General features: G+C 42.4%; 106 protein-coding genes, 6 tRNA genes and 1 riboswitch (1 of these 113 running past the window's edge). Of the genes, 49 read left to right on the forward strand and 63 right to left on the reverse strand.

Annotated elements, in window-relative coordinates:
• From FTU75_RS11825 to FTU75_RS11865, 9 genes are all read right to left on the reverse strand, one after another.
• Nucleotides 1-228, reverse strand: the start of a protein-coding gene (locus tag FTU75_RS11825) for a putative RNA methyltransferase (RefSeq protein WP_180106972.1). It extends 576 nt beyond the left edge of the window; 228 of the gene's 804 nt are visible here — the first part of the coding sequence; its start codon is at nt 226-228; the stop codon falls past the left edge of the window.
• Nucleotides 229-305: 77 nt separating this feature from the next.
• Nucleotides 306-1424, reverse strand: a complete 1119-nt coding sequence (gene mraY / locus FTU75_RS11830) for a phospho-N-acetylmuramoyl-pentapeptide-transferase (RefSeq protein ID WP_078192535.1) — start codon at nt 1422-1424, stop codon at nt 306-308.
• Nucleotides 1424-2833 carry a UDP-N-acetylmuramoyl-tripeptide--D-alanyl-D-alanine ligase gene (gene murF, locus FTU75_RS11835; RefSeq protein ID WP_078192536.1) on the reverse strand — a complete coding sequence of 470 codons (1410 nt, stop codon included), beginning with the start codon at nt 2831-2833 and terminating at the stop codon, nt 1424-1426. Before murF ends, mraY begins: the two co-directional genes overlap by 1 nt.
• A 9-nt stretch (nt 2834-2842) precedes the next feature.
• Nucleotides 2843-4339, reverse strand: a complete 1497-nt coding sequence (locus tag FTU75_RS11840) for a UDP-N-acetylmuramoyl-L-alanyl-D-glutamate--2,6-diaminopimelate ligase (RefSeq protein WP_180116026.1) — start codon at nt 4337-4339, stop codon at nt 2843-2845.
• Nucleotides 4340-4349: 10 nt separating this feature from the next.
• Complete coding sequence (gene ftsI, locus FTU75_RS11845) at nt 4350-6176, reverse strand: penicillin-binding protein PBP3 (protein WP_168378186.1); 1827 nt, start codon at nt 6174-6176, stop codon at nt 4350-4352.
• 12 nt (nt 6177-6188) lie between these two features.
• Nucleotides 6189-6521 (reverse strand): cell division protein FtsL, encoded by a 333-nt coding sequence (gene ftsL, locus FTU75_RS11850; RefSeq protein WP_078189390.1) that lies wholly within the window; start codon nt 6519-6521, stop codon nt 6189-6191.
• 10 nt (nt 6522-6531) lie between these two features.
• A complete protein-coding gene (gene rsmH, locus FTU75_RS11855) occupies nt 6532-7443 on the reverse strand; it encodes a 16S rRNA (cytosine(1402)-N(4))-methyltransferase RsmH (RefSeq protein ID WP_180116027.1) in 912 nt (303 codons plus the stop codon).
• A gap of 185 nt (nt 7444-7628) precedes the next feature.
• The gene (locus FTU75_RS11860) at nt 7629-8645 is read right to left on the reverse strand and encodes a sulfate ABC transporter substrate-binding protein (protein WP_078192855.1); all 1017 of its coding nucleotides are present in this window, start codon (nt 8643-8645) and stop codon (nt 7629-7631) included.
• A gap of 249 nt (nt 8646-8894) precedes the next feature.
• Nucleotides 8895-9902 (reverse strand): sulfate ABC transporter substrate-binding protein, encoded by a 1008-nt coding sequence (locus tag FTU75_RS11865; protein ID WP_180026115.1) that lies wholly within the window; start codon nt 9900-9902, stop codon nt 8895-8897.
• A 381-nt stretch (nt 9903-10283) separates the two neighbouring features.
• Between FTU75_RS11865 and FTU75_RS11870 the strand changes: the two genes are divergently transcribed.
• From FTU75_RS11870 to FTU75_RS11885, 4 genes are all read left to right on the forward strand, one after another.
• Nucleotides 10284-10577, forward strand: a complete 294-nt coding sequence (locus tag FTU75_RS11870) for a hypothetical protein (protein WP_078192541.1) — start codon at nt 10284-10286, stop codon at nt 10575-10577.
• A 169-nt stretch (nt 10578-10746) separates the two neighbouring features.
• The gene (gltX, locus tag FTU75_RS11875; RefSeq protein ID WP_180116028.1) at nt 10747-12255 is read left to right on the forward strand and encodes a glutamate--tRNA ligase; all 1509 of its coding nucleotides are present in this window, start codon (nt 10747-10749) and stop codon (nt 12253-12255) included.
• Between the two features lie 91 nt (nt 12256-12346).
• A tRNA-Glu gene (locus FTU75_RS11880) sits at nt 12347-12422 on the forward strand.
• 154 nt (nt 12423-12576) lie between these two features.
• Nucleotides 12577-12918, forward strand: coding sequence for a hypothetical protein (locus tag FTU75_RS11885; protein ID WP_078189395.1), 342 nt, complete (start codon nt 12577-12579; stop codon nt 12916-12918).
• A gap of 25 nt (nt 12919-12943) precedes the next feature.
• On the opposite strand, the gene FTU75_RS11890 is transcribed toward FTU75_RS11885, so the two are convergent.
• A complete protein-coding gene (locus FTU75_RS11890; protein WP_180116029.1) occupies nt 12944-13915 on the reverse strand; it encodes a zinc transporter in 972 nt (323 codons plus the stop codon).
• A gap of 353 nt (nt 13916-14268) precedes the next feature.
• Here FTU75_RS11890 and FTU75_RS11895 point away from each other — a divergent pair, with 353 nt between their 5' ends.
• Nucleotides 14269-14679: an SEL1-like repeat protein gene (locus FTU75_RS11895; RefSeq protein WP_180024277.1), complete on the forward strand. Its 411-nt coding sequence runs from the start codon at nt 14269-14271 to the stop codon at nt 14677-14679.
• A 63-nt stretch (nt 14680-14742) separates the two neighbouring features.
• On the opposite strand, the gene ettA is transcribed toward FTU75_RS11895, so the two are convergent.
• Nucleotides 14743-16404, reverse strand: coding sequence for an energy-dependent translational throttle protein EttA (ettA, locus tag FTU75_RS11900; RefSeq protein ID WP_078192544.1), 1662 nt, complete (start codon nt 16402-16404; stop codon nt 14743-14745).
• 319 nt (nt 16405-16723) lie between these two features.
• Here ettA and FTU75_RS11905 point away from each other — a divergent pair, with 319 nt between their 5' ends.
• The 12 genes from FTU75_RS11905 (at nt 16724) to FTU75_RS11960 (ending at nt 31102) form a co-directional block, all read left to right on the forward strand.
• On the forward strand, nt 16724-18001 hold the full coding sequence (locus FTU75_RS11905; protein WP_180116030.1) for an O-acetylhomoserine aminocarboxypropyltransferase/cysteine synthase family protein: 1278 nt from the start codon (nt 16724-16726) through the stop codon (nt 17999-18001).
• A gap of 400 nt (nt 18002-18401) precedes the next feature.
• Nucleotides 18402-19289, forward strand: a complete 888-nt coding sequence (locus FTU75_RS11910) for an SDR family NAD(P)-dependent oxidoreductase (RefSeq protein ID WP_180093103.1) — start codon at nt 18402-18404, stop codon at nt 19287-19289.
• A gap of 102 nt (nt 19290-19391) precedes the next feature.
• Nucleotides 19392-20693, forward strand: coding sequence for an NAD(P)/FAD-dependent oxidoreductase (locus FTU75_RS11915; protein ID WP_180116031.1), 1302 nt, complete (start codon nt 19392-19394; stop codon nt 20691-20693).
• Between the two features lie 96 nt (nt 20694-20789).
• The gene (gene hisIE, locus FTU75_RS11920; RefSeq protein WP_078189402.1) at nt 20790-21572 is read left to right on the forward strand and encodes a bifunctional phosphoribosyl-AMP cyclohydrolase/phosphoribosyl-ATP diphosphatase HisIE; all 783 of its coding nucleotides are present in this window, start codon (nt 20790-20792) and stop codon (nt 21570-21572) included.
• A 9-nt stretch (nt 21573-21581) separates the two neighbouring features.
• Nucleotides 21582-23084 carry a UvrD-helicase domain-containing protein gene (locus FTU75_RS11925; protein WP_111884125.1) on the forward strand — a complete coding sequence of 501 codons (1503 nt, stop codon included), beginning with the start codon at nt 21582-21584 and terminating at the stop codon, nt 23082-23084.
• A 46-nt stretch (nt 23085-23130) separates the two neighbouring features.
• Nucleotides 23131-24534 (forward strand): AAA family ATPase, encoded by a 1404-nt coding sequence (locus FTU75_RS11930; RefSeq protein WP_180116032.1) that lies wholly within the window; start codon nt 23131-23133, stop codon nt 24532-24534.
• Between the two features lie 343 nt (nt 24535-24877).
• Nucleotides 24878-27718, forward strand: a complete 2841-nt coding sequence (locus tag FTU75_RS11935; RefSeq protein ID WP_180116033.1) for a monovalent cation/H+ antiporter subunit A — start codon at nt 24878-24880, stop codon at nt 27716-27718.
• 1 nt (nt 27719) lies between these two features.
• Nucleotides 27720-28085, forward strand: coding sequence for a Na+/H+ antiporter subunit C (locus tag FTU75_RS11940; RefSeq protein WP_078189407.1), 366 nt, complete (start codon nt 27720-27722; stop codon nt 28083-28085).
• The gene (locus FTU75_RS11945) at nt 28085-29893 is read left to right on the forward strand and encodes a monovalent cation/H+ antiporter subunit D (protein WP_180116034.1); all 1809 of its coding nucleotides are present in this window, start codon (nt 28085-28087) and stop codon (nt 29891-29893) included. Before FTU75_RS11940 ends, FTU75_RS11945 begins: the two co-directional genes overlap by 1 nt.
• Before the next feature lies 1 nt (nt 29894).
• The gene (locus FTU75_RS11950; RefSeq protein ID WP_180084543.1) at nt 29895-30416 is read left to right on the forward strand and encodes a Na+/H+ antiporter subunit E; all 522 of its coding nucleotides are present in this window, start codon (nt 29895-29897) and stop codon (nt 30414-30416) included.
• Nucleotides 30413-30688 (forward strand): monovalent cation/H+ antiporter subunit F, encoded by a 276-nt coding sequence (locus FTU75_RS11955; RefSeq protein WP_078192553.1) that lies wholly within the window; start codon nt 30413-30415, stop codon nt 30686-30688. The genes FTU75_RS11950 and FTU75_RS11955 overlap by 4 nt, the downstream gene beginning before the upstream one ends.
• A gap of 12 nt (nt 30689-30700) precedes the next feature.
• Nucleotides 30701-31102, forward strand: a complete 402-nt coding sequence (locus FTU75_RS11960) for a Na+/H+ antiporter subunit G (RefSeq protein WP_180084542.1) — start codon at nt 30701-30703, stop codon at nt 31100-31102.
• A gap of 17 nt (nt 31103-31119) precedes the next feature.
• Here FTU75_RS11960 and FTU75_RS11965 read toward each other — a convergent pair whose 3' ends face one another.
• The 13 genes from FTU75_RS11965 to tpiA all read right to left on the reverse strand — a co-directional run bounded on the left by FTU75_RS11965 (nt 31120) and on the right by tpiA (nt 39344).
• Complete coding sequence (locus FTU75_RS11965; RefSeq protein WP_180084541.1) at nt 31120-31503, reverse strand: hypothetical protein; 384 nt, start codon at nt 31501-31503, stop codon at nt 31120-31122.
• Complete coding sequence (locus FTU75_RS11970) at nt 31497-31955, reverse strand: tetratricopeptide repeat protein (RefSeq protein WP_180116035.1); 459 nt, start codon at nt 31953-31955, stop codon at nt 31497-31499. The genes FTU75_RS11965 and FTU75_RS11970 overlap by 7 nt, the downstream gene beginning before the upstream one ends.
• A gap of 168 nt (nt 31956-32123) precedes the next feature.
• Nucleotides 32124-32531 (reverse strand): ribosome-binding factor A, encoded by a 408-nt coding sequence (locus tag FTU75_RS11975; protein WP_078189413.1) that lies wholly within the window; start codon nt 32529-32531, stop codon nt 32124-32126.
• On the reverse strand, nt 32531-35224 hold the full coding sequence (gene infB / locus FTU75_RS11980; protein WP_111884116.1) for a translation initiation factor IF-2: 2694 nt from the start codon (nt 35222-35224) through the stop codon (nt 32531-32533). The genes FTU75_RS11975 and infB overlap by 1 nt, the downstream gene beginning before the upstream one ends.
• A 10-nt stretch (nt 35225-35234) precedes the next feature.
• Nucleotides 35235-36719, reverse strand: coding sequence for a transcription termination factor NusA (gene nusA / locus FTU75_RS11985; protein WP_078192558.1), 1485 nt, complete (start codon nt 36717-36719; stop codon nt 35235-35237).
• Between the two features lie 35 nt (nt 36720-36754).
• Nucleotides 36755-37279: a ribosome maturation factor RimP gene (gene rimP / locus FTU75_RS11990; RefSeq protein ID WP_078192559.1), complete on the reverse strand. Its 525-nt coding sequence runs from the start codon at nt 37277-37279 to the stop codon at nt 36755-36757.
• A 216-nt stretch (nt 37280-37495) separates the two neighbouring features.
• Nucleotides 37496-37572: transfer RNA gene (locus FTU75_RS11995), tRNA-Met, on the reverse strand.
• 90 nt (nt 37573-37662) lie between these two features.
• A tRNA-Met gene (locus FTU75_RS12000) sits at nt 37663-37739 on the reverse strand.
• Nucleotides 37740-37797: 58 nt separating this feature from the next.
• A tRNA-Met gene (locus FTU75_RS12005) sits at nt 37798-37874 on the reverse strand.
• 73 nt (nt 37875-37947) lie between these two features.
• Nucleotides 37948-38024: transfer RNA gene (locus FTU75_RS12010), tRNA-Met, on the reverse strand.
• A gap of 48 nt (nt 38025-38072) precedes the next feature.
• Nucleotides 38073-38157: transfer RNA gene (locus FTU75_RS12015), tRNA-Leu, on the reverse strand.
• 52 nt (nt 38158-38209) lie between these two features.
• Nucleotides 38210-38539: a preprotein translocase subunit SecG gene (gene secG / locus FTU75_RS12020; RefSeq protein ID WP_078192560.1), complete on the reverse strand. Its 330-nt coding sequence runs from the start codon at nt 38537-38539 to the stop codon at nt 38210-38212.
• Between the two features lie 13 nt (nt 38540-38552).
• The gene (tpiA, locus tag FTU75_RS12025) at nt 38553-39344 is read right to left on the reverse strand and encodes a triose-phosphate isomerase (RefSeq protein ID WP_180116036.1); all 792 of its coding nucleotides are present in this window, start codon (nt 39342-39344) and stop codon (nt 38553-38555) included.
• A 275-nt stretch (nt 39345-39619) separates the two neighbouring features.
• Here tpiA and pilB point away from each other — a divergent pair, with 275 nt between their 5' ends.
• The 4 genes from pilB (at nt 39620) to coaE (ending at nt 44087) form a co-directional block, all read left to right on the forward strand.
• A complete protein-coding gene (gene pilB, locus FTU75_RS12030; protein ID WP_180116037.1) occupies nt 39620-41329 on the forward strand; it encodes a type IV-A pilus assembly ATPase PilB in 1710 nt (569 codons plus the stop codon).
• A 32-nt stretch (nt 41330-41361) separates the two neighbouring features.
• A complete protein-coding gene (locus tag FTU75_RS12035; RefSeq protein WP_078189420.1) occupies nt 41362-42591 on the forward strand; it encodes a type II secretion system F family protein in 1230 nt (409 codons plus the stop codon).
• A 65-nt stretch (nt 42592-42656) separates the two neighbouring features.
• The gene (locus tag FTU75_RS12040; RefSeq protein WP_180116089.1) at nt 42657-43475 is read left to right on the forward strand and encodes an A24 family peptidase; all 819 of its coding nucleotides are present in this window, start codon (nt 42657-42659) and stop codon (nt 43473-43475) included.
• A 9-nt stretch (nt 43476-43484) separates the two neighbouring features.
• Complete coding sequence (gene coaE / locus FTU75_RS12045; RefSeq protein ID WP_180116038.1) at nt 43485-44087, forward strand: dephospho-CoA kinase; 603 nt, start codon at nt 43485-43487, stop codon at nt 44085-44087.
• A 14-nt stretch (nt 44088-44101) separates the two neighbouring features.
• Here the strand turns inward: coaE and FTU75_RS12050 are convergent, their stop codons facing one another.
• The 3 genes from FTU75_RS12050 to FTU75_RS12060 form a co-directional block, all read right to left on the reverse strand.
• A complete protein-coding gene (locus FTU75_RS12050; protein WP_373685871.1) occupies nt 44102-45022 on the reverse strand; it encodes a DMT family transporter in 921 nt (306 codons plus the stop codon).
• Between the two features lie 8 nt (nt 45023-45030).
• Complete coding sequence (gene rlmB / locus FTU75_RS12055) at nt 45031-45789, reverse strand: 23S rRNA (guanosine(2251)-2'-O)-methyltransferase RlmB (protein WP_180116040.1); 759 nt, start codon at nt 45787-45789, stop codon at nt 45031-45033.
• A 176-nt stretch (nt 45790-45965) separates the two neighbouring features.
• Nucleotides 45966-46289 (reverse strand): pyrimidine/purine nucleoside phosphorylase, encoded by a 324-nt coding sequence (locus FTU75_RS12060; RefSeq protein ID WP_067763086.1) that lies wholly within the window; start codon nt 46287-46289, stop codon nt 45966-45968.
• Nucleotides 46290-46890: 601 nt separating this feature from the next.
• On the opposite strand from FTU75_RS12060, the gene recN reads away from it, so the two are divergent.
• Nucleotides 46891-48552 carry a DNA repair protein RecN gene (gene recN / locus FTU75_RS12065; protein ID WP_180116041.1) on the forward strand — a complete coding sequence of 554 codons (1662 nt, stop codon included), beginning with the start codon at nt 46891-46893 and terminating at the stop codon, nt 48550-48552.
• 61 nt (nt 48553-48613) lie between these two features.
• Here the strand turns inward: recN and FTU75_RS12070 are convergent, their stop codons facing one another.
• On the reverse strand, nt 48614-49339 hold the full coding sequence (locus tag FTU75_RS12070; protein ID WP_180116042.1) for a hypothetical protein: 726 nt from the start codon (nt 49337-49339) through the stop codon (nt 48614-48616).
• 307 nt (nt 49340-49646) lie between these two features.
• Between FTU75_RS12070 and FTU75_RS12075 the strand changes: the two genes are divergently transcribed.
• Together FTU75_RS12075 and ruvX are read left to right on the forward strand one after the other, a co-directional pair.
• Nucleotides 49647-50201, forward strand: a complete 555-nt coding sequence (locus FTU75_RS12075; RefSeq protein WP_180022050.1) for a YqgE/AlgH family protein — start codon at nt 49647-49649, stop codon at nt 50199-50201.
• Nucleotides 50194-50637, forward strand: a complete 444-nt coding sequence (gene ruvX, locus FTU75_RS12080) for a Holliday junction resolvase RuvX (RefSeq protein ID WP_180116043.1) — start codon at nt 50194-50196, stop codon at nt 50635-50637. The genes FTU75_RS12075 and ruvX overlap by 8 nt, the downstream gene beginning before the upstream one ends.
• Nucleotides 50638-50742: 105 nt before the next feature.
• On the opposite strand, the gene FTU75_RS12085 is transcribed toward ruvX, so the two are convergent.
• From FTU75_RS12085 to FTU75_RS12095, 3 genes are read right to left on the reverse strand one after another with little or no spacing between them, the layout of a single operon-like run.
• Nucleotides 50743-51747 (reverse strand): HlyD family secretion protein, encoded by a 1005-nt coding sequence (locus FTU75_RS12085; protein WP_180116044.1) that lies wholly within the window; start codon nt 51745-51747, stop codon nt 50743-50745.
• Between the two features lie 34 nt (nt 51748-51781).
• Nucleotides 51782-51988, reverse strand: coding sequence for a DUF1656 domain-containing protein (locus FTU75_RS12090; RefSeq protein WP_078192571.1), 207 nt, complete (start codon nt 51986-51988; stop codon nt 51782-51784).
• The gene (locus FTU75_RS12095) at nt 51981-54080 is read right to left on the reverse strand and encodes an FUSC family protein (RefSeq protein ID WP_180116045.1); all 2100 of its coding nucleotides are present in this window, start codon (nt 54078-54080) and stop codon (nt 51981-51983) included. Before FTU75_RS12095 ends, FTU75_RS12090 begins: the two co-directional genes overlap by 8 nt.
• 464 nt (nt 54081-54544) lie before the next feature.
• Between FTU75_RS12095 and FTU75_RS12100 the strand changes: the two genes are divergently transcribed.
• On the forward strand, nt 54545-55321 hold the full coding sequence (locus FTU75_RS12100; protein WP_180024252.1) for an IclR family transcriptional regulator: 777 nt from the start codon (nt 54545-54547) through the stop codon (nt 55319-55321).
• A 230-nt stretch (nt 55322-55551) separates the two neighbouring features.
• Here FTU75_RS12100 and FTU75_RS12105 read toward each other — a convergent pair whose 3' ends face one another.
• Nucleotides 55552-56178 carry an alpha-ketoglutarate-dependent dioxygenase AlkB gene (locus FTU75_RS12105; RefSeq protein WP_180110456.1) on the reverse strand — a complete coding sequence of 209 codons (627 nt, stop codon included), beginning with the start codon at nt 56176-56178 and terminating at the stop codon, nt 55552-55554.
• A 172-nt stretch (nt 56179-56350) separates the two neighbouring features.
• On the opposite strand from FTU75_RS12105, the gene FTU75_RS12110 reads away from it, so the two are divergent.
• Nucleotides 56351-58147, forward strand: coding sequence for an ABC transporter ATP-binding protein (locus FTU75_RS12110; protein ID WP_078189432.1), 1797 nt, complete (start codon nt 56351-56353; stop codon nt 58145-58147).
• Between the two features lie 57 nt (nt 58148-58204).
• On the opposite strand, the gene phoU is transcribed toward FTU75_RS12110, so the two are convergent.
• The gene (gene phoU / locus FTU75_RS12115) at nt 58205-58921 is read right to left on the reverse strand and encodes a phosphate signaling complex protein PhoU (RefSeq protein WP_078189433.1); all 717 of its coding nucleotides are present in this window, start codon (nt 58919-58921) and stop codon (nt 58205-58207) included.
• A gap of 83 nt (nt 58922-59004) precedes the next feature.
• The gene (locus FTU75_RS12120) at nt 59005-60360 is read right to left on the reverse strand and encodes a TolC family outer membrane protein (protein ID WP_180116046.1); all 1356 of its coding nucleotides are present in this window, start codon (nt 60358-60360) and stop codon (nt 59005-59007) included.
• A gap of 314 nt (nt 60361-60674) precedes the next feature.
• On the opposite strand from FTU75_RS12120, the gene FTU75_RS12125 reads away from it, so the two are divergent.
• From FTU75_RS12125 to FTU75_RS12155, 7 genes are all read left to right on the forward strand, one after another.
• A complete protein-coding gene (locus tag FTU75_RS12125) occupies nt 60675-61661 on the forward strand; it encodes a hypothetical protein (protein ID WP_180116090.1) in 987 nt (328 codons plus the stop codon).
• Between the two features lie 102 nt (nt 61662-61763).
• A riboswitch (TPP riboswitch) is annotated at nt 61764-61890 on the forward strand.
• Between the two features lie 116 nt (nt 61891-62006).
• A complete protein-coding gene (gene thiC, locus FTU75_RS12130) occupies nt 62007-63902 on the forward strand; it encodes a phosphomethylpyrimidine synthase ThiC (RefSeq protein WP_180116047.1) in 1896 nt (631 codons plus the stop codon).
• A gap of 75 nt (nt 63903-63977) precedes the next feature.
• Nucleotides 63978-64598 carry an NUDIX domain-containing protein gene (locus FTU75_RS12135; RefSeq protein WP_111884865.1) on the forward strand — a complete coding sequence of 207 codons (621 nt, stop codon included), beginning with the start codon at nt 63978-63980 and terminating at the stop codon, nt 64596-64598.
• Between the two features lie 10 nt (nt 64599-64608).
• Nucleotides 64609-65412, forward strand: a complete 804-nt coding sequence (cpdA, locus tag FTU75_RS12140; RefSeq protein WP_180116048.1) for a 3',5'-cyclic-AMP phosphodiesterase — start codon at nt 64609-64611, stop codon at nt 65410-65412.
• A 209-nt stretch (nt 65413-65621) separates the two neighbouring features.
• Nucleotides 65622-66149, forward strand: a complete 528-nt coding sequence (dksA, locus tag FTU75_RS12145) for an RNA polymerase-binding protein DksA (protein WP_078189438.1) — start codon at nt 65622-65624, stop codon at nt 66147-66149.
• A 4-nt stretch (nt 66150-66153) separates the two neighbouring features.
• Nucleotides 66154-67071 (forward strand): tRNA glutamyl-Q(34) synthetase GluQRS, encoded by a 918-nt coding sequence (gene gluQRS, locus FTU75_RS12150; protein ID WP_373685869.1) that lies wholly within the window; start codon nt 66154-66156, stop codon nt 67069-67071.
• A gap of 84 nt (nt 67072-67155) precedes the next feature.
• The gene (locus FTU75_RS12155) at nt 67156-67416 is read left to right on the forward strand and encodes a zinc-ribbon domain-containing protein (protein WP_180116050.1); all 261 of its coding nucleotides are present in this window, start codon (nt 67156-67158) and stop codon (nt 67414-67416) included.
• Here the strand turns inward: FTU75_RS12155 and ftsW are convergent.
• The 5 genes from ftsW to FTU75_RS12180 all read right to left on the reverse strand — a co-directional run bounded on the left by ftsW (nt 67405) and on the right by FTU75_RS12180 (nt 72542).
• On the reverse strand, nt 67405-68601 hold the full coding sequence (gene ftsW / locus FTU75_RS12160; protein WP_078192579.1) for a putative lipid II flippase FtsW: 1197 nt from the start codon (nt 68599-68601) through the stop codon (nt 67405-67407). The two genes, FTU75_RS12155 and ftsW, sit on opposite strands and share 12 nt — an antisense overlap.
• A gap of 21 nt (nt 68602-68622) precedes the next feature.
• Nucleotides 68623-69969 carry a UDP-N-acetylmuramoyl-L-alanine--D-glutamate ligase gene (gene murD, locus FTU75_RS12165; protein WP_180116051.1) on the reverse strand — a complete coding sequence of 449 codons (1347 nt, stop codon included), beginning with the start codon at nt 69967-69969 and terminating at the stop codon, nt 68623-68625.
• Between the two features lie 159 nt (nt 69970-70128).
• Nucleotides 70129-70380, reverse strand: a complete 252-nt coding sequence (locus FTU75_RS12170) for a DUF6587 family protein (protein ID WP_180116052.1) — start codon at nt 70378-70380, stop codon at nt 70129-70131.
• Nucleotides 70381-70416: 36 nt separating this feature from the next.
• The gene (locus tag FTU75_RS12175) at nt 70417-72282 is read right to left on the reverse strand and encodes a ferrous iron transporter B (RefSeq protein WP_180116053.1); all 1866 of its coding nucleotides are present in this window, start codon (nt 72280-72282) and stop codon (nt 70417-70419) included.
• Nucleotides 72279-72542 carry a FeoA family protein gene (locus FTU75_RS12180; protein WP_078189444.1) on the reverse strand — a complete coding sequence of 88 codons (264 nt, stop codon included), beginning with the start codon at nt 72540-72542 and terminating at the stop codon, nt 72279-72281. The genes FTU75_RS12175 and FTU75_RS12180 overlap by 4 nt, the downstream gene beginning before the upstream one ends.
• Before the next feature lie 172 nt (nt 72543-72714).
• Here FTU75_RS12180 and xerD point away from each other — a divergent pair, with 172 nt between their 5' ends.
• The 4 genes from xerD (at nt 72715) to thrC (ending at nt 77178) form a co-directional block, all read left to right on the forward strand.
• Entirely contained in the window at nt 72715-73632 is a 918-nt protein-coding gene (xerD, locus tag FTU75_RS12185) for a site-specific tyrosine recombinase XerD (RefSeq protein WP_180008059.1), read from the forward strand.
• A gap of 96 nt (nt 73633-73728) precedes the next feature.
• A complete protein-coding gene (locus FTU75_RS12190; protein WP_180116054.1) occupies nt 73729-74541 on the forward strand; it encodes a DsbC family protein in 813 nt (270 codons plus the stop codon).
• A gap of 130 nt (nt 74542-74671) precedes the next feature.
• Entirely contained in the window at nt 74672-75976 is a 1305-nt protein-coding gene (locus tag FTU75_RS12195; RefSeq protein WP_111884885.1) for a homoserine dehydrogenase, read from the forward strand.
• A 62-nt stretch (nt 75977-76038) separates the two neighbouring features.
• Nucleotides 76039-77178 carry a threonine synthase gene (thrC, locus tag FTU75_RS12200; protein WP_078192584.1) on the forward strand — a complete coding sequence of 380 codons (1140 nt, stop codon included), beginning with the start codon at nt 76039-76041 and terminating at the stop codon, nt 77176-77178.
• 122 nt (nt 77179-77300) lie between these two features.
• Here the strand turns inward: thrC and FTU75_RS12205 are convergent, their stop codons facing one another.
• Entirely contained in the window at nt 77301-78350 is a 1050-nt protein-coding gene (locus tag FTU75_RS12205) for a serine hydrolase (RefSeq protein WP_180084632.1), read from the reverse strand.
• A gap of 212 nt (nt 78351-78562) precedes the next feature.
• Between FTU75_RS12205 and FTU75_RS12210 the strand changes: the two genes are divergently transcribed.
• Genes FTU75_RS12210 through FTU75_RS12220 form a run of 3 tightly spaced genes read left to right on the forward strand, consistent with a single transcriptional unit; the run spans nt 78563 to nt 82233 of the window.
• A complete protein-coding gene (locus FTU75_RS12210; RefSeq protein WP_078189449.1) occupies nt 78563-79198 on the forward strand; it encodes a response regulator in 636 nt (211 codons plus the stop codon).
• Between the two features lie 22 nt (nt 79199-79220).
• A complete protein-coding gene (locus tag FTU75_RS12215) occupies nt 79221-80786 on the forward strand; it encodes a PAS domain-containing sensor histidine kinase (RefSeq protein WP_180116055.1) in 1566 nt (521 codons plus the stop codon).
• A 19-nt stretch (nt 80787-80805) separates the two neighbouring features.
• On the forward strand, nt 80806-82233 hold the full coding sequence (locus FTU75_RS12220; RefSeq protein WP_180116056.1) for a sigma-54 dependent transcriptional regulator: 1428 nt from the start codon (nt 80806-80808) through the stop codon (nt 82231-82233).
• 22 nt (nt 82234-82255) lie between these two features.
• Here FTU75_RS12220 and FTU75_RS12225 read toward each other — a convergent pair whose 3' ends face one another.
• The 4 genes from FTU75_RS12225 to lptF all read right to left on the reverse strand — a co-directional run bounded on the left by FTU75_RS12225 (nt 82256) and on the right by lptF (nt 87291).
• The gene (locus FTU75_RS12225) at nt 82256-83431 is read right to left on the reverse strand and encodes a S41 family peptidase (RefSeq protein ID WP_078192589.1); all 1176 of its coding nucleotides are present in this window, start codon (nt 83429-83431) and stop codon (nt 82256-82258) included.
• A gap of 17 nt (nt 83432-83448) precedes the next feature.
• Complete coding sequence (gpmI, locus tag FTU75_RS12230) at nt 83449-84996, reverse strand: 2,3-bisphosphoglycerate-independent phosphoglycerate mutase (RefSeq protein ID WP_078192590.1); 1548 nt, start codon at nt 84994-84996, stop codon at nt 83449-83451.
• A 122-nt stretch (nt 84997-85118) separates the two neighbouring features.
• A complete protein-coding gene (gene lptG / locus FTU75_RS12235; protein ID WP_078192591.1) occupies nt 85119-86189 on the reverse strand; it encodes an LPS export ABC transporter permease LptG in 1071 nt (356 codons plus the stop codon).
• Nucleotide 86190: 1 nt separating this feature from the next.
• Nucleotides 86191-87291: an LPS export ABC transporter permease LptF gene (lptF, locus tag FTU75_RS12240; RefSeq protein ID WP_180116057.1), complete on the reverse strand. Its 1101-nt coding sequence runs from the start codon at nt 87289-87291 to the stop codon at nt 86191-86193.
• A gap of 159 nt (nt 87292-87450) precedes the next feature.
• On the opposite strand from lptF, the gene FTU75_RS12245 reads away from it, so the two are divergent.
• The 4 genes from FTU75_RS12245 (at nt 87451) to FTU75_RS12260 (ending at nt 90338) form a co-directional block, all read left to right on the forward strand.
• Nucleotides 87451-88899 (forward strand): leucyl aminopeptidase, encoded by a 1449-nt coding sequence (locus FTU75_RS12245; RefSeq protein WP_180116058.1) that lies wholly within the window; start codon nt 87451-87453, stop codon nt 88897-88899.
• On the forward strand, nt 88892-89299 hold the full coding sequence (locus FTU75_RS12250) for a DNA polymerase III subunit chi (protein WP_078189457.1): 408 nt from the start codon (nt 88892-88894) through the stop codon (nt 89297-89299). Before FTU75_RS12245 ends, FTU75_RS12250 begins: the two co-directional genes overlap by 8 nt.
• 39 nt (nt 89300-89338) lie before the next feature.
• Nucleotides 89339-89977 (forward strand): hypothetical protein, encoded by a 639-nt coding sequence (locus FTU75_RS12255; RefSeq protein ID WP_180116059.1) that lies wholly within the window; start codon nt 89339-89341, stop codon nt 89975-89977.
• Between the two features lie 142 nt (nt 89978-90119).
• Nucleotides 90120-90338 carry a hypothetical protein gene (locus FTU75_RS12260; RefSeq protein ID WP_111884847.1) on the forward strand — a complete coding sequence of 73 codons (219 nt, stop codon included), beginning with the start codon at nt 90120-90122 and terminating at the stop codon, nt 90336-90338.
• Between the two features lie 62 nt (nt 90339-90400).
• Here the strand turns inward: FTU75_RS12260 and FTU75_RS12265 are convergent, their stop codons facing one another.
• From FTU75_RS12265 to glnK, 7 genes are all read right to left on the reverse strand, one after another.
• Complete coding sequence (locus tag FTU75_RS12265) at nt 90401-90946, reverse strand: VTT domain-containing protein (RefSeq protein ID WP_111884846.1); 546 nt, start codon at nt 90944-90946, stop codon at nt 90401-90403.
• Nucleotides 90947-91058: 112 nt separating this feature from the next.
• Nucleotides 91059-91718, reverse strand: coding sequence for a riboflavin synthase (locus tag FTU75_RS12270; protein WP_078192598.1), 660 nt, complete (start codon nt 91716-91718; stop codon nt 91059-91061).
• A 33-nt stretch (nt 91719-91751) separates the two neighbouring features.
• The gene (locus FTU75_RS12275) at nt 91752-93044 is read right to left on the reverse strand and encodes a DNA adenine methylase (protein WP_078189462.1); all 1293 of its coding nucleotides are present in this window, start codon (nt 93042-93044) and stop codon (nt 91752-91754) included.
• A complete protein-coding gene (gene ribD / locus FTU75_RS12280; RefSeq protein ID WP_180116060.1) occupies nt 93041-94144 on the reverse strand; it encodes a bifunctional diaminohydroxyphosphoribosylaminopyrimidine deaminase/5-amino-6-(5-phosphoribosylamino)uracil reductase RibD in 1104 nt (367 codons plus the stop codon). Before ribD ends, FTU75_RS12275 begins: the two co-directional genes overlap by 4 nt.
• Before the next feature lie 36 nt (nt 94145-94180).
• The gene (gene nrdR, locus FTU75_RS12285) at nt 94181-94639 is read right to left on the reverse strand and encodes a transcriptional regulator NrdR (protein ID WP_067763170.1); all 459 of its coding nucleotides are present in this window, start codon (nt 94637-94639) and stop codon (nt 94181-94183) included.
• Nucleotides 94640-94777: 138 nt separating this feature from the next.
• Nucleotides 94778-96169: an ammonium transporter gene (locus tag FTU75_RS12290; protein WP_180116061.1), complete on the reverse strand. Its 1392-nt coding sequence runs from the start codon at nt 96167-96169 to the stop codon at nt 94778-94780.
• 61 nt (nt 96170-96230) lie between these two features.
• On the reverse strand, nt 96231-96569 hold the full coding sequence (gene glnK, locus FTU75_RS12295) for a P-II family nitrogen regulator (RefSeq protein ID WP_067763174.1): 339 nt from the start codon (nt 96567-96569) through the stop codon (nt 96231-96233).
• A gap of 278 nt (nt 96570-96847) precedes the next feature.
• Here glnK and FTU75_RS12300 point away from each other — a divergent pair, with 278 nt between their 5' ends.
• Together FTU75_RS12300 and FTU75_RS12305 are read left to right on the forward strand one after the other, a co-directional pair.
• Complete coding sequence (locus FTU75_RS12300; RefSeq protein ID WP_078189551.1) at nt 96848-97075, forward strand: accessory factor UbiK family protein; 228 nt, start codon at nt 96848-96850, stop codon at nt 97073-97075.
• Between the two features lie 66 nt (nt 97076-97141).
• Complete coding sequence (locus FTU75_RS12305) at nt 97142-98632, forward strand: YifB family Mg chelatase-like AAA ATPase (RefSeq protein ID WP_180116062.1); 1491 nt, start codon at nt 97142-97144, stop codon at nt 98630-98632.
• A 43-nt stretch (nt 98633-98675) separates the two neighbouring features.
• On the opposite strand, the gene FTU75_RS12310 is transcribed toward FTU75_RS12305, so the two are convergent.
• Nucleotides 98676-99407 (reverse strand): TorF family putative porin, encoded by a 732-nt coding sequence (locus FTU75_RS12310; RefSeq protein WP_180024227.1) that lies wholly within the window; start codon nt 99405-99407, stop codon nt 98676-98678.
• 396 nt (nt 99408-99803) lie between these two features.
• Nucleotides 99804-100580: a TorF family putative porin gene (locus FTU75_RS12315; protein WP_180116063.1), complete on the reverse strand. Its 777-nt coding sequence runs from the start codon at nt 100578-100580 to the stop codon at nt 99804-99806.
• A gap of 716 nt (nt 100581-101296) precedes the next feature.
• Here FTU75_RS12315 and FTU75_RS12320 point away from each other — a divergent pair.
• Nucleotides 101297-102637 (forward strand): OprD family outer membrane porin, encoded by a 1341-nt coding sequence (locus tag FTU75_RS12320; protein WP_180116064.1) that lies wholly within the window; start codon nt 101297-101299, stop codon nt 102635-102637.
• Nucleotides 102638-102739: 102 nt separating this feature from the next.
• Here the strand turns inward: FTU75_RS12320 and ppa are convergent, their stop codons facing one another.
• A complete protein-coding gene (gene ppa, locus FTU75_RS12325; RefSeq protein ID WP_078189469.1) occupies nt 102740-103276 on the reverse strand; it encodes an inorganic diphosphatase in 537 nt (178 codons plus the stop codon).
• 115 nt (nt 103277-103391) lie between these two features.
• On the reverse strand, nt 103392-103790 hold the full coding sequence (locus tag FTU75_RS12330) for an MAPEG family protein (protein WP_180116065.1): 399 nt from the start codon (nt 103788-103790) through the stop codon (nt 103392-103394).
• Nucleotides 103791-103898: 108 nt separating this feature from the next.
• On the opposite strand from FTU75_RS12330, the gene FTU75_RS12335 reads away from it, so the two are divergent.
• Nucleotides 103899-104288 (forward strand): hypothetical protein, encoded by a 390-nt coding sequence (locus FTU75_RS12335; protein ID WP_078189471.1) that lies wholly within the window; start codon nt 103899-103901, stop codon nt 104286-104288.
• 58 nt (nt 104289-104346) lie between these two features.
• On the opposite strand, the gene FTU75_RS12340 is transcribed toward FTU75_RS12335, so the two are convergent.
• The 6 genes from FTU75_RS12340 to FTU75_RS12365 form a co-directional block, all read right to left on the reverse strand.
• Nucleotides 104347-106026 carry a long-chain-fatty-acid--CoA ligase gene (locus FTU75_RS12340; protein WP_168378241.1) on the reverse strand — a complete coding sequence of 560 codons (1680 nt, stop codon included), beginning with the start codon at nt 106024-106026 and terminating at the stop codon, nt 104347-104349.
• 149 nt (nt 106027-106175) lie between these two features.
• Entirely contained in the window at nt 106176-108395 is a 2220-nt protein-coding gene (gene parC, locus FTU75_RS12345) for a DNA topoisomerase IV subunit A (RefSeq protein WP_180024223.1), read from the reverse strand.
• A 163-nt stretch (nt 108396-108558) separates the two neighbouring features.
• The gene (locus FTU75_RS12350) at nt 108559-109878 is read right to left on the reverse strand and encodes an MFS transporter (protein WP_180116066.1); all 1320 of its coding nucleotides are present in this window, start codon (nt 109876-109878) and stop codon (nt 108559-108561) included.
• 144 nt (nt 109879-110022) lie between these two features.
• Complete coding sequence (locus tag FTU75_RS12355) at nt 110023-110667, reverse strand: trimeric intracellular cation channel family protein (protein ID WP_078189475.1); 645 nt, start codon at nt 110665-110667, stop codon at nt 110023-110025.
• Between the two features lie 59 nt (nt 110668-110726).
• Nucleotides 110727-111194 carry a YchJ family protein gene (locus FTU75_RS12360; protein ID WP_180116067.1) on the reverse strand — a complete coding sequence of 156 codons (468 nt, stop codon included), beginning with the start codon at nt 111192-111194 and terminating at the stop codon, nt 110727-110729.
• Nucleotides 111195-111324: 130 nt separating this feature from the next.
• Nucleotides 111325-112896 (reverse strand): TerC family protein, encoded by a 1572-nt coding sequence (locus FTU75_RS12365; RefSeq protein ID WP_180116068.1) that lies wholly within the window; start codon nt 112894-112896, stop codon nt 111325-111327.
• 320 nt (nt 112897-113216) lie between these two features.
• Between FTU75_RS12365 and FTU75_RS12370 the strand changes: the two genes are divergently transcribed.
• A complete protein-coding gene (locus FTU75_RS12370) occupies nt 113217-113837 on the forward strand; it encodes a TIGR00730 family Rossman fold protein (RefSeq protein ID WP_078192607.1) in 621 nt (206 codons plus the stop codon).
• Between the two features lie 87 nt (nt 113838-113924).
• On the opposite strand, the gene FTU75_RS12375 is transcribed toward FTU75_RS12370, so the two are convergent.
• Nucleotides 113925-114890, reverse strand: coding sequence for a hypothetical protein (locus tag FTU75_RS12375; RefSeq protein WP_078189479.1), 966 nt, complete (start codon nt 114888-114890; stop codon nt 113925-113927).
• 156 nt (nt 114891-115046) lie between these two features.
• Nucleotides 115047-115184 (reverse strand): hypothetical protein, encoded by a 138-nt coding sequence (locus FTU75_RS12380; RefSeq protein ID WP_180116069.1) that lies wholly within the window; start codon nt 115182-115184, stop codon nt 115047-115049.
• Nucleotides 115185-115343: the final 159 nt, after the last annotated feature.

The following is a 115343-nucleotide window of genomic DNA, read 5'->3' on the forward strand; positions in this document are numbered from 1 at the left end:
CACTACTGTCTGTTGCAAAGGTGCATAGTGACCTGCACTTAAAAATGCTCGACGCGCCTGTACAGATTCAGGCGTATCACCCGGGTTTTTACTGTGTTTATGTTGAACCACATGTAAATTGACATAGCCTTGTTTTGCAACATCATAGCTATGATTATTTTCACAGCGCCATGTCCGCTCTGTGAGTTTCAATGCTTCACGGCATACAGGACACATCAACAGGTTCATCATTTACTCCACTATATTTTTGAAATAAAAAAACCGGCATCTGTGGGAGCAAATGCCGGTTTCGTTTATTTATTTGCTTAACGTAATTTTAAAGTCATTAGACCCAAAACTACCAGCATAATTGTGATAATCCAAAAACGAATCACCACCTGAGTTTCACGCCATCCCTTTTTCTCATAGTGATGGTGCAGCGGTGCCATTAAGAATACACGCTTGTTCCGCATACGCAGTGAGCCAATTTGCAAGAAAACAGAAATAGCTTCAACCACAAAGACACCGCCCATAATGGCAAAAACGATTTCTTGACGAACCATGACTGCGATCGTACCGAGCATCGCACCTAGAGATAAGGCACCGACATCACCCATAAACACTTGAGCAGGATGCGCATTAAACCATAAGAATGCCAAACCAGCACCGATCATTGCCGCACAGATCACGACAAGTTCAGATGCGTATTTCACATAAGGGATATGTAAATAATCGGCAAAACGAACATCACCAGCCAGATAAGCAAATACACCTAAACCTGCGGCAACCAAAACGATCGGCATAATCGCCAGACCATCTAAACCATCGGTTAAGTTCACCGCATTAGATGCACCGTTAATCACCAAATAAGTAAAGACAATAAAGCCAATACCGAGTGGAATAATAGACAACGGAATGCTAATTTCTTTAAAGAATGGAATCAGCAGATCCAACATATTTGAGGTATGTACTGGGTTTGCTTGCTGTGTCGCAATCACATAGAGCGCAATACCGGCGCCTAACGATGCCACAGAAGTCCAAAAGAATTTCTTCTTCGCAGGTAGACCGGCATTATCTTTATAACGGATTTTAATCCAGTCATCTGCCCAACCCACAGCACCAAAGATCACCATCACGACAAGTACAATCCATACATAAGGGTTTGAAAGATCGGCCCAAAGTAAGGTTGAAATCCCAATAGACAGTAAAATCAACACACCGCCCATAGTCGGTGTGCCCATTTTTTTGGCATGATTTTCAGGTGCAAATGAACTGACTGCCTGACCATATTTGAGAGCTTGCAATTTGCGGATCATCACAGGTCCAAGCAACAGACCAATGGCCAATGCCGTTAAGACACTGAGTAGTGAACGAAGCGTTAAATAACGAACAACCTGAAACGAGCTGTGATAACCCGCAAGCTGCTCAAATAACCATAACAGCATTAAAGTTTCTCCATCAATTCAGCCATCAAAGTTTCCATGTGGGTATAACGAGAACCTTTAAACAGGAAACTCATGGACTGAGGCTGATGTGTTTTAACTAGACTAATTAATAACGGTAAAGCCTGTTCTTGAGTAAGAAAGGCCTGTAATTTTTTACCATATTGTGTACTGCGCGCGCCTTCTTGCACAGCAGGTGAAAACTCACCGACAGCAACGACAAATTGAAGACCAGAGTGTGATACAAGATCACGTCCCAACATGTAGTGCTGCTGTGCAGCAGATGAACCTAACTCCCCAATATCCCCAATGACCATGACTTTGATGCCATCTTGCTGCGCAAGTACATCAGCAGCAGCACGCATTGAGGTTGGATTTGCATTGTAAGTATCATCAATAAACAAATAATCTTTATGTTGAATAAAGTTTAGACGGCCTTTGGCACCTGTCGCATGTTCAAGCCCCACAACGATATCATCTAAACTCACACCAATCGACAACGCGAAAGCTGCGGCTGCAGTGGCATTTTGCACATTATGTTCACCCGCAAATGGCAGTTGAACAGGACGTGCACCTTGTGGCGTATTTAAGATAAAACGTGAAGATTGAGCCTGAAGCTCCGTCTCAGTCGCAAAGACATCCCCGCCCTGACCAAAACTCATTACTTGCTCAGTTTGCACCGCTTGACGAATGGCATCTGTAAAATCATCTGCCGCAGGCACAATCGAAGTTCCTGTTTTCGCTATATGTGCATAAATTTCAGACTTGGCACGACAAATGCCATCACGCCCACCAAATTCACCCATATGAGCAGTACCAATATTTAAAATGCCGGCAACCTGAGGCTGTACCAAATTTGAGGTGTAATCAATTTCACCCTTATGACTGGCACCAAGCTCCATCACGGCATACTGATGTTCTGGACGCAACTCAAGTAACATCATCGGTACGCCAAGGTCATTATTTAAATTACCGCGCGTAATTAACGTTGGTGCAAGACGAGAAAGGATACTCCCGAGCATCTCTTTGGTCGTAGTTTTACCACTGCTTCCTGTCAAGGCAATCACTTTTAAGGCTGGGTTTTGGGCACGACGAAATGCACCCAAATGTCCAAGCGCCAAACGTGTATCTGCAACCACCAACTGACAAATATCCACATCGACCGGATGACTGACAATGGCAATTTCACAACCCTTTTCAGCCACTTGGGCAAGGAAATCATGCGCATCAAAGCGTTCACCTTTCAGGGCAAGAAAAGCATCGCCTTGCTCTGCATGACGTGAATCGGTCAAAATTCGTTTTACAGAACCTGTCGGCGCTTGATTGTTATGCCAGTGACCTTGTGTCGCTTGAACCAACTGTTCTGCAGTCCAAGGTTCTAACGGAACCGTACTGGTCGTTGAAGTATGCATATCTGTTTCCTATTGCGCTGGATAAGCCGAGTCAGTGTTGTGATGCTGTGAATCAATCGCTGATTTCACTTCCACCACATCATCAAACCAATGTCGAACTCCATCAATTTCTTGATAGTTTTCATGGCCTTTACCAGCAATCACCACAATATCACCCGCTTGCGCATGGTTGACTGCGAATTTAATCGCTTCACGGCGGTCATGGATTTCATGGACAGTTTTTCCAGTGAAATCAATACCAGCCTTCATATCTGCAAAAATTTGTTCTGGGTTTTCAGTACGCGGATTATCTGAGGTAATCAACGCAATATCTGCATGGTTTAATGCCGCTTGTGTCATCAATGGACGCTTACCACGGTCACGATCACCACCACAACCAAACACCGCCCATAGCTGTTGCGATACATGACGTTTTAAGGTCTGTAACACTTGAATCAAGGCATCTGGTGTATGTGCATAATCCACCACAAACAAGCGTTCATCATCACGGATCACTTGCATACGACCCGGTGCACCTTTTAACTCGGGCGCAGTTGCGATCAAGGCAGATAATTCAAAACCCGCTTGCTCCGCTGAAATTAAGCTCGCCACAATATTTTCAATATTGAAGTGTCCCAATAATGGACTTTGCACCACAAATTCAGCTTGAGCAGTACGCAATTTAAATTGTGCGCCCGTTAAGCTGTATTGAATATCCGTCACTTGATAATCCGCAGCCTGACGCGTTGAATAAGTCAAAATTTTAGGCTGAGCCGGGTTTTGGCGTGCGGCATTCAGCATCACTTCTGCATGTTCATCATCGAGATTGATGACTGCAACTTTGAGCGATGGAAACTGAAACAAACGTGATTTCGCTTCAGCATAGGCTTCAAGGGTTTTATGATAATCCAAATGGTCACGACTTAAATTGCTATAAGCGGCAATTTCAATTGCACAGCCATTTAATCGACCTTGCTCTAAGCCATGCGAACTTGCCTCAATGGCAGCAAACTCTGCACCTTCAAGTGCATAGGTATGCAACGCATTTTGCATATGTAACGCATCTAAAGTGGTGTGAGAAGAGGCTTCTAAATTCGGTAAAATTCCGTTACCAGTGGTTCCCATCACTGCACATTTTTTGCCTTGCAGCATGAGTAATTCAGCGATTAAACGAGAGATCGTGGTTTTACCATTGGTACCCGTCACTGCCAAAATTCGTGCAGCTTGAGCTGGTTGAGTCGCCTGTAAATATTGCTTTTGCCACTGCCCCATCAATTGACGCACATCCGCGATCACGACACTTTGATCCAAGCCCAAATCAGTTTCTGAAATGACAGCCAACGCGCCATTCTCTAACGCTGCACGTGCAAATTGTGCTGTTTTTTCAGGTTGCGAAAACGAAGTCAGGGCAATAAATATTTGCCCTGCTGTAACTTTGCGACTATCCAGATTGAAGCCCTGAAAGGATTGCGACATCCATTCAGCGGGCTGTTCAACGGTGTATAGATCTTGAAACGTAATTTTCATTCATCACCTATTACTGGATCTTAGGAGTGTCTAAAGGTTTATCTAAAGGTACGTTCATTAAACGTAAAGATTCTTGCATTACACGAGCAAAAACGGGTGCAGCCACCAGGCCACCGTAATACTGACCAGTTGGGTTTTCCACCACAACAATCATGGCCAAACGTGGATCACTCACTGGTGCGACACCAGCAAAGAGTGCACGATATTCTGAAGTCGAATAACCTTTACGGTCTGCACGTAATTTATGTGCTGTACCAGTTTTACCTGCCACGCGATAACCCGGAATATTGGCTTGACGTGCCGTACCACCCGGTAAGGTCACCGCTTCCATCATTAAAAGCACTTGATCAGCAATTTTAGGGTCAACCATCTGCTCACCTTTCGGCTTTTCCTCAAGCTTGTACAAGCTCAGTGGCATTTTGACGCCCTTATTGGCAATCATGGCATATGCATCAGCCAGTTGGAGCACTGTAGCGTTCAAACCATAACCATAAGCCATAGTCGCTACTTCTGACACATTCCATTTACTCTTCGGCAAAATCAGACCAGCACTTTCGCCAGGGAATTTCACCGCTGAACGTTGACCAAAGCCAAGACGTTGATAGAAGGTCGGTAATGTTTCATAAGGGAGAGATAAAGCGATTTTTGCCACACCGACGTTAGACGATTTTTGAATAATGCCGCCCAAAGTCAGAGGACCATAGTTATGCGTGTCTCGAATAGTATGATTGCCAACGCGCATAGAACCCGGTGTAGTATTTACCACCGTATTTGCCGTGTATTTACCGCTTTCCAACGCCATTGCCACGGTCATTGGCTTCATAGTTGAACCCGGCTCAAAAGAGTCAATCGCTCCACGGTTACGCATGGCATCTTTATTTAAGACACCTTTTTTATCATTCGGGTTGTACGACGGCCAAGACGTCATCGCTAAAATTTCACCCGTTTTGACATCGACAGCAATCGCTGTGGCAGAACGTGCGTTATTGGCTACGCCGGCTGCAGTCAACTCACGATACATAATGTATTGCAAACGTGAATCAATACTCAGCGTGATATTTTCACCCGACTCAACTTCTTTCACGATCTCAGGGTCTTTAACGCGGTTGCCTTTTTTATCTCGGACAATTTGCTGCGCACCATCTACGCCTGCAAGACGTTCATTCAATTGCATCTCTAAACCTTCGATGCCCATACCCTCACTATTGGTTAAACCAATAATTTGTGAGTTTGGCTGAGGCTGTGGATAGTAGCGCTTATAGTTTTTCTCGGTATATACCCCCTGAAAGTCACGTTTCATGATCAATTCAGCTTGTTGTGGTGGTACTTCTTTCTTTAAAACTAAATAACGTGAACGTGGACGCTCATTCATTTTGCGTCTCAGTTCAGCACGATCCATCCCTACAGCATCAGCGAGTTCATCTAAATTCAGATTTTTATCTGGTAATTGACGTTTTAACTTACGGTTATTTGGATCTTTAGCCAATTCCGCCGTAATTTCTTCAAAGAGTTTTTTATTGTCAAAATAATCACGTGGATCAATCACGATTTTCATGATCGGAGTACTAATGGCTAAAGGAACGCCGTGACGGTCATAGATTACACCGCGCATGGCTTTTAAGGTTTCAGTTCTTAAAATTTTGGCATTGGCTTTATTTTGTAAAAAGTCTTTATTGATGATTTGTACATAAAAAGCCCGCCCGACCAATGCAATAAAGCACAGTAAAACCACCGCCCACATCAAGTGATAGCGCCACATCTCCACCGAAATGGCTGTACGACCAGTAACAGACTGCTGTTTTTTACGCGGAGTTTGTTTGTTTCTCTTTTCAACCATGTGACCGGCAGCCTATTTTTTCTGTTCTGGAGTTTGTGGCAATGAAATAACAACGGTTTGTGCAATAGGAGGCGAATACATCCGTAATTGGGTAACTGCACGTGTCCCAATTTGGGCTGTTGCACCAAAAGTTTGTTGTTCGATCAGCAAACGTCCCCATTCTGCGTTGAGGTCATCCCTTTCACGCATATAGGTACTCAATTGACGATAATCTTGGCGATATTCAAAGACTTGAAACACCACCATAATCGCACTCACAAAAACCAAGAGCAATAAAATGCCGTATGTAATGATTTTCTTTGACTGCGATTGATCAGAGTTTTTTTCGATTGCTTCGGTTTTCATTCTTTGCCTTTTAAGCTAAACGCTCTGCCACACGAAGCCAAGCACTACGAGATCGTGGATTGGCTTTAACTTCTTCTTCACTTGCTTTAATTCGTGACACTTTTTTTAAGCGGCGGGTATCTTCGCGTTTTTGTGGCAACCCCCAGCCTGTGTCTTCTGCAAGTGTAGATTCTTTTTGAATAAATTGTTTAATTAAACGATCCTCTAAAGAGTGGAAACTGATCACTGCAAGAGTGCCCTCAGGTTTCAGCATATCCACCGCTTGAGGTAAGAAGATATCAATATCGTCGAGTTCTTTGTTAATAGCAATACGAATTGCTTGGAAAGTTCGTGTCGCTGCATGTTTATTTTTTTCCCATTTCGGGTGGGCAACTTTCACAATTTCGGCCAATTGAGCTGTGGTTTCAATATACCCTGCCGCTTTAATTGCTTTAGCAATGCGGCGGCTATAACGCTCTTCACCATATTTAAAAATAATATTGGCCAAATCTTCTTCTTCAATATTAACCAACCACTCTGCGGCTGTTGGACCTTGTGAATTGTCCATACGCATATCGAGTGGGCCATCTTTCATAAAGCTAAAGCCACGCTCTGCTTGGTCTAGCTGCGGAGATGACACCCCTAAATCCGCCATAATACCGTCGACCAAATCGATACCACGACTACGCAGTTCCTCTTTTAAATCGGCAAAACTGGCGTGAATAATTTTAAAACGCGCATCTTCTTGTTCTAATTCTGCTGCAACGGCCAATGCTTGCGGGTCTTTATCAAAGGCATAAACACGTGCATTTTCATCTAATTTAGACAGTAATAAACGCGTATGACCGCCACGCCCAAATGTGCCATCTACGAAAATTCCTGTATTGCGATCTGCCAGTAAAGCATCAACAGTTTCATGAAGTAATACAGAAATATGCGACATAAGGGTTCATTCAACACAGCTAAAAATGTAACTGCACATTATTACCTTGTTTTAGCAAAGCTCCAAACGTCTTTTTGTACAGAAATATTACTTTCTATAGAGAAAACCGTTTTTATTTTTTGCCATCCATTAAAAAACCTCCCGAAGGAGGTCTTTGAATATCTCAAATCCTAGATTTCGATGTATTAGCGCTTGTTATTATAGATCTGATCGAAGATCGCACCATTCACAAAATGTGTTTGTTGTGCTTTTGCCCAGCCACCAAAGACTTCATCAATAGTAAAAGTTTTTAAAGGTGGGAATTGAGTTTTATATTTTGCTAAAACTGCTGCATTACGTGGACGATAGAAATGACGAGCAGCCATCTCTTGACCTAATGGAGAATAAAGATAATTGATATAGCCTTGAGCTAACCATTTATTACCATTCTTATCGACAGTTTTGTCTACGATTGCCACTGAAGGCTCAGTCAAAATCGACATCGATGGATATACGATATCAAATTTGTTTTTACCCAAAGTTTTTTGAGTAACTAAAGCTTCGTTTTCCCAAGTCAATAACACATCACCAATACCACGTTCTGCAAATGTAGTCATCGATGCACGTGCCGCAGAGTCCATCACTTTTACGTTATGGTACATTTTACCCACGAAATCTTTGGCTTTCGCTTCATTACCACCCGGCTGTTTCAAAGCATAACCCCAAGCTGACAAGTAAACCCAACGTGGGAGACCGCCTGTTTTCGGGTTCGGGGTAATAATTTGTACGCCCGGTTTGGTTAAATCAGACCAATCTTTAATATGTTTCGGGTTGCCCTTACGCACCATGAAGACAATCGTTGACGTATATGGCGCTGAGTTATGTGGAAACTCTTTTTGCCAGCCCGGCTGAATCTGTCCAGACTTCACAATTTCTTCGATGTCATTGGCCAAAGCCAAAGTCACGACATCACCTTTTAAACCGTCAACCACAGAACGGGCTTGTTTACCTGAACCACCATGTGATTGTTTAAATGCAACCGTTTTACCCGTACGCTCTTTCCAATATGCGCCAAATGACTTATTAAATTCGTCATAAAATTCACGCGTTGCATCATAAGAAACGTTTAAAAATTCACGATCAGCGGCCTGAGCAGACGCTGAGAAAGCAACACCAGTGGCAAGCAACGCAGCACTGAGCCACGCCTTAAATTGAGTTTTCATAACAGCCAGCATAAAGTTATATTCAATACTGCTAAATATATGAAATAAAGTCATAAATCGCAATTGCAGCAAGTTTAGACGTCTTGCTGGATACAGCTAACGTAGCGAATTTAATTGTTTGTTTTTCATATTAAAATACACAAAAACAATCTACTTATTCCCTATATATAGATTTTTATGCATTACATATGCAAAAAAACGGATAACCCCAATTATCCGTTTTTACACCAATCAACTTTATTTGCAGACTTACTCTTTATTCTTTTCACTATAGATTTGATCAAAAATCGCACCATTCACAAAATGTGTCTTTTGCGCTTTTGCCCAACCGCCAAACACTTTATCAATGGTAAAGGTTTGAACTTTCGGGAATTGAACAGCGTATTTTGCTGTGGCTTTTGCATCGCGAGGGCGGAAGAAATATTTACCTGCCAGCTCTTGGCCCTTAGGTGAATATAGATAGTTTAAATAACCCTTCGCCAAATTTCGATTACCATTTTTGTCGACGGTTTTATCTACTACAGCCACCGAAGGTTCAGCTAAAATCGAAATAGAAGGATAAACAATGTCATATTTATCTTTGCCTAGGCCCTGAGTCGCTAATAGTGCCTCATTTTCCCAAGATAGTAAGACATCTCCAATGCCACGCTCAGCAAAGGTCGTGAGCGAACCACGTGCACCAGAATCCAAAACTTTGACATTGCTATAGAGTTTTTTCACCAATTCTTTGGCTTTGGCATCATTGCCACCCGGTTGTTTTAAAGCATATCCCCAAGCTGATAAATAGATCCAACGCGGTGCCCCACCTGTTTTTGGATTTGGCGTAATAATTTCAACGCCCGGTTTGGTCAGGTCATTCCAATCTTTAATTTTTTTCGGGTTGCCCTTACGCACCAAAAATACGATGGTTGAGGTATACGGAGCAGAATTATGTGGAAATTGTTTTTGCCAGTTCTTATTGATTTGTCCGGTCGCCACAATTTCATCAATATCGTTGGCCAATGCCAAAGTGACAACGTCTGCTTGTAAACCCGTTGCTACGGCACGAGCTTGTTTGCCAGAGCCACCGTGAGATTGTTTAAAATTAATCTCTTGTCCTGTACGTTTTTTCCAATATTGTCCAAATTCTTGGTTATATTCCTGATAAAACTCACGTGTTGGATCATATGAGACATTTAAGAAATCTTTTGCGGCATACACCTGTACCGCCACCCCACCCAACAATGCGAAAATGCCCGATGCTATTATTTTTTTCATCTGCTCAAACTCAAATTGATCTTGAGAGCACTATATAAATCAAAAATAACTTTAACAATCAGCTATCTATAATATTAATTCAAATCTATTTCTGTTTTAAAGATATCTAAAAATAACGTATTTAAAGCTTTAATTCTGCTAATGCAGCAACAATCAGAAGCGATCTCCATGCTATCTTCATAGTTGTTTGCTAAAACATCCGAAAATCTGGAGAAAACAGTCTATTTAGGTAATCCCAGTACAGACTTTTTTAGTTTTTTTGTAAAAATTGTGACGTAGTTCTACTTTTTAATTACGAAAGATGGTTAAATCGTAGTCTAAATATTAAAACTATTTTGCAAATAAAAAGTTCCATCACCAAAACTAGGGGGAGATTTGGACATGAAATTTTCATACGCGCTATGCCTAGGCTTAAGTTTAAGCGTGACTGCACAGACTGGATTTTGTGCTGCAACCAGCACCGCATCGAATAACAAACTTACGATGCCTGCTGAACGTACCTCATTGATCGAAAAAGCGATTAATCAGCAAAAATCTGAAGGTAAAGGCCGTACAGACGATAATTTAAAAGTACTTACGTCTATTAAAGCTGCACCGACTCAAAGTTTCTTTGCATCACAAAACCAAAGTTTTTCTCGTTTTGTTCAAGCCATTTTTTCTGGTAGCAACTCATAACGACATCAGCATACTCATGTTATCCAAGATATTGTTTTAGACGAGTTCCCCTACTGTCGTCTAAAAAATACTAAAAAACGCCTGATCATTCAATGTTGAATTAAGCATTAAGTGATCAGGCTTTTTCGTTATAATAGATCCCAATTTACATTCTGATTAAAAGCTGATTATGACTGTTCGTACTCGTATCGCACCTTCTCCTACTGGTTTCCCGCATGTTGGGACTGCTTATATTGCATTATTTAACTTATGTTTTGCGAAGCAACATGGCGGTGAATTTATTCTTCGCATTGAAGATACAGACCAACTGCGCTCTACGCCAGAATCTGAAAAAATGATTTTAGATTCATTGCGTTGGTTAGGTTTGAACTGGTCAGAAGGTCCAGATGTGGGTGGTCCTCATGCACCATACCGCCAATCTAAACGTATGGACATTTATAAACAATATGCTTTGGAACTGGTTGAAAAAGGCCATGCATTCTACTGCTTTGCAACAGCAGAAGAACTCGATCAAATGCGTGCGGAACAACAAGCACGTGGTGAATCACCGCGTTATGACGGTCGTGGCTTAAAACACACTGCAGAAGAAGTGGCACAGCGTTTGGCTGCTGGTGAACCGCATGTCATTCGTATGAAAGTGCCTGAAGAAGGAATTTGTAAATTTAACGACTTACTACGTGGTGAAGTCGAAATTCCTTGGGCGCAAGTCGACATGCAGATTCTACTGAAAACCGATGGTTTACCGACGTATCACTTGGCAAACGTGGTTGATGACCATTTAATGGAAATCACTCACGTGATTCGTGGTGAAGAATGGATTCCATCTGCGCCTAAACACCAATTATTGTACAAATATTTTGGTTGGGACATGCCTGTGCTTTGCCACATGCCACTGTTACGTAACCCAGATAAATCAAAACTGTCTAAACGTAAAAACCCAACCTCAATTAACTACTACAAAGACATCGGCGTTTTACCAGAAGCATTATTGAACTATTTAGGCCGTATGGGCTGGTCAATGCCAGATGAAAGTGAAAAATTCACTTTGGCTGAGATGATTGAACACTTTGACATTCAACGTGTATCACTAGGCGGTCCGATCTTTGATGTTGAAAAGCTAAACTGGTTAAATGGTCAATGGATTAAAGGTTTAACACCGGGTCAATTGCTCGATACCCTACTGGCTTGGAAATCAGATCGTAATACCTTGGAAGAAATCGCCGCTGCGATTCAACCGCGTATTAATTTATTGTCTGAAGCAGTGAATTGGGCAGGTTTTTATTTCAACCAATTCCCAACACTCAGCAAAGAACAGTTTGAAAGCAAAAAATTGACCGAAGAACAAGTTCGTCAAAGCCTTCAATTTGCCATTTGGCGTCTAGAAAGCATGTTCACTTGGAACAATGATACGGTCAGCCAAACGCTTATGGATTTGGCGAACCAAATGGATATTAAACTTCGTGACTTCATGCCAACCTTCTTTATTGCTATTGCAGGTTCAACATCTTCGACACCGGTTATGCAATCGATGGTAACCATTGGTCCTGATTTAACCTTTGCTCGCTTACGTCATGCGCTTGAAATTGTGGGCGGTCCGAGTAAAAAAGAAACAAAAGCATGGGAAAAACTCAATGAAAGCCTAAAACTGCCGAAAAATGATGCAGTTGATGAAGCTTAATTGATTTTTTAGTTGACGGATGGGCGTTATCCCCCTAATATAGCGCCCATACCGAGAGATGGTGTCAACCAACTCTAAGTTGCCTCAAATTGTCCCTATCGTCTAGAGGCCTAGGACATCGCCCTTTCACGGCGGTAACCGGGGTTCGAATCCCCGTAGGGACGCCATATTCAAGGTGATGCAAATCATCTTATAAAAAACCCAAGCATTATGACTTGGGTTTTTTATTGCCTAAATTTTATCTGATTTAAATTTACGGTATTTTTGCTTTCTGCGTCATTCTGATTAAAATAAACCATAGATTAAAATTATGGAGTTGCAATGCAATACCGTTGCCCTAAATGTCAAAGCCCTAAAATTATGCCCCTTGCGCAAGCAGGCCAGCCTGTTGCTCGTCCTGTCGTGCCTAAAAGCCTGATTATCCTCATCCCTGCGGTATTTATTCTTTTACTGTTGGTGATTATCAGCATCGCAATGTGGATTTTTGGTGACGGTGCAGGTACTACATTACAAACTGCGACTGTTGTTGTATTTATTGCTTGCTTGATTGCTGGCTTCATGTTCTATCGCGACCTGCCAGATTTCAAAATTTCAATGCAAGGTTTTATGCAATCACAGAAAAAATGGAAATGCCGCGAATGTAATCATGAATGGGAAATCTAAGCCGGCCATTTAAATTACATCAGCATTAGTGCTGATGTGATTCATCATGAGAATGCGCGTGATCATCTTGATGATGCCCATGTGCATGATCAGACTTTTGGGTATGTTGGTGTACCACACATTCATCTTCTTCGATTTGTAATGTCATCTCCGTGATTCCATGTTCATGTTGCAACATTTCAATTGCCTCAAAATACAAGGCATTACGATCGGCTTCAGGTGCAAAGAGATGAACTGTCAAATGCACATTCTTTGATGTTATTGCCCAGACCTTTAACTGGTGAATACTCTCTACCCCATTGAGTGCCAATAAATCATTGCGTAACTTTTCTATGTCAATTTCTTCAGGCACGCCTTCTAATAAAATATTGATACTTTGTTTGAGTAAAATCCAAGTCCTTGGTAAAACCCAAAAGCCAATGAGCACCGCAATTAGTGTATCGACCCACATCCAGCCCGTAAAATAAATAATCGCTGCACCAATAATTACACCAACCGAACCTAGGGCATCACTCAACACTTCTAGATACGCCCCCTTCACATTCAAGCTTTCTTGTGAACTGGAAAATAAAATACGCATCGAGATTAAGTTAATGATCAAACCAATAACGGCGACCATCATCATGCCCATACTTTGAATTTCCGGCGGCGTTGAAAAGCGCTGATAGGCCTCATACAAAATATATATTGCAACTACAAATAACATCAAGGCATTAAACAAGGCAGCCAAAATCTCAAAACGCTGATAGCCAAAGGTGCGTTTGTTGTCAGCAGGAAGCTTGCCAATTTTGATCGCGACCAATGCTATGGCAAGGGCTGCGGCATCGGTGAACATATGTGCCGCATCTGACAATAGCGCCAAACTTTGCGTCATAAATCCAGCAATGACTTCAACAATCAAAAATGTCGTGGTCAGTGTTAAGGCAAAACTTAATTTTTTGACATTCCCTTCCGTCACAACGGCATGGCTGTGGTCATGCCCATGATGCTCACTCATTATTTTCTGACCTTTATAAATTATATATTCTTCAGTCTTGAGCTTAACAGGTGCAGCAAACGTAATAAAATTACATTATTCAACCTTCAGTACTACGTTTTACCTTCAAGCTTAAAAACTGCTTTTTCAGCATCCTCTTTCAATTTATTCAAATTAATTTTTCGCGATCTAGATGACTGAAATTACTTATAAATATTTTTCAATACCTATTCACATATCATGACAAGCATGCTAATTTTCATCTTAAGTGTGATCTGTTTAAAACAATTAAATCATTCATCGCAGCGCACGAATGACTGCAATTAATATTTTTATTAATCAAGTGGTTATATTTAGCAACAAGGAGTTTAACAATGATGATACAAGCTCTGAAAAAAATCTATGCACTGTTGTCACAACAGATGAATCCAAAGTTGCAAGGAATGCACCTTTCGATTCCAGAAGCCGAGGGTGATTACGCCCAAGGGACTTATTTTGAAATTCTTGCGGCTCAACACCATCAAGACTTTCTCAGTCACCATACTATGGATTCAGCAGACCAATCCCCTACTGACTATCGCAATGCCATGTGGAATTTTTTAAGTGCCGCATTAAAAGGTCATAAAGATGCCCAATATCGCTTAGGTCTCGGTTATTTACGTGGAGAACTCGGCTTAGACCGCAATTATGAACTTGCAGAGCTTTGGCTCAGTAAAGCGGCTGCACAAGGCCATGAACAAGCAGACTACGTCTTACATCATGCCTATGAAGACATTGTTGTATAGTCATTGCTTCTCACGCAATAAAAAACCAGCCCGCAGGCTGGTTTTTTATTTTAAAACTGGAACTTAGTTACCAATTTTGCGGTATTTTTGACGCTTTGCAACAAGGTCATCACCATCACGTTTACGACGGTATTCTTCAAATTCATGGTAGTTACCCGTGAAGAATTCAGGGGTTTCACCTTCAAATGACAAGATGTGCGTTGCAATACGGTCGAGGAACCAACGGTCATGCGAGATCACCATGACTGTACCCGGGAATACTAAAATGGCATCTTCAAGCGCACGTAAAGTTTCGATATCCAAGTCGTTTGACGGTTCATCGAGTAAGATGACGTTTGCGCCCATTTGCAGGATTTTCGCAAGTTGTAAACGGTTACGTTCACCACCTGACAATTGACCTACACGTTTTTGTTGATCTTGACCTTTGAAGTTAAAGCGACCGATATACGCACGAGATGCGATTTCGTATTCACCAATTTTCAAGATATCTAAACCGCCAGAAACTTCTTCCCAAACAGTTTTGTTGTCATCTAAGGTGTCACGAATCTGACCAACATAAGCCACTTTAACAGACTCACCCAGTGTAATTGTACCTGTATCTGGTTGTTGTTCGCCTGTCATCATACGGAATAATGTGGTTTTACCCGCACCGTTTTCGCCCACGATACCTACAATTGCAGCAGGTGGTACAACGAACGATAAATCTTTATAAAGTGTACGGTCACCAAAGGATTTACTAATACCTTCAACTTCTACAACTTTATTACCTAGACGTGGACCAGGTGGAATATAGATTTCAGACGTTTCATTACGCTGTTGGAATTCGCGTGAGTTAAGCTCTTCAAAACGCTCCATACGCGCTTTGTTTTTCTTTTGCTGACCTTTGGCATTTGAACGAACCCATTCAAGTTCTTTTTTCAATGCTTTAGCAAAAGATTCTTCTTGCTTCTGCTCTTGCTCTAAACGGGCATTTTTCTGCTCTAACCAAGAAGAGTAGTTGCCTTGGTATGGAATACCCATGCCGCGGTCAAGCTCAAGAATCCACTCTGCCACGTTATCCAAGAAGTAACGGTCATGGGTAATCGCAACGATCGTACCTGGGAAGTCTTTCAAGAAACGTTCCAACCATGATACTGATGAAGCATCCAAATGGTTCGTTGGTTCATCTAGAAGTAACATGTCTGGTTTAGACAATAACAAACGGCAAAGTGCAACACGACGGCGCTCACCACCAGACAACTTAGATACATCTGCATCCCAAGCTGGAAGGTTTAACGCTGCAGCAGCCTGATCCATTTGGTTCACAATGTTATGTGCATCCCATGAATGGATAATGGCTTCTAACTTCTCTTGTTCTTTTGCAAGTGCATCAAAGTCAGCATCTTCTGCTGCATATTCTGCAAACACTTCATCAAGACGCGCCAAAGCATCTAACGGCTCACGTAAACCGTCTTCAACGTTACCACGAACGTCTTTGCTTTCATCCAATGGCGGCTCTTGTTCAAGGTAACCAATTTTGATACCCGGTTGAGCACGTGCTTCACCTGAGAAATCTTTATCTACGCCCGCCATAATACGAAGCAAGGTAGATTTACCTGCACCGTTTAGACCAAGCACACCAATTTTTGCGCCTGGGAAAAATGATAAAGAGATGTCTTTCAGGATTTCGCGCTTAGGCGGAACCATCTTCGACACACGGTTCATCGTGTAAATATATTGGGCCACTTAGGACTCCTCAATAGTCAAAACATATACGGAACAACACAAAGTTGCCCCTGCTCAATTGAGCGAAAAAATAATCGGCTATTATACGCATAAAGTCGTGAAAAAATAAGGTTTCGCACACGCCTTCAATGCATTGTTACAAGTTTAATGGCGAACAAAATTTAAACATGCGTTTTTAAGCATGATTTCGCTCATCTTTAGCTGAAAATTTTTCAACAATATGAATAATTATGATATTCATTTTATAAATAAAGCACTTTTATTCATATATATAAATGATAGACTATTTAAAAAATTAGCTCACTTAGATGATGTAATCATGACCTATAAAGACGAAACTTTAGCAATTCACGCGGGGTATACCCCGGAAGCAACCACCAAAGCTGTTGCAGTTCCGATCTATCAAACAACATCATATTCGTTTGATAACACGCAGCATGGTGCTGATTTATTTGACTTAAAAGTTCAGGGTAATATTTATACCCGCATTATGAATCCAACCACGGCGGTACTTGAACAGCGTGTTGCAGCGCTCGAAGGCGGTATAGGCGCACTGGCGTTGGCATCAGGTATGGCTGCCATTACATATGCGATTCAAACCATTGCTGAAGCGGGCGACAATATCGCTTCTGTTTCGACCCTGTACGGCGGCACATATAACCTGTTTGCCCACACCCTGCCGAAACAAGGCATTGAAGTTCGCTTCTTTGATTATCAAAACCCTGAAGCGCTGCGTAGCCTCATCGATGAAAAAACTAAATTGGTCTTTGTCGAATCTATTGGTAACCCATTGGGCAATATTATTGACCTCGAAGCAATTTCGAAAATTGCGCATGAATTTGGCATACCTGTAGTCGTAGACAATACTGTGGCCACACCTGTTCTGCAAAAATCATTTGAATTTGGTGCCGACATCGTGGTGCACTCACTCACAAAATATATTGGCGGTCATGGTAATTCGATCGGTGGCATCATCGTCGATAGCGGCAAATTTCCTTGGGGCAAATACCCTGAACGCTTTAAATCACTCAACACCCCTGATCCAAGCTACCACGGGGTCAATTATGTCGAAGCTTTAGGTGACGCAGCCTACATTGCCCGTGCGCGCGTGGTCCCACTGCGTAATACAGGCGCTGCGATCAGCCCGCATAATGTATTCTTAATCTTACAAGGTTTAGAAACCTTAAGCCTGCGCATGGAGCGTCATACTGAAAATGCGCAAAAAGTGGCGGAATATTTACAAGCGCATCCAAAAGTAAAATGGGTCAACTACGCTGGCCTAAAAGACCATCCTCAGCATGCTTTAGCGCAAAAATATGTCAAAGGCAAACCATCTGCGATTCTTTCATTTGGAGTTCAAGATGGCCTTGCAGGCGGCACGCGTTTCATCGATGCGTTGCAGTTATTTACTCGCCTTGTGAATATTGGTGATGCCAAAAGTTTAGCTTGCCATCCTGCGACCACGACACATCGCCAGCTCAATGAAGATGAACTCAAAGCAGCCGGTGTCAGCGTTGATATGGTTCGTTTATCGATTGGGATCGAGCATGCAGATGACTTGATTGCCGACTTAGAGCAAGCCTTAGCTGCTGTTTAAATCACAAGTGCACAATCTACAGGTCTTATTTTTAAGGCCTGTTTTTATTTCCATTTCATTTAAATAACCACCCCCACATTATCCGCCTTTCAATTTTGCGCATCTATGGCCCTGCTTCTATATTTATTTACAATTTTATTTATCTTGAAAATCGACTTTTTACGTTGCAACGATGTGGATAAAAGCACTTCTCTTTCACATATTTATGTGTTAAAAAATGAGTAAATAGGGATTTTAATTTAGAGTAAAAACTCTAAATATTATTTTATTATCAATTACTTATCATATGGCTTTTTTTAAATAAAACGCTATCATACCGCTGACTTAAAACAGCCCTGCACATAGCGTTGTCGGGCCGATAAATGAATACAATAAAACTGATTTAACAGGGAACCTCATCGTGAATTCAAGACTTGAGAAACGTTTCGTTGACCGTGTCAACGGCAAGACCATTTTAATCACCGGTGCATCAAGTGGTATCGGTTTAACCACAGCGCATCGCCTTGCCAACGCAGGCGCACATGTTCTATTGGTTGCACGTACCAAAGAAACTCTTGATGCCGTAAAAGCTGAAATTGAAGCCACTGGCGGTAAAGCTGATGTTTTCCCATGTGACCTCAATGATATGGAATCCATTGATGCTGTGGCACAACGAATCCTCGCTTCCGTCGATCATATTGACATCTTAATTAATAACGCTGGCCGTTCTATTCGCCGTGCCGTGCATGAATCAACTGATCGTTTCCATGATTTTGAACGCACCATGCAGCTTAACTATTTTGGCGCGGTACGTTTGGTCATGAACCTGTTGCCAAAAATGATGATTCGTCGTGAAGGTCATATCATTAATATCAGCTCGATTGGTGTATTGGCCAATGCAACGCGCTTCTCTGCATATGTTGCGTCTAAAGCCGCATTAGATGCTTTCAGTCGTTGCCTAAGTGCTGAAGTTCACTCGCATAATATTGCCATCACGTCGGTCTACATGCCATTGGTGCGCACACCAATGATCGCCCCAACCAAAATTTATAAATACGTACCAACCCTTTCTCCAGAACAAGCAACCGACCTGATTGCCTATGCCATCGTGAAACGTCCGAAGAAAGTCGCAACCAATTTGGGCCGTTTGGCTTCGATCACCTACTCCATTGCTCCTGACATTAACAATAAACTCATGTCGATTGGTTATAACCTGTTCCCAAGCTCTTCAGCGTCTATTGGTAAGCAAGAAAAACTCAATTGGGTACAAAAAGCATATGCTCGCCTATTCCCTGGTGAACATTGGTAAGACCTGATGCATCCCTAAAAAAGCCCTTATGAGGGCTTTTTTATTGGGTTTTATACGACAACTTTGCTACATTGGGCTGAGATAAAATCAACTTTTATAACAATGAAAACTCAAAATATTGCCATCATCGGTGCAGGTACAGCAGGATTAGCTGCTGCAGCAATGCTTGCTGCTCAAGGCCATCAGATCTGCTTATATGAAAAAGTCTCACAACTTGAACCTGTGGGTGCAGGATTATTATTACAACCTGCCGGACTGGCAGTTTTCGAACATTTAGGCATTTTGGAACATGCCTTAAGCCTTGGCGCTGTGGTAACTGGTCTTGAAGGTCAACTGGCTGGCGGCGACTTGCTGATAAACAGTCATTATCGTCAAGCCGATGACCGTTCATATGGGCTCGGCATTCACCGTGCCACACTCTGTCATGTCCTCGCATCCAAAGTCCGTGAATATCCTCAACACGTTGAATGGTGCATGGCGCATGAAGTGCATGAACTTCAAGAATCCAGTGAGGGTATAAACGTAATTGGGCAGTCCGTAGATCAATCCTTTCAACGTCAGTTTGATCTCGTGCTGATTGCCAATGGTGCACGCAGCCATTTACGTCCTAAAGCGTGGGAAAAGCTCAACCAAGCTTATCCTTGGGGGGCGAAGTGGATCATCGTGCCTGAATGCGAAGTGCTCAATCCACAAATCTTGCATCAGTTCTATGACCGTTCCAATATCATGATGGGTGTGATGCCAACGGGAGCAATTCCAACACAGCCTGAACAGCGCCTTTCGAGCATTTTCTGGAGTCTACCTACAGAAGATTTAGAGGGATTCTTAAAAACAAAGAACGCACAGCAGCAATGGTTGCTTGAAGTTTCAAAACGCTGGCCGAGTCTTGCAGAATGGTTAGCGCATGTGATTCCACATCCAGATGATCCGCAGCAATGGCTATCTGCCAATTATCGTGATGTGGTGCTGAGCAAACTTGGTGAAGGTCGTATCGGCATATTAGGCGATGCTGCTCATGCCATGAGTCCACAGCTTGGACAAGGCGCCAACATGGCTTTGCTCGATGCATGGGCCATCAGTCAAGCTCTGCTTCAATATCAACAGGACTCCTCACTGCAAAACCTCTGGCAGGAGTATCATCAGCTACGGTTGTCCTCCGTGCGATTTTACCAATTTTTTAGTCGCTTGCTGACTCCTTTTTATCAATCACATCATCGCTGGACAGCACCGCTCCGTGATTTTTCATTTCGTGCTATGTATCAGCTGCCGTTTTTCCGCAAAGAAATGGCGATTACGATTTCCGGCTTAAAAACGGGTGCATTTGGGCACATGAATTATGCTGACATTGCCCGAAAGCCTGCAGATGATTCTGCGGCTGAACTGCGCAATTTAAAATTTGATTAAGAATTAACTCCCCATCATTCTCTTGATGGCTTACACTATAGTGCTGCTCAAATGCTGCGGCATTTATTTTTTGATTTTTGAATTGGTGAAATCCTCATGAACAACCTGCAATGGCTCGATGAAGTAAAATTTAACGAACAAGGCTTAGTGCCTGCTATTGCACAGCATCATCAAAGCGGGCGCGTATTGATGGTGGCATGGATGAACCGTGAAGCGTTGGCGCAAACTGCAGAAAAAAATCAGGCGGTGTACTTTTCACGTTCACGCAATAAGCTATGGCACAAAGGTGAAGAATCTGGCCATTTCCAAACCGTACATGAAATCCGTTTGGACTGTGATGCTGACGTGATTGTGCTACAAATTGAACAGCATGGCGGCATTGCCTGCCATACCGGCCGTGAGTCATGCTTCTACCGCAAGCTTACTGCCAATGGCTGGGAAATTGTCGATGCGCAATTAAAAGATCCGGCTGCAATTTATGGTGCAAAATCAGCAAATCCACATACTCTTGCGATGAATGCATCCAATGCGCAATCTGAGCAAGTCGAAGTACTCGACTACTTAGGTAAAATGATGGCTGAACGCAAACAAGCTGATCCTGAGTCCTCTTATGTGGCAAAGCTTTACCATAAAGGCCTCAACAAAATTTTAGAAAAAATCGGTGAAGAAAGTGTTGAAACCATCATTGCCGCTAAAGATTTCAAAATCGAAGCCAATGAAGACAACAAAAACGATTTGATTTACGAAGTAGCAGACCTTTGGTTCCATACCATTGTGATGTTGGGTTATTTCGATATTGATCCTCAATTGGTACTTAACGAACTCGCTCGTCGTCAAGGCCTTTCCGGTTTGGTTGAAAAAGCCAACCGTCAGCACTAAGACGCAACCGTGCCAGATCTTAAAAAACCGACCGCGACCTATGAGCAGGCCACCGCCATAGATAACGCACGTCTTGGTAAATCATTTAAAGTGATTGCCTATGCTGGCACAGGTAAAACAACCACACTCCAAATGATCAGTGATGCCATGCCTCAGCGGCGTGGCATGTACTTGGCCTTTAACAAAGCCATTGCCACCGAAGCACAGAATCGTTTTCATCAAAATGTCGACTGTCGAACCTTCCACTCATTGGCTTATCGTAGTGTTCCACGTGGAGTGACTGACAAACTGCGTCTACCACGTTTAAGTCCGAGTTTTATTGCCAAAGAATATCGACTAGAACCGATCACCTTACGTCGTATGATGGGCGGTCGTTATGAAAAATATGTACTCATGCCTTCGCGTTTGGCAAGTCTGGTGGCAAACGCTGTCAGTTATTTCTGTTCGACCAGTTCACAGTACCCTGCCCCACGACATCTACAAGCACCGAGTTGGCTGCATCCGGACGATATCGAAAGCTTACAAAAGCATTTGTATCCTGCCATTGAACGTCGTTGGTTAGAGTCGATTGATCCGAACCATGCAGCAGGGATTGGACACGATATTTATTTAAAACTTTGGGCTTTGTCTGAACCGAATATTCCTGCGGATTATGTGCTGTTCGATGAAGCTCAAGATGCTGACCCGCTAATGCTAGGGATTTTACTGAAACAGCGGAATACTCAAGTCATCTATGTTGGCGATGCGCATCAACAAATTTATGCATGGCGTGGCGCAGTCAATGCCATGCAGCAACTCCCTTTACCCGAATCCCGTTTAACCACGTCTTTCCGTTTTGGTGAAGAAATTGCCTTGAACGCCAATGCTCTACTGGGCGCATTGAACGAAACCGTGCCTTTATTGGGTAATCCGCAGCTCAACTCTAAAGTGGTCAATAAGCCACATACCAAGATGCGGGATGCCATTTTATGTCGTACCAATGCACGTGCGATGGAACTGTTATTGGCGGGTTTGGTTAAGGGCGAAAAAGTTAGCCTGCAAGCAGATCATGCGCGACTCAATCGTTTTGTCGATGCTGCAGCCATGCTCAAGCAAGGCAAGCGCGTAGTCGATGTCCCAGAGCTTGCGTGGTTTAACTCATGGCATGATGTGCATGAATATTGTGAAACCAATGACGGCAGCGATATTAAACCGCTAGTGAAGTTGGTCGATGACCACGGTACTGACCCACTGAAAAAGGCGCTGGCGAAAATCACCCCGATTGATCAAGCCGACTATATCATCTCGACCGCCCATAAAGCCAAAGGTTTAGAATGGGATCGGGTACATATTGAAGATGACTACCAATTTAAGCTCAACGATAAAGATTATAAAATTAGTGACGAAGAGTTACGGTTACTTTACGTGGCTTGCACACGTGCTAAAGTAAGTTTAAATATCCATCATATTTATGACTTGATGCAGCACTTAAAACGTCAAATGCCCAAATCTTTGGCACAAGCGGTCAGCTAGTATGATGAAAAAGGTGAATAAACAATAAATCAGTAAAAGGTGCACCATGAAATTACAATCGATCCAACTCAAGCACACCCTTCATTTTACTGATATCACCCTCAATTTTAATTACCACGATCTGCCGATCACCTTAATTTTGGGTGATCAAAGTTCTGGAAAAACCTCCCTACTACGCTTTAGTTATCAGGCCCTCACTTGGTTCGCTGCACGTTATAAAGATTTACGCACCGCAGGCGTGGTAATGCTCGATCAAGACATCATGTTAAATCGCTTGCAATCGAAACTTGATATTCAAGTCAGTTTTCCCGAAGACATTGGCTCATTTCAGCTTTCAAGTGATCAACAAGACCAAGACCCACAATGTTGTTCATGGCAATTGTACAAAACCTTAAACAGTCAAGGCGTCGGCCTCAGTAAGGCCGAAACACAGCAATTAGAATCGATGGTTGCGCTGTATCAAAAAGCCCTCAAAGCCGATCCGTTACAAGGGTTGCCACTCATTGCCTATTACCCTGCTGAACGTTTCGTCAACGATGTGAATATTCTCAATAAAAATAATCCTGCTATTTTTCAGCCTTCGCATGCTTATGAAATCTCGGCCATTCCCTTTACCACGTTTATTCGTTTTTTTGAGTGGTTTCGAGAAATATCCGACATTGAAAATGCACAAAGTGCCGAATTAATTCAAAATTTATTACATCCTAAAACCCAAGCCGATACATCCAACGCATCAGACACGCCTCTTTTTGGGCAAAAACTAGCACAAGCTCAGGCCGATCTACACGCGCCGTCACTCAGATCATTAAAACAAGCTTTAGAGACCGTGTTGCCCGATGTGACCAATATTTATCTGCAATATCACCCCAAATTACAGTTAATGGTCTGCTATCAAGGCAAAGACATGTTATTTCAACAGCTGTCAAATAGTGTGCGCAACCTTGTGGCCTTAATTGGTGATATTGTGCGTCGCCTCTGTCTGCTCAATCCTCATAGCTTATATCCATGCCAAGAAGGTGACGGTATTTTATTGATCGACGCCATAGACCACCAACTCGATCAAAACATGACTCAAGTGATTTTGACCCGTTTAAATCAAGCGTTTCCACGACTCCAAATCATTGCCAGCGGCAACCGTCCTGAACTGATGGAACAGGCTTCTCGCTTTCAGTGCTTACAATTACAGAATAAAAAGCTCAGTGAGATTCAGCCTGAAAAACTACAAGAAACCTATGATCAAATTTATCAGCAGTTGCAACTCGGATCTAAACCATCGCTTCCACCTAAAACTGAAGAGATTGAATTAAATGAGCCGCTGAATAATCCGGATATCACCCAGCACATGTTGCAGTTAATCCAGACACAACTGACCGAGCAACAGCAACAAGAATTGGTAAGGGCTTTATCACAGCGGGGTGATCAGGACATTACGATCCAACCGCTGAGTTAAAAATACTGAGGTTGATTGACTGAGTGTAATCCATAGCCTCGATGTTTAAATATTCAGCAATAAGGCCGCAATAGATGTCTAGACAGTTTCGTCAGGCGTATAATGTGTAAGTGGTTCATAAAAAAGATTGATGTTGTTTTACGCATGTAATATGATCGGTTTTATTTGCAATTTTCATAGTAACATCGGAAATTGCTATCGCTTCACGAGTTGCGCAACACAGCTTGTTTTTAATTTTTTTTGACACACATGGCTTTCAAGATTGAATTTTTGGACTGCTCTTTGCTGTCCTGTAATCCTTGAAAGATGAAATACACCTAGGTTTCACCGCCTAATCAAGACAATGGATACGAGTGTGCTACCGATTATTATATTGTTACCGTTAATACTAGGCACAACACTTGTCTCGTGGTTGAAGCAATTCTCTCGCGGGGTAACAGCTTTAGGGGCGATTGGCGTCAGCCTCAGCAGTTTAGTTTTATTATTGAGTCAGGCTCAAGATGTATTTAATGGCAAAACCATCATTCAAACATGGCCATGGCTCACTCAAGTTGGCATTGATTTCAGTTTCCGCCTCGATGCACTGGGCTTATTGTTTTCCCTGCTCATTACCGGGATCGGCACCTTAATTTATATCTATGCCTACTATTATTTAAGTCCAAAGAATTCGCTCAGTAAACTGTATGTTTTATTGATGCTGTTCATGGCTGCCATGCTCGGCATTTCATTGTCTAATAATTTAATTTTATTGCTTATTTTCTGGGAACTTACCAGCATTTCATCTTTCCTTTTGGTTGGTTATTGGAGCAATTACGACGCAGCTCAGCGTGGCTCTCGAATGGCTTTGACCATTACAGGTATGGGTGGTTTATGTATGCTGGGTGGTTTTGTTCTGTTGGCGCAAATCACGGGCACCTATCAGATTGATCAAATCCTAACGATGAGTAGCCAAATTCAGCAGCACTCGCTTTTTGTACCCACACTGCTATTAATATTAATGGGAGCATTTACTAAAAGTGCGCAGTTCCCTTTCCATTTTTGGTTGCCAAATGCTATGGCGGCACCGACCCCCGTCTCGGCCTATTTACACTCTGCTACGATGGTGAAAGCCGGAATTTTCCTGCTTGCACGCTTATTACCGATTTTTGCAGGCGCTGCGTTGTATCACAACTTGGTCACCTTTATTGGCTTATTTACCTTATGTATGGCGGCCTTTTTTGCCATTTTCAAAGAAGATTTAAAAGGGCTTTTGGCCTATTCCACCATCAGCCATTTAGGTCTGATTGTTTGCTTACTCGGGATCGGATCTCCCCTCGCAGTTGCGGCTGCCATTTTCCATATCATTAATCATGCGACCTTCAAAGCAGCCCTATTTATGATCGCGGGGATTATTGACCACGAATCAGGCACACGTGATTTACGAAAACTCTCTGGTTTATGGCAATTACTTCCGTTTACCGCAACGCTAACCATGATCACTGCGGCCTCTATGGCAGGTGTCCCATTAACCAATGGTTTCCTCTCTAAAGAGATGTTCTTTACTGAGCTTTTAGCCAATCTGACTGGGCCTGTGATGATCGTATCAGCCATCATTGCCACCTTTGCCGGTATCTTTGCTGTCGCGTATTCAGTACGTTTAGTTCACGGGGTGTTTTTTGATGGTCCACTGGGGAAAGAAATTCCCAATAAAGAAGCACATGAACCACCGTTTGGTATGCGCGCACCAGCAACATTACTGGCTGCTTTATGTATTTTAGTTGGATTATTCCCTGCCCTATTGGTTGAGCATATAGTCAACAGCACAGCACGTGAGAGTATTCAAAACCCTGCGTTTGAAGGTACACATTTAGCGATTTGGCATGGTTTAAATGCACCGCTTTTGATGAGTGTAATAGCACTATTGGGTGGTTTAATTTTCTACTTCGCATTGGCAAAGGGCGGCAAATTACGGCGGATCGACTTAGATCCATTTTTGGGTCGTTTGCAAGGTAAAGTGCTGTTCGACTTATTTTTAAAATATCTTTTACTCAGCTCAAGAAAATTCCGTCGCTTTACTGAAAATGGCAAATTACAAAGCTATGTATTGTGGATTTTAATCTTTAGTGTAGCCATCGTCATCGTTCCATTTTGGCTGCAAGGCATCGGCACAGGCAGTCGTGAACTGGTACATGCTCCGGTCATCGCGATCGTTCTGTGGCTATTATTATTCTCTGCATGTTGGATGATGCTTTGGTTCCACCATGAACGTATTAAAGCCGTCCTCATCAGTGGTGCAGTCGGTCTAGTTGTGACCATGGTATTTATCTGTTTCTCCGCTCCCGATTTGGCGTTAACGCAGATTACTGTTGACGTGGTGACCACCGTACTCTTACTCATGAGCCTATCGTTATTACCACAGCTCACCCCTTATGAGTCGAGCGTGTCACGTCGTTGGCGAGATGCATTGATTGCGATTATTGTAGGTCTAGGGATCGCATGGATTTCATGGTTGATCATGACCCGTGATCACAATTCCATTTCATGGTTCTTCATGCAGCAGTCTATCCCACTTGGTGGTGGTACCAATGTGGTCAACGTGATCTTGGTGGACTTCCGTGGTTTCGATACCTTTGGTGAAATTACCGTACTGGGAATTGCTGCAATTGGTACGCTATGCATGATGGATGGTATGCGTGCTCATGGCACCACCATTACGCAAGGTCTGACCTATCGTTTTAATCCGTCGCCACTGATGTTCCGTATTACCTCATCTTGGATTTTGCCTTTGGCCTTGGTGATCAGTCTGTATATTTTCCTACGGGGTCATAACTTACCTGGCGGTGGCTTTATTGCAGGTTTAATTACCTCTTTAGCCTTAGTGATTCAATATATCGCGCTCGGTCAAGACCGTGCTGAACAATTGATTGGTGCAAAATCAGGTCGCTTATATGAAGTGTGGATTGGTATTGGTTTAACCATTGCGGGTTTGACAGGGATCGCTGCTTGGCTATGGGGCCGCCCATTCCTGACCAGTGCTCATATCTATGTCTCACCACCCATTTTAGGTGAAATGCACCTTGCCTCCGCTGCCCTCTTCGACACAGGTGTCTACATCACTGTTGTGGGTGCGACGATGTTAATGATTTCCGTCTTAGGCGACTCGCGTCACTCGAGTATGTCTGGTCCAGTTCCAAGAGGCGAATAAGATGATTAGTTTAGAATTTTTACTCGCTTCAGCCATTGGCTTACTGACCGCAACAGGGGTATACCTGATTTTGCGGGCACGTACCTTTCCTGTCGTGCTGGGTTTAGCCATGATTGGCTATGCTGTGAACTTATTTTTATTTGTCATGGGACGTATTCATGTCAACGCACCGGCTGTGTTAACGGAAACAACCAAAGCGACCGATCCTTTACCACAAGCCTTGGTCCTAACCGCCATTGTGATTGGCTTTGCGACCACTGCGTTTATCGTACAATTGGCTCTGCGTAGCCGCTATGAAACCGGAACAGATCATGTGGACTCCAAAGAAGAAATACCGCAAATTGACCCGCGGGAGGATGAGCCATAATGCATGATTTCATCCAATTTTGGACTACCCACAGCCCGATTTTCAGTATTTTAATTCCTGCAATTACTGCATTTATTTTAGTCCTTTTGGGCAACCCCGGCTCTGGCTCGTTGGCACATGACTGGCGACAACCTTGGCGTCGTGGAATCAGCTATGTTTCTGGCATCCTTGGGCTGATCACATCTATCAGTTATTTGATGATCGCCAGCTCTGGCCAAGTCTTGGTTTATAACCTGAGTGAATGGGCCGCACCGTTTGGTATTGTCTTAGTTCTAGATCGACTCTCAGCATTCATGTTGGTGCTGACTTATGGTCTTGCTGTGCCAGTGATGTGGTTTGCCAGCAAAGAATGGGATGAGCGTGGTCGTTATTTCCATGCCATGTGCCATTTCTTACTGATGGGTTTGTGTGGTGCGTTCCTAACAGGCGATTTATTTAACCTATTTGTCTTCTTTGAAATCCTGTTGATGGCATCGTACGTTTTGCTCTTACACGGCCAAGGCAAAGCACGTTTTCAATTGGGTATTCATTACGTCACCATTAACCTATTTGCCTCTGCTCTCTTCCTGATCGGACTCGGGATGATTTATGGCAGTGTAGGTAGCTTAAATATGGCAGATGTTGCACGACTTATGCCTTTGCTTGAAGCGGATCAACATCGTATTGCTGTAGCTGGTGCATTGTTACTGTTTACCGTCTTTGGCATCAAGGCAGCAATGCTGCCTGTAGGGTTCTGGTTACCAAAGACCTATGCTGTGGCAACCACTCCTGTCGCAGCCTTGTTCACCATTATGACCAAGGTCGGCATCTATGCCATTCTCCGTGTTAATGGCACTGTGTTTGACGATGGGATTAGCCGTGAAATCTTACAGCAGTGGCTATTACCGATTGGTTTAGTGACGTCGCTCTATGGTGCTTATGGTGCAATCGGAACGGATCGTTTACGTCGTTTTGTCGGTTTTATGATTTTGTCTTCTATCGGTACAATATTGGTTGCGATTTCACTCTTTAATACGGATGCATGGGCTGCAGGACTTTATTACCTGATTCACAGTACCATTATTGGTGCAGCTTTTTATATTCTATCGGGTTGGATTACCTCACAACGCGGCGAATTTAAAGATCATTTTAAAATTGCGCCCCGCATGAAACAGCATAATACAGTTGCTGTCTGCTATTTCATCATTGCGTTGATGATGGCTGGTCTACCACCATTTAGCGGCTTTTTGGGTAAAGTATTTATCTTACAAGCAACAGCCAATTCACCTTACCAAATCATGATTATTTTAATTGTTTTGTTGGTGAGTTTACTCAGTATCATGGCATTTACCCGCGCTGGTTTTGTACTTTTCTGGCGTTCATCTCGTCCAGAAGATGATAGTGATACTGAAGAATATCAACGCTATCAGGCTTTGCCGAATAAGGCTCCGCTACGCAATGACAAGACCATTTATCTACTATTAACAGCGCTTGTGGGATATATGGTCTTTGCTGCACCAATCTATGACTATACCTACAAGACTGCGCAGCAAATTCAAGACAACCCATTATATGAATCGTTGCTATTGAAAAAGGATAAAGAAGGTCAAATTATCAGTGTTCAACCTTATGATCCTGAAAATTTACCTGAAACCAAATATGGTGGCGAATCAGCGGATCCAAATGCACACCTCATCCCTGCATTGATTGCGCCTGAAACCCTAAATGGCGAACATATTTCTGAATATAAGCGACGCCAAATTCAGGGACAGCAACAAGAAGAAAAATTGCCTGAAGAGACCCAGCTGAAACCGATGGAGGTACCTTAACATGGCGACACTATCTTTATTTAATCGCTGGTTTCCGCATCCATTGGTATCAGTCATGGTTGGTCTGAGCTGGGTGATGTTAGCGCACAGTTTAGATGCGGCCACACTATGCATGGCCTTGGTTTTAGCCATTGTTATTCCGCGATTGGTTCGCCCTTTTATTGATCGAACACCGAATATCAACTGGCTGGCAGCATGTAAATTATTCTTTGTGGTGTTATGGGATATTATTGTCAGTAATATCCATGTTGCAAAACTCGTCCTTGGTCCGACACATAAATTGCATCCGAAATGGTTCCGTGTTCCTCTCGATACACAGCATGAAGAAGTCAATTCTCTGCTTGCGATGATCATCACCACGACACCCGGTACGGTGTCTGCCGGAATTGACCAAGACCGTGGTGATATTTTGGTCCATGCGCTGAGCACGGATGATCCTGAAGCAGAAATTCAAACCATTAAAGAGCGCTATGAGCGCCCTCTCATCCTTATTTTTGGCGCTGATACAGGAGAGTCTGCATGACAATTTTACCTTATGCGCTTGGCATTTGTTTAGTTGCAGTGACGATCTCAATGTTACTGTGCCTCATCCGCTTGGTGATGGGACCTTCAGTTGTGGACCGACTACTTGCTTTAGATACTTTGTTCTTAAATGCCACCTGCTTAATCGTCATTTTAGGTATTTATTGGGCAAGTACATCAATGTTTGAAGGGGCTTTATTGGTTGCCATGCTGGGGTTTGTATCTACAGCTGCTTTAGCACGCTATTTCACCACTGGACATGTCATCGACTAGGAGTCCTTTAATATGCAATTAGTCATGGAAATTTTGGTCTCGATTTTTTTGGTGATTGGTGCTTTTTTCATGTTGGTCGGCGGTATTGGCATGGTTCGCCTACCCGACTTATTTATGCGACTGCACGCACCGACCAAATCGAGCACCTTAGGCTTAGGAAGTTTTCTAATTGCTGCAATTATTTATGCAGCATTTCAAGGCCGTTTTGGATTTGCAGAAATCCTGATCACGCTTTTTGCTTTTATCACTGCACCGGTTTCTGCAAACCTCATGGCACAAGCGGCATTACATTTACGACTGCGCTCGATGAGTGGTGAGGCACCAGAAGCTCTGAATCGCCCTCTTCCTTGGCAGCGAACTCGGCGCCGTGCATTTCACTCTAAACTCCATTCAAAACCAAGGGATCTGGATTAAATCTAGATCCAGTTTGATTATGCGTTCGAGCTAAAAAATTCTTTAATTTTCATCCATAATTTCTCAATTACATTCCCTTGAGCCATATATTGCAAACGTTTTTGGTTATAAGGTGTTTTTTTTAAACCATACTGCCTAGCTAAATCAATCAGTAAGTTAGTCTCAAAACTACTTTGAAAATTGTTATACCAGCCAGGCTGATTCTGGCTCATCTCAAGATTCGCCAATTCATAAAACAGCTGTGCCATCACGGCATCCTGTCTTGAAACAAAATTCTTCCGCTCACTGATTTGTAAGCTGACCTGTTCTCGTATGGCATCGTATTCCGCTGTTGTGGGTTTGCGCTGATCACTCCAATGTCCATCAGGAACATAGCCTGTTCCATAATGTACATTTAACAATGGATATTCATGAAAATATTTTGCTGTCGCACTTTTTCTTTGGCTGTTAAAATATTCAGATGAATCCATTCACTTCCAAGGTGAATCGTTGGATCACGTTTCATACCTTCAGCAATCCATTTTTTGGCTAGTGAAATATTGCCGATCAACTCATAAGCTGTGCCTAAATTCACTGCCGTCTTCGGTAAACCTGGATGCTCATTTTCAATTGCACGTAAAATCTTAATGGCTAAATCGTAACGGCCTGCGTAGATCTGATGTACGGCATAATCATTTTCTGCCTGATAGTCTATTGGGCTAGGATGCCTTGAGACAAAGTTATTCAATTTTTCATCATGATGTTCTTCGCGTTGATTTTCTTTTTCTGAATCAGATGTATAAAAATCTTCTACATAGGTATTTAGACATGCCCAACTTGGCATAGTGATGAGTAATATGCTGCTCAATAGCATGATTTTTTTCATTATATTGTGTGGACAGACTGGACTATCCAATGTCATTTTCAACCTGAGTTTTATCATCTAGTTATAATTCTGTGTGTTATAGGGTATTTTTAAATAATGACCATTCAAACATAAAAAAGCCACCCGAAGGTGGCTTTTTTCATTCAGCGAACTGAATTATTCATCATCTTTTTTTGCTTCGTCAGTAGGAGGTAAGTCCTTGACCGCTTCCGCAATTAGACCAAACATATAGTTGCCATAAGCATTTGTTTTGTCGTAATGGAAACGCAAACGTGGCGTAATACGTGTTTTGATACGACGGCTTAGTTCATGACGCAAGAAACCAGATGCTTTATTCAAGACATCTAAAGTTTCTTTATTTGCGGCTTCACTTTGCTCATCGCCTAGCTCACGACCCATTACAGTCACATAAACTTCGGCATATCCTAAGTCTGGGCTCACCTTCACGGCAGAGATGGTCACGAGACCACCTAAGCGTGGATCTTTCAGCTCCTGACGGATCAGTTCTGACAACTCACGTTGTACTGTATCCGCCATACGCTTCAGACGTTGACTACCCGCCATTAAAGACTCCGTTTAATTAATTGAACATCGTACACTTCAATCTTATCTTGTGCTTTGATGTCTTTATAGCCTTTCACCGCAAGACCACATTCCATACCAGCACGAACTTCTTCAACCACATCTTTGTAGCGACGAAGAGATTCAAGCTCGCCTTGGAATACCACCACGTCATCACGTAATACGCGAATCGGTTTATTACGGTGTAATGTACCTTCAAGTACCATACAACCTGCAGCAGCACCGAATTTACTTGAGTGGAACACTTCACGTACTTCAGCAACACCCAGAATTGTTTCACGGTGTTCAGGCGCCAATTTACCGCTCATCGCATCTTTCACATCATCAATTAATTGATAGATGATCGAGTAGTAACGAATGTCGATACCATCAGCATCAGCTTTTTGACGTGCAGTATTATCAGCACGTACGTTAAAGCCGAGAAGAACCGCTTCTGATGATTCAGCAAGTGTTACGTCAGACTCAGTGATCGCACCAACACCTGAACCAATAATACGTACTTTCACTTCATCAGTTGCAAGTTCAGCAAGTGCAACGTGTAATGCTTCCAAAGTACCACGTACGTCTGTTTTCAATACCACGTTGACAATAGGCACATCTTTCTTGCCCATAGACGCCATGATATTTTCAAGACGCATCGCAGATTGACGCTCAAGACGTTTTTGACGTTCACGATCCATACGCGCATCAGCAACTTCACGTGCTTTTTTCTCGTCATTTACAACAAGAACTTCATCACCCGCCATTGGCGCTTCTGGTAGACCCAAGATTTCCACAGGAATCGAAGGACCAGCAGATTTAATACGTTGACCATTTTCATCTGTCATCGCACGCACACGACCATATGATGAACCTGCAAGAACAAGGTCACCCACTTTCAATGTACCGTTTTGAACAAGAATCGATGTAACCGCACCACGCCCTTTGTCTACACGTGCTTCAATTACAACACCTTGTGCCGCACCCTCTTCAGATGCTTTAAGCTCAAGAAGTTCGGCTTGAATTGAGATCAAGTCAAGAAGTTCGTCGATACCTGCACCTGAATGCGCAGAAACCATTGCCACTGGAACGTCACCGCCCCATTGCTCAGGTACGATTTCTTTCGTCGTCAACTCATTCAATACGCGATCTGGATCAGCAGACTCTTTATCCATTTTGTTGATAGCAACAATAATTGGCGTACCTGCTGCACGTGCATGGTCAATCGCTTCCGCAGTTTGTGGCATAACACCATCATCTGCTGCAACAACCAACACTACGATATCTGTAGATTTCGCACCACGTGAACGCATTGCAGTAAATGCTGCGTGTCCCGGCGTATCTAAGAAAGTAATAATACCTTTTTCAGTTTTCACATGGTAAGCACCAATATGCTGTGTGATACCACCTGCTTCACCTGCAGCCACTTTAGAGCGACGAATACGGTCAAGAAGTGATGTTTTACCATGGTCAACGTGACCCATAATTGTCACAACTGGCGGACGAGTGGTTTGGACACCACGCGCTTCTTCAGCAGCTTCAAGTAAGTTATCTTCCGCTTGAGTATCAGAAACCAATACTGGGTTATGACCCATTTCTTCAACAACAAGTGCTGCAATTTCTTGATCAATCGCTTGGTTTTGAGTAACCAATTCGCCCATTTTCATAAGTGATTTGATAACTTCGCGAACTTTAACCGCCATTTTCGCAGCCAAGTCAGCAACAACAATTGTTTCACCAATTTCAACATCATAAACTTGTTTTTTAACTGGTTTTTCAAAGCCATGCTTGTTCGCTTGACTTGTTTTTAAACCACGTTTATGTGAGTTATCACGGAAAGATTGCTCTTCGCCACGACGACCACCTTTTTTAGGTGAACGTGAATTGTTGGTATTGGTACCACGTTTAATTTCACGGTCTTCTTTCGCAAATGAATCTTCATATGCCTGACCTACAAGGCCGGCGGCAAGCGGAGAATCATCTACAACACGAATGGTCGCAGTAGTGTCTTCGTTAGAATACTTAGACGCCATTTGACGCATTTGCTCAAGCGTACGTTGTTGCGCTTCTTCAGCGGCTTTACGACGCGCCGCTTCTTCTACAGCTTTCAATTGTGCTGCTTGAGCTTCACGTGCTTTTTTCTGTTCTAGAGTTTCAACAGGTTTTGTAATTGGCTTGTTGTTTGACTTACGTTTTACAACAACCGCAGCTTTCGGTGTTTCTTGCTTCGCATGTTCTTGCTTCGCAGCAGCGCGCATTGCTTCTAAAGCTTGTTTCGCTTTAGATACTGGTTGTTGCTTCGGTTCTTCAGCTTTCGCTTCAACCTTAGGTTCCTGTTTACGTGCTTGTTGGTCAGCTTGTGCTTTCGCTAATGCTTCAGCTTTAATTTGCTCAGGATCCGGTTTAACAAATGTATGTTTCTTACGAACTTCTACATTAATCGTTTTTGCCTTGCCCGATGTACTCGCCACTTTAGCAGTACTGGTAGTTTTACGTTTCAACGTGATTTGTCCTGCATTGCCCGCATCCTGACCATGAACTTTTTTCAAATGGTTAACGAGGGCATTTTGTTGTTCAGTGGAGATAATATCGTCAGGTTTAGTTTGTGGTAAACCCGCATCACGAACCTGTTCCAGCAGCTTCTCAACTGGACGACCCACGCTGAGAGCTAACTCCTTAATCGACTTGTCCGTCATATATTACCTCCTAGTTAAACCATGATTCGCGCGCTTTCATAATAAGTTGACCTGCTTTTTCAGCACCTAAACCTTCGATATCAGAGATATCGTCAGTGGCTTGATCCGCAAGATCATCTACAGTTACCACACCGCGAGCGGCAAGCGCATATGCGATTTCTTTAGTCACGCCTTCCATTGCAGCAAGCTCTTCGCTTGGCTCTTGGATGTTTTCTTGTTGCTTCAATGCATCAGCCAATGCGATTTCTTTTGCACGACCTTGTAGCATTTCAACAGTTTCAGCATCAAGTTCGATCTCATCGAATGTTTCCGCAGGAACATACGCGATTTCTTCTAATGATGTGAAACCCATTTCAACTAACGCCATCGCTAAGTCTTCATCAATATCTAGACGTGTAACAAACATATCTAAATATTGTTGCGCTTCGTTTTGTTGGCGTGCGTGATATTCTTCTTCAAGCATCATATTGAGCTTGTAACCCGTCAATTCAGATGCTAAGCGTACGTTTTGACCTTGAGAGCCAATTGCACGTGCTAACTGATCACTCGTTGCAAAAATAATATCTGCAGTACGTTCTTCTTCATCAATCACGATACCTGATACATCAGCAGGCTCTAGAGCACTTGCAATGTACTGTGCCGCGTCATCAGACCAAACGACTACATCAATACGCTCACCATTTAACTCTGATTGAACTGCTTGGATACGTGTACCACGCATACCAATACATGCACCTACAGGATCAATACGGTGATCGTTTGTTTTCACAGCGATTTTAGCACGAACGCCAGGTTGACGTGCAGCAGCCTTAATCTCAATGATTTCTTCAGCAATTTCAGGAATTTCTTTCTTCATCAATGCAATGAGCATTTCTGGTTTAGAACGAGAAAGTAATAACTGAGCACCACGGCCTTCACGATTTACGTTAAACAAAATCGCGTTTACACGTTGTTTAGGACGTAGAATTTCTTTAGCGATCATTTCTTCACGCGCAAGATATGCTTCTGCATTGTCACCTAAATCAATGATAAAGCCATCTTTGGTTTGTTTTTTCACTTCACCGTAGATGAGTTCACCAACTTTAGATTCGTAAGCATCTGCAATTAGCGCTCGCTCTGCTTCACGAATTTTTTGAACAATCACTTGTTTCGCAATTTGTGCCGCAATACGACCGAAATCAATCGATTCAACTTCAAGTTCACGAATATCACCAATTGCCCATTTTGCAGGATCTACATCAGAGATCGCATCTTGGCATGCTGGCATTTCGTGATCTTCGTCGGCAACCACTTCCCATTGACGGAAAGTACGGTAATCACCAGTACGACGGTCGATTTCTACACGTAGACGAGCTTCTTCCGAGTGAGTTCCCTCGTAGAATTTCTTCTTAGTCGCTGCAACTAAAGCTTGTTCAAGCGCTTCAAAAATTGCATCACGACTTACACCTTTTTCGTTACTAACCGTTTCTACTACGGTAAGAATTTCACGAGCCATAAGTCACCTATTCGTTCAGATTCTTATTTATTAAATTAATCTTGGAAAACCAGATTTGCTTTATCAATATTGTGGCTGTCAATATCCAACACTTGTTGCTTTTCAACTTCAACCTGAATCATTTCGTTCTCAAGGTCTACGTTTACAAGTTTGGCTTGGAATTTACGACGATTATCTACAGCACTGATCAAACGCAAAGCGACTTGCTGACCAATGTATGCCGTCATTTGTTCCAATTTAAAGAACTGACGATCCCAACCTGGAGATGACACTTCTAATGCATATTCGCCTGAAATTGGATCATGTACATCCAACATCGCACCCACTTGCTGAGTGACACGAACACAGTCCTGCACGCCGATACCACGGCCTTGCTCAACTTCGCCATCTTCATTGATGACAGGTTCTGCATTTTCATCAACTTCACGGTCGATATAAATACGTAACAGTGAACGTTTTCCTTGAGGTTGGAAATCAATCCCCCAAAGTTCTACATCACATGCTTGCACCGCTGGGGCAATTAAGTCCTGAAGTGCTTGAGTTTTATTTGATAGCTTCATTTACTCTCGTCAAATTTGTGCGATTCGATGGTCGAAATGACCACTACAGACCAATGCGAAACTATAGTAGTAGTGAAACATGACGGTTTGACCAAAATACTGTCGACACTACACGATAGCCAATAAAAAAGGGCGTAAATCGCCCCATTATTACACAGAAAACCATAGTCCACTGTGCAAAAAGGCCCACCTAGTTGTGAGCCTCTTTTAGAAACTTGGTAGCGGGAGCTGGATTTGAACCAACGACCTTCGGGTTATGAGCCCGACGAGCTACCAGACTGCTCCATCCCGCATCAACATGCAAAAATTATATACAATTTCTTGGTCATTTTCAATCTAAAACAACCTGAAGAATTGCCCTACTGAGTTGCATCTCAGAGGATTGGTAGCGGGAGCTGGATTTGAACCAACGACCTTCGGGTTATGAGCCCGACGAGCTACCAGACTGCTCCATCCCGCATCAACATCACAATGACTTTCAGATAAGCTGCTTATATAGATTGTGTGCTATATAAGATTGGTAGCGGGGGCTGGATTTGAACCAACGACCTTCGGGTTATGAGCCCGACGAGCTACCAGACTGCTCCACCCCGCATCAATATGCAAATAGTTTTCTCAGCTTTAAAAGCTGTCCATTTAAAAGCTTGCATCTTAAAAATAGAATTGATTGGTAGCGGGAGCTGGATTTGAACCAACGACCTTCGGGTTATGAGCCCGACGAGCTACCAGACTGCTCCATCCCGCATCAACAGAGTTTTGCTGCATACACCAACTTATGTTCTGGATTATAAGTTGGTGCGGAAGGGGGGACTTGAACCCCCACGCCCGAAAGCACTACCACCTCAAGGTAGCGTGTCTACCAATTCCACCACCACCGCAGCTGTGACGCATTCTAGTCGCAACACGTCAAAAAAGAAAGTGCTAAATAAATTATTCAGCGCTTTTTGGTGCAGTTGGCGAAGTTTCAGCCGATTTTGCAGGCGCAGTCGGTACTGAAGAAATCGCATTCAGACTATAAGCATCTGTCGTTTGTTTCTTTGCAAACACAGCAAGTGTCAAGCTCGTAACGAAGAACAAAGCCGTTAAAATCGCAGTCAAACGGGTCATAAAGTTACCCGAACCCGATGCACCAAATACAGTTGCAGCACCGCCGCCACCAAAAGATGCACCCGCATCTGCGCCTTTGCCATGCTGAACTAAAATCAGCACGATCATTAAAATCGCTAAGATAATATGTACCACCAGCACAAACGTATGCATGCTGAACTCCTAATTATTTTGTATTTGCAAATACTTGAGCAATTTTATAAAACGACTCTGCATTTAATGATGCACCACCGACCAGCGCACCATTGATATCTGGACAGGCTGCCAACTCTACTGCATTTTCAGGTTTTACACTACCACCATAAAGAATCGCAGTATGAAGTCCCATTGGGGTGATTTGGCTTAAACCTTCACGAATTTTAGCGTGCATCGCTTGCGCATCTTCAGGTGACGCTGTTTTACCTGTGCCAATGGCCCAAATTGGCTCATAAGCTACCACAATTTGTTTCCACTGCTCTGCTTGTACAACAGCAGCAATATCACATATTTGTTGTAACACAATCTGTTCTGCTTGGCCGCTTTCACGTTGTTCTAAGCTTTCACCCACACAATAAATCACAGTCAAACCTGCGTTTAATGCATTTTTTACTTTTTCATTAATGATATGCGGTTGATCAGCGAATATTTCACGGCGTTCCGAATGACCAATCAGTACAAACTCAACACCATAATCTTTTAATAGCTCTGCACTGAGCTCACCCGTATATGCGCCTGTACCTGCGACGCGAGAAACGTCTTGTGCAACGGTTATGATGTTACGGCTTGCTTGTGATAATTCATTTTGCACCGTGGTCAAAGCAATAGCTGTTGGTGCAACCCCAATATGGCATGCCGCTTCAGCAATATTTTGTTCATCTAATAATTGCTTAAAATTCTTAAGAAGTGCGCCAGCATCGGCTTGCAATGGGTTCATTTTCCAGTTACCCACTACCCAAGGCGTAATCGTCGAACCCGACATATTTATCCCACATGACAAAGATGAAATCGGGCACATTCTACACGTAATTCATAATTTTGAAGATAAATTTCAACACATTTGCATCTTCGAAGCACACCAGTCATTCCAAGATCTTCACTTTTCTGTAAAAAATTTAAGCAGTTTTAAGGACTGGTTCATGCTTTTTACCAATTCTTAGCTAGTGACAACACTTTAAGATATGGTATTTTTGTGCAACAAAAGTATAATTTTGCTATACCAATTATAAACAGACTGAAGCATAGGCAAGTAAAAGCATGACAGCAGTTCAAGGTTCTTCAAGATTTACGGGGTTTATTCGTCGCTTAGTTGACGAAGGGCATCTGTCTGCCGAAAAAATGCAAGCAGCGCTGCAAAATTCAAAAAAGGCTCATCAAGATATCGTGCCGCATTTGATTCAGGAATATCACCTTTCAGCACGCCTGATCGCAGAAACCATCTCGATAGAGTTCGGTGAACCGGTTTTTGATATTTCAACTTATGATACGTCTTTAATTATACGTGATGAATTTGAAGATAAACTCATTACCAAGCATCGTATTTTGCCTATTTTTAAACGTGGCAATTTATTATTCGTTGCGATCAGTAATCCCACCAATATTGAAGCAGTGGATGCCATTCGATTTGGTAGTAAGCTGAATACTGAAACAATTATTGTTGAACATGACAAACTTGAAAAGTTAATTGAACAGAACTTTGCTGAAGAAAGTACTTTTGACTTTGATGATGACTTTGATCTTGATTTAGATAGTGAAACACCTGATCCATCTCAAGAAGATGAAGATGAGGCAACGGGTGATGAAGCACCGATTGTTAAGTACATCAATAAGCTGCTAGTCGACGCCATTCGCATGGGTGCATCCGACTTACATTTCGAACCCTATGAAAAGTCTTACCGTGTCCGCTACCGTGTCGATGGCGTGTTAAGAACAATTACTAATCCGCCATTGCAGCTCGCGACTCGACTTGCTTCGCGTTTAAAAGTCATGTCACAAATGGACATCTCGGAAAAACGTATACCTCAAGACGGTCGTATCAAGTTAAAGCTGTCAAAGAACAAAGCTATCGACTTCCGTGTGAACTCTTTACCGACCTTGTTTGGTGAAAAACTTGTACTGCGTATCCTTGATCCATCTAGTGCGATGCTAGGGATTGATGCGTTGGGTTATGAACCGGATCAAAAAGAACTGTTCATGCAGGCTTTAGAAAAACCACAAGGCATGCTGCTCATTACCGGCCCAACGGGTTCCGGTAAAACCGTATCTTTATATACAGGTTTAAATATTCTCAACCGTGAAGATACCAATATTTCAACGGCCGAAGACCCTGTGGAAATTAACTTAGAAGGGATCAATCAGGTCAACGTAAATAATAAAGTCGGCCTCACCTTCTCTGCAGCCTTAAAATCATTCTTACGTCAAGACCCTGATATTGTGATGGTCGGTGAGATTCGAGATTTAGAAACGGCTGAAATTGCCATTAAAGCGGCTCAAACAGGTCACATGGTGATGTCTACACTGCATACCAATAGTGCACCTGAAACACTGACACGCTTACGCAATATGGGCGTGCCTTCATTTAACATCGCGACATCCGTGAACCTTGTCATTGCGCAGCGACTTGCACGTCGCCTATGTTCACAATGTAAAGAAACAGTAGACGTACCAAAACAAAGTCTATTGGAGCTTGGTTTTACCGAAGATGATTTAAATACACCAGAATTCCAAATATACCAGCCTGTGGGTTGTGCCGAATGCCGTGAAGGCTATAAAGGTCGTGTGGGTATTTACGAAGTCATGAAAGTGACACCTGAAATTTCAAGAATTATTATGGAAGACGGCAATGCCTTACAAATTGCCGAAGCTTCCAATCAAGCAGGTTTTAACAATTTACGCCGTTCAGGCTTAATTAAGGTCATGCAGGGGGTGACTTCACTTCAAGAAGTCAATCGTGTGACCAGTGAGTAAGTGAATTAGTATTTAAAAATAAGGATAAATTCATGGCTGTAAAAAAAGCGCAGATGATGCCAACCTTCAGTTATGAAGGCGTGGATCGCAAAGGGGCGAAAATCAAAGGGGAAATGCCTTCGCGTAATATGGCTTTAGCCAAAGTCACTTTACGTAAGCAAGGCATTACCATCCGAACCATTCGAGAAAAACGTAAAAACATTCTCGAAGGCTTGATGAAAAAGAAAGTATCCACTTTGGATATCACGGTATTCACGCGCCAACTTGCAACCATGATGAAAGCCGGGGTACCGCTCGTTCAGGGCTTTGAGATCGTGGCAGAAGGCTTAGAAAACCCAGCCATGCGTGAAGTGGTTTTGGGGATTAAAGGTGAAGTTGAAGGCGGCAATACCTTTGCAGGTGCACTCCGTAAATATCCGCAGTATTTCGACAACCTATTTTGCTCTTTGGTTGAATCAGGCGAACAATCGGGTGCACTTGAAACCATGCTGGATCGTGTTGCCATTTATAAAGAAAAAAGTGAATTGCTTAAGCAAAAAATCAAAAAGGCCATGAAGTACCCAGCCACAGTTATTGTGGTCGCGATAATTGTGACCATTATTTTGATGGTGAAAGTTGTACCCGTATTTGAAGGCCTTTTCAGTTCATTTGGTGCAGAACTGCCAGCTTTTACTAAGATGGTTGTCAATATGTCAAATTGGACTAAAGATTATTGGTTTATCATGCTTGTGGTTATTGCAATATTAATTGGTGGGTTTCTAGAAGCAAAAAAACGTAGCAAAGCTTTCCGAGACTTCTTAGACAAAGCTGCACTAAAAGCACCAATTTTTGGTGATTTGGTTTATAAAGCGATTATTGCCCGCTATAGCCGCACCTTGGCAACCACCTTTGCCGCAGGTGTACCTTTAATCGATGCACTAGAATCAACTGCAGGTGCAACCAACAACGTGGTCTATGAAACAGCGGTCATGAAAATTCGTGAAGATGTCGCGACTGGTCAGCAATTGCAATTCGCCATGCGTGTTACCGATAAATTTCCACCTATGGCAGTCCAAATGGTCGCTATTGGTGAAGAGTCTGGCGCTTTAGATGCCATGCTAGATAAAGTGGCGACACATTATGAGAATGAAGTAGATAATGCCGTTGATGGCTTAACCTCGATGATGGAACCCTTAATTATGGCTATTCTCGGGATTTTAGTAGGGGGGCTTGTTGTCGCAATGTACCTCCCAATCTTCCAAATGGGTTCAGTGGTTGGTTAAAACCAAGAAAGGGAAATATTTTGTTTACTGATTTTTTTAGCTACTTAATCAACAACCCAACTGCGATGTATATCGCAGTTGGGATTTTTAGTCTTTGCATCGGCAGTTTTTTGAATGTGGCGATTTACCGCACGCCGAAGATGATGGAACAAGAATGGCGCACGGATTGCCAACTGTTTTTACATCCAGACCAACCGATTATTGATGAAACAAAGATTACCCTAAGTACCCCTGCTTCAACCTGTCCAAAATGTAAAACGCCAATTCGTTGGTATCAAAACATTCCAGTCATCAGTTGGATCGTGTTACGCGGAAAATGTGGAAGTTGCAAAAACCCGATCAGTAGCCGTTATCCACTGATCGAATTACTCACCATGATCTGTGCGCTGATTGTTGTTGCAGTTTTTGGTCCAACCATCCAGATGCTGTTTGGTTTGGTGCTGACTTATGTATTGATTGCCTTAACATTTATTGATTTTGACACCCAACTTTTACCTGACCGCTATACCCTTCCTTTGGCTGCACTCGGGCTTGGCGTGAATAGCTATGCCATTTATACCTCTGCAACCTCAGCCATTTGGGGGTATATCATCGGGTTCTTATGCCTATGGATTGTTTACTATTTATTTAAAATCATCACTGGCAAAGAAGGCATGGGCTATGGTGACTTTAAACTTTTAGCTGCGTTGGGTGCATGGATGGGCCCTTTCCTGCTCCCACTGATTGTATTACTCTCTTCACTGGTAGGTGCAATCATTGGCATTATTTTGCTCAAAGTTCGTAAAGAAAACCAACCTTTTGCATTTGGTCCCTATATTGCCATCGCTGGATGGATCGCCTTTTTATGGGGTGATCAAATTATGAAAATTTATTTGGGTCAGTAAGGTCGTTGTATGACATTTGTCTTGGGTTTAACAGGTGGTATCGGTAGCGGAAAATCTGCTGCAAGCAATTGGTTTGAACTCCAAGGCATTCAAGTCGTCGATGCTGATATCGTTGCTCGCGAGGTTGTCGAACCGGGGCAACCCGCACTGATTCAGATTCAACAACAATTTGGTGATTGGATTTTACTTGCGAATGGTGAGTTAAATCGACGCGCTTTACGTGAACATATCTTTAAAGATCCTACAGCACGTCAAGCACTTGAAGCCATTACCCATCCTGCAATACGTCAGTCCATTATCCAACAGTTAAATGAAGCCACCAGCCCCTATGTCATCTTGGTTTCGCCGCTGTTATTTGAAACCAATCAACATGAATTAACCAATCACACCTTACTTATTGATGCCACAGAACAATTGCAAATTCAGCGTGCATCACAGCGCGATGGTCAAACTATCGAGCAAATCCAAAAAATCATTCACGTACAAATGTCGCGTCAGGAAAAGCAAAAAATTGCAGATGATATCGTGCTGAATGATGGTCATTTAGATCATCTTTATGCACAGCTTCGGCCGTTGCATCTCAAGTACTTAGCGCACGCTGAAAAAAGCTAAATAAAAAAGCAGTCTTACTCAGACTGCTGTTTTTGTTGTTCGAGTTGCTGCTCTAGACTGTCCTTTCGTCCCAACCATTTCCACGGTTGAATCGCTCCAATCCCCATCCCGACCAATCCACACACAATTGCAAAACTTAAGGGTTCATTCAGCAGCGGTACCGCTAAAATTGCAGCAATAAAAGGTGCCAAAGTTACGATACTTCCGGCTTTAAATGCACCCAGACGCTTGATCGCCTCTACATACGTTAAAGTCGCAATAATCACCACAAAAATACCGTGAAAGATAACTTGTCCAATGAGTTGCAATGGCTCTGGGTCAGACCAATGTTTAGGGAAAAATAGTAGATAAATAGGCACGAATACCACGGCAGACCAAACCGCAACCCCCGCCATGGCATGCCAAGCAGAGAGTCTCCATTGCTTAAGCAATACCGTAAATATCCCCCACCAAATGGCACTGATAAAAAATAGCAAATCACCTAAACCAAATGCCACACCAGTCTCGACGTACATTAAATAGCTCATTAAGCTAATGGCAGAGACCATAATCACCACACTGATCCACGTATGCTTATCGATCGGCTGTTTGAAGATCAGAAACGCGGCTATGGCCGTACATAAGGGAATACAACCATTGAGGAAGATTGCAGCATGAGCCGCAGGAGCATAATGAAATGCGCTATATGCCGTTAAGCAATAGGTCACCCCGCCGAGCATGGCAAGGATAAAAGGCTCTTTCTTCCATAAAAAAGCCGTATCTTTTTTATAAATCAAAATTGGCATTAAGATGCAAAATGCCAAAGCAAACCGAAGTGCCGTGATATCCCAAGCACTGATTCCCCAATTGGCGCTTAAACGCGCCGTTAAGGTGAATCCACCCCAAATACACATGGTAATGAATACATATAAATAACCTTGCTTTTGGGGAGACATCATCACTGCTATTTCAATTCATTATTACGTTGGCGGCATGCTTCATACAATGCCATACCGGTCGCGACACTGACATTTAAGCTTTGCAAATTACCCGCCATTGGAATGTAAACAGTTTGATCACATTGCGCCTGCGTAATAGGACGCAAACCTATATCTTCAGCGCCCATCACCACACATACACCCGTACCAGTGAAGTCAAATTTTTGAATCGGCAAAGCTTTTTCATCTAGCATAGTACCGACCACACGTACATTAAAGTCTTCTTTGATTTGAGCCAATGTACGTGCCAAGTTGGTTACCTGAATAAACTTCACTTTTTCAGCACCACCAGCAGCAACTTTACGGGCTGTTGGGGTAAGTGTCGCTGAACGATCACGCGGTGCAATCACGGCTTCAACGCCCATAGCTGCCGCTGTACGGATACATGCACCAAGGTTATGTGGGTCTGTAATATGATCTAAAGCCAATAGCAACGCATTGGGATTGGCTTGTAATAAAGCCTCTAAATCTTTTTCGTTTAAGATTGGATGGGGGCGTACAGCCGCGACCACACCTTGATGGAACGGTTGTCCCGCAAGTTTTTCCAAACTATCACGGCTAGCTTTTTGAATGCTGACACCAAACGGTTCTGCCAACTCAAAAATACGTTTTAAACGCTGATCATCACGTCCTTTTAACGCAAATAAAGTTAATACGCGTTCTGGCTCAAGTTCCAGTAATGACTCCACTGAATGAACGCCATAATAATATTCCGGTTTCGCCATGAACGACCTCTAATTTGCAAACTTCGATAAACTTTTAAACAGGGTATGATCACCCAGCGCACAGCTTAGGTTATCAAAAAGAAAAATCCTGCAAAGCAAGCTTTACAGGATTTATGCTATGACACATAGTTTAACCGATTTGAAGTTAAAAAACTGTGCCTAAATGGATTGAATTATTAGCCTTCTAAGTGGCACACATAATCCAAGACTTCATCTGTTTCAATTTTAAAACGGCTATTACCTGGCACGTAGAATGATTGACCCGCACGGAATAGTTCGCTTTCTTCGCTATCAGCAATTTGAACACGGCATTCACCTGAAATAATTTCCATACGTTCAGGTACATGGGTTTCAAAAGTCAGCGCTTGTTCAGTTGGAAGCAACACACCCAGTGTTTTCTTGGTTCCATCTTCAAATTGCACAGTGTGGCTGATACATAGACCGCCAAAATAAACATTTGATTTTTTGATGACTGATACATGATCAAACTGTGCTGACATGCGTTTTCTCCAGATAAAGCATATTTATAATATTTTGATTGAAGTAGTTTAATTGTGCTGCAAAAACTAATCAATCAGTGTTGAAAACTTTGAGATAGATAATTACAAAAATCTGAGAAGTGGATATGTCCCAATACCATCTCACTACCTTGACATTGAGAATCTAAAACAAACTGTACTTTTGTACAAAATACTTTTTTTATTTCATCCACTAAAGTCCTAGTTAGGGTCTATTGAAACGCTGCAAAATCATTTCACAGATATATACATGAATAATGAATTATATGGACGGATTTAAGAGACCAAATCATGACGTTTTATGGCAATAACACGTTAGATTAAATACAAGAATACATACACAAACGTGTTTTGTGAAAACTTAGCAAAATGTTGGATGGTTTAAGCTCACGTTATGCAAGATCATTTACTCTTTGCATCACTACACTGCGTACTTACGGCAGATACGAAACTAATTTCTTATTAAACTGAAATTTAGGATAGAATTATGAGGTTTTTCGTCATCTTAAAATAAAACTTATCTTGTGACCAAAACAAAACTTAATTATCTTTAACTAGAACTTTTCGCAGCTCGGATGCGTTTATGCTGACACATTTAACTCTGATCAATTTTGCATTAGCCGACCATTTAGCCATCGACATTGAACAAGGCTTTAACGTCCTGACGGGTGAAACAGGTGCTGGTAAATCTTTGCTGCTAGACGCACTATCAGCATGTTTAGGTGAACGAACAGACACCAACTATGTGCGCTATGGATCAGACAAAGCCGATGTGACAGCGACCTTTAGCTACCAAGAGCACAGTCCTGAAGCACTGTGGCTCAAAGAACACGAACTAGATGATGAGTCTGGAGAAATTCATTTACGTCGCGTGATTTTTGCAACAGGTCGCAGCAAAGCATGGATTAATGGACGTCCGAGCAGCTTATCTGAGTTAAAAGAAATTGGCCGTTTATTGGTACAACTCTATAGCCAACACAGCCAACAACAACTTTTAGAACCACCCTACCCAAAGCATTGGCTGGATCGTTATTATAATTTCTATCAGCCTGCTCAAGCCGTGCGTGATGCTTATAGCAAATGGCAAAAGGACATTCGTCAGCACCAAGCAGCACTCGACGCCCAAGCCACACGTAAGCAACGGATAGAAACGCTTGAACTTCAATTGGAAGAACTTGAAGACCTTGTGCAAACGGACTACAAGGAAATCGAGCAAGAATTTGACCGTCTCAGTCATCATGAACATATCATGCAAGACTGTAGCTATGGTCTAAATGCCCTCGATGATGCCGAGCAAAATATCAATCAAGAAATGGGCGCGATCATTCGTCGAATTGAATCGCATGCAGGACGTAGTGAACAACTTTCTGAAATTTATACGTCGCTACTGAACGCTCAAAGTGAAATTGAAGATGCCACCGCAAATTTACGTCAGTTTATTGATCGTCAAAGTTTTGATCCTGAACTTATGGACGAATTAAATACCAAACTGGAAGTTTTTCATCGCTTAGCGCGTAAATATCGTACTCAGCCTGAAGATTTAAAACAAGAATACGAAGCGTGGCAACTTGAGTTAGAGCAACTGCATCAGCTGGAAGATCCTGAAACCTTAGCTGAACAAGTGGAAGTGTCTCATCAAGACTTTTTAACTAAAGCACAGCATTTGGATGATATTCGTCGTGAAGCGTCTACCCCATTGGCGAAGCAGTTGACTGAACAAGTGAAGCAGCTCGCGCTCCCAGAGGCTCATTTTGAATTTAAATTTGAACCGCTTGAACAAGCTTCAAGTGAAGGTTTGAGCTTTATTCAACTGCTGTTCACCGCAAATAAAGGGATTCCTGCTCAGCCTCTAGCACGCGTGGCATCGGGGGGTGAATTGTCACGTATCGCCTTAGTCATGCAAGTGATGAATGCTGAAAAAACCGAATCCGAAGTCTTGGTCTTTGATGAAATTGATGTCGGGATCAGTGGCGGAACGGCAGAAATTGTCGGGCGTTTGTTGGCTGATTTGGCACAGCATGTTCAAATTTTATGTATTACTCACCAAGCCCAAGTCGCTGCCCAATCTGACCAACATCTCTTGGTGAAAAAACGTCAAACGGATCCTGCAAGCAGTACCATTATCGAATTAGAAGAAGATGATCGGATCCAAGAGCTGGCTCGAATGACTGGTGGTGTGGAGATTAGTCAAACGACCTTACAACACGCAAAACAGTTGCGACAATTAAAATTTCAACATAGTTAATTTTTGATGCTTTCAAAAAAGCCTGTGTATTCAAAGTACACAGGCTTTTTTCTTAAATACACTATTTGAAAATCCCCTGATACACAAAGCCTTTTGAGCCCAAGCTATAGCGTAAATATTTATACTGCGGCTGATGTTGTTGATTGAGTAACATAACATCCACGTGTTTCGGACTGATTTTGAGATATTCATTACCGCTACGACGATCGGTTTCATAATGGCAGTCATAATCTACCGAGATTTGATCTAGTTTCTTTTGCTTAGTTTGAAATACATAAGATTTAAGTAACTGTTTTGGTCCAACTTCAACAGCTCTTAGATGATGTAGTCCACTGCAATTATCACCTTTATAATAACTCTTCACCAAATATACGGTTTTATTTTGGATGTTGACCGGCAAAATTTGATTGATATAGCCTGAGTCAAATTGATCTAAATGTTGCGTTTTTCCCGTTGCATATTGCACATAGCTGCTCCACTCCCCCATGGTGCCTCCGCCAGACACATCAAAACTATAAAATTTAAGTTTTTTATCTGGTGAATATTGCACATGAACAAAACCTTGCTTTTCGAGTTGCGTAAATCCGTAGTGAAAACTGCTCGGATCTGCCGCAATGACTTCCACAATTTCACGTTCTATCGCTTCATTGACCTCATAAAAATTTAAGTTTTTATATTTTTTAATCACCTGAAATTCATGTTTTTGTAAGTCAGCACTTCCTGCAAAGCCCGAAATAGGCAGGCTTGCACAGAGTGCCACCCCTATTATTTTTGAAAAATGTGTCATTGTTTCACCCTCAGTTTATCCTGCTATTTTAAGCAATCTCAGTCATCCATCACGTATATCTTCTCCTCACTTTTGTACTGCTGTTGTTCAAATCACCAATCATCGCTTCACAATTCACCACATTGCAGACCCGCCTGCACGATGAAGATTTTTAGCATGTCCCTCACTGGTCGAGCATGACAAATATTGAATTTGCGGAAAAACTCATTGTTGAAAACTTGTGAGTCTAGTATGTTGATAAATACAACGTTATTCGAATGTAATTCCCCCAAGAATGAAACTTACCCCAATAAGGAGAAGCCATTAGGTGACTAAACAATACCTCACACACCGCTGCCTGATTGCTCCACCCGAAATGAACGATGAATTCTTTGCCAATACGGTGATTTATTTAGCGCGACATGATGAAGATGGCGCTCAAGGCATCATTATTAATCGTCCTTCGGGCTTGCAGATCAAAGAACTATTGAATGATTTGGAAATTGAGGCAGATAATGTGCATCCTCATGAAGTGTTGCAAGGTGGTCCTTTGCGCCCAGAGGCAGGTTTTGTTCTTCATACCGGTCAACCGACATGGCATTCGTCTATTGCTGTAGGTGAAAATGTCTGTATTACCACGTCTAAAGATATTTTAGATGCGATTGCACACAATGAAGGTGTGGGTCGCTATCAGGTGGCTCTAGGCTATGCCAGTTGGGGTAAAAGCCAATTGGAAGAAGAAATTGCTCGGGGTGATTGGCTCATTTGTGACTCAGACATGGATTTAATATTTAACTTACCTTATGACGACCGCTGGGACGCTGCCTATAAAAAAATGGGCGTAGACCGCACGTGGTTATCATCTGAGATTGGACATGCCTGATTTACCACAATATCAAATGATTATGGCCTTTGACTTTGGCACACAAAAAACAGGAATAGCTGTGGGACAAGCCTTGATTGAAAGTGCAAATCCCCTGCCACTCTTTCCCATGAAAGATGGCATTCCCAATTGGGATAATCTACTCAAGATTGTGAAACAGTATCAGCCGGATTTGTTCATCGTGGGTCTACCGCTCAATATGGATGATAGCGAATCTGAACTCTCCACACGTGCGCGTAAATTTGCACGACGCCTTCGCCACCAAACTAATATTGAAACCTTGATGGTCGATGAACGCTTAACGACACGTGAAGCGCGTGATGAATTAGATCATTATCAAGCCCAAGGCCGTGCGAAGCATCTTTCTGCCGACAGCCTTGCTGCAGCATTGTTTATTGAAAGTTGGTATCGAAATCCAGTCGGGCTAAAACCTTAAGCGCTTTCAACAAACAGGCAAATAAAAAAGCATCCAAAAGAGGATGCTTTTTTATGCGCAAGATTGATCACTCAATGCTGCGCAAATGAAATGATTGGGGATAACTTAGTTTTTATCCACAATATGAATCGTGGTGGTTCGACCCGCGACAAAAGCCAACTGATCATGCGGCACTTCATCCAGTACAATTTTCACTGGTACACGCTGTGCCAAACGGACCCAACTAAAGGTTGGATTAACATTAGCGAGCAAACCATCAGTCGATGTACGTTCACGGTCTTCAATCCCTGTTGCAACGCCTTGTACATGGCCTTTATAAACTTCAGAACTTCCCATCAGTTGGATTGTTGCAGGTGCGTCAACATAGATTTTATCCAGTTTGGTTTCTTCAAAATATCCCACAACATACAATTGTTGACGGTCAATTAAGGCCGCTACGGCTTGGCCTACTTTGACATAATTCCCCGCTTTGAGTTCAAAGTTAGACAAAGTTCCATCTGTTGGGGCAACCACTTCCGAACGTTTTAAATTCAACTCAGCCAAATGCAAACTGCTATTCGCTGCTTCAATTAGGGCTTTTTGCTGCACCACACTGGCTTTGGCTTGTTCAATCGCGGCCTGAGTTTGCTCATGTTCTGCATGTGATTGATCACGTACTGCAAACATTTGATCTTGTTCTTGTTTTGAAATCGCACCGTCCATCAAACTTGCATAACGATTTGCATTTTTATCTGCAAGATTGATATTGGCTTGTGACTTCACTAGATTTGCTTTGGCTTCAGCAAGCTGTGCTTCAGCCCCTGCTAATCCTGCTTTGGCTTTCGCCAAGTCAGATTTGGCTTGCTCAACATCCAAGGCTTGACGTGCCACATCTATACGAAACAGCACTTGGCCTTTTTTCACTTGTTGGTTGTCTTGAACCAAAACGTCTGTGACCAAACCAGAAACATCCGATGACACTTGAATCACGTCACCACGTACCCGTCCATCACGCGTCCATGGTTCCGAATTGTAATAGTCCCAAATATGTTTCAGCGCAAGTAATGCGCCGCATAGCACGATTATCAACAATACAGGCCGAACATATTTTCGGACATTCAAATTGGTCATACGATTACCTCAATCATTTCATTTTTTTAGGGGCTTAGAACTGGCAGAAAATAAAGATTTCATGCACCAGCCAAAGCAACATCACAAATACACCCAAATAAAAAATATTGGGCATCGGCACCCAATCTTGCGCCATCCATCGGTCAAGCAAACGCATGATGATCCGCAATAACAGATAGGCCAATACCGCTTGAATCAATAGAATGGGCACATAGACGCCATATACATTTAGCTCACCCATGTTGTGCCTCGACCTGTAAATGATTTGGAGTCTGCTGTGTTAGAACATGACACAAACTGCTTTGAATATTGTTCAGTGAATACAGAATTCGATGCATAACATCGTCGTTTTCCACACCCTGAACGGCCTGATTCAATCGTTGAACTCGCTCTACAATTTGCTGTTTCAAGCTCATAAAGACATTCTTTTGCCCTTGTTCCATGGCCCGAAAATAGTCATCTAAATCTTGTTGTAATTCTTCGAGTTCGCTGAGCAGTGCATCATTCGGATCGAGTTTATTCATCAGCTCTTGTAAGCGGGTCAAATCAATCACCGCACTAGCTTCCACCAAAGCCCACTCGATCTGTTGTTTCAAATTTCCTGATTGCACCATTTTGCTGTTTAGGATGCCGATTCGGTCCAACATACTGCGTAAATGCACCCGAAACGGTAAGCCGTACGGCAGATATAAAGCCTGACGCAGTGCCTTGTAATGCTGTGAAAGTATGCGTTGGGCCGTCATATCTGGTGACATTGCACGCACTAAATGAATAATAAACACCGAAATAATGGGTCCCAAAACCGTTCCAATCGATGCATCAAAGAAAAACACCTGATCGAGGCTAAAGCGGTTTTGAATATTCAGTCCCATAATCGCCCCCATCAGTAATGGCAAGCTAATTCCAATTAAAGGTGGATGTAAAAACAGCATCAGACAGAACATCACAAACGGTGCTAATACCACGATCAACTGCCAAAAGGCGGTCACATGCGGGAAAATGCCATAGGCGTAGATAAATACCACGACCGCTGCATACATATTCGCGCGAATAAACATTTTCAATGCAGGAACAGGATTATCCATTGCAGTTAAAATACAAGCACTGATCGCAGCCATTTCAGCCATCATAAATCCAGCTTTCCAACCACTAACGATCCAAAAACCCGTAGAAATTAAAATAATCAAACATGCAGACACCCCGCCACGAATAGCAACCCCCGCATCTCGGTGCAAAGTCGGATAATAACTATTGCCCAAGGCGGTCAGTATGGCCGGTAAAGTGGAGTCGCCTTGCTGTACCCGCTGCCAAAGCAGACGAATCGCACGAATATTCTGAATAAAATGGCGAATATTCATTTTTAGACTGCCCAAAATCACCTGCTGTGATGGCAATGCCTGTGCCTGAATGTGTTGAAAATCTTGCTCAAACTGTTCAGGCAATTGATTAAGTTTACTTTCCTCAATCTGATGTCGATCTAATAAAAACGCGGCAATATGTTCATGGGCTTGCTTGAGTGCCGTCCGATAATGTGTGTCCAGACCGTCTAATTGTTTCATCCGCTCAGACATGGCCACCAAGTTACTGACCAACAAACTCAACTGATGCAAGATTTCCTGCAACGGACGTGTCATGCCTTTTAAGGTGGATTTTTCATAAGACAAATGCACCGCCATGACATGTATATCCGCGATATCTCGTGCAATATTGCCGAGATTTTTTGAATAATTTTCTAGTTCGGCAGGCTCTAATAAAATCTGATCAAAAATTTCTTTGGTATCCGCAAAGGTTTTGCTCACCCGTGTTTCGACTGCAGGACCAATATGCATTGGAAATAACGTCGTGGTCACGATGGCACTACAGACCACACCCACCGTAATTTCCAGAAAACGCCCCAAGGCCATATCGAAGATCGAAGCGGTATCAATAAAATACACCACGTTAAAACAGATAATGACCGTGGTATAACCCGCCAACATGGAAACATAACTACGAGGCGTACGGTCTAGCAGTGACAAATACAAGCAAAACCCAACCCAAACAGCCAAAAAAACCGTAAACAGTACAGGCATATGAATAAGATGTGGCAATGCCACCACCGACACGGCCGCCCCTAAGAATGTTCCTAATACACGATACAAACTTTTTGAAGACGTCATCCCTGAATATGGATTCGCGATCACGAAAACGGTGCCAATCGCCCAAATCGGATAAGCCAAATTCAGTACAAAGGCTACATACAATGCCAACATGCCCGCGATGAACGTTTTGGTCGCAAAAATCCAGTCCATTTTATTGGGCCGAAAAGCGAGTATTTGTTTCGTCAGCAGCATGATTGATCTCGTCGGTTTGCTTCTTTTTAGTGAAAACGGCCTCGTATCGAATGCTTAAACATTCGACAGCACAACCTGTATCACGGCACAGGAATGACTAGAAATTTCAATAAGTAAAGAAGCGATTCAAATCGTGTTTCAAACCATTTGAATACAAAAAGTAGTGTGCAACATTGCCTGCGCATCGAAAGAATGGGCAATATTTATTCAATATAAGATATTTTCACAACAATTTTGCTAAAAAAACAAATTAAAGTCAATATTAATATCTTATTTTGATAATTGACCTATATTTTAAATGCGTATTTCAATTTTTTATTATGCTTTTATCAGAATAACCCAAGAAACCCTGTGATATTTCAGATTTGTTTCATTTTCAATGTAGAAAAGCGCAACATCAGGCCGAGCAATTTGTTATAAAGTAACTTAACGATTCATTTTTTATTGTGACCAAGCAGGTTCTTATGGCGCTTTCCAGTTTTGGTAAAATTCTCACCGTACTCGACTTATTTTCAGTTGCTCGTCCCATCATCAATGTCGACATTATTAGTGAAGAATTAGGCTTATCTAAACCAACGAGCTATCGCTATTTAAAAGAACTGGTTTCTGCTGAATTATTGCAGCGCCTCAGTGGGACTTCTGGCGATTACACACTGGGTTCAAAAATTGCTGTGCTTGATTTTATTTCTCGCACCACCGATCCATTGGTGCAAATTAGCATTCCATTCATGAAAGAAATTGTGGAACGCACAGAGTCTTGTTGCTTATTGACGCATCTGAATATCGACTCATGTATTGATGTACATCATGAACTGTATAAGGACTATACTGCCTTAGCATATGGTCGAGGTAGCCCACGTCCAATGTACAAAGGCTCATCATCTAAAGTGATTTTGTCGCAGTTACCTAAGCAACGGATTTTAGATTATTACCACCGTTTTGCGGACGAATTATCTCAAGTTGGTTTTGCGCATAATGAAGAAGAATTTATGCAGCAAATGAAAAAGATTAAAAAGCAGGGTTACTATTTTTCCAATGGTGAAGTTGACCCGAATATGTCGAGCTTATCGATTCCGATTAAATTTTCCAGTAAAGAACCCCCGCTTGCTTTGACCCTATTGGCGTCTAAAAATCGTTTTGAATTTATGAATTTTCAAAAAGTCGTAGAAATGATGCAAGACTGTACAGCGCGTATTGAGAAAAAATACAGCAGTATGATGGAAGAATCGGACGCCATTTAAATCTGATCAGATTGCGCACAACTGATGCGATGTTGTAAAGATGATATTTAATTAATCTGATAAATTTATATTATTAATTGAATTTATTAATTATAAATATTGGATAAATTATCATAATATGATTATTGTTCTTTAGCAGTCATCTCAACCATGTGTTCCATGATTTCAGTTGATTGTCGCTATACTCTTCCTCAGAGAAAGAAAAAAGCTCATCTAGATATGGGCTTTTTTTATGGCTGTTGATCATAGAAATAACGAAAGGTTAAATTCACCCTCGGCTCGGTCACTTTCATCGACTTCATTAGGGCATGTTTCCAATACCGTTGGGTTTTCCCACGCATCACAATCAACTGTCCACTTTGCAGTAAAAGCTGTACTTTCTCTTGAGTGCTTTTATGTTTAAAGCAAAACTTTCGGCTTGCGCCAAAACTCAAAGATGCGATCACCACCTGCTGTGTGGGTGAAAGCAAAGATGGCTCATCATCACTATGCCACCCCACCGCTTGCGTACCATTTTCGTATAAATTGGCCAAACAGGAATTAAACGTCTGACCCACCCGTTGCTCAATATGTTGCTTTAAGCGCAGTAAAGCTGGATTCCAGATCAATGCCTGCTTTTGCATGCCTGAATAGTGATACTCATAATGAGCATCTCCATACCAAACCACTTTTCGTTCCGTTTGAAAATACTGTCCATGCAAAATGACTTCATCATGCTGCCAAGCCAACTGCGTGAGGAAATAGCGTAAATATTTTTCACTCTCTTCGGCGTTGAAGATCAATCCATAATCTTCAACTTCACCATCATAGGGCAACAGATTTGCATGCGGTTCAGGCGTAAATAATTCAAAATTCATCGGTTCAACTCAATACTATTTGGCACAGCAGCGTGATGCTGATGTCGTGAGCACATTTAAAAAATATCTTAGCCGAAAAACTCTCGTCACAAATCAAAACATTGTCATTACTTGTCGCATAGAATTTTCAGTCTTAGACTAAAGCTCATATTCACAATAAAAATAATTGCTTATGAACCTTTGGCAGCTTTTCCAAAAATTACGTCCATTCGTACAGCCATACCGCTGGCTGGTGGTCGTGACGCTGATCTTGACCTTAATTGGCTCACTCACGGCACAGGTGAATGCCCTGACACTCAAATATGCCGTAGACAGCATCAATCAGCTTTTACAGCAAGGCCTCGGTCTAGCCAATGGTTGGCATATATTAATCACCATCACCGTAGTTTTACTGGGAAAAGAAGTCATCAATGCCATCGTGCAATTTGGACAAAAATCGTTTGGTGAAAAATTACGTATTTTAATTTCTCAGGATTTGTCCCAAGGCATTATTGAAAAATTTATCACCTATCGATTGGCATTCTTCGATCAACAAGACAACCAAGCAGGCAAACTCCAAACTCGAATTGATCGGGGGGTTAGCTCGCTCACACGACTGGTTCAAATCTTTTTTATTGATATTTTACCGCTATTTACCAGTGCGATTATTGCACTGGGCTTAATGTATTATGCCAATGTTTGGGTTGGCGTGGTGGCCACAATTATTGTGCCGATTTATTTTTGGCTAACTTTCAAACAATCACAAAAACTGGCAGGCAAACGCCGTGCCCTACGCGATAATTTTGAAAAGAAAAATCAGGGTATTCTGAGTATTATCAACTCGATAACGGTCATTAAATCTTTTAACAAAGAAGCCGTCGAATCGAAAAAGCAATTAAATCTGCAAAAGTCGCTGACTGAAAACCAGATGCAGACACGGCAAACCAGTTATATCTTTGACGGACTCAAAACCTTTATTGAACAGGTCGGTGTGGTACTGATCATCATTCTGACAGCCTATTTTGTTTTGGATGGGCAAATGAGTATCGGGATGATTATGTATCACGTGTTGTTATTTAATAATGTCTCTGCCCCGATTCGCTCGCTGCATCGTATCTATGATGAAATTAACTCTGCGATGATTTATTCGGAAAGCTTCTTTAACATCTTAGAAGCGGATCATGAAATTGAAACCAGTGGCACTGCTCAACCTCCGATTCAAGGTCAGTTTGAATTAAGCAATGTCGACTTTAGCTATCCCAATGGTTTTCAGGCACTGCACCGTATCAACATGACCATCCAACCGAACAAAATCACCGCCTTGGTTGGTTTATCTGGGGCTGGTAAATCGACATTAATTAGCTTACTGGATAAGTTTTATCATCCTCAAGCGGGCAATATCAAACTTGATGGCATCGATTTAGAACAGATTGATACGCAGTATTTACGTGAAAATATTGGTTTGGTTTTACAAAAAAATCATATTTTCCCAGGTTCAATTTTTGAAAATATTCGCTATGGAAAAAGTACAGCCACAGAGCAAGAAGTCTTTGATGCAGCACGGAAAGCCTCGATCCATGATCAGATTTTAAAATTACCACATGCCTATGAAGCAGATGCCTTACTGCTTTCAGGTGGACAGCAACAGCGTATTGCCTTGGCACGTATGTTCCTAAAAAATCCGCCGATTATTTTCTTAGATGAACCGACTGCAAGTTTAGATGCGATCGCGGCTGAACAAATTAAAAATAGTCTGGATCAAATTAAACAAGGGCGTACCGTCATCATGATTTCACATAGTTTGTCGCAAATTATCGATGCTGATTACACCTATGTGATGAAAGACGGACAAATCGTAGAACACGGGGAGCATCATGATTTGTACCATCAAGAAGGTGCCTATAAGCAAATCTTCGATGCGATGGCGAAAAGTTTAAATATTGACAAAATTGCCCGAACTTTTGAGGAAGACGAAGAAACACATAGTTAATTTAGACCGAAAAAAGCCCATCGTTTGATGGGCTTCGTTCATCTTGATGCTAATCCATTAACGCTGAACTTTTTGCTCAATTTCTTCAACACTGGTGTGACGGACATCTAGACCTTTCACCATATAAATCACTTGTTCAGAGATATTTCGAGCATGGTCACCAATACGTTCAAGTGAACGCAGCACCCAAAGTACATTCATCACCCGAGTAATGTGGCGTGGATCTTCTATCATATACGTCATGAGGGTACGGGTTGCCGATTGGTACTCGCGGTCAATATCAGCATCGGCCAAAAGGACACGTAAAGCCTGATCTACATCCAAACGTGCAAAGGCATCGAGCGCATCATGAATCATCACGCGGACTTGGTTGCCAATATGCCGTGTTTCCATATAACCACGCGGTGAACCACCCTCTTCACACAAGCTTTGTGCAATACGGGCAATTTTTGCCGCTTCATCACCAATCCGTTCTAAATCGGTGTTGGCTTTCGACATCGCAATCACCATGCGTAGATCAATCGCAGCAGGATGACGGCGCGCCAAAATCAGGGTAAGCGCTTCATCAATTTCAGTTTCCATACGATTCACCGTATTGTCTTGAAATTGAACATCGATCGCCATCGTAGCATCTGTATCCAATAAGGCATGAATGGCATTTGCAACCTGTTGCTCCACCAAACCACCCATGGTCATAAATTTGGTATGCACATCCTGCAACTCTTCATTGAATTGCGAAGAAATGTGATGGTTTAAAACAGGATTATTAGGCAAAGCGAGTCTCCACTACAACGTGAATCGGCAGATTTTAGTGCCATATTAAAGCATATTGATTGTGAAACTTTTATGACCATGGCCTATTTCTTTAGTAGGATCGATGGCTGATTTTTCTGATCGACCAACCATGCATTCATTTCCACTAAATCAGCTTCCGTTAATTTCCCAACGGAGGCTTTGAGTTGCAGTACATGTATTAAATAATCGTACTTAGAATTCAGATAATCTTGACGGGCTGAAAAGGCATTACGCTGTGCCAGTAGCACATCAACCATGGTTTTCAGGCCTTCTTGGTACTGGGCTTGTGAGGCCAAAGACACTTGCGCGGAAGAATCCATCGCGGCTTTACGTGCCTGTAATTTACTTTGATCCGTTTCGACTTGCATATAAGATTTTTTTACATCGGTTTGTGCTTTTCGAATTGCTGCATCCACCTGTGCTTGGCTTTTTTCAACATTGATCGCCGCTTGCTTAATGGATTTCTGTGTCCGTCCACCATTAAACACATTCCAGTTCATTTCAATCCCCACCTGATCAAATTGACCATCTTGCGACATAATGGATTGTGGACTTTGCTTGTTATAACCATAGGTCCCTACCGCTTCAATCTGAGGATATAAGGCAGCTTTTTCGACGCGTTTGCCATCTTCCGCATAACGTTGTTGCATACGCGCTTGTAAAATGCCTAGGTTCTGCTCCTGAGCCAGTTCTTCCCACGCTTGTACATTGTTTGGAATCGGTTTTTCAAACTGAAAATCTTCACGTAACACCGCCAAATTTTCTCGATATGGCCCAATCAACTGTTGTAATTGTTCCTGCGCCAAAACCAATTGAACATTAGTCGCCATGCGGTTGGCCCGAGCATTTTGATATTGAGCATTGGCTTCGCTGACATCACTTTTTGCCACCAAACCTTCTTTTAATTTAGCATTCATCATGCGCAGCTGTTCCGATAGCGCCTGTTCTTCTTGTAGGTTGGCAACCGTTAATGCCTGTTGGCGTAGGACATTAAAATAAGCTTCAGAGACATTTAAAATATGATCTTGTTTTTGAATCCGCAGATTGATTTCACTTAAATTAATCGAGGTCTTGACTTGCTTCAGCCCTTCCCATGCATCCCAACGAAAAATGGGCTGACGGGCAGTGAGCGCAATTTGTCTTGTTGTGGTGCTGTCTGGCATGATCAGCCCGGCTTGAGCGCCGCTTTGGTTGGAATTTTGATTTTTTCGGGTCACATTTCCGGAGATTGTTACCGTCGGGAGTAAGTTCCCATTGGCAATCCCCAAATTCAATTTATCCGCTTCATATTGTAGTTTATTGGCTTGCCAATTGGGGTCTTCTTGTTTTGCACGTTCATAAGCTTGCACAAGATCTAGCGCACACGCCCATTGACTCGTGAAAAGCAAACAAAGACCCACCACAACTTTTTTGTTCATTTTTTTTGTAAATTCCTAATATTCAAATACCCGAGATTGAATATTCAAGCCTAAAACTAAGCAGATACTAATCATATCCTTGCAAATTTCCGTATGATTTTTATTAATTTTTTATATCAAATGCGACAAAACCGGATAATTTCAGTCGTTTTCAGACACTACTCACAACGCTATAACAAAGAACTGTACAATAGTACACATATTGCACGTGTTTCATCTATAAAATAGTCGACATTCCATCGGACAATACCACTTCTATAGCGCATCGAGTTCCTGTGTCAAAATTTTTTCAGCTGCCTGCAAAGTTTAGTGCAATGTTTTTATGTTTCAGTATGTTGAATGGATGCCAACAACAGCCTGAACCTCAACCTGCACCAGAGTTTCCCAACAATAAGACTGTTCAAAAAGAAGCAGTCGATTTGTCTTTGCTGTGCAGAAAACTTGAAAAAAACATGCTGGAAATAGACGATCAACGAACAACTTTCGCTTTAGAACAAATCAACCAAGATCTCAAAGTCTGCTTACCGCTATTAAAAGCGGACGAACAAAAAAAATTACTGCGTTTGTCCAATCAAATGTATCGCAACTTTTTACATGTTGAACGTACAGCTCAACAGCAAATGGCGTTCGAACAATTTGCCTTTGATATGGCTCAGCATCCCACAATTCAACAAAATCATTATGAGCAGCTCACTGCCCGAGATCAATACTTACTGAAACATAAAGGCCAAGCCTATGTAGAATTGTTCGATGCAGGTGAAGGACAATTACGCTATCGCCGCAGTCCTGAATATTTAGCCAAAATTTTTGCGCCTTATATGGAAGAACCTGAGCAGGTCTTCATTGAAAAACTGGCTGAACAAAATGCACAACCCGCCTTGCTACAAAAAAGTTTAGCCATTGAGCCGCAAGAGATTGCAACACGTGCTATTTTTTGGGAAGACTATCTGAAACAATATCCAGATAGCCCCTACAAAAAAGATGCACAACAATTGCTATATCAATATAGCCAGTTGTTATTTATTGGTTCGGCACATAGCCCAGTTTCCAATGATTTTTCAGACCGCCTCAGTATTCAAGCCAGTTCTTTAGAAGAAATTGAACGTTTGGCTCAATTAAAAAACTCCACATTGGCAGATCAGGCGCGTTTATTTTTAAAATTATTAGATCAAAACACTGCCGCATCTAATCAGCGATCAGAAGCGCAGCTGTTGAATTTAATTGGTGTCCGTAATCCTGATCCGCATTATAAGAAAGATTGTTTTAGTGACGCCATCTGTGTAAATCAGTCCTCTACTTAGCCAATGCAAGTTCAATTGCACACGGACCTAGCCAAAATTCTGCACTGCAAAATCGATGAAAAATAACACTGTTTTAAAACAGCCTTCATGCTAATATCCGCACAAAGCTTGACGGAGCGCAGGTAATTTCCTGCTGAGATCATCTAAATTTAGTTCGCTAAATTTAAGGATGAGTACCGTTGAACCTGATCAGGTTAATACCTGCGTAGGAATCAAGCCATCTAAAAACTTAAGCCCTTCTTATCTCTTGGTTTTACGCCTTTATTTTCAGGTGAATCCATCAGATAAACTGCCACGTTTTTGGTCGTGCTTGATTCGTTGATGTCATTCATAAGGATCATTGCAATGAACCAATTAACGAATCTCACCGCTTCAGATCGCGCTGCTCAGCATGAACAAGATGCTAAAGATCTCACCCGTATTCTCCCCGCGTCAAAAAAAGTCTATATCCAAGGCTCACGTCCAGATATTCGCGTACCAATGCGTGAAATCAGTCTTACAGATACGCCTACAGGTCTGGGTGGAGAAAAAAATCTACCGATTATGGTCTATGACACCTCTGGTGCTTATACCGACCCCAATATTCAAATTGACCTAAATCAAGGTCTACCCAATGTCCGTGAATCTTGGATTGAGTCACGAAATGATACGGAAATACTCGATACCTTAACTTCAAAATTTGGACAAGAGCGTCTTCGAGATATTCGTACTGCAGAGATTCGTTTTGCGCATATTTCAAAACCCCGTCGCGCTCGTCGTGGACACAATGTGTCTCAAATGCACTATGCCAAACAAGGCATCATCACCCCTGAAATGGAATACATTGCGATTCGTGAAAATCAGCGCCAGCGTGAAGGTGTTGATATGCGCCAACATGCCGGTCAAAATTTTGGCGCACGCAATTTAACTGAAATCACCCCAGAATTTGTACGTCAAGAAGTGGCTGAAGGTCGTGCCATTATCCCTGCTAACATTAACCACCCTGAATGTGAACCGATGATTATTGGTCGTAACTTCTTGGTGAAAATCAATGCCAACATTGGTAACTCAGCACTTGGTTCAAGCATCGATGAAGAAGTGGCAAAAATGACTTGGGCAACTCGTTGGGGTGCTGACACCATCATGGATTTATCGACAGGTAAAAATATCCATGAGACCCGCGAATGGATTATTCGCAACTCACCTGTACCGATTGGCACCGTGCCGATTTACCAAGCTTTAGAAAAAGTTGATGGTGTCGCAGAGGACTTAACCTGGGAAATTTTCAAAGACACACTGATTGAACAAGCCGAGCAAGGTGTCGATTACTTTACGATTCACGCAGGCGTGCTGCTTCGTTATGTTCCACTCACCGCCAACCGTTTAACTGGTATTGTGTCACGTGGCGGATCCATCATGGCGCAGTGGTGCTTAGCGCATCATGAAGAAAACTTCCTGTATACGCATTTTGATGAAATCTGCGAAATCATGAAAGCCTATAATGTGTCATTCAGTTTAGGTGATGGTTTACGTCCGGGGTGTATTCAAGATGCTAACGATGAAGCCCAATTTAGTGAATTACGCACCTTAGGTGAATTGACTCACCGGGCATGGGAACATGATGTACAAGTCATGATTGAAGGCCCAGGCCATGTACCAATGCACATGATCAAAGAAAATATGGATCTACAACTCGAGGTTTGCAAAGAAGCGCCTTTCTATACCCTTGGACCACTCACCACCGATATTGCCCCGGGCTATGACCACATTACCTCTGCGATAGGTGCAGCAATGATTGGTTGGTACGGCACCGCGATGCTGTGTTATGTGACCCCGAAAGAGCACCTTGGTCTACCAGATAAAAAAGACGTCAAAGATGGCATTATCACCTACAAAATTGCAGCCCATGCCGCAGACCTTGCCAAAGGTCATCCTGGTGCGCAGGCTCGTGATAATGCATTATCCAAAGCACGCTTTGAATTCCGCTGGGAAGACCAATTTAATCTGAGCTTAGACCCTGATACAGCGCGTAGCATGCATGATGAAACTATGCCGAAAGAAGCACATAAATCAGCCCATTTTTGTTCGATGTGTGGACCTAAATTTTGCTCGATGAAAATCACACAAAATGTGAGAGATTATGCAAAAAATCAGCAAGATATGCAGCTTTCTTCAGAATCTAATCCTGAAATTGAAACAGGTTTACAGAGCATGAAAGCGGCCTATCATGAACATGGTCAAAAGTTGTACCACAAAGTGTAAAGCTTAAAAAAATCTTTTGTATTCAACAAAATCTCGGTTAGGATGAAATGGAAGATTTCATCCTAATTAGCGCTTATGAATATTATTAAACAGGCCACATATAACAAAAAAGATTACAGCATTGAAGGGCGTGAACATCTTTATAAAGGCTTTATTCAAGTTGAAAAAGTTCAGCTTCGACACCGCTTATTCCATCAAGACAGCATGATTCCAACCATTCAGCGTGAATTGATTCATCGTCCTGAAGCAGCAGGTGTACTGATCTATAGTCATCAACAACAAAAATTTGCCTTAATTGAACAATTCCGCATTGGGGCGATTGATGATGAAACTTCGCCATGGCAACTAGAGATTATTGCCGGCGTGCTCGATGGTGATGAATCTGCTGAAAGCTGCATCCGCCGTGAAAGTTTGGAAGAATCAGGCTGTGAATTAGATGCACTACAGCATTTATTTAGTTTTTATCCCTCTGCGGGTGCCTGCGCGGAATTATTCCACCTTTATAGTGCTGAAGCTGAACTTCCTGAACATGGCGGAGTCTTTGGCATGCCTGATGAAGGAGAAAATATTCAATTGCATATCTTAAACTATGCTGATATTCCTGAATTATTAACCAATGGTCGGCTAAAAAACGCACCTGTCATTATGGCCTTGCAATGGTTACAACAACAAATACATACTACAAGGAATGTCTAAGGGGAAGGACATGACTTTAAGGGATACACCACAATACGACTGGACACTGATCCAGATCTCGGACACACATTTAATGGATCAGGAAGATCTTGAATTTGTCCGCATGAATCCAGAGCAAAGTTTTCACGATGTGATTCAACAAATTCAGTTGAAACATCATCACATCGATACGCTTGTCCATACTGGCGATCTTGCACAAGTGCCGGTAGAGCGTACTTATGCGCGTTATCTCGAATATATGCAACAGCAGCCGTTTCCGTTTTATCAGATTCCGGGGAACCATGACGAAGCGTCTTGCTTCCCATTTCATCAACAGGAAGATCGTGCTCACTGCATCGCATTAGGCAATTGGTGTCTGATTTTACTGAACAGTGCGGTTAAAGGAAAAGTGGATGGTTGGGTATCACAACAGCAGTTGGAACAATTAGATCAGTTACTCACAGCACACCCACAGCAACACATCATTGTGGCATGCCACCACCACCCTTTTGCCATGCAATCGCATTGGATAGATCAGCATAAACTAAAGAACGCTGAACATCTGATGGATGTGCTTTCACGCCATGACAATGTCAAAATTGTACTGTGCGGACACGTACATCAAGACTCGTCTAATCAATGGCGCAATATTCAGTTTTTATCGACGCCTTCGACCAGTGTTCAGTTCAAACCGCATAGTGAAAATTTTGCCTTAGACGAAGCTTTACCAGGGTATCGTGCACTCTATCTGAATGATAATGGTGAATTTAAAACTGAAGTTGTTCGGGTCAAATTAAAACAACCTCAAATTAATGTTGAAATTTCAGGTTATTAACTTTTCAATTTGATTTTTTTGCTTTACTTTATGGCTTCTAAAGGAAAAGTGATAGTTAGAATCCAAACATCAAAGACTATCAATAAGCAGAAAAAGTCTATATGATGACGACCCCCACAGAAGGAAACTCTGTGTTGGGTGGATAAAAAACTTGCATATCACCATATTTTTTGCGTATAGATATATGCATATGATGAGGAATGCCCTACATGGCGAATGACAACCAAAATCAAGTCTTAGACGAACAAACTGATGTAGTAGACGAAAAGTCTACCAAACGCGTGCGCAAATCAAAGCCAAAGGCGACTGAAGGTGGTTCTACTGCAAGCTTATTTGGTATTGAACCTTATCAGCCTAAAAAGAATGAAGAATACATGTCTGAAGGGCAACTTGAGCATTTCCGTCACATCTTATTGGCGTGGAAAGCTGAGTTAATGTCTGAAGTAGACCGTACTTTGAATACCATGCAAGACGAAAATACTGCGCTTCCAGATGTGAACGACCGTGCAACGCAAGAAGAAGAATTTGCGATTGAACTTCGTACACGTGACCGTGAACGTAAACTGATCCGTAAAATTGAACAATCAATTGAAGCGATCAAAAATGATGACTACGGCTTCTGTGAAACGTGTGGTATCGAAATTGGCTTACGTCGCCTTGAAGCGCGTCCAACAGCGACTTTATGTATCGACTGCAAAACACTTGCAGAGATCAAAGAGAAGCAAAATAACGGTTAATTCTGTGTTGATTAATTCCTCTCTAGCCCTCCCTTTAGATAAGGGAGGGAAAGCTGCAGAGCATTACGTGGGTCGGTTTGCGCCATCGCCAACCGGCCCTTTGCATTTTGGCTCTTTAATTACAGCAGTCGCAAGCTACTGCGATGCCCGTGCCCATCAGGGGCAATGGGTGGTTCGTATCGAAGATACCGACATTCCACGTATATTTCCCGGCAGCGAAGAACACATCTTACGTTGTATTGATGCATTTCAATTCGAACCAGATGCCGAGATCATTTTCCAAAAAGACCGCCTCGAAATTTATGAGCAAGTCATTACGCATTTGCATGCAGAAGGCTTGGTCTATGCCTGTCAATGCACCCGAAAAATGCTTGGTTCGAATCATATCTATCAAGGCACATGTCGCAATCTGGGCCTTCCCCTTCAGGATCAGGCCATTCGAATCAAAGTCGATGCACAGAACATTTGTTTTACCGACCGCTTACAAGGGACGCATTGCTCCAATCTGCAACAAGATTTGGGCGACTTCGTCTTAAAACGCCGTGATGGCATTATCAATTATCAACTTGCTGTCGTGGTGGATGACTACCTACAAGGGATGACCCATGTCGTACGTGGAGCTGATCTTTTGGACAATACCGAACGTCAAATTTGGCTCGGACAGGTTTTGGGTTATCCACGCCTTGAATACATGCACTTGCCATTGGCAATGAATAATCAGGGACAAAAACTGTCAAAACAGAATATGGCTCAAGCTCTTGATTTAAGCCAAGCGGCACCTTTATTACAACAAGCATTGCAAGCCCTACACCAACCACCAGTCGACTTGGATACGCCGCGTATTATGCTACAACAGGCGATTGCGCAGTGGGATATTCAACAAATTCCCCATGGCACAGCATTGCCTCAAATCTATCAATAAACCCACATCCCTATCTGAGCCAATCACTCGATATTCAATTAATTATGCTTTAATAAAGTGATCAATCGACCATTGGAGAGCCTAATGTTTTTTATTTTTGCAGTTGGTCCGAAAACCAAAGTCATTGAAAAGAGCCAATTTACTTGCCCTGTCTGCCGCAGCAGAACTCAGTATGAGTTGAAACAGCAACGTAATTATTTTTCTTTATTTTTTATTCCATTGATTCCACTATCTCAAGCCAAGGCGAGCTTTGTCAAATGTCTCCATTGTGGAACGGAGATGCCAGCCAGTGTCCTCCACCATGCATCTCCCGATCCGCAACGAGATACCAATTTAGAAGCTTGATTCTTCTTTACTTGGGTTCACTTCTTTGGTCGTCGCATCGATCTTTAAGATCAGACTCACCATAACCGCACAGATAATCAAAGAAGACCCCCCATAACTAATAAACGGTAAGGTCAAACCCTTGGTAGGAAGCATGCCCATGTTCATGCCTGCATTCACCAAAATTTGCAGCAAGAAAATAATACTAATGCCATAAGCCAAGTAGCCTGCACGTAAGTATTGATGACGTAAAGCACGATGACCAATGCGAATACAGCAGATCAACATCACAAATGACAGCGTCAATACGGTCAAAATCCCAAAGAAGCCAAATTCTTCGCCCAAAACCGCTAACATGAAGTCGGTATGAGCCTCAGGTAAATACGACATTTTTTGAATACTATGACCCAAGCCGACACCAAACCATTCACCGCGACCAAAAGCCATTAATGCATTCGACAACTGGTAGCCTGCGCCTAATGGATCATTCCATGGATTTGAGAAGGACATCAAACGTTCTAAACGATAAGGTTCAAATAAAATCAAGAACACAAAGGCCATGATGATCGCACCAAAGGCAATTGCGAACTGAATCAACGGTGCTCCTGCGAGGAAGAATACCCCTAGCATGGTTAAGGCAATCACCACCGTCGCCCCTAAATCGGGCTCTGCCATGACCAAACCAACAGTTGCAGCCATAATCACTGCCAAACGCACCAAGCCCTTAATATTATTACGGACTTCTTCGGCACGCCGTACCACATAGTCCGCGGTAAATATCGCCATCATGACTTTGGCAACTTCCGAAGCCTGTAAGGTGAAACCAGCAATACGAATCCAACGTTTAGAACCATTGACCTCTGTCCCGACAGCCAATACAGCAGCCAGTAAGATAATCGTGATAATCCATAAAAAGAAAGTGTTATTAAACCAAACATTCAACGGCACTTTATAGGCGATATAGGCGGCGGCGGCGGCGGCGGCAATCGAAATCCCATGTCGTGAAATGTAATGAAAGGCATTTTCATGCATGCGTTCTGCATAGGGCATAGATGCAGATGCCACCATGATCGAACCAATACACAACAATGCCAAAACACAGAACACCAGAACATTGCGCACGTTGACCTCGGCAGGTAACCGAGGAAGCCAACGCTCTACAACTTCATTTATTCTATTTATGGTCGTCTGAGCCAACCCAGCCATACAACTTTCCTTATCGTTCTTTTAAACGAGTGCATTCACACAATCAACAAATTGGTGTCCACGCTCACTGTAGCCTTTAAACATATCAAAACTTGCGCACGCTGGAGACAATAACACCACATCATTGACTACCGCATTTTGTTGGCACAACTCAACCGCTTGTTTCAAACTTTCAGCATGAATCAGCGTGGTTGTCCCTTCAACCGCTTTTTCAATAATTGGACGATCTTCACCAATCAATACCGCAACTTTGGCATATTTTGAAAGTGAATCACGCAGCGCAGTAAAGTCCTGCCCTTTGCCTTGACCACCTAAAATAATCGCCACTTTGCCGCCTTTGGCTTCAATCGCAGCACCTAGACCATCAATCGCAGCTAAAGTCGCACCAATATTGGTGCCTTTAGAGTCGTTATAATAACGAACACCATGCACTTCTTTGACAAATTCACAGCGGTGTTCTAAACCTTTAAAGGTTTTCAAGGTTTCCAACATGCCTTCGAGTGGCAAACCAATCGCTTCACCCAAAGCCAAACATGCCAAGGCGTTTGCCACATTATGGGTCCCTTGAATATACATGTCTGCACTTTTCAGTAAACGCTCACGACCACGTGCCAACCAAATTGTGCCATCAGTATCGCGTAAAATACCAAACTGATTCATATCCGGTGCATTTAAGCCAAAGCTTTGCATTGGAGTAGCATCTGGAACCAATGGACGTGTTAATGAATCATCACGGTTATACACCACTTTTTTCACCGCTTGGAAAATACGATGCTTCGCAGTGTGATAGCCCATCATATCGCCATGACGGTCCAAATGGTCTTCACTCATGTTCAACACCACAGCCACTTCTGCTGCCAAGTTCGACGTGGTTTCTAATTGAAAACTTGAAAGCTCTAAAACATAAAGTTCAGGATCATCTTTGGTGAGATCCAAAGCTGGACGACCTAAGTTACCACCCACTGCCACTTTTTTGCCTGCATCTGCTGCCATAAGACCAAATAAAGTTGTTACGGTACTTTTCGCATTCGAACCTGTAATTGCGACAATCGGCTTATCTGTCGCACGACGTAAAATTTGAATTTCTGAAACCACAGGAATGTTGGCTGCAATGGCCGCCTGAATTTGCGGTAATTTTGGATCTAGCCCCGGGCTGATAATAATTTCTTCTGCTTGGAGTAATAAATCTTGATCCAACTGACCGAAACTGGTTTGTACATCACTTGGAATTTGATCATGACCCGGTGGAACTGCTCGTGAATCGGTGACTGCAACGCGGTAGCCATGGCTATGTAAGAAATTCACTGCGGAAACACCAGAAATCCCTAATCCGGCAACAACCTTCAATCCACCACGCTGTATTAACATTTTCGCCCCATTTTTTGGTCGGTTTTTAAATCTGACAAAATGTTAGCACTTTGCTGTTTTGAATGCTTTTTATGTTTTCACTTTCTCGCAGTTTTTTTGTGTCCGCTCGTAAAAAAACCGCCCATCTTGGGCGGTTTCTTCAAGCAATTGACGGTGAGTTTATTTCCATTTCACCGCTTGTACTTCAGCTTTTTTTGCAGATGAATTATCCGAAGCTGAACATCCACAACCGCCTGCACAGCCTGCGGCCATTTTGGGCTTTAACCATTTGGCTAAACTGTTCCAACCACGGTTTGCACAGTGCTCAGAAAAAGTTGTGAAGACTGAGTTCGATGTTTTTGGAAATACCTTCTTAAACACCACGACAGCACTCCAAATCACCAATACCGCAATAATTATTGATTCAAGCATGTCTCTCTCCTTTGTTCAGCTTTTGCCATTCACAATTCACAATCCAAAATAGCGTGTTGCAATTTGATACGTGATGAATGCCATTAGATAAGCCAAACCAAATAAATAGATAGTCATGAAACTCACCGTTTTCAAGGAGCCAGTTTCACGTTTAACTGTCGCCAGTGTCGCCAAGCAATGTGGCGCATAAATAAACCATACCAATAATGATAGACCGGTTGCCAATGACCAACCCAATGACCCATCGCTACTAATTAAATTTGCCAGACCTTGAGACATGGCATCTTCATCTGTTGCAGACAAGGCATACACCGTACCCAATGCCGCCACAACGACTTCACGTGCCGCCATCGCTGGAATTAAGGCAATACAGATCTGCCAATTAAAACCTAATGGTGCAAAGATCGGTTGTAATACATGCCCAAGCATACCTGCCAATGAATAATCAATATCCGGCAAAGTTGCGCCTTCTGGCGGTTGCGGGAAAGTACACAAGAACCATAATAAAATTGATAAAGCGAAGATGATGCCACCAACACGCTTCAAGAAGATCTTGGCACGGTCCAGTAAACCAATCCAAACACTCTTAATATCTGGGAAACGGTAGCTTGGAAGTTCCATCAATAAGGCATGCTGTGATTTATCTTTTTGGAAGAATTTCAGCACTGTTGCCACAATTAAGGCACTCACAATCCCGGCTGCATATAATGCAAATAACACCAAGCCTTGTAAATTAAAGACGCCCAAGACCATTTGCTGTGGAATAAATGCCGAGATCAGCAAAGCATAAACTGGTAAACGTGCCGAACACGTCATCAACGGCGCAACTAAAATCGTTACCAGACGATCTCGAGGGTCTTGAATACTCCGGGTTGCCATGATGCCCGGTACAGCACAGGCAAAGCTCGATAGCAGAGGAATAAAAGCACGACCACTCAGACCCGCTTTAAACATCAACTTATCTAGTAAGAACGCTGCACGTGGTAAATAACCTGATTCTTCTAACACCAAAATAAAGAAGAATAAGATAATAATTTGTGGGAGGAAGACAATTACGCCACCCGCACCTTCAATAATCCCTTTAACAACCAAGCTCTGTAGTAATGGATTGGAAATCATGCCACCTGCGGCTTCACCAACCCAATCCTGCACCCATTCAATACCATCCATAAACGGCGCAGCCCACGCAAACACCGCTTGGAAGATAATAAACATCATCACCGCTAAGGTAATTAAACCAAAGACTGGATGTAGAAAAATTTTATCGAGAAAGTCTGAGCGTTTATCTTCATGATCAACAAACACCACCACGTCTTTTAAAATTTGTTCAATTTTTTCGTGGTTAGTCCCAGAAAGATTGGTATCACTTAATGACGCATCTGGTTTTCTGAAACCTTCAGCATCCAAAGCACCCATTAAGTTTTCAATACCCGCATTACGTACAGCAACGGTTTCTACGACAGGCACACCCAAACGCTGAGACAGCTTTTGGGTATTGATTTGCATGCCACGACGACGTGCTTCATCCATCATGTTGAGGACAAGTAAAATTGGACGACCCAAATCGATCATTTCCATGACCAAACCGAGGTGCAATTTTAAGTTTGTCGCATCAACTACACATAAAAAGACATCTTGATGCCCTTCTTCTGCAATTTTACCTTGCACGACATCACGCGTAATCGCTTCATCAGGACTCGTCGCTTCTAAGCTATATGTCCCCGGCAAATCCAAAACTCGAACAGATTTACCCGATGGCAACGTAAATTGACCCACCTTTCGCTCAACCGTTACCCCAGCATAGTTTGCAACTTTCTGACGTGTGCCCGTTAAATGATTGAATAATGAAGTTTTACCACAGTTTGGATTACCAACGAGGGCAATACGTAACGCATCACTCATGCTGATGCCCCTTCCATTGCTATTTCCACTTTTTCAGCTTCTACTTTTCGCAGTGCGAAACGAGTAAACCCAACTTGAATTAAAATCGGGTCACCACCAAAAATACCTTTGGTAATCACCTGTACTTTTGTTCCGGGAACAAAACCCAAAGTCTCTAAACGGCTAGCGACTAAATCAGCCGGAGCATTGTTGCCATTCTGGTTACGATGTACCTTATGAATGACTGCGCTTTGTTTCACTTTCAAATCAGATAATCGCACGCAACTAACCCTAAAAAATTTTGAATATTATACAAACAAATGAGAATAATTAACAAATCGGATTCGATTTCAATTCTCATTTAACAATCTAGCATCGACACGACTATTTTTTTAAATTACATTGCATTAAACCATTGTGATTTCTTGGTTTAATTTCGAAAATGAGCGGCACATGTTAAATAAAAAACCACGTATTCCTACCCCAGTCCAAATTCCAGAAACACTCAGTTTTTTACACGGATATCGTGATGATTTAATAGCTCAAACCGTCAGTCCACATACACGAAATGCATATTTATCTGATTTAATTCAATGCAGTGAGTGTCATACGCATGTCATGACTGATTGGAGCAGTGACGACATTTCAGATGTCTTGCTTAGCCTGACGAAACAAGGAAAAAGCCCTCGCTCGATCGCCCGCTCACTTTCTGCACTGCGTTCATTTTTCAAGTTCTTGCGTGAACAAAAAATACGCAGTGACAATCCTGTTGCAATCCACAAAACACCCAAATTGGGTCGTGCCCTACCAAAGGATTTATCTGAAGCAGATGTTGAAGCCCTGATTAATGCCCCAGACCTCAACACCGCATTGGGTCTACGTGATCGTGCCATGCTCGAAGTGCTGTATGCCTGTGGTTTACGTGTCTCTGAGTTATTAAATTTAAGATTAGAACTGATCAATCTTAAACAAGGCTATTTACGAATTACCGGTAAAGGCAATAAAGAACGCTTAGTTCCTTTAGGTCAAATGGCGGTGGAATGGATCGAGAAGTATTTAGCTGAAGCACGTCCCGTCTTATACAAAAGCGCAACCGATGCTTTATTTCTCACTCAACTCGGTGGAATGATGAGTCGCCAAAACTTTTGGTACGCGATTAAACGCTATGCGCTCATTGCAGGCATTCAAGCCGAATTATCACCACATACCTTACGCCACGCCTTTGCCACGCATTTGCTCAACCACGGTGCCGACTTACGTGTCGTGCAGATGCTGCTCGGCCACAGTGACTTGTCTACCACGCAAATTTATACCCATGTCGCGCAGATTCGTATGCAAAAATTACATGCAGACTATCATCCGAGAGCTTAACGGCAGGAAATATCAGACCAAGAAGTTCTATTGTGCCCGATATTTTTTGCTATGCTTACTCACCTGTTTGATAAAGCTAAAAGAAAAGGGTTGTTTATGTTATTTACCCGTTCAAAAATTTTTCTCGCATCGACACTTGTTGCCAGTATGGCGTTAGTGGCTTGTTCTAATTCAAATAATGACGAAAAGAAAGATGCGACATTAACGGCAAGTACGCCTGCAACTGGTGAAGCTTCGAATTTATCTGAACGTAATGCTCAGCAGCGTTTAATTGATACTTTGCAATCCAATCTGCAAAAAGCCAATATCAATGCCAAAGTCACTGGGGTGAAAGCGACTGAAGTTCCTAATTTGTTTTGGGTAAGCTTTGAAGGCATGCCAGCGGTCTATGCTACAGCTGATGGTAAATATATTTTCCAAGGCGACGTGGTTCGTTTAGGTGAAAAACAACTCTTTAATGTAGGAGATACCTTACAAGCAGAGGCCAACAAAAAACTATTTGATCAATTAAAAACTGAAGACCTACTGATCTATAAAGCCAAAGGTAAAACCAAACACGTGGTTTATGTGTTTACCGATGTCAGCTGTCCTTATTGCCACAAATTACATGAACAAATGGATGATTTTAATGCCCGTGGCATTGAAGTCCGTTACATCGCTTGGCCACGTGGTGAACAACACATGCCAATGATGGAATCTATCTGGTGTAGCAAAGACCGTCGTGCCGCATTTGATAAAGCCATTGCCGGTGAGCGAATCGAGCCAGCATCATGTAAAAACCCAGTGCGCAGCATGTATGAAATGGGTCTAAATATTGGTGTGAATGGTACGCCAGCGATCTATAACGCAGAAGGCAAACACATCGGTGCTTACATGTCGGCTTCCGAACTTGAAAGTGCGCTTAAATAACTAATTTTTATAGGCTAAATGAATGTTTTTTATGGGTGGGAATAAAGTGATTTCTACCCTAGAGTCCGAACGTTTTTTTAGCTATGATCTAAACTCACTTAAAGCAATGATGAAATAAATGGAGTGTGACGTGAAACCAGTTCGTCTGGCAATCCTCGGTCTTGGTACTGTGGGTGGTGGTGCCCTTAAACTACTAAAAGAAAATGCTGCTGAGATTAAACGTCGCACCGGTCGTGAAATTGAAATTACCCATGTGGGTACGCGTCGCCCTCGTCCTGATTTAGAACTGCCTGCTTCAGTGAAGCAAAGTGCTGATTTATTGGATATCGTCCGTCAACCCGATGTAGACGTTGTAGTTGAAGTTATGGGCGGCATTCACCCTGCGTATGAAGTGATTCGTGAAGCAATCGTTCATGGCAAACAAGTGGTCACAGCCAACAAAGCTTTATTAGCTGAACACGGTAATGAATTATTTAAATTGGCCGATGATCATCACGTTCAGATTGCTTATGAAGCAGCTGTCGCAGGTGGTATCCCAATTATTAAAGTCCTCCGTGAGGGTTTGGCAGCCAATAAAATTGACTGGCTTGCAGGTATCATTAACGGTACTGGTAACTTTATCCTGACTGAAATGCGTGAAAAAGGTCGTGCCTTTGCAGACGTTCTCAAAGAAGCGCAAGAACTCGGTTATGCAGAAGCAGATCCAACATTCGACGTCGAAGGGATCGATGCGGCGCACAAGTTAACATTGCTGGCTTCTATTGCTTTTGGTATCCCACTCCAATTTGACAAAGTCTTCACTGAAGGCATCAGCAAAGTTACTGCGCAAGATGTCAAATATGCTGAAGACCTTGGTTTCCGTATTAAACATTTAGGTATTGCACGTCGTGCTGCAACAGGTATTGAGCTTCGTGTACATCCAACGCTGATCCCTGAAGACCAACTGATTGCCAATGTAAATGGCGTTAAAAATGCCGTATTGGTTCAAGCCAATGCCGTTGGTCCAACGCTTTACTATGGCGCAGGCGCAGGTGCAGGCCCGACCGCATCAGCCGTAGTTGCTGATATTGTTGATATTGTCCGTGACATCTCATATACCGAAGATGGCGCAGGTACAATTCCACAGCTTGCGTTTGAAGCCCTAACTGATTTACCAATTCTTCCACGTGAAGAAATGACCACTGGATACTACATCCGTATTAATGCCGAAGATCAAACTGGCGTTCTTGCTGATGTTACGACTATTTTAAGCCGTGCAGGAATCAGCATCGATGCGATCATGCAACAACCGCGCTTAAAAGATCTTATTCCTATCGTGATTCTGACTGATCCAGTCAAAGAATCTAAAATGGATGAAGCACTTCAACAAATTCAAGCATTGCCTGTCATTCATGGCGAAATTGTACGAATTCGTTTAGAATCGCTTGATAATTAATCGGGTCGAGGGGAATATTTCAGTTCCTCTCGCCAAGCTCTACACACAATTGGAACATCATCATGTCTAATGCCAATCGTTATACTGGTTTAGTTGACCGCTATCGCGACCGTTTACCCGTATCTGCAACTACTCGCGCAATTTCTTTGGGCGAAGGTAATACGCCACTGATTAAGCTTGAGAACATTCCACGCATTATTGGCAAAAATGTTGAAATTTATGTGAAGTACGAGGGCTTAAACCCGACTGGTTCATTTAAAGACCGTGGTATGACCATGGCTGTAACAAAAGCAGTTGAAGAAGGCTCTAAAGCAATTATCTGTGCATCTACAGGTAATACATCTGCTGCAGCGGCTGCTTATGCTGCACGTGCAGGCATTAAAGCATTTGTGCTCATCCCAGAAGGCAAAATTGCCATGGGTAAAATGGCACAAGCGATGATGTATGGCGCGGTAACAATGCAAATCCACGGTAACTTCGATGACGGTATGCGTCTTGTAAAAGAAGTTGCAGATCAAGCACCAGTTACGATTGTAAACTCAATCAACCCATACCGTCTGCAAGGTCAAAAAACCATTGCTTACGAAATCGTTGACGAATTAGGTCGTGCGCCAGATTACCACTGCCTACCTGTAGGTAATGCGGGTAACATCACAGCACACTGGATGGGTTATACCGAAGCTGTGGCGAATCAGCCTAAAGAAGAATTTGTACAAGTGGTTTATGATCCTGAAACTGATCAATTCACAGGTCCAAAACCTGCGGGTCTACCAACAATGGTGGGTTACCAAGCTGCTGGCGCGGCACCATTCCTACGCGGTGCACCTGTAGAAAACCCTGAAACAGTAGCAACTGCAATCCGTATCGGTAACCCACAAAGCTGGAACCATGCTAAAGCAGTAGTCCGCGATTCAGAAGGCTGGTTCGATGAACTTCAAGATGCTGAAATCTTAGAAGCACAGCGTCTACTGTCTATGTACGAAGGTGTATTCGTAGAACCTGCTTCTGCAGCGTCTATCGGTGGTGCGATTCGTGACATTAAAGCAGGTAAAATTGCTGAAGGTTCTGTGATCGTATGTACTGTGACAGGTAACGGTTTAAAAGATCCTGACACTGCCATCAAGCAATGCCAAGATGCAGTGATGTTGTCGATTGATGCAACTATGGATCAAGTTCGCGATTCAATTCTGTCAAATATGTAATTCATATGCTGACTAAATAAAAAAGCCCTGCTCTTGCAGGGCTTTTTATATCTTGCATTCACTTCAGCATTTAAACGTTGAGTAAATCCAAATACTGAAAGAATGAAAAATCTGAAATCTTATTAAATACGTTTTGGTAACTGGCTCGCCCAATTCATTAAACGAGTCGCATCATTGGTTCGTGCAACTGAAGAATCCGCACCCAATAACACCACCACCGCTGGACGGTTATTCAGTGTGGTATGCATCACCACACAGCGCCCTGCTTCATTAATAAATCCAGTTTTTGAAATATTAATATTCCAACCACCATTACGTACTAAAGCATTGGTATTGTTTGATTTCAACACGCGGTAGCCCAAATTAAAATCATAACTTGGTGTGGTTGAAAATTGGCGAATCAAACCATACTGCGAAGCGGTATTCACCAAAATACCTAAGTCACGTGCCGAAGCAACATTGCCTGGATGCAAGCCAGTCGATTCCATATAATGAGTCGAGTTCATCCCCAATGAGCGTGCTTTCGCATTCATCGCTGCAATAAATGCAGAACGACCACCTGGATAAGTACGTGCTAATGCCGAAGCCGCTGGATTTTCAGACTTCATTAAAGCAAACAGCAATGCTTCTGCGCGGTTCATACTGTCGCCAGCACGAAGTGTTGAACTTGAGCTTTTACAACCTGAACATGAGAAATCAGACTGTTGTAAGGTAATCTTTTCAGACATGTTTAATCGGGCATCTGAAATCACTACTGCTGTCATGAGTTTGGTAATTGATGCAATCGGTAAAGCGGTATTGCTATTTTTGCTATATAGCACTTCACCAGTTTGACCATCCATAACCAGTGCTGCACGCGCATTTACAGAGGGCTGTCCTGCGTATTGATTGGTATCAATGATACGGACCGTTTTCGATGGTGCTGTCTGTACCACACCGCCTGTACTACGTACAGAAGTAGTCACTTTAGTTGACCCTTGAGGAGATGGCTCTTCAGCGCTATAAGACACGTCACCGTTGAGTAACTGGTTTGCATCTTCAGATGACCAGCTAATATTTGACTGCTGATTTGCAGCACTATTCATCACAATTTCAGCAGAACTGAAACTGCTCATACTGAATAAAATTGACATGCCCAAAACGTGCATGAAGGATTTATTTAATTTTTTCACCATTGCTCACTCAACTCAGGATACTAAACATTTGCGCAAGACCAGCAATATGCCGTACATTGGTCACAACTACGAACATTTTTTGCTCACACATTGTGTATGAAGTTTTTCATTTCATATAAGAATAGGATTGCTAATTTTGTCGTTTCATTGCAAGCTTATTTTGCTTTATGTAACAAAAAAAACAGGTTTTGATTTGAGGGAGAGTGTAGGTGATCACAGTTTTGGTGGTAGATGACCATGAATTAGTCCGTACTGGTATTTGCCGTATGCTCGAAGACCATGCAGATGTCCAAGTCATTGGACAAGCCGAATCGGGTGAAGATGCGATTACACTTGTTCGCCAACACCATCCAAATGTTGTTCTATTAGATGTCAATATGCCAGGGATCGGAGGTGTAGAAACCACACGTCGCCTACTTCAAACAGCGCCAGATACAAAAGTCCTTGCTGTCAGTGGTCTTGCTGAAGAACCCTACCCGTCTTTATTATTAAAAGCAGGTGCCAAAGGCTATATCACCAAAGGTGCACCAGTTACTGAAATGGTCCGTGCGATTAATAAAGTGATGCAAGGCGGCAAATATTTCAGTGCAGACATTGCAGAACAACTGGCCAGCTCATATTTGTCTGATACCCAACAATCGCCTTTCGATGCCCTGTCTGAGCGTGAAATGCAAGTTGCCATGATGGTGGTCAATTGTATTAGTGCACAAGAAATTTCCGATAAATTATTCGTTAGTGTTAAAACAGTGAATACCTACCGTTACCGCATTTTTGAAAAACTGAATATTGATAGTGATGTCAAACTAACTCACTTGGCGATTCGCTACGGGTTAATCAAACCTTAACACCACGTACATCCTGTTACTTATGACACAGCGTTCAATTCATAGTGAATTGAACCAGTATCATTTGGGCCTTTGGTACAGTGCTTATCGCTTTATCATCAGTGCCTGTCTGTTACTGGTCTTTTTACTGACCTACACTCAATTCACTTCAGATTATGAATACCCACGTTTATACCTATATGTATTGACGATTTATTTGCTGTTTACCAGCATTCAATTCATGTCGCTTGGACGCTTCAAAGTCCGTATTCCAAACCAGTTACTGCTGTTGTTCATTGTAGATGTCATTTCGCTGAGCTTACTGACCTTAGCCATCGATGGACCCAATTTACATTTGAGTTTACTGTTTGTGATTACGATTTTTGCAGCATCCCTGTTATTAGATGCCCAAAAAGCCTTGGTCATCACCCTAATCGCTGTGATCTGTGTGGTATATCAACTGTTTTTAGGTTCAATTCTTGAATTTACTTCACTTAAAAATTTAACCAACAGTGCGATTTTGGCTTTTTTATTTTGTGTAGTGTATGGCAGTGCGCAAATTGCCGTGAAACGTTTCCAGTTATTAGAAAATCTGAATTTTTCGCAATCCTTAGAGCTCCATCGGCTACAAAACATTAATCGCTATATTTTAGAGCAGATTGACACGGGCTATTTAGTATTGGATGAAAACTGTCATGTGGTGCTGAGTAATCCTGCTGCTTGCCATTTACTCGGCATGCCAAATTCTTATCATCATGACCAATATCCACTGTATACCACGCAGCCCGACTTATTTGAATTACTCAAATTTGAAGATTTAAAAAGCGGTGAAAAATTCCAATTTGAATCACAACAAAGCCAATACCACATTCAGGTAATCGTACAAAAACTCGTTGTGCCACATCAAATGTTGACCTTGCTGATTTTACAAGATGCACAAAAACTCAATCAGCAAGTGCAACAATTAAAATTAGCCGCTTTGGGTCAACTCTCCGCCAGTATTGCCCACGAAATTCGCAATCCTTTAGCCGCAATTGTGCATGCCAATGATTTATATCCGCAAAGTGATACCGAACAACAGCACATGTTGAATCATATGATTTCACGTCAAGCGGTGCGGATTGACCGAATTATTCAAGACACCCTAAATATGGTGCGCAATAAGGAAACCCGTCCTACTCGTCTGAATCTAGAACAATTTTTACCGCTGTTCCTACAAGAAGATCTGGCAGACATTCAACAGAACATTCGACTCAATGTACAAGCCAAAACTTTGATCGATTTTGATGAGGCACAGTTCAGACAAATTTTAATCAACCTGATTCGTAATGCGATTCGCCATAACAATCCGGACATGTCGTATATCGAAGTGGTGGCGCGTACGGATCAGAAAAAAGTCCAGATCGATGTCCGAGATTTCGGTCATGGGGTTGCTTTACAAAACCGCGCACAGTTATTTCAACCATTTTTTAGTACCGAAATTACTGGAACTGGTTTAGGATTATATCTTGCTCATAGCTTCTGTGAAGCGAATCAAGCACAGCTTTCCTATGTAGAACAAAAACAGGGAGCTTGCTTTAGGATTGAGTGCTTACAAGCTGTTATTTAATTGTTTTTAGGGGAAAACTGTGGATTCACAACCACTGGTATTATTAGTTGATGACGAAGAAGACTTATGTATGCTGATGCAAATGTCTTTATCAAGGATGGGGGTTAAAACGCATGTTGCACATCGCCTCGACGAAGCTAAAAAAGCCTTGTCTACCTATAGCTACGATGCCTGTCTAACCGATCTCAACTTACCCGATGGTAATGGTCTACAGCTCTTAGATTGGATGAATGAACACTGTCCTGCCCTGCCCGTTGCTGTGCTAACAGCCTATGGCAACATGGATATTGCCATTGCCGCATTAAAGGCGGGAGCATTCGATTTTGTCAGCAAACCGATCAATCCGAAACATCTTGAACAACTGCTACAAAAAGCCCTGAATAAGCCTTTGGCCGAAGACATTACTTCGCAAGATGCTTTAGAACATAAAATGTTGATTGGTGAATCGCTTCCAATCCAGCAATTGCGTCGAACTCTAAAGAAAATTGCACGTTCACAAGCACCTGTTTTTATTACGGGTGAATCTGGTACGGGTAAAGAGGTCGTGGCCAATCTGGTTCACCGTTTAAGCAACCGTAATGAAGGGCCCTTTATTGCTATTAACTGTGGGGCAATTCCCACAGAGTTAATGGAAAGTGAACTTTTTGGCCATAAAAAAGGCAGCTTTAGTGGTGCCACCCAAGACAAGCAAGGTCTGATTCAATCTGCACATGGCGGTAGCTTATTTCTGGACGAAATTGCCGAATTACCTTTAGCCATGCAAGTTAAACTGCTACGTGCGGTACAGGAAAAACGTATTCGCCCCGTAGGTTCAGACTGTGAAATTGATGTTGATTTCCGTGTGATCAGTGCCAGTCATCAGGACTTAGAAGCGCTCGTCCAACAAGGTCGATTCCGCCAAGATTTATTCTTCCGTATCCATGTGATGGATTTAGTGTTGCCTGCCTTACGTGAACGTGGCGACGACATCCTCTTATTGGCACAACATTTTATTCAAAAAATTAGCCATGAATGGGAAATTGCCACTAAGCCTCTGACTGAACGAGCGAAAAACTTCCTACTCAACCAATATTATCCGGGTAATGTCCGTGAACTGCGCAATATTATCGAACGTGCCATGACCCTCTGCGATGATGAGCAAATTGATCTTCAACATCTGCAAAGTGCGCCATTAAGACAACCGAGTGCTCAGTTCAATTCCGCTCCAACAACGAATGATTCTGCACAGCTTGCTGCAAACAGCAACGAACAGAGTGTGGTTCCTCGTAAACTACCTGAAGAAGGTTTAGAACTCTTTTTAGAAAATATCGAAAAAGAAGTGCTCATGAATGCGTTGAATTTGACTCACTGGAACCGAACCCTTGCCGCAAAAAAATTAGGTATGTCATTCCGCTCATTGCGCTATCGTTTGAAAAAATTCGGCTTAGATACTGAAGACGAAGAGTAAAAGTTTTCAAGCGTATTGCTGTTTATTTTTGATTCAGCAATAACTCTGCAACATGATCGACATAGTGATCTTCACGTGCATCATGTTGCAGCGGATAGTTATAGTCTGGCTGCACTCCAATTCCTTCAATCATTTTGCCATTCGGTGTCAGATATTGCGACACAGTCATTTGTAAAGCCGCACCATTACTCAATGGAAATAGTTTTTGAACCACACCTTTACCATAACTTTTCTCACCCGCTACCCATGCACGTTTATGCTCTTTTAATGCTGCGGTAAAGACCTCTGCGGCAGAAGCAGAACGATTGTTGATTAAAATACCAACTTTCATATTTTGAAATTCAAAACTCGGTAAAGCCTGAAATTGTTGGTCACCTTCGGATCGACTTCGAGTCGACACAATAATGCCCTGATTCAAAAATAAATCGGCAGACTCCACTGCTGCGGACAGTAACCCCCCGGGGTTATTTCTTAAATCAAACAATACAGCTTTGACACGTGAGCCATGACTTTCAATTAAACGCTTTATTTCGTTGGCAGTATCTTGTTGAAAAACTTTAACGTGTAAAACTAAAACCTGATTATTTAATAATTTAGATTCTATATCTGTTTCAACTTTAGTGTTTCTGACCAAATTGACCGGTTGACTTGCAGTTATCAGCTGTAGATTCAGCGTCGAGCCGATACTGCCTGTGAGCAGGTGTCGCACTTGATCTTGATTAAGTTTTTTGAGTTCTTGATCATCAATTTTAAACACCGCTGCGCCATTTTTCAGACCTAACTTTGCTGAATCGGCATCAGGCTTTAAATTGGTGATGACCCATTGCTGTAGACCTGCATCAAAGCGCAAATTGAAATCCACACTCGCAATATCCCCTTCGGTGTATTGCAAAAGCTGCTTATAGTCTTCAGGTGAAAGATATCGTGAATAACGGTCTAAACCACTTACCATGCCTTTGATGGCTTGTTGGAATAATGCATCGTCATTTTTTTCAACGACATAATTTTCTTTGACAATGCCATAGATCTGAACAAATTGTTGGATCGATTCGACAGGTACTTCGGCATAACTTTGTTCATAGCTGCCATCAAATTCATCGAAAGCCGACTTTGCTTTGTCGGCTCCCCATGTCGAATGACTAGAACACAGCAGCAAGGCTGTAAGGCTTACAACTGACGTCCAGTGTGCTTTAGTCATTCATGCTTCCTTACATTTTAAGCTTCAAGAGTAATCAAGTTACGACCTTGCATTTCTGTTGGTACAGGAATGTGCATAAGCGTTAAAAGTGTCGGCGCTACGTCAGCCAAAACACCACCTTCTGCAATTGTTGCATTGGTCGGACCAACATAGATAAACGGCACAAGTTCAGTGGTATGTTGAGTATGCACCTGACCACTTTGGTAATCCTGCATTTGCTCTACGTTACCATGATCGGCGGTCACGAGCATGTGACCTTTATTTGCCATCACAGCTTCATATACACGACCTAGGCACGTGTCTACGGCTTCAACTGCTTTGACTGCTGCATCAAACACACCAGTATGGCCAACCATATCACCATTGGCATAGTTCACAACCAGTAAGTCGTACTCACCTGAATTAATTGCGGCAACCAATTCATCAGTGACTTCATAAGCACTCATTTCTGGTTTTAAATCATAAGTCGCAACGTTTGGTGATGGAATCAAAATACGTTTTTCACCTGGATATTCATCTTCACGACCACCACTGAAGAAGAAGGTCACGTGTGCATATTTTTCAGTTTCAGCAATACGAAGTTGTGTTTTACCCAAATTAGACAGGTATTCACCAATCGAGTTATGCAACGCTTCTGGCATATAAGCCACAGGTGCATCAATTGTTGCTTGGTAACGTGTCAACATGACAAATTTTGATAAAGCAGGAACCACTTTACGTTCAAAACCTGCAAAATCTTTTTCCACAAAAGCTTTGGTAATTTCACGCGCACGGTCAGCACGGAAGTTCATGAAGACAACGCTATCACCATCTTGGATCGGTGCTAAATCACCAATACGCGTCGCTTTCACAAACTCATCTGATTCTTCAGCAGCGTAAGCCTGCTCTAGACCTTCAACAGCAGTCGCTGCTGTACGCACTGCTTCACCTTCAGTTAAAAGACGATAAGCTTGCTCAACACGATCCCAACGGTTGTCACGATCCATTGCAAAGTAACGACCAATCATGGTGGCAATACGACCTTGACCTGGATACTGAGCAAACAGCGCATCTAATTTTTCAAGCGAAGGTTGTGCGCTTTTTGGTGGCGTATCACGACCATCAAGGAATGCATGAAGATACACTTTTGCACCGCGTTTTAATGCCAATTCAGCCATTGCCACAATGTGATCTTCATGTGAATGCACGCCACCTTCAGACAATAAGCCCATGATGTGCACTGCACCATTGGCAGCTTTGGCTTTTTCAACCGCATCAACTAATACGTCATGTTCAAAGAATGCACCGGTACGAATATCTTTGGTAATACGAGTAAAGTCTTGATACAGCACACGTCCTGCACCAAGGTTCATGTGGCCCACTTCTGAGTTACCCATTTGTCCATCAGGTAAACCAACGTCTTCGCCAGAGCCTGAAATCAATCCATGCGGATGCTTTTCCTGCATTGCAGTCAAGTTTGGTCGTTTTGCTGCTAAAAAGGCATTGTCCTCGACCGCTTCGCGATGACCCACACCATCCATAATTACCAATACGTGTGGGATTTTGCCAGCAGTTGCATCCGTCATAATGAACACTCTTTCGTTTATAAATTAATCATACTATCTTACCGAATTTTCGGTGAAGACTCTATGTGACAACCATGGTTTATCTAGGTCATCAACATTGTTTTACTCAATCTTGCATGCACTTAACGTGCGCGGTGCAGCAGATAACCACCCGCTACAAACATCAAAATAATTGGTATAAAGACGAACCATGCAGGCGATGGTGCGTACACCAAACTTGCATACCCCAAGAAATCTTGTAAGTAGTAAAAGCCCAGTCCAGCAAATAAGGCAATCACCAAGCGGAAACCCATCGACTGTTGACGTAAAGGTCCAAAAATAAAAGAACACGCGATCACCACCAAGGCAATTAAAGCAAAGGGTGAACCAAACTTTTGCCAAAACGCCAATTGGTAGGTCTTCGGGACTTGGCTATATTCATGCATATAGCTCATAAAGCTCACCAATTGACTCGGTGATAGGTCTTCAGGGTCAATGGTAACCATATGCACATATTTGGGTTGCAAGGCCAATGAAAGCGGCTGTTCAGCATTTTGCTTCGCTACAGCATCACCCGTCGCTAAGAGATCGACTTGGGTTGAATTTTGTAGCGACCAAGAGCCATTTTTGACAAAATTCCCTTGCTCCGCATCCAAAGTGCCTCGCAAACGATATTTTTCATCAAAATCAATAACCTGAACATCTTTAATTTGACCTTGCGAATTGGCATAGTCAATATAAATAAAGCGCTGACCTTCACGCGACCAATAGCCTTTGACTTCACCCAACTCAGCCGCAGTGCGGTGACTTTTGACGCTTTTGGCTTGTTCATTGGTATAGGGAATGACCCATTCGCTTAATGCAAAGGATAAAACCACCAAAATGAGTGCCGAACGAATCACCCAGCCCACAATCCGCCAAAGGCTGATGCCGACCGAACGCATGACAATCAATTCACTGTTTGAAGCTAGAGTCCCTAAACCCAGTACCGCGCCAATCAAGGCTGAAATCGGTAAAATTTCATATAAATAATTCGGTGAACTCCATAACACATACTGCAAAGCATTCCATGCGTTATAGCCTTCTTTCAGCGAGCCCAATTCACCTAAATAAGTAAAAAGCACTTGTAAGCCAGCCAATACCGCGGTCGCACCAAGCATGGCTAAAGCAGTAGTTTTGGTCACATGTTTTGCAACTATACGACGTGCCAACATTTTAAGACCTCACTCGCTGAATTTGTTTCTTAATTTTGGGCGCTAATTTTTGTTTACGCGAGAACAATGCTGCTGCAATGCCGTAAATTACCAGAACCAGTGGATAAGCCCAGATGCCCATTTCATCTTTACTGATCCGCGTTTTGATCGCCATTAAGGCTACGATTAAACTGGCAAAAATAAGTAAGGCTGGGAACAGTTTCAGGTAACGCCCTTGACGAGGACTCACTTCAGACAAAGCGGTAGCGAGTAATAACGCCACCAAAATAGCGAACGGCACAAACATCCGCCAACCGAGTTCGCTGGCAACCACAGGATCGTTACGGTTATCCCATAACTTCGAGGTAGGTAAAGCTTCTACTTCGGTACTTTCAAATTTTGCTTCTTTATCATTTTCTAAACGTAAACGATAACTTTGGAATTCAGCTTGAGAATAACGCGGTTGCCCTGGATAGATTTCGTAACGGCGGCCTTCAACTAAATCAACGACATTGGCATTGTCATCTGGCACTTCGACGCGGGTCGCTTCTTTTGCCAAAATAATGACATCAGGCTTACCCTCCTTTTCTGCACGCTGATAAAAGAAAATATCTTTTAAGTTTTTACGGTCTTCTGACAAGTCGCCTGCATAAATGGTATAGGGCCCAGAGGAAATAAACTCTTTTGGTCGAACCAAGTCAAAGCCTGTTCGTACCGCTTGCGAAGTCGTTAATGCTTCAAACTGACGGATGCCCCAAGGCGAAGCCCACAGCATCAAAAATGCTTGAACAACCATAAAGACCACGGTCATCGGCACCAATAAACGTGACAATTGATTTCGACTGACACCACTACCATTGAGTACAGCCATTTCATGATCGACATACAGACGACCAAAGACCAACATCAGACCAATAAAGAAACCGAGCGGAAGAATTAAGGTTAAAAACTCAGGCAAACGGTAGCCAATGATGCTAAATAAAATACTTGCATCTAAACGACCCTGTGCCGCCACACCAAAGTACTTGATCAACCGACCACCCATCATGATCAAGGTCAATAAGGCAATCACAACCAGTGATGTCGACACCACTTGCTTGACCAGATAACGCCGAATAATCAAATTAATTCTTCCAAAAATAGGGCCAATAAAAACTAGCGTTAGTTTACCCGAATGTAGAAAATATAAAACCTATACCCTTGTTGCTCATTGAAACTCTATTCATATAAATGTTTCAATGGTTTAATGGTTTATAAATTTAAAAAGGCATAAATACCGCACATGAAACTTTCTATTAATACGTCATTCCAAGCGAATGCGTCCAGCCAATATTTGTTGATATTAGTAGATTCTGAGCACGTTACAAATGCAGCTACTTCATATCAAATCAATGATTTAGATAATTTAATTGACGCGACTCAATTTAAAGCAGCACTCAATGAAAGCCTGCCTTTGGTGGCGAACATTGCCGCTTGTCGCAATAGCGCACTTTTAGGCCTCGGCAAAGTTGCTGAATTACAGGTCAATAAATTTGCAAAAATTGCACAAACCATTATTAAAGCGTCACAAAAAAAATTCAAACAGATCAGTGTCGATATCTCTGCTCTACCACAAGAACAACATTATTTATTTGCACTTAGCCTGACGCAAGCGGCTTATGCATTTGATGAATACAAGTCTAAGAAAAATGAATTTGTTTTGGAGCAGATCCATTTAATCGCTACTGAAAGTCCATTAACCACTGCACAGCTTGAATTAATTTCTGCAGTGCAATCAGGTCAAAGTTTTACTCGTGACTTAGGTAACCGTCCGGGCAATATCTGTTTCCCTGAATATTTGGCCGAACAAGCTCAAGCACTTGCAGCTGAATTCCCAGATCAACTCAAAGTGACTGTACTCGATGAACAGCAAATGGCTGATCTCGGTATGGGTGCTTTCCTTGCTGTGAGCAAAGGTTCTGACCGTCCAGGCCGTATTATTACCATCGAATACCTTTCAAACCGTGAAGAAGCGCCAGTGGTGCTTGTTGGTAAAGGCGTGACTTTTGATACGGGTGGTATCTCACTTAAACCGGGTGCGGGCATGGACGAAATGAAATTCGACATGTGCGGTTCTGCATCAGTTTTGGGTACCATCCGTGCGTTATGTGAAGCGAAATTGCCGATTCATGTTGTCGGCGCAATTGCTGCTGCAGAAAACATGCCGTCTGGTCATGCCACTCGCCCGGGTGACATCGTGACCACCATGAGCGGTCAAACCGTTGAAATTTTAAATACCGATGCCGAAGGTCGTTTGGTTCTGTGCGATACCTTAACCTATGTAAAACGCTTTAATCCTGCACTGGTGATTGATATTGCAACTCTCACTGGTGCATGTGTCGTAGCACTGGGTTCAGTCCTTACTGGTATGTTCACTCCGGATGATGAACTTGCGGCTGAATTGACTGCTGCGGGTCAACACAGCTTTGACCGCGTATGGCGTATGCCCGTGATTGAAGATTATCAAGAACAACTTGATTCTCCATTTGCAGATATTGCCAACATTGGTGGTCCCAAAGCAGGTTCTGTAACAGCTGCATGTTTCCTTCAACGCTTCACGCGTGAATATCGTTGGGCGCATTTAGACATTGCTGGTACTGCATGGAACTCAGGTGCAAATAAAGGCGCAACAGGTCGTCCTGTGCCATTATTAATGCAATTTTTAGCGAATCGTGCTCAAGCGAATGGCTAAAGTTAGCTTTTATTTATTTGAAAAAAGTCCTGAACGACAAGTCGAAAGCACTTGTCGTTTATGCCGTAAGATCCTGCGTCAGCCTGTACGTATTTGGCTACATTGTGCTGACCCAGACTTACAGCAACAACTTGATGAACGCCTGTGGAGTTTCGATCACACAGGTTTCATTCCCCATGGTATCGATCAAGCCGAGGCAACTGTCTGTATTTCTGCCCAATTGCCTGAGCAAGCCGACTGGATTGTGTTTAATTTTAACGATCAAGCACTTGAACAGTTCGCAAGTTTTAGTCACATTATCGAAATTATTGAAAATAACGAACCCGCTAAAATTATCGGGCGTGAAAAATATAAACAATATCGACGTTTGGGCGTTCAACCGCAGACCCATAAACTTTAACGTGATATTGGTTTTACCCTATTTGCAAGGAGATGCACCATGGCATTGAATGTCGGTCCAGACTTTAAACAGCGCTGGTTAAAAGTACCTGAAGCTATTCGTCAGACCTTTATTGATGACCTTGGTCGCGTTTGCGATGTACTCAATCCCAGGACAGACATTCAACAATGGCTGGTCAATGACCAACAGCAACAGCAAGTGTCTTTTGACAAAATTGAGTCTGCTTATGCAGATTTAAAAGCACAGCTGATTGAAGATGCTCGTATTCGCAAACAATTGGCTTTAGAAAAAGCCTTAGAAGAAAAACGTGAAGCTGAACAAGCCTATGCAGAACAACTGAGACGCGACGAAGAGTTACGCTTTGCCGCACAGACACAAGCACTCACCATGATGCAGCATAATCTTGATCGTGAAGTACAACACTATGCCGCTCGCTATCATAAAAACCCTGAAACGGGTTTAGCGAGATTAAGTCAAAGCTTATCGGTGAGCGAAGGACAGATGTTGTCAGAACTAGAAAGTGTACGCGTGCGTTTGGAACTTGAGGCAGAAACGCAAATCGAAATAGCCGTCAGTGATTTTCGTGCAAAATTGAAAGCTGCCGCACAAGAAGAAATTGACTATATCTTAGAAAACTCCAATTTTTCGACAGAATCTACATCGTCCCAAGCATCTTAAGCTGTGCATCGAAATCTGGTCACTGTCATTAAACTGACATGTATTTGCAACATGATGTTCATATGACTGAAGCATTGTCCCTCAAAATACAATGCTTCAGGCATCCTAAAAATATAATCATGCATCCAGATGGGAATTCAATATGGACATCATTCACCAGATTACCCAGAAAATATCCTCTCTATCTGCTGGAGAACAATGGGACATTCGTGCCAAAGATCTTTGGCTGAGTCATTCAGACTTTCACAGTATTTCGGTGTATCTCAGCCGTGAATCAGAAAAAGGTGGTTTTAGCATTCAGCAACTGCCCCAGAGCTCGATTTTTCAAACCCTTGATGTAGTGACCGTTACAAAACACTAAGTGGTCATCTACTCCATAAAAAAAGCCCACAACTGTGGGCTTTTTTTATGTCTAAGTTTGGCTTAGACCAAATCTGCAACTGCAGAAACGGTATGTCCTAGGAAATAACCGATACCGAGTAATAATCCAATCCAGATGAAACCACCTAGCACGTTATAGAACATAAATGTGCCAAGGTTCATGCGTGCAGATCCAGCAGCAAAAGGCGCAAAAGAACGTACAAAGGGTACAAAGCGTGCGACTAAAATCGTTTTACCACCATGCTTCATAAAATATTTATTGGTTTTGACCATATATTCGGGCTTAAAGTAACGTGTGTGCTTATTAAAGTACTTAATGCCTAGCACGCTGCCCGTGTAGTAATTGACGCAGTAGCCCAAGACTGATGCGACAAATAACATCAGCCCCATGGTGTGTAAATGCACCACTTCCGTCGTTGAGCATAATGCGCCGATGGCAAGCAATAGGCTGTCTCCCGGCAGGAAGAACATAAATACTGAACCCGTTTCTGAAAATATCACCAGAAATAAAATGGCATAAATCCACACACCATAATTTTCCAATAACATGGGTAACCACTGTTCCAGATTCAGTAAGAAATCAATCATTATCACCTGTCTGATTATTCATCATATATGTCATTCCGCGACGCATTATCACCAAAAATAAAAAAACAGTCTAATTTTTCAATCAGACTGTTTGGTTTTCTTCGGTATCGACTTATTTCAAGAAGCCATTTTCAGCGAGAAAATCTAAGCTAATTTTCGATTGCGCTGTGGTCTCAGCGGCTTTATCACCGAGCAATAAACGCTCAATATAACGTGCTAAAACATCCACTTCTAAGTTCACTTTAGCCCCAGCCTTCCATGTGCCAATATTGGTTCGTTCCGCCGTATGCGGAATTAAATTTAAGCTCAGCACATTGCCACGTAAATGGTTAATTGTCAGGCTAATACCATCCACGGTCACAGAGCCTTTTTCTGCTAAATAGCGTGCAATTTCTTTCGGTGCGGTCACTTCAAAATAAATTGAACGTGCATCTGAACGAACTTGAGTGATTTCACCCACTGCATCGACATGACCACTGACAATATGTCCACCAAAACGCGTGGTCGGCAACATGGCTTTTTCCACATTTACTGCCTGCCCTGCTTTCCAGTGTTCCAAAGTGGTCCGATTTAAACTTTCACGTGATACATCAGCTGCATACCAATTGCTACCAAAGTCAATCACGGTTAAGCAAATGCCATTGGTGGCAATAGAATCTCCCAAATGCACATCCGACATGTCTAAATCTGTCTGGATACGCAAGCGGACATCGCCACCCACGTTTTGAATGCTTTCAACTTTACCTAGACTTTCAATAATGCCTGTAAACATGTTCAATCCCTGAAAAATATGGGGCGATGATTTTTACCACAAATCAAGTTGCGTACTCACACCAGAGGTATCGACACCACCTAATTCTGCAAAATGGTGCAATTGACTCAACAACTGACGGATCGGTGGACCTGATTTGGCATGCGTATCCGTGATGACAATAAACTCTAGTACGCGCGCACGTTCAGACTGACGCTGCTTGCTCACACGGTAACGTGGCACATCTTGCGTCAATAAGCTTACTCGACCACGTTTTAAATTGGCTTGTAACAAATCTGTGGCGCTGATATTACCATCGGTTGAATAGCTCGTCAGGATGTAACGTGCATTGATGGTTTCTAATAATTTTTCATAAGCTTCTTTCGCATGCTTCGAAGAATTATACGGACTTGGACGTTCTTTACGCCATGCACGGTCGATTCCGCTCTTAAAGCCTTTGGTGTCTGGTGTTGGTAAATCCACCTGATCCCATAACGTTAAGGCATTCAACACATGGTAGTTACTGCTGTAAGCATGCTGGTTATATGGTGGATCGAGATAAGCCACATCTACTTCAAAGCCACTCATCTGATTGGCCAAATGCTGTGCGTCGACACACCACATTTCAGCGGCGGGTTTTTTCGGATCACCAATTTCACAAAAACGACTTGGGGTCAGCCATAACAAAGAACCGATACGATCTAATGCCGCTTGGGTTTTACCGCCCCAACCATGATGGAAGCTTTTAAATACACCGCTGGTATTACTGACAAAACTTGCTGAATACAATAACGGCGCTAATAAAGCACTCATTTCCACATCATCAATCGCGCCTTGAGCTTGCCAAGTTGCAATTTGCTGACGAATCGCATCGATACGCATACCGTTACGGCGTTTAAAGAATAAGCGGTCACGTGCAGGATCGTAGATTTCATCATTACGTGGACACAAGTTATGGGTCACCCAACCTTTCACTTCTGGCAAACGGTTCAGATAATCAATCGCTTTCTGATAGCCACCCAACTCTTTAAACGCTGGTGCTTCAACGCAAGAGAGAATCGCGCTGTTCAAGGCGTGGCTGTAGGGTTCCCAGTCATTGGCAATAACACGATAGCCGTTTTGACGTGCCAACCGTGACACTACACCCGAGCCTGCAAAAAAGTCAGCAAATATCGGCGCACGACCATCTTCGCGTTTTAAGGTTCCCGTTTGCTCAAGTGCTTCTAAAATCAGATGTAATAGACGGCGTTTGTTTCCCAAATAAGGAACCAACTGATGGAAAAGATATTCGTCTGTGGTACGAGCCGCATGACGACGTTTGTGATAAACCGTAGACTCTGAATTCATAGCGTCTCTTGAGAAGGGATTAACCTTAAGCGGATGTCATCACCCAATTGAGTGACATCTTTCAGCTTAAATCGAAGCTGCTCTGCCATGCGGTCAAATTCCGCATTAAACATCGCACGTGCTGACTGACCCAACAAGGTCGGTGCAACATAACTGATCATTTCATCGATCAAATGTTCTTGTAAGAAAGCGGTCGAAAGTGTCGCACCGGCTTCCACAAGTACATCATAAATTTGGAACTGTTGAACGCATGCTGCTAACAGATCGGCCAAAGGCTGAATTTCAAATTGTACCACGCCCAAGTCAGCAAGTTCCTGACGATATGGCCCCATGACCATCACGGTTTCAGGTTGCTGCAATATTTTTGCGCTTAATGGCAAGCGGCCTTGACGATCTAGCACGATACGTTTCGGCTGAACCACGTTACGCATGTCAACAGCGTCATCGAGCTGACGTACGTTGAGTAAGCAATCATCGGCTAATACTGTTTCAATCCCAGTAATCACAGCACCTGATATCGCACGCCAATGCTGTACATCTTGTCGCGCCATCGAACCGGTTATCCACTTAGACTCACCCGAGGCCATGGCAGTACGCCCATCCAGGCTTGATGCAACTTTGAGGCGGACATAAGGCATGCCCGTCGCCATGGCTTTTAAAAAGCCCAAGTTCAATTGATGCGCTTCTGCTTCACAAATACCCGTAATCACTTCAATACCAGCATCACGTAGGATTTGTACCCCCTTACCCGCAACCAATGGATTGGGATCGGGACAGGCCACAACGACTTGAGCAACACCTGCTTCTACCAAACCTTTGGCACAAGGTGGCGTACGTCCATAGTGCGCGCAAGGCTCTAAAGTCACATAAGCGGTTGCGCCACGTGCGGCCCCACCTGCATCACGCATTGCAAAGACTTCTGCATGCGGTTGACCCGCTTTGGGATGGAAGCCTTCACCAACCAATTGACCGTCTTTGACAATCACACAGCCGACATTGGGATTGGGACGAGTGCTGTATTGCCCCTGCTGTGCCAATGCAATTGCACGCCGCATCCACTGTTGATGCTGCTGCAACGTCACTTGATCTAACTCAGACATGTAATCACTCATGATAAAAATGGAGGCAGATGTGCATTAGTGCTCACGCTGCTGCATTTGTTCAATTTGACGACGAAAAGCTTCTACATCTTGGAAGTCTTGGTACACAGAAGCAAAACGTACATAAGCCACATGATCTAAAGCGAACAATGACTGCATGACAATTTCACCAATGGTGCGTGATTTCACGTCACGTTCACCCAAACGGCGAATTTGCAATTGAATATCACTGAGTACCGTTTCAATTTGCTCTTGCGTTACTGGACGCTTTTGCAAGGCATGCATCAGCGAGCGGCGGAGCTTGGCCTCATCAAAAGGTTCGCTCTTTGAATCAGACTTGATGACACGCGGCATCACCACTTCATAGCTTTCAAAAGTTGTAAAACGTTCACCGCAACTAATACATTCACGGCGGCGGCGTATCTGACAGCCTTCAGCAGCAAGACGTGAGTCAATCACTTTACTGTCTTCAGCGTTGCAAAATGGACAATGCATAGCGGTTAAATTGAACAAATCCGAATGGATTTAGAGTGTAGCAAAAATTTTGAAATTTGTAGAGCTTTACGCTAGATATGGAAAAAAAACAGCCCTTTCGGGCTGTTTTACACAATATATTGATTTACTGAAATCTTATTATTCTACACGTTCACCATGTTGACTTAAGTCTAGACCCATTCGTTCGTCATCAGCTTCAACACGGATGCCAATCACTAGATCAATCACTTTCAAGATAATGAATGTCATCACAGCTGAGTAAGCAATAGTCGCTAGTACACCTTCGACTTGAACCCATAATTGATGCATTAAGTTGCTCGGTGCTTTATCACCCATGATGAATTCGCTGGCAAAGAATGCTGTAAGGATCGCACCTACGATACCACCGACACCATGTAGACCAAACGCATCCAAAGAGTCATCCGCTTTCAACGCACGTTTCAGCGCAGTAATACCCCAGAAGCAAACCACACCACCGATCAGACCCATCGCTAAAGCGCCGCCAACCGTTACGAAACCTGCCGCAGGTGTAATCACCACAAGACCTGCTACCGCACCAGAAGCACCGCCCAAGACAGACGCTTTACCACGAACTACTTTTTCAGTAATTAACCATGCCACTGCTGCTGCCGCTGCTGCAACTTGTGTTACCACCAATGCATAACCAGCTGAACCATTTGCACCTAGAGCAGAACCACCGTTGAAACCGAACCAACCTACCCATACAAGGCTTGCACCGATGACGGTTAACGTTAGATTATGTGGCGCCATAGATTCACGACCAAGCCCCATACGTTTACCAAGCATGTACGCTGCAACAAGACCCGCAACACCTGAGTTGATGTGAACAACCGTACCACCCGCAAAATCAAGCGCACCGTCGTTTCCTAACCAACCACCGCCCCATACCCAGTGGGTAATTGGTGCATAAACCACGACACTCCAAATTGCGATGAACGCAACGAAAGCACCGAATTTCATACGTTCAGCAATCGAACCGCTAATAATGGCAACGGTAATGATGGCAAATGTCATTTGGAAAATAACAAAAAGAATCTCTGGAATCGTACCGGACAAGGCTTCTGTGGTGATGCCCGACAACATAAATTTGTCTAAGCTACCGATAAAGGCATTACCTTCACCAAATGCTAAGGTATAACCCACAATCACCCACGTTAAGCTCACAACACCTGCCGCAACAAAACTGTGTGCCATCGTGCTGAGTACATTTTTCTTACGGACCATACCGCCGTAAAATAATGCTAAACCGGGAATTGTCATGAGTAAAACAAGTGCAGTGGACACTAAAATCCATGCTGTATCACCTGTATCGAGCTTAGGCTCTTCTTCTGCAGGTACTGGCGCTGCTTCAACTGGAACTGCAGCTTCTGTTGTATTTAGCGTTGTTGTATTTACAGTATCAACTACTGTGACTTCTTCTGTAGGTGCTGTTGCGCTTTCTTCAGCCCACGCAACAGAACCACCTAAAAGTGCACTGGACAAGCCGAGTGCAATTAGCATCTTTTTCATTCGTATCCCCCGACCTGATTTTCTGAGTTATTAGCTACTCAGCAAACTTCATGCCAATTTTTTAAACGGCATCTGCACCTGTTTCACCAGTACGGATACGGATGACTTGTTCCAGATTGCTTACAAAAATTTTACCGTCGCCAATTTTTCCTGTGCTTGCAACACGAGTAATTGATTCAATTACGGTATCGACCATTTCATCACTGATTGCGATTTCGATTTTTACTTTTGGTAAGAAATCAACCACATATTCAGCACCACGATAAAGTTCAGTGTGACCTTTCTGGCGACCGAAGCCTTTAACTTCAGTGACAGTGATCCCTTGAACACCATTTTCAGAGAGTGCTTCACGCACGTCATCTAATTTAAAAGGTTTTACAATTGCAGTTACGAGCTTCATGTTTTGTTTTCCTTCGGCTTATTTCACCTGTAAGGTTTTATGTTCAATTTTCATGCCAATATGACTACAGTCGGGGGAAAATAGTCAGCCCAGCATGAGATTTCTTTATAACCTATTTTATACGGATAATCTTGCGTATGCTTATAAAAATAGACGTTTTTACTAGAAGAATTACGATTTTACTGATCGATTAAACGCATATTTAAATGAAAGCACTATGGTCATGAATGTGGCGATGTTAAACTGCTGCCACCAATTCACTGAGGATGGTCAAAACAATGATTGAAACCTTATTACAAGCGATATTAGAACAAATCGATCAGCCGAAAAAAGACGTCGAACATAATCTTCGCAGCTTACTCAATGAAGCTGTGAGCAAAATGGATCTCGTATCTAAAGAAGAAATCGAACGCCAACGTACTGCACTGAATAATGCCAATTTACGTTTAAATGAATTGTTGAAACACGTCGAAGAACTCGAACAAAAAATTCAGAACAAAAAATAAGCACCTTTTTAGTGCAACAAAAGACGCATAACGATTAAAAATAATGCACCATAACGGAACAATAATATGTCTTTTGCCAAAATCTATACTCGGGGTTTGCTCGGCTTAAATGCACCCCAAATTGAAGTTGAAGTTCATGTCAGCCAAGGTTTACCTTCATTGACCATCGTTGGCCTACCTGAGGCTGCCGTCCGTGAAAGTAAAGACCGTGTCCGCTCCGCAATTATTAATAGTGGCTTTCAATTCCCGACCAAACGTCTGACCATTAATCTTGCACCCGCAGATTTACCCAAAGATGGTTCACGTTTAGATCTCGCCATTGCTTTAGGGATTCTGATCGCGTCGGGACAACTTCCTGAAAATGCAGCAGATGGTTTTGAATTTATTGGAGAATTGGCACTTGATGGTTATTTACGACCTGTCAGTGGCATCTTAAGCATAGCCATTGCCTGTCAGCATATCGGGCATCATCTGATTCTACCTGCACTCAATGCCGATGAAGCAGCGCAACTGCCGGAGTTTCAAGTCTTTCCTGCGCAGCATCTTAAGGATGTGTGTGAACATTTAAGTCGTTCAGCCTTAATCAGTAGCCATCCCTCGACATCGTCAGCCAATCAACACAGTTACCCTTTTGATTTATCTGATGTGAAAGGTCAACTCAGACCACGTCGTGCTTTAGAAATTGCAGCGGCTGGCGGTCATTCTCTACTATTTCGTGGCCCTCCGGGCACAGGCAAAACTCTACTCGCCTCGCGTTTACCCAGTATTCTGCCCCCCTTAGATATGCAAGAAAATTTGCAAGTCGCGAGTATTTATTCTATTGCAGGTGCAAATCATCATTTTGGGCAGCGTCCATTTCGTGCGCCACACCATACCGCATCTGCGATTGCCCTCGTCGGTGGAGGATCAAATCCTAAACCGGGTGAAATCACCTTGGCACATTTAGGAGTTTTATTTTTAGATGAGCTGCCTGAATTTGATCGAAAGGTGTTGGAGGTGTTACGGCAACCACTCGAATCCAAAGAAATTGTGATTTCACGCGCTTCTCGTCAAATCACCTTCCCTGCAAATTTTCAACTGATTGCGGCGATGAATCCTTGTCCATGTGGCTATGCCTTTAACCAAGACAGCCGCTGTCAATGTAGTGCTGAAAGTATTAAACGCTATCAAAACCGTATTTCAGGTCCATTATTAGATCGAATTGACTTACATATAGATGTCCCGCCACTGGCAGCGCATGAATTACAAAGTTCGCAAGAGGTTGAAAGTTCAAGTGTGGTTAGGCATCGTGTTATACAAGCTTATGAGTTACAAATAGAGCGTCAGCAAAAATCCAATATGGCGCTCACGCCGACGCAATTGGAGCAACAGGCGGTTTTGGATGCTACTGCACAGAATATTTTACAGTTAGCCCAGCAGCGAATGAATTTATCTGCGCGTGCTTATCATCGGGTATTACGTGTTGCCAGAACCATTGCCGACTTGGCTCAAAGTGAACATATTCAAGCTCAGCACGTTTCTGAAGCACTGTCCTATCGAAGCCAGCTCAATGCTTAAACAAATGGCGACCCTAGGTCGCCATTTTTAATGCTTTTTAAAATTAGAATTCGTATTTCAAGCCAAATACGACTTTATTCTTTTGTTTTTCATCCAGACGGTCATAACCACCCACGATATAATCCATATTTACGCTCGCACCAGTGTCACCCAATGGATGGCTTAAACCTGCTGTAAAATGACGGAAGCCAAAGTCTTCAGTGGTTTCTACAAATTCGTCATCATCACCATATGCATATAGGCCCAATGAAGTATTTAGCGTGAAATCTTTTGGCAATGCATAGCTATAGCTACCTAAGATATACGTATCGCCCTTGTTACCCCAAGTCGTATTTTGCGTTAAGGTTTGCGCAGTTACGCTAAAGTCTTTGTAGTTCAATCCTAAAAGTGTTTCGAAACCATCTGAATCAACATCCGATTCATAGTAGTAATAATACGTACCACCGACGGTATAACCTAAATCTTCAGTAATTTTGCCGTTATAACCTGCATAAAAGTCATGTTCAAAAGAATCACGCCCTTCTTCACCAAGTGCATAATCTAAAGTTGAACCCCAGTACCCAGCATAGAAGCCTGACGCATGGCTATAGTCCAAACCGCCTTGAATAGTTGCGCCGCTATTTTCAGGTACATTGGTAATACCACGTAAATTATAGCTAGACAGTACGCCGATATTTCCGGATACAGAATGCTCAGAAGCAGGCGCTTCAGCAAAAGTAAACGTCGATGCTGCTCCTAGTACAGCGATTGATAAAGCTTTAAGTGCAAATTTCATGATTTGTTCCCCCACATCGTGCGACGACGTATTTTTTGGTTATTTCGTTGAACTCAATGAGGTATTAGCAAGCACTGTGCCATGTTTAAAAATAAGCGCATATTTTTTTTATAAAAGCCACCATTTTGGTTTATCAAAAACCAATATATTACTGTTTTTATTTATTATTTTTTAATTATCCTATTTGGCCTTTTTTCTCTTTAATTTATTTTAGAATGCAGATTTTCATCTATTTAGATTATTTAAATCTTCGGGTTGATAGTTGTAACAGGATTTTAAAAATGCGCTTTTTTGAGTATATTTTTTCAACACCGATCTCAAAAATGCATAAAAAAAGTGCACAATCACCATTATGCACTTTCAAGAATATGACCGAATACGATCAACTCGTTAATGTTAGAAAGAATAGGTCAATCCAACCACAACGTTATCGTCTAATTGCTCGCCTTCACGATCTTTACCGCCCCATACATAGTCAGCAGCAATTTCAAATCCAGTATCAGCAATCGATTTACTCAAGCCTAAACGTGCTTCAGTGAACACCACATCTTCTGTGGTTGTTAATAGGCTGTCATCACGACTGTCATTAAAAACAGAAACGCCGAGCGATGAATTTAATGAAACATCATAAGGTAATGCATAGCTATAAGCAGCATTCAGATATACATCACCTGCGTTGCCATAATTAACATCAGACAACAATACAGCCATGCTTGCAGTTAAATCTTTATAACTTATGTCCTGAATAAATTCGACGCCCGTTGTGCGACGCTTTTCAGAGCGGTCATCGTTATAAACTGAACCGCCACCTTGATAGACATAAGCCATCACTTGTGACTTATAGCTCCAATCTTCATTCAGTTCACGTCCATATCCGACATAGAAATCATGTTCAAAACCATGCGACTGACTGTCGTCCGTAGGATCATAGTTGAGTGTAGAACCCCAATAGCCCGCGAACAGCCCACTGTTGTGTGAATATTCAAGTCCGGCTTGTAATGCCGCTTGATCATTTTCTTCACTCGCACGGTACACATATTTGTTTACCACGCCCAGACTTCCAGACCAATTCCCTTGTGCTGTTGTGGCTTGTTCAGTTTGTTCTGCAAATGCAGGGACTGTACCTAGGGTCACTAAAATACTTAAAATTGCTTTTTTATAAAATTGAATCATGTTTAGTCCCCACATCGGATCGATCGTGGATTGGGTTGAGTAAAATTTAGCGCCGATTTTAATCGATTTTACCGCACTGTATAGCCCCTTTTTTCTTATTTTGATAAATTAAATCATTTAAAAACAAAGGTAAGATTATATAAAACAGTAAAAACTAAGCTTTTGATTCATGAAATATCTTTTATAGCGTTCAAGTCTTTAACAATGATTTCATGCTTTCATTAATATGTATTTATCAAGATTATTATCATCTTTTATTGAGCTAGATTTTAAGGAAAACATTTCTGACGACTTCGCTAAAAGTCATTCTCTATTTACAAAAAAACACGCCAACGGTGCTTACTGTGCCTGAACATAGATGCCATGCACCTCAACCATTGATATACTTTTTGATCAAAATACGAATTTAAATTCAGTACAATTTGTCGCAAAGAGTAATGATAAATCAGCAAGTTAAATGAAAGTTTTTACCATTTTTTATATTTTTTTATGATAAGCAATGAATAAACTTCTCTTTAGCTTAATATATATTCAATTTAAATAAACTATTTGTTAAACAACAATAACATACGAAAAATTTGCTTATTACAGATTGACCAATGATCTGGCCATTTTCTAACTTTAGTGTAATAAGCGCATTAAAAATAGTGATTTTTTTAAGAAAAAATATACAATCGCACTACATATTAACCAAATTTGCATGAGGCTCTCTCCCAATGCTTAAAGCTCAACAACTGACACTCGCAGTACTCGTAAATGCTGCTCTTATTTCAACTGCTTTTGCGAGCGAACAAAGTGAATCTAAAGGCTTTGTGGAAGATGCTGAAGGCTCTGTACTTTTCCGTACTGGTTATATTCACCGTGACAAAACAAATTATATCGAAAATGGTACCGGTGCAGAAAAACGTGTAACTGACACAAGCTCAACTGCTCAGTCTGCGATCGTAAAACTTGAATCTGGTTTTACTCAAGGTGTGGTTGGTTTTGGTGTAAACATTACTGGTGATGCTTCATTCAAATTAGGCAGTAATAATAATGCTGGCAATGGCATGATTCCTCGTGAAACTGGAATCAATGATAAAGGTGAATTACAAAAAGGCATCGGTGATACCTATGATCATTGGGCACGTGGTGGTGCCAGTGTAAAAGCACGTATATCAAATACAACTGTTGAATACGGCACCCAAGTTCTTGATATTCCAGTGCTTGCATCGAATACTGCACGTATGGTGCCTGAATATTTCACAGGTGTTTTAGCAACTAGCCATGAAATTGAAAACTTAGAAGTGATTGCTGGTAAATTCACTAAAAACCAATATTCAGACCAAATTAACTCTGATGGTCGTCATTTAGATAATGCGATCGTTTGGGGCGCAAAATACAAATTTAATGACCAACTCAATGCATCTTATTATGGCTTAGACAGTGAAGATGCTCTCGAACGTCACTACATCAATGCAAATTACACATTACCATTGGCTGAAAAGCGTTCTTTAACTTTAGATTTTAATGGTTATCACACTGAATGGGATAAAGAAGCAGGTACTTATTCAACATCTCCAAATGTAGACCCTGCTGACCGAAGCAATAACATTTGGTCGCTTGCTGGTACATTGAACCAAGGTGCTCATTCTGTAATGCTGGCTTACCAACAAAATACAGGCAACACTGGTTATGACTATGGCGAAAATGCTGATGGCGCACAGTCAATCTATGTAGCTAACTCATACTTATCTGACTTTGTAGGGAACCATGAAAAATCGGCACAAGTTCAATATAACTTAAACTTTACTGATTATGGTGTGCCAGGCTTGAATTGGACTTCTGCATTCGTTTATGGCTGGGATATTAAAGTCAACAATTCAGCAAAAGAAGGTCAAGAGCGCGAATTCTTTAACCAAGTGAAATATACTGTTCAATCTGGTTTTGCTAAGGACGCAAGCTTACGTGTACGTCATTCTTACTACCGCGCAAGTGATAACTACCAAGCTGGTAACTATATCGGTGATACAAACGAATGGCGTTTATTCTTAGACATCCCTGTGAAATTATTTTAATTTCACAGCTCCTCTAAGATAGCGAAAAAAAACCTGCACACTGTGCAGGTTTTTTTATGAGCATCGTTTTTATATAAAAACGATGCTCAGCTTAAAACAATATTATTTGTTCGCAGCTTTGTAAGCTTCAATTGAGCTAAGTACTTCTTGTTTAGCAACATCAGCACCTTCCCAACCACTTAACTTAACCCATTTACCAGGCTCTAAGTCTTTGTAGTGTTGGAAGAAATGTTCAATTTGATTGATCAATAACGCAGGAAGATCTGTATATTCTTGAACATCTTTATAAAGCGGAGTCAATTTGTCGTGTGGAACCGCAACGAGTTTTGCGTCAACACCACCGTCATCTTCCATGTTCAATTTACCAACAGGACGGCAACGAATTACAGAACCTGGTTCTACTGGATGTGGAGTTACCACAAGTACGTCTAGTGGGTCACCATCCAAAGATAATGTATTTGGAACATAACCATAGTTCGCTGGGTAGAACATTGCAGTACCCATGAAACGGTCTACAAATAACGCATCAGAATCTTTATCGATTTCGTATTTGATTGGTGCTGCATTTGCAGGAATTTCAATAATGACATAGATGTCGTTTGGTGCATCTTTACCCGCTGGGATATTGCTGTAGCTCATAGCATCACTCTTTAAACAAAGTTAAATCTTTTAATCCGGCACAATTATAACGGTTTTATCGCTTTTTTTGTGATTTTAGCGATCATGCTGATAATTTAATCATCAAGCAGAACATTTAGCTTAATTTAATGACCAATAACATCAGGCAAATTGGGCACAACATCGACAAGGTCCAAATGATCGAACGTAAAGTTGCCCAATTGGCTAAATAACATAACCCATAAATAACGCGTAAAACGAGATAGGCAATCCCAAAGGTCATGATGTATTGCTGATGAATCACCATGTATTCAGCCATTAAAATAGCTGCAATAAATAATGGTAAACTTTCAAAACTATTTTGCTGCACTGCATGTGCGCGGCTCGCCACCCCTGTAGAGCGCGCTAAAACTTCACGTGGATTTTGATTATCACTCGACTTAAAACCTGCAGCTCGCTTCGCAATAAATGTAAATACATATGGCAATAAACAAGCGGCCAAAATGAGATAGATGATCCCACTGATGCTGTGCATGTGTTTTTTCTCAGGAAGATTTTTATGGCTGCTATAATACCATGGCATTTCGTGAATAATTTTTGTTAAATATAGTGTTTTTATAATCGGCAGATGAAAGGATCCTCTATGAGTACTTCTGATCAAGATCAATTATTTGAAGTTCTTGAAGAGCAAAAACGCCATCAGCTTCGCGTCGATCGTGTTCTAAAAATCGTCATTCCTGTGACTGCATTTTTACTTGCTGTGATCTGCGCCAACTTAAATGTCTGGTCGACTGTTTTCAGCTTTGTCATCATGTGGATTGCATTCTATGCAGTTTCTATCAAGCAACTTCCCCTTTGGCATTGGGTCATTGTCATTGCACTGTATTGTTTAGTCGACAATATTTTAACCTATGGCAGCTATAACCAATCCGGCTTTAGTCGTCAGTTCGGTGCGATGTTTATTTTCTTAGGTGTTTTTGGAGTAGGACGTCGCTACTTTGATCGCTGGTCGATGAATAAAGGCAAGCTTTAATGAGCTAAATTTAAAGCGATAAAAAAAGCGCCCGAAGGCGCTTTTTTTATGCATCGTATTATGCGGTTTTACGCAAATCTTTACGTAGAATTTTACCAACGTTTGATTTTGGTAATTCATCCATAAATTCAACATAACGTGGGCGTTTATAGCCAGTTAAGTTTTCTTTTGCGAATGCCAAAACTTCTTCAGTCGTTAAAGATGGATCTTTTTTCACAACGAATAATTTAGGTACTTCACCTGATTTTTCATCAGGAACACCAATCGCAGCAACTTCTAGCACTTTTGGATGTTTTGCAACAACTTCTTCAATTTCAGAAGGATAAACGTTGAAGCCAGACACCAAAATCATGTCTTTTTTACGGTCTACAATCTTCACATAACCGCGTGGATCCATGACACCAATGTCACCTGTACGGAAGAAACCGTCCGCCGTCATTACTTTGGCAGTTTCATCTGGACGGTTCCAATAGCCTTTCATGACTTGAGGACCACGAATCGAAATTTCACCTTGCTCACCTTGAGCAACTTCATTGCCATCATCATCTAAAATAGCAACTTCAGTCAGTGGCAATGGAATACCAATCGTACCGCTGAATTCCATTGATGCTGGAGGGTTTGCGGTTGCAACAGGTGAAGTTTCTGATAAACCATAACCTTCGATAATATTGGTACCTGTAACTTTCTTCCACGCTTCTGCAGTCGAAGGAAGCACTGCCATACCACCACCCATCGCCATTTTTAGCTTACTGTGGTCAAGTTGCTTGAACTCTTCATTGTTCACCAAAGCATTGAACAATGTGTTCACTGCTGGGAAGAATGAAGGTTGGTATTTACGTAATTCTTTCATTACCGCAGGTAGGTCACGCGGGTTAGGAATCAATACGTTTGCCTGACCTTTGTACATACCGTAAAGTGCACACACCATAAATGCAAAGATGTGATACAGCGGTAATGCACAGAAGATACGATCATCTGGCTGACCATCTTTCTGACCAAATTTACTTTGGAAAATACCATCACACTGCAACATATTTGACACAAGGTTACGATGGGTCAATTCTGCGCCTTTAGATACGCCAGTTGTACCACCGGTATACTGAAGTACAGCAGTATCACTTAAAGTTAAGTTTGGACGTTTGTAATTGTTTGCACTCACTTTAGACATTGCTGCATTAAAGCGAATATGACCTGGAATGTTCCAAGCTGGAATTTGTTTACGTACTGAACGTAATACAAAGTTAACCAATGTGCCTTTCAGCGTACCAAGCATGTCACCCACAGATGCCACGATCACGTGTTTTACTGGGGTTTTACCAATAATAGCTTGGTAAACAGATGCAAAGTTTTCAATAATAACAAGAGCTTCTGTACCAGAGTCATTCAATTGATGCTCAAGTTCACGAGAGGTATACAGTGGATTCACGTTGACCAATACCAAGCCAGCACGGAATACACCCAATGCGACAACAGGATATTGAAGAACGTTCGGCATCATGACTGCAACGCGTGAACCTTTGGCCAAACCTAAGCTTTGCAAATAAGTTGCAAATTTACGGCTAGCCTCATCAAGTTCTTTAAAAGTTAAGACTTTATCCATAAAGATAAAGGCATCTCTTGAGCCAAACTTCTGGAAATTACGCTCAAAAATATCGACCAATGAGGTATTTTCTGCGGGTAATTCTACAGTTTCTGGAATCCCTGTCTTTTGGTATTCAGCGAACCAAATCTTTTCCATAACGCCCAATTCTCCTGTCGTAATCCTTAATAATCCAACTGTTTTTTTTCAATATTAAGCGGTCATTATTTAACTTGTTTGTGCTTAATATTGCATCCATTTCACGAATAACAGCATATATAACGTATTTCGTTCCATGGATGCTAGTATTATCTTTGAATGAACAGTTTATTTGCTTTTTGATATCCACGTGGTAACAACACGCCTTTCGATGCGCGTTTGCCCACATATTTTTGCAGATCGTCGCCTTTAAGCTTTAATTGTTGATTACCTGCAAGCACTTGAATTATTTCATCTAAATTCAAAGTTGTCATGGATACAATTTGATCTTTTGCCTCAAGTTGTATCAATTTATTACCTTTACCCTTATTCAGGACTGGTAATTCATCAAGCTCAACCAACAGCAAACGCCCCGCAGAACTGAGGAGTGCAAGATGTGTTGCATTCTCAATTGCCGTTAAATTCATAACCGCCGCCCCTTCAGACAAGCTAAGGAAAGCTTTACCCGCTTTTGCATTGGTATCGAGATTTTTCGCTTGGGTTTTAAAGCCATAGCCTTTACTGCTCATTGCCAAGACTTCTGTTTCATCTTCAGCAATAAACACTTGTTTAAAGCCGACACCACTTGCAGGTGCAAGCTTAGAACTCAGTGGCTCACCTAAACCACGCGCAGATGGCAAGGTATTGATGCCCAAAGCATAGCTTCGACCAGCATCATCCAATACATAAACGCGTTGATTTGATTTACCTTGTGCATGGCTGAGATATTGGTCACCTGCACGGAAATTTAAGTTCTCAGCGTCGACTTCATGACCTTTCGCCGAGCGAATCCAACCTGCTTCAGACAACACCACAGTCACAGGATCTGCAGGAAGCATATCTTGTTCATTAATCGCATGGGCTTCTGCACGTTTCACAATTGGAGAACGGCGGTCATCACCAAATTTCTTCGCATCTTCTTTCAGTTCATTAATGATCAAGGCTTTTAATGATTCAGGATTCGCCAATTGTTCACGAATAATGGCAGCTTTGGCTTCCAGTTCTTCTTGTTCACGGCGCATTTCCATTTCTTCAAGTTTTGCCAAATGACGTAACTTGAGTTCTAAAATGGCTTCGGCTTGAATTTCATCGATATTAAAATGCGTCATCAACACCGGTTTAGGCTGATCTTCTTCACGAATAATTCGAATCACTTCATCAATATTCAGATAGGCAATGATCAAGCCTGCAAGTATATGTAATCGTTTTTCAATTTTATTCAGATGATAAGTCAAACGACGTGTTACGGTATTTTTACGGATTTCGATCCATTCCAACAAAATACGGCGGATCGATTTCACTTGCGGACGACCGTCAGCGCCAATCATGTTCATATTGACACGATAGCTCGACTCTAAGTCGGTGGTTGCAAATAGGTGACTCATCACCGATTCAGCATCAATACGATTCGAGCGCAGGACGATCACTAAACGTGTTGGGTTTTTATGATCTGACTCATCACGTAAGTCCGTGACCAATGGCAACTTCTTCGCCTGCATTTGATCTGCAATCTGCGTGATCACTTTCGAACCTGAAACCTGATACGGTAACTCCGTAATCACGATTTCATTTTTCTCAATACTGTACACAGCACGAGTTCGATAACTACCGCGACCCGTGGTTTGAATTTTAAGTAATTCTTCTGGAGAACTAATAATTTCCGCACGTGTAGGCAAATCAGGTGCAGGAATATATTCTGCGACTTTCTCATCGGTTAAGTTTGGATTGCGAATTAAGGCGATGGTGCCCTTCACCACTTCACGTAAGTTGTGCGGTGGAATATCGGTTGCCATACCCACTGCAATACCCGTTGTGCCGTTGAGTAAAATATTTGGAACACGTGCCGGTAAATTCACTGGCTCTTTCATCGAACCATCAAAGTTATCCTGCCAATCACAAGTCCCTTGTCCTAACTCAGACAATAATAAATCACTATACGCAGACAGTTTTGCTTCGGTATATCGCATTGCTGCGAAGGATTTCGGATCATCTGGTGAGCCCCAGTTTCCCTGACCTTCAATAAATGGATAGCGATAACTAAACGGCTGCGCCATGAGGACCATGGCTTCATAACAAGCTAAGTCACCGTGAGGATGGTATTTACCCAGTACATCACCAACCGTACGTGCAGATTTTTTTGGCTTACCCGTTGGCTTTAACCCGAGTTCACTCATCGCATAGACGATACGACGCTGAACGGGTTTTAGACCATCACTGATATGTGGCAATGCACGATCCATAATCACGTACATGGCGTAGTTGAGATATGCTTGTTCGGTAAATTCTGCTACGGAACGGTTTTCTGTCGCATGATGCGCAAGGCTTGTCATAACAACCTGTAATCCTAAATTGTTCGTTCTTTATTGGGTTCTTATGCTATGTCGCAGGTGTCCCCTATACAAGGGGATGATCTAACACTCTGCGACAAATTGTGTCTTATGGCGTAAAAATATCCATTTTATTCACCATGATCAACTAAAAATTCAACAGTCTTTATAGACCGATGGATTCTAAAGTTTTGCCCTTGGTTTCTTCACCTAAAACCAAAATCACCACAGCAACTGCAATTAAGACTGCAGTAAACATCATAAAGACATAGCTAAAACCATGATCCATATCCATCATATGTGTCACGGCAAAAGGTGCTGCAATGCCCCCAATCCGACCAATGGCACCCGCCCAGCCCGAACCAAAGGCACGAATATTGGCCGGATATTGTTCTGGTGTATAGGTATAAAGTACGCCCCAAGCACCGAGATTAAAGAAAGACATTAAACAGCCCCAAATCACAATCTCTGTCACACTGCCAGACTGACCGAAGAAATATGCCGAAATGGCACACATCCCAATGAAGCCCGCCAAAGTAGCTTTACGACCCAATTTTTCGACCAACCATGCCGCTGCAATATAACCCGGCAATTGTGCCAAAATCATGACCAAAACATATTCAAAGGATTGAACAATGGTGTAGCCTTCTTTGACCAATAAGCTTGGTAACCATGTAAAAATACCGTAATAAGAAAAGACGATACCGAACCAAATGAGCCACAGCATTAAAGTACGACGTGCAAAAATGCCTGACCACAACTGTGAAAAACTGATGTCATGTTTTTCAGCAACCGGTTTGACCTCAAAAATTTCAACAACTTCTACACCACATTTGGCTTCAATCTTTTTCACCAATGCATGCGCTTCATCAAAACGTCCACGGTTGATTAAATAAGGCACCGATTCGGGCACCATTTTCCAAATCACGATTGCATATAACGCAGGAATACCGCCAATCAGGAACGCTGCATGCCAACCAAAATCAGGAATAATAAAGCGTGAGACCAATGCAGCAACCAACCAGCCCAGTCCCCAAAAACTTTCTAGTAAGACAATAAAACGGCCACGCACATGCGCTGGAATATATTCACTGACCAAAGTCACCGCGACTGGGAGTTGTCCACCTAAACCTAAGCCGACAATAAAACGAAATACCAACAACCAAGTTAGATTAGGTGCAAACGCACATGCAGCGGTGGCTAAGCTATAAATCACCAATGTCCATGCAAAGACTGTTTTTCGGCCGAAGCGATCTGCCAGTCCTCCAGAAAACACCGCGCCGATCGCCATCCCAACAAAACCAATCGAAACCACCCAACTTTTATCATTTGGCGTCATGGCCCAATCTTCAGCCATTTTCGCTAAGATAAAGGAAATGAGTCCCGTATCCATGGCATCAAACATCCAGCCAAGGCCAATAACCCAAAGTAAAGTGTAGTGAAACTTACCGATGGGTAAGCGTTGTATACGTGAGACTAAGTCCATAACAAGATCTCTGAACTGGTGGAAGGATGAACACTGCTTTCCCAACAGGATGTATGATTTTGCGTTTTTTAGTATAGATCCATGCAAAAGACCGACCATTGATCCGCCTTTTCAGCATTTTAATGTGATGTTATAGCAACGCGGCTATGACAAATCTTTTGAAGATACTGACTGATCATCATCATCTTTATAAATAAATTTAGGCATTTCTAAGCCAAAGTAAATGGCGATCAGACGTAAGGTGAAACCGAAAATGAGCGTCGCAATGACGGTCAATTCTAGCGATAAGCCAATCTCAATGCAGAGCCAATAACAAATCACGGACACAAAAGAAATACTGGCATAAAGTTCACGACGGAACACCAGCGGGACATCGTTACACAGGATGTCTCGTAAAATACCGCCAGAGACGCCCGTTAGTACCCCTGCTACCGCAGAAACGACAAAACCATGTCCCATTTCTAAAGCGATTTGACAGCCAATAATGGTAAAACCAATGAGACCCAAGGCATCGAGAACCAAGAAGATATTACGCAGATGACGCATCCACTTTGCAATCAGGATGGTGACAAATGCAGCAAAGCAGGTCAGCATGAGATATTCAGGATGCTTAACCCACGTCAGTGGATAGTGCCCAAGTAGCACATCACGAACCGAACCGCCCCCCAGTGCCGTGACACAGGCAATCAATGTTACCCCAAACCAGTCCATACTCCGCCGACCCGCAGACAATGCACCTGTCATTGCTTCTGCCGTGATTGCGATAATATAAATAACGGTAAGTAACATCGCCCTTCTTCCACTGAGGGTTGAGATGCGCGCTATTCTAAGCTAAATCTGCTCAAATGTTATAAAAATTGCGCACAACATTGTTTAAATTTTCGTCCAGAACCACAAATACAGGGTTGCTTCATGGTGATTTGCATCTCTGTGGTCGGATCAAGGAAATACCAGCGCTGCTCGAACTTCACAAAGTGTGAAATTTCATGATGTACCTGCGCTTGCTGCCCATCGTGATAATGGGCTTTAAATTCAACTTGAGCATGATTTTTATCGAGCTTTTCTTGAGCCTGTACCACCTCAAGTTTTAACCATTGATTGACCTGACTCCACGCTGCAATGGCACTAATATCCAAGGCTTGCTGCTGTCTAAGTGCAGTTGTTTGTACAATATAATCAATCTCATGCTTTGCAAAAGCACTATAACGTGAACGCATCAACTGCTCTGCAGTCTGTGCATTTTCACCCCCCGCATGTAAGGGCTGACAACAGCTACCATACTCACCTTTGCCACATGGACACTGGACTTGTGACATATTTGTTTCCATAAAAAATAGCCTGACAATGCAGGCTATTTTAACGGATCTTTCCACACAATTTTCATCAGCAGTATGTGAATCAATATTGATCTATATAGATTAAGCTGAATGTTCTCTTGGCCTCAGCTTAATCTTCAGTTGGCATGGGAATGACATGCACTTTTTCGATCTTATGACCATCCATTGTGACCACTTCAAAGATGTGTTCATCCGCTTTGAATTTTTCACCATTGGCTGGTAAACGGCCCAAATGAAATAAGATATATCCAGACAATGTCGAATACTGTTCAGCATCATCCACCAAGTCACGACCCAACAATAAAGACACATGACGAATGTCGGTTGAGCCATCGAGTAACAATGAACCATCATCGAGACTTTCTGCTGCCGTCTCTGGTTCATCTTCATCAGGGAACTCACCAGCAATCGCTTCTAAGACATCGATCGGTGTTGCAATCCCTTCAATTGAACCGTATTCGTTTAACACCAAGGCCATTTGCAACGGCGCTTGACGTAGCTGTTCCATCACCATCAAAACTTGAGCATTTTCATGCACCACCACAGGCTCACGGAGATGTTTTTCAAAATCGAGTACGCCCGTTTCAATATAGTCATTCATGACTTTATGAGTCAGTACCGCACCCGCGATATTGTCTAACTCGCCATGGGCCACGATCAAACGTGAATGCGTGGTACTGAGTAATTGAGCACGAATCGCTTCAGGCGCTTCATCTAAGTCAATCCATTCTAGTTCAGGACGAGGTGTCATCACTGACTTTACTGGACGCTCAGATAAACCCAGTACCCCTTGTACCATGACACTGTGGTAAACCCCATTGTCTTCATCAAAGACTTCATCAGCAAAAGCACGTGTTGCAAGCACATCTTCATTTTCATTTTGATTGTCTGCAACATTTTTCCCACCGAGCATACGCATCACTGCTGAGGCTGTGCGATAACGTAAGTCTGTGGTTGTCACCATTTTTTCCTGATTATGACGCATGGTTTGGTTCAAGAACTCAATCATGACAGAGAAACCAATGGCAGCGTATAAGTAACCTTTTGGAATATGGAAACCAAAGCCTTCGACCAAGAGCGAGAAACCGATCATCATTAAGAAGCACAGGCACAGAATCACCACCGTTGGGTGACGGTTCACGAAGTTCATCAGTGGTTTAGATGCCCACAGCATAATGCCGACAGCAATAATGACCGCAATCATCATGACAGAAAGGTGTTTCACCATCCCGACAGCGGTAATCACGCTATCGAGCGAGAACACGGCATCGAGCACCACAATCTGCACAATCACCATCCAAAACGTCGCATGCACAGGATTTTCTTCCTTTAGCATAGGCTTGTTTTCAAGACGTTCACGCAGTTCCATGGTGCCTTTAAATAGCAAGAACACCCCACCAAACAGTAAAATCAGGTCTCGACCGGAAAATGGATGGTCGAAAATATGGAACAGTGGGTTGGTTAGAGTCACCACCCATGCAATCGAGGCCAGTAAGATCAATCGCATACACAGTGCAAGCAATAAGCCGACAATCCGTGCAGTATTACGCTGTTCTGGCGGTAATTTTTCCGCAAGAATCGCAATAAAAACCAGGTTATCGATACCTAAAACAATCTCAAGCACCACCAGTGTCAATAAACCCACCCATGCAGATGGGTCGGACATCCATTCAAAGATCATAATTGTATCTCCTGAATGTTATTCACACGTGGATCATGCTGATTTGAAGATGAAATGCATTGGACATGCGCAAACGCTTTTAATGGCGTTCTTTCTAATATTTTGATGTGTGCTGAGTGACAACAACCACTACCCATGACGGTTCTTTAGCTTAAAATGAAGTTTTAAGTATAGCAAGTTAAGGTAAAAATTCACCCTTTTTTACCAAAGTACAATCTCAGTATGGAAGAATTTAAACCCAATGATGACATTAAATTGTCATATTTAGCTGCCAATGTAGTGTCATAAAAAATAACATGCTAAGGTAAAATTAAAACGTAATGAATAGCGGATTAAAAATGACAGAAAAACGTGGTAATCCTTCTCCTGCTACAACACAACCTTTAATCGCACTGTATTGCGGCTCCCGCTCTGGTAACAATCCAATTTATCAAGAAAAAGCCATCGCATTAGCGCAAGGCTTGGCTGAACATGGTTTTGGTCTGGTCTATGGTGGCGCCAGTATTGGCCTGATGGGTCAAGTCGCTGACGCTGTGGTCGATCATGGCGGCGAAGCCGTGGGTGTGATTCCTGAGTTTATGTTGGATTATGAAATTGCACATAATCATTTGACTGAACTACACGTCGTGCGCAGTATGCATGAGCGTAAAGCCATGATGGCAGAACGTGCAAGTGCCTTTGTTGCTCTGCCCGGTGGTCTCGGTACATTCGAAGAAATTTTAGAAATCGCCACTTGGGGACAGTTGAATCAACACCAAAAACCGATGATGCTTTATAACGTCAATGGCTTCTATGATGCACTAATTGCACAATTAGACCATGCGGTCGCTGAAGGTTTCTTGCCGCCGCAGCATCGTGCCAAACTGATCGTATGTAATTCTTCGAAGCAGATCTTTAGCGCACTGAAAAATTTAGATTGCCCGAAAAATTTCGTGGTCTAACTGTATTTTAGATGTCAAAAAGGGGAATAAAGTATTCCCCTTTTTTTTATTGCTCGATGTCCTACTTCAAATCAAGATCGTGCCGACTTAACCTGACACCACACGATAGAACCATGGCAATGTTGTCGCTAAGAAAATACTCATCAATAAACCAAGCATCAATTTCATCGCATCTTTGCTGACATTTCGTGAAGTTCGATATTTATTCACTTCATGTAAATGCATGGACATGGCAAATTCACGTCCTGCAAGTAAGCCCAAGAATACCCAAGTGGTACTCATTGGAATATTACTCCACTCTTTGAACACCAATAAAATCAAGGCATACATAAAGTCGATAATGGTTGCCGAGCGGATATCAGCCACACCTGTTTTGGTGTCGATAATGCCCTGAATCGCCCCACCACGTTGGTACAAAATGATCCCAAGCAGTACGATAAACACCACAATTGCAAAAATCAGGAACTCCAGCGGCACCTGACGAGGGACGTAGACAAAAATATTGGCCAAATCCTGAATCAGCCACTGACTCCATAAAAATGCCGTCGAAACCCACTGTAGTCCCACCCAAATATTCGAGGGGGTTTCATCACGTGTTTTACTGAAATAAACCGAGATGCCTTTAATCACAAAACGATAAACAATAATCGCGACAACAAAAGCTACCGCATAACCCATCATCGACTTGGTTAACATCGAGCCGAGACTACTCGGAGAGAAAATTGTTAACACTAAGAATGTGGTGCTGACCGGTATCCCGTAGCGAGTCAAAATGATCAGTAAGATCGGTGGCACAATATAGAGCCACGTTACCCCTTCTGCGGGAAATGGAATCGTTTCTAAACGACCATAAGATGCATCCCCCACGCCAGAACTGTACCAACCATAAACCAATACAATAGCTAGAATACTGCTGACATAGATCCACAACAGCCACCAAGGGCGATGCGCATTGGATGAAATAAAGGTTCCCAATGTCTGTGGCACATCATTACCGACAATAGAATAGGCCGCGAGACAGAAGCCTATGACCATCAGAATTTCGATTGTCATGAAAACAAAACACCTTTGCCATAAAGAAAAAGCCCTCCAATAAATGAAGGACTTGAGCGCATTATGACAGTTTATCTGGCGTTCATACAATTTTGTGCCGTGCTTTTCTCGACATTAAAATAAAAATTTTAGATAAAACAACAATTTAAAATTAAATTATTTCAATTTAATCTGATAAACCGCAGTGCTACCGTTCACTTCATTTCCAACCACCAACAAAGGTTGGGCATTGGGCGAATCTTTGGCGGCAATAAAAATCAGATCTTCAGGTCCCACATCGCCTTGTTTAATCACATCAGTGCCGAAACTTGTAGTTTCATGTTTTCATTCGTCTTTTATTTAAATATGACCAAGTTATAAACATTAGTTTGCATAGAGATTAAACTTTCATTGCATTTTTCTTGCAATTTTTTGGCTCAATTATGCAAAGCTTTTACTACATCCAAATGGCAA

The sequence above is a fragment of the Acinetobacter sp. YH12140 genome (genome assembly GCF_013418475.1).
In the GTDB taxonomy this organism is placed as follows: domain Bacteria; phylum Pseudomonadota; class Gammaproteobacteria; order Pseudomonadales; family Moraxellaceae; genus Acinetobacter; species Acinetobacter amyesii.

Excerpts from the sequence above, each read along its gene's own strand:
- mraY (WP_078192535.1), bottom strand. The coding sequence starts at position 1,424 with ATGCTGTTATGGTTATTTGAGCAGCTTGCGGGTTATCACAGCTCGTTT.
- murF (WP_078192536.1), bottom strand. The coding sequence starts at position 2,833 with ATGCATACTTCAACGACCAGTACGGTTCCGTTAGAACCTTGGACTGCA.
- FTU75_RS11840 (WP_180116026.1), bottom strand. The coding sequence starts at position 4,339 with ATGAAAATTACGTTTCAAGATCTATACACCGTTGAACAGCCCGCTGAA.
- ftsI (WP_168378186.1), bottom strand. The coding sequence starts at position 6,176 with ATGGTTGAAAAGAGAAACAAACAAACTCCGCGTAAAAAACAGCAGTCT.
- ftsL (WP_078189390.1), bottom strand. The coding sequence starts at position 6,521 with ATGAAAACCGAAGCAATCGAAAAAAACTCTGATCAATCGCAGTCAAAG.
- rsmH (WP_180116027.1), bottom strand. The coding sequence starts at position 7,443 with ATGTCGCATATTTCTGTATTACTTCATGAAACTGTTGATGCTTTACTG.
- FTU75_RS11860 (WP_078192855.1), bottom strand. The coding sequence starts at position 8,645 with ATGAAAACTCAATTTAAGGCGTGGCTCAGTGCTGCGTTGCTTGCCACT.
- FTU75_RS11865 (WP_180026115.1), bottom strand. The coding sequence starts at position 9,902 with ATGAAAAAAATAATAGCATCGGGCATTTTCGCATTGTTGGGTGGGGTG.
- FTU75_RS11870 (WP_078192541.1), top strand. The coding sequence starts at position 10,284 with ATGAAATTTTCATACGCGCTATGCCTAGGCTTAAGTTTAAGCGTGACT.
- gltX (WP_180116028.1), top strand. The coding sequence starts at position 10,747 with ATGACTGTTCGTACTCGTATCGCACCTTCTCCTACTGGTTTCCCGCAT.
- FTU75_RS11885 (WP_078189395.1), top strand. The coding sequence starts at position 12,577 with ATGCAATACCGTTGCCCTAAATGTCAAAGCCCTAAAATTATGCCCCTT.
- FTU75_RS11890 (WP_180116029.1), bottom strand. The coding sequence starts at position 13,915 with ATGAGTGAGCATCATGGGCATGACCACAGCCATGCCGTTGTGACGGAA.
- FTU75_RS11895 (WP_180024277.1), top strand. The coding sequence starts at position 14,269 with ATGATGATACAAGCTCTGAAAAAAATCTATGCACTGTTGTCACAACAG.
- FTU75_RS11905 (WP_180116030.1), top strand. The coding sequence starts at position 16,724 with ATGACCTATAAAGACGAAACTTTAGCAATTCACGCGGGGTATACCCCG.
- FTU75_RS11915 (WP_180116031.1), top strand. The coding sequence starts at position 19,392 with ATGAAAACTCAAAATATTGCCATCATCGGTGCAGGTACAGCAGGATTA.
- hisIE (WP_078189402.1), top strand. The coding sequence starts at position 20,790 with ATGAACAACCTGCAATGGCTCGATGAAGTAAAATTTAACGAACAAGGC.
- FTU75_RS11930 (WP_180116032.1), top strand. The coding sequence starts at position 23,131 with ATGAAATTACAATCGATCCAACTCAAGCACACCCTTCATTTTACTGAT.
- FTU75_RS11935 (WP_180116033.1), top strand. The coding sequence starts at position 24,878 with ATGGATACGAGTGTGCTACCGATTATTATATTGTTACCGTTAATACTA.
- FTU75_RS11940 (WP_078189407.1), top strand. The coding sequence starts at position 27,720 with ATGATTAGTTTAGAATTTTTACTCGCTTCAGCCATTGGCTTACTGACC.
- FTU75_RS11945 (WP_180116034.1), top strand. The coding sequence starts at position 28,085 with ATGCATGATTTCATCCAATTTTGGACTACCCACAGCCCGATTTTCAGT.
- FTU75_RS11950 (WP_180084543.1), top strand. The coding sequence starts at position 29,895 with ATGGCGACACTATCTTTATTTAATCGCTGGTTTCCGCATCCATTGGTA.
- FTU75_RS11955 (WP_078192553.1), top strand. The coding sequence starts at position 30,413 with ATGACAATTTTACCTTATGCGCTTGGCATTTGTTTAGTTGCAGTGACG.
- FTU75_RS11960 (WP_180084542.1), top strand. The coding sequence starts at position 30,701 with ATGCAATTAGTCATGGAAATTTTGGTCTCGATTTTTTTGGTGATTGGT.
- FTU75_RS11970 (WP_180116035.1), bottom strand. The coding sequence starts at position 31,955 with ATGCTATTGAGCAGCATATTACTCATCACTATGCCAAGTTGGGCATGT.
- FTU75_RS11975 (WP_078189413.1), bottom strand. The coding sequence starts at position 32,531 with ATGGCGGGTAGTCAACGTCTGAAGCGTATGGCGGATACAGTACAACGT.
- infB (WP_111884116.1), bottom strand. The coding sequence starts at position 35,224 with ATGACGGACAAGTCGATTAAGGAGTTAGCTCTCAGCGTGGGTCGTCCA.
- nusA (WP_078192558.1), bottom strand. The coding sequence starts at position 36,719 with ATGGCTCGTGAAATTCTTACCGTAGTAGAAACGGTTAGTAACGAAAAA.
- rimP (WP_078192559.1), bottom strand. The coding sequence starts at position 37,279 with ATGAAGCTATCAAATAAAACTCAAGCACTTCAGGACTTAATTGCCCCA.
- secG (WP_078192560.1), bottom strand. The coding sequence starts at position 38,539 with ATGCATACGTTTGTGCTGGTGGTACATATTATCTTAGCGATTTTAATG.
- tpiA (WP_180116036.1), bottom strand. The coding sequence starts at position 39,344 with ATGTCGGGTTCGACGATTACGCCTTGGGTAGTGGGTAACTGGAAAATG.
- pilB (WP_180116037.1), top strand. The coding sequence starts at position 39,620 with ATGACAGCAGTTCAAGGTTCTTCAAGATTTACGGGGTTTATTCGTCGC.
- FTU75_RS12035 (WP_078189420.1), top strand. The coding sequence starts at position 41,362 with ATGGCTGTAAAAAAAGCGCAGATGATGCCAACCTTCAGTTATGAAGGC.
- FTU75_RS12040 (WP_180116089.1), top strand. The coding sequence starts at position 42,657 with ATGTATATCGCAGTTGGGATTTTTAGTCTTTGCATCGGCAGTTTTTTG.
- coaE (WP_180116038.1), top strand. The coding sequence starts at position 43,485 with ATGACATTTGTCTTGGGTTTAACAGGTGGTATCGGTAGCGGAAAATCT.
- FTU75_RS12050 (WP_373685871.1), bottom strand. The coding sequence starts at position 45,022 with ATGTCTCCCCAAAAGCAAGGTTATTTATATGTATTCATTACCATGTGT.
- rlmB (WP_180116040.1), bottom strand. The coding sequence starts at position 45,789 with ATGGCGAAACCGGAATATTATTATGGCGTTCATTCAGTGGAGTCATTA.
- FTU75_RS12060 (WP_067763086.1), bottom strand. The coding sequence starts at position 46,289 with ATGTCAGCACAGTTTGATCATGTATCAGTCATCAAAAAATCAAATGTT.
- recN (WP_180116041.1), top strand. The coding sequence starts at position 46,891 with ATGCTGACACATTTAACTCTGATCAATTTTGCATTAGCCGACCATTTA.
- FTU75_RS12070 (WP_180116042.1), bottom strand. The coding sequence starts at position 49,339 with ATGACACATTTTTCAAAAATAATAGGGGTGGCACTCTGTGCAAGCCTG.
- ruvX (WP_180116043.1), top strand. The coding sequence starts at position 50,194 with ATGCCTGATTTACCACAATATCAAATGATTATGGCCTTTGACTTTGGC.
- FTU75_RS12085 (WP_180116044.1), bottom strand. The coding sequence starts at position 51,747 with ATGACCAATTTGAATGTCCGAAAATATGTTCGGCCTGTATTGTTGATA.
- FTU75_RS12090 (WP_078192571.1), bottom strand. The coding sequence starts at position 51,988 with ATGGGTGAGCTAAATGTATATGGCGTCTATGTGCCCATTCTATTGATT.
- FTU75_RS12095 (WP_180116045.1), bottom strand. The coding sequence starts at position 54,080 with ATGCTGCTGACGAAACAAATACTCGCTTTTCGGCCCAATAAAATGGAC.
- FTU75_RS12100 (WP_180024252.1), top strand. The coding sequence starts at position 54,545 with ATGGCGCTTTCCAGTTTTGGTAAAATTCTCACCGTACTCGACTTATTT.
- FTU75_RS12105 (WP_180110456.1), bottom strand. The coding sequence starts at position 56,178 with ATGAATTTTGAATTATTTACGCCTGAACCGCATGCAAATCTGTTGCCC.
- FTU75_RS12110 (WP_078189432.1), top strand. The coding sequence starts at position 56,351 with ATGAACCTTTGGCAGCTTTTCCAAAAATTACGTCCATTCGTACAGCCA.
- FTU75_RS12120 (WP_180116046.1), bottom strand. The coding sequence starts at position 60,360 with ATGAACAAAAAAGTTGTGGTGGGTCTTTGTTTGCTTTTCACGAGTCAA.
- FTU75_RS12125 (WP_180116090.1), top strand. The coding sequence starts at position 60,675 with ATGTTTTTATGTTTCAGTATGTTGAATGGATGCCAACAACAGCCTGAA.
- thiC (WP_180116047.1), top strand. The coding sequence starts at position 62,007 with ATGAACCAATTAACGAATCTCACCGCTTCAGATCGCGCTGCTCAGCAT.
- FTU75_RS12135 (WP_111884865.1), top strand. The coding sequence starts at position 63,978 with ATGAATATTATTAAACAGGCCACATATAACAAAAAAGATTACAGCATT.
- cpdA (WP_180116048.1), top strand. The coding sequence starts at position 64,609 with ATGACTTTAAGGGATACACCACAATACGACTGGACACTGATCCAGATC.
- dksA (WP_078189438.1), top strand. The coding sequence starts at position 65,622 with ATGGCGAATGACAACCAAAATCAAGTCTTAGACGAACAAACTGATGTA.
- FTU75_RS12155 (WP_180116050.1), top strand. The coding sequence starts at position 67,156 with ATGTTTTTTATTTTTGCAGTTGGTCCGAAAACCAAAGTCATTGAAAAG.
- ftsW (WP_078192579.1), bottom strand. The coding sequence starts at position 68,601 with ATGGCTGGGTTGGCTCAGACGACCATAAATAGAATAAATGAAGTTGTA.
- murD (WP_180116051.1), bottom strand. The coding sequence starts at position 69,969 with ATGTTAATACAGCGTGGTGGATTGAAGGTTGTTGCCGGATTAGGGATT.
- FTU75_RS12170 (WP_180116052.1), bottom strand. The coding sequence starts at position 70,380 with ATGCTTGAATCAATAATTATTGCGGTATTGGTGATTTGGAGTGCTGTC.
- FTU75_RS12175 (WP_180116053.1), bottom strand. The coding sequence starts at position 72,282 with ATGAGTGATGCGTTACGTATTGCCCTCGTTGGTAATCCAAACTGTGGT.
- xerD (WP_180008059.1), top strand. The coding sequence starts at position 72,715 with ATGTTAAATAAAAAACCACGTATTCCTACCCCAGTCCAAATTCCAGAA.
- FTU75_RS12190 (WP_180116054.1), top strand. The coding sequence starts at position 73,729 with ATGTTATTTACCCGTTCAAAAATTTTTCTCGCATCGACACTTGTTGCC.
- thrC (WP_078192584.1), top strand. The coding sequence starts at position 76,039 with ATGTCTAATGCCAATCGTTATACTGGTTTAGTTGACCGCTATCGCGAC.
- FTU75_RS12215 (WP_180116055.1), top strand. The coding sequence starts at position 79,221 with ATGACACAGCGTTCAATTCATAGTGAATTGAACCAGTATCATTTGGGC.
- FTU75_RS12225 (WP_078192589.1), bottom strand. The coding sequence starts at position 83,431 with ATGACTAAAGCACACTGGACGTCAGTTGTAAGCCTTACAGCCTTGCTG.
- gpmI (WP_078192590.1), bottom strand. The coding sequence starts at position 84,996 with ATGACGGATGCAACTGCTGGCAAAATCCCACACGTATTGGTAATTATG.
- lptG (WP_078192591.1), bottom strand. The coding sequence starts at position 86,189 with ATGTTGGCACGTCGTATAGTTGCAAAACATGTGACCAAAACTACTGCT.
- FTU75_RS12245 (WP_180116058.1), top strand. The coding sequence starts at position 87,451 with ATGAAACTTTCTATTAATACGTCATTCCAAGCGAATGCGTCCAGCCAA.
- FTU75_RS12250 (WP_078189457.1), top strand. The coding sequence starts at position 88,892 with ATGGCTAAAGTTAGCTTTTATTTATTTGAAAAAAGTCCTGAACGACAA.
- FTU75_RS12255 (WP_180116059.1), top strand. The coding sequence starts at position 89,339 with ATGGCATTGAATGTCGGTCCAGACTTTAAACAGCGCTGGTTAAAAGTA.
- FTU75_RS12260 (WP_111884847.1), top strand. The coding sequence starts at position 90,120 with ATGGACATCATTCACCAGATTACCCAGAAAATATCCTCTCTATCTGCT.
- FTU75_RS12265 (WP_111884846.1), bottom strand. The coding sequence starts at position 90,946 with ATGATTGATTTCTTACTGAATCTGGAACAGTGGTTACCCATGTTATTG.
- FTU75_RS12270 (WP_078192598.1), bottom strand. The coding sequence starts at position 91,718 with ATGTTTACAGGCATTATTGAAAGTCTAGGTAAAGTTGAAAGCATTCAA.
- FTU75_RS12275 (WP_078189462.1), bottom strand. The coding sequence starts at position 93,044 with ATGAATTCAGAGTCTACGGTTTATCACAAACGTCGTCATGCGGCTCGT.
- ribD (WP_180116060.1), bottom strand. The coding sequence starts at position 94,144 with ATGTCTGAGTTAGATCAAGTGACGTTGCAGCAGCATCAACAGTGGATG.
- nrdR (WP_067763170.1), bottom strand. The coding sequence starts at position 94,639 with ATGCATTGTCCATTTTGCAACGCTGAAGACAGTAAAGTGATTGACTCA.
- FTU75_RS12290 (WP_180116061.1), bottom strand. The coding sequence starts at position 96,169 with ATGAAAAAGATGCTAATTGCACTCGGCTTGTCCAGTGCACTTTTAGGT.
- glnK (WP_067763174.1), bottom strand. The coding sequence starts at position 96,569 with ATGAAGCTCGTAACTGCAATTGTAAAACCTTTTAAATTAGATGACGTG.
- FTU75_RS12300 (WP_078189551.1), top strand. The coding sequence starts at position 96,848 with ATGATTGAAACCTTATTACAAGCGATATTAGAACAAATCGATCAGCCG.
- FTU75_RS12305 (WP_180116062.1), top strand. The coding sequence starts at position 97,142 with ATGTCTTTTGCCAAAATCTATACTCGGGGTTTGCTCGGCTTAAATGCA.
- FTU75_RS12310 (WP_180024227.1), bottom strand. The coding sequence starts at position 99,407 with ATGAAATTTGCACTTAAAGCTTTATCAATCGCTGTACTAGGAGCAGCA.
- FTU75_RS12315 (WP_180116063.1), bottom strand. The coding sequence starts at position 100,580 with ATGATTCAATTTTATAAAAAAGCAATTTTAAGTATTTTAGTGACCCTA.
- FTU75_RS12320 (WP_180116064.1), top strand. The coding sequence starts at position 101,297 with ATGCTTAAAGCTCAACAACTGACACTCGCAGTACTCGTAAATGCTGCT.
- ppa (WP_078189469.1), bottom strand. The coding sequence starts at position 103,276 with ATGAGCTACAGCAATATCCCAGCGGGTAAAGATGCACCAAACGACATC.
- FTU75_RS12330 (WP_180116065.1), bottom strand. The coding sequence starts at position 103,790 with ATGCACAGCATCAGTGGGATCATCTATCTCATTTTGGCCGCTTGTTTA.
- FTU75_RS12335 (WP_078189471.1), top strand. The coding sequence starts at position 103,899 with ATGAGTACTTCTGATCAAGATCAATTATTTGAAGTTCTTGAAGAGCAA.
- FTU75_RS12340 (WP_168378241.1), bottom strand. The coding sequence starts at position 106,026 with ATGGAAAAGATTTGGTTCGCTGAATACCAAAAGACAGGGATTCCAGAA.
- parC (WP_180024223.1), bottom strand. The coding sequence starts at position 108,395 with ATGACAAGCCTTGCGCATCATGCGACAGAAAACCGTTCCGTAGCAGAA.
- FTU75_RS12350 (WP_180116066.1), bottom strand. The coding sequence starts at position 109,878 with ATGGACTTAGTCTCACGTATACAACGCTTACCCATCGGTAAGTTTCAC.
- FTU75_RS12355 (WP_078189475.1), bottom strand. The coding sequence starts at position 110,667 with ATGTTACTTACCGTTATTTATATTATCGCAATCACGGCAGAAGCAATG.
- FTU75_RS12360 (WP_180116067.1), bottom strand. The coding sequence starts at position 111,194 with ATGTCACAAGTCCAGTGTCCATGTGGCAAAGGTGAGTATGGTAGCTGT.
- FTU75_RS12365 (WP_180116068.1), bottom strand. The coding sequence starts at position 112,896 with ATGATCTTTGAATGGATGTCCGACCCATCTGCATGGGTGGGTTTATTG.
- FTU75_RS12370 (WP_078192607.1), top strand. The coding sequence starts at position 113,217 with ATGAATAGCGGATTAAAAATGACAGAAAAACGTGGTAATCCTTCTCCT.
- FTU75_RS12375 (WP_078189479.1), bottom strand. The coding sequence starts at position 114,890 with ATGACAATCGAAATTCTGATGGTCATAGGCTTCTGTCTCGCGGCCTAT.